A 113,035-nucleotide genomic window follows, 5' to 3' on the forward strand; every position below is an offset into this window, starting at 1 on the left:
CGCGGCAACTCACTTATCACGCGGCGATCAAGTCCGAGCGGGCCATGGACGGGGAGAGGGTCCGCGACCTGACGTTGGTGTCGTCGGCGTGCAAGGCGTTGGCGTCGGATGTGGCGATGGATGTCACCACCGATGCGGTGCAGTTGCTGGGCGGGTATGGGTATACGCGGGAGTTCCCGGTGGAGCGGATGATGCGCGACGCCAAGATCACCCAGATCTATGAGGGGACCAACCAGATCCAGCGCATGGTCATCGCCCGCCAACTCCTCAAATAACCGGAAGCCGAACCTCGAACAGCGCGCCGCCCTCCGGGGCGTCGCCGACGGTGAGCTCCCCGCCGTGCGCGACGACCAGGTCCCGGGCGATGGCGAGGCCGAGCCCCGCGCCGCCCTCGTCCCGGCTGCGCGCGTCGTCCAGCCGGACGAACCGCTCGAAGATCCGCGCGCGGTCGGCGGGCGGCACGCCGGGCCCGTCATCGGCGACGCGCAGCACCGCCGTCCCGCCCTCCGCGCGCAGCGACAGCCGGACGGCCGCGTCCGCGTGCCGCTCGGCGTTGTCCAGCAGGTTGCCGACGACCCGGGACAGCCGTCCAGACACCCCCGTGACCTGCGGGTCGCCCTCGATCGACGCCCGGACGGGGATCCGGTTGCCGGGCGCACGCCGGTCCAGCTCGTCCCGGACGAGGGGGCCGAGCGCGACGGGCCGCTCCGGCGGACGGTCGCCCGCGTCGATGCGGGCGAGCAGCAGCAGGTCGGCGGCGAGGTGCTGGAGCCGGACGACGTCCGCGATCAGGCCCGGTACGTCCAGCAGCTCCGGATGCGCAGCCGCGACCTCCAGTTGCGTGCGCAGCGACGCGATCGGGCTGCGCAGCTCGTGCGAGGCGTCCGCGACGAACCCGCGCTGGCGCGCCACCGAGTCCTCCAGCGCGGCGAGGGTCTCGTTCGTGGTGGCGGCGAGCCCGGCGATCTCGTCCCGCGCGTCCGGGACGGGCACCCGCCGCGCCAGGTCGCCCGCCGCCGTGATCTCCGCCAGCTCCGCCCTGACCGCCTCCACCGGACGCAGCGCCCGCCGCGTGACCAGCCACGTCACGCCCGCGACGACGGCGAGCAGCAGCGGCAGGCCCGCGAGCATCGCCCGGGCGACGGTGCCGACCGCGTCCCGCGCGGCGGCGAGGTCGGCGCCCGCGTAGACGGTGACGGTCTCGTCCCGCGGCGTCGTCACCTGGACCGCCGCGAACCGGTAGTCGGCCGTGCGGCCGTCGACGGTCGCGCTGCCGGTGGTGAGGTGCGGATCGTCGTCGGACACCTCACCGCGTCCCGGATCGTCGCCGCCGTGCCTGCCGCGCCGTCCGCCGTCGTCCCCCGGCTCGCCCGACGGACCGGGGCGGACGTTCGGCGACCCCGTGCCCGTGATCTTCCGCAGGTCGTCGCTGGCCGCCAGGACCCGGCCGCGCTCGTCCACGACCTGGACGGGGTGCTCCTCGCCGTCCGGCAGGTCGAGGCCCCCGAACGACGCGCCGGTGGCGAGCTGCGACGCGATCTCCCGCGCGGTCACCTCCGCCTGCAGATCGGTCTGCCCGCCGAGGTTCGCGCGCAGCAGCAGCACGACCGCGAGCCCGGCCGCGACCAGCGCGCCCGCGACGACGGCGGTCGCGCCGAGCGTCGTCCGCGCCCGAACCGACGACGGCAACCGCGCCATGTCAGGCGCCCCCGTCCCTGGCCAGCCGGTACCCGGCCCCGCGCACCGTCATGATCGACTTGCGCCCGAACGGGACGTCCAGCTTGCGGCGCAGCGCGCTCACGTACACCTCGACGATGTTCGGGTCGCCGCCGTAGGCGAGGTCCCAGACCGCCTCCATGATCTGCGCCTTGGACACGACCTGGCCCGCGTTCGCCGCCAGGTGCTCCAGCACGGCGAACTCTTTGGCGGTCAGCTCCACCTCGGCGTTCCCGCGGAAGACGCGCCGCGCCGCCGGGTCGACGGTCAGGTCGCCGAGCACGATCGACGGGGCCGCGCCGCGCGTCCGGCGGCGCAGCAGCGCCCGGATCCGGGCGACGAGCACCACGTACGAGAACGGCTTGGTCAGGTAGTCGTCGGCGCCCGTGTCGAGGCCCTCGGCCTCGTCGTACTCGCCGTCCTTCGCGGTCAGCATCAGGATCGGCGTCTCGTCGCCCGCCGCGCGCAGCGCCCCGCACACCCGGTACCCGTTCATGCCGGGCAGCATGATGTCGAGGACGATCAGGTCGAACTCCCCGCCGAGCGCCCGGTCCAGCCCCCGCGCGCCGTCGTGGACGGTCTCGACCACGAACCCCTCGGCGGCGAGCCCGCGGGCGAGGGACGTGGCCAGGCGTTTCTCGTCCTCGACGATCAGCAGGCGCATGCTCTCAGCGTGCCAAATCCTCCCTGAAGAAGGCTTCAGGTTGCTTCAGCGGGGCCACAGGAAGCCGCGCCACCTTCGGAAGCGCGGCGGCGGACGGTCCGCCGCCGCGACACAGGGAGGTTCGATGAAGACCGACGCACGGCGCCTGGCCACGGGACGCGGGCTGCTGGTGACGGTGGTCGCCGCGGGCGTCCTCGCGGGCGGGGGAGCGGCCACCGCCTTCGCCGCGACCCACGACGGATCCCCGCCCGCGTCCCCGTCCGAGCGGGCCGACAGCCCGCCGCCCGCGACGGCGGTCACCGCGTCCCAGGCGGTGGACGCGGCGCTGAAGGCCGTCCCCGGCAAGGTCGGGGAGATCGAGCTGGACGACGAGGACGGCAAGCCCGTCTGGGAGGTCGACGTCCTCGCGGACGGCGGCGGATGGCGCGACGTGACCGTCGACTCCGGCACCGGCACGGTGCTGACGAACCGCGCCGACGACCACGGCGACGACCGAGGCGACGGTCGGGGCGACGGTCGGGGCGACGGTCGGGGCGGTCACAAGGACGACGACCAGGCCGAGGCCGCCGCGCTGCGCAAGGCGGCGGTCACCGCGTCGGGCGCCGCCGACGCCGCGCTCAAGGCCGTCCCGGGCCGCGTGACGTCCGCCGAGTTCGAGCAGGAGCACGGCAGGACGTACTGGGAGGTGGACGTCACCGGGAACGACGGCGCCGAGCACGAACTGCGCGTGGACGCCGCGTCCGCCAAGATCCTCAAGTCCGAGACCGGCGACTGACCGACGCGCGCCGACGCGCGCCGACCGCGTTGACATGCAACCGTCCGGCTGCCTATGGTGAAAAGGCAGCCGGACGGTTGCATGTCAAGGGGACGACGCATGGACGAGGTCTTCAAGGCGCTGGCCGATCCCAGCCGCCGCCGCCTGCTGGACGGCCTGAACACCCGCAACGGGCAGACGCTCCGCGAGCTCTGCGCCGGGCTGGACATGACCCGGCAGTCGGTCAGCAAGCACCTCGCCGTCCTGGAGGCCGCGGGCCTCGTCACCACGTCCAGGCGGGGCCGGGAGAAGCTGCACCACCTCGACGCCGCCCCGATCAACGCGATCGCCGACCGCTGGATGAGCCGCTACGACCGCCAGCGGGCGAGCGCCCTCGCCGACCTGAAGACCGCACTGGAGGAGGAGCACGACGCCATGACCGACAGTGAGTTCGTCTACACGACCTATATCAAGACCACGCCGGAACGACTCTGGCAGGCGCTGACCGACCCGGCCTTCACCCGGCGTTACTGGGGCGTCGCCTTCGAGACCGACTGGAAGCCCGGCTCCACGATCACCTGGGTCGAGGACGGCGCCACCACCGCCGACCCGGAGCAGGTCGTCCTCGAAGCGGAGCCGGGACGCCGCCTGTCCTACACCTGGCACACGTTCACGCCGGAGTGGGCGAAGGCCGTCGGCGTGGACGAGGAGACCCGCGCCGCCCTCCTCGCCGAACCGCGCTCGAAGGTCACCTTCGAGATCGAGCCCGCCGGGGAGACCGTCAAGCTCACGGTCGTCCACGAAGGGGGAGAGACGCTGCTCGGCATGTCGCGGCATGGCTGGCCGCAACTCCTGTCCGGCCTGAAGACGCTCCTGGAGACCGGCGAGCCCCTGCCCGCCCCCACCACCGGCTGACCGTCACTCCCGCCGCGAGTTGACCAGGCGGCAGTCGAGGGGAGCGCTCGACGTCTCTGGGACGGGTCGGCGCTCCGCGCGGTTTACCTCGCGGTCACCCGGCCGTGCGTGGATCGGGACGCGGTCAGAGGAGCATGCCGCTGCCGCCCGACTCCTCCTCGCCGTCGGTGCTGGGCTCGGGTTCGAGGTACTCGTCGTCGGGCCACAGCTCGTCGGCGAGGAACGCGAGGTACTCCTCGTCGACGGGGTCGAGCTCGGCGGTCATCGACTCGGGATGGACGGCCGGCACGCCGCCCGGCGGTGGATCGTGCGACGGTCCGACGGGCATGGGGCGGAGCAGGTCCGGCATGCACAGACCGAACAGGGCGACCAGGGACACGAGGACCAGGACTGTGATCACGCCACACCGTCCTTTCGCGGTCGAGTTCCACATGATTCTTGCGTAAGTAGCGAAACAAGTGAACGCTACCGGGGGACTCCGCCGGATGGGAGCCCGATACGCGAATCGCCGGGCATACCAGACCCCCGAAGCCTCATGTGGACGCGCGTACGACACGGACCCGGCCAGGTTCGGCCAGGGCTTCCGGTGAGGCCCCTCTCCCAGGCTGGACGTGATCGTCCCGCGGGGGCGCCGCGACACGCGGGCAGGGGTGAGCTCCGGCGTCCGGATCAGGTGTTTCCGGGCACGCCGGGCAGGCCGGGCCGAGCCCGGCGAAATTGATCAGGTGGTCGTCGTGGAGGCTAGGCGGCGGTGCTCGGACGGTGCGGGGCGATGACCCGGCCGTCCGGCAGCAGCTCGCCCGTGTCCTCGAAGACGACGATGCCGTTGCAGAGCAGGCTCCAGCCCTGTTCCGGGTGGCTGGCGACGGTGCGCGCGGCCTCGCGGTCGAGGGCGTCGGGAGCCGGGCAGTGCGGCTGGTGGCAGCAGATCGAGTCGGGTTGAGCGGTCACAGGGTCCTCCACGTGTCCCCAGTGATTAAGGACATAGATGCAGCCTGCCGCTGCTCGTCCGAAATATGCAAGGGGATGAGGGATTCTTTACCGTACTTAACGTGTGAAGCCGGACAAGGTGGGGCAACTACCCGGTTTTCACCGCAAGAGACCCCCGTCAGGCTCGTCGCCGTGGTCCACGTCCAGGCCGACGACGGACGTGCAGCCCGTGCAGATCCACTCGGCGATGACCGCGTCCGAGCTGGTGGCGTGCGTGCGGTACGGGCGCTCGACCTGCCGCCGCCGCATCCCGTGCCCGCAGGACGGATGCAGCAGCCGGCCGCAGTTCGGGCACGGCCAGACGTCCTCGCGCCGGAGATTGCACTGGGGGCACTGCGGTGAGACATAACACCCGGGTGTCTCGGCGTGTTCCAGTTCCTCCGCCCATTCGTGCTCCAGGTCGAGGTACTCGTCGCCAGGCCAATGGTGGTCGGCCAGCCATGCGAGGTACTCCTCGTCACCCGGGCCGAGGACGGCCGTCAGGGACTCGGGGTGCCCTTCGTGCGGGCGTTCTTCGCGCAGGCCGCGCCGCGTTGTGGCCAGGAAGGTCAGCAGGCCGAGGAGCGCGGCCGCGGCCAGGCTGGTCGCCATGGGCATCGCGGCGTCCTTATACGATCTTGTGGCGGGAATGTCCGTTCACGAATTCGCTTCACAAAACGCTGCGAACGCTACAAGAAAGGGTCTTAACGGAAAAGTCGATCTATAAAGATTCTTTACAGGTCGGCTGACCGGCCGCGATGTCCGAAACCGGCGCCCACAGGGCCCGCTGCCTGCGACAACCGGGGTTCCGGGCGTCCAGGGACACCCGTCCCGGGCGGGCCGGGTTTCACTCTCCGCTGAATCCGGCTCGGCCCGCACGGCCGGGAACGGCCACCGTCCGGGGTCCGACGGCCACCGTCCGGGGAGGCGCCACCCCCGTCCGGACGCGGGCGAGGGCCCGGCTCCGCGCCTCGTCGCACGGTTCGTCCGGACGCGGTCGAGGTGCCTGGCTCCGTGCCTCACGCACGGTTCGTCCGGTCGCGGGGAGGCGCGCGGCTCCGCGTCTTTTCGGACGGCCCGGCCAAGACCGCTCGGGGTGTGGTTTTCCGCAGGTGCGGGGTGCGGCGCGTGGCCGGACGGTCCGGCGGCGCACTCCATGGTCGCGGGCCCGCCCGGTTCCTAGCGTCGAAGCATGATCGAAACGGTGTACGCGGCGTCCGGAGGCGAGCCCGCGGGCGGCGTCGCGGGCTGGGCGACCGACCTCATGGACAAGCTCGGCGCGCCCGGCGCGGGGCTCGCCATCGCGCTGGAGAACCTGTTCCCGCCGCTGCCGAGCGAGGTGATCCTCCCGCTCGCCGGGTTCACCGCCGCGCAGGGCCGGATGAGCCTCGCGGCGGCCCTGCTCTGGACGACCCTCGGCAGCCTCGCCGGAGCGCTCGCCCTCTACGGCGTCGGCGCGCTGATCGGCCGCGACCGCGTCCGGGCGCTGGTGGCGCGGCTGCCACTCGTCAAGCTCTCCGACCTCGACCGGACGGAGGCGTGGTTCGCGCGGCACGGCGCCAAGGCGGTGTTCCTCGGCCGCATGATCCCGATCTTCCGGAGCCTGGTCTCGGTCCCGGCGGGGGTGGAGCGGATGCGGATGACGACGTTCCTGCTCTACACCGGCCTCGGCAGCCTGCTGTGGAACACGGCGTTCGTCCTGGCCGGGTACGGGCTCGGCGACAACTGGCGGACGGTCGAGGAGTACGTCGGCGTGTACTCCAAGGCGGTCCTGGCGGTGGCCGCCGTCGCGGTCGCCGCGTTCGCCGCCGTGCGTATCGTGAAGGGACGGCGGACCGGAGAGCATCGGGCGGGGACACGAGAGATCGAACGTGATCGGATCTTCTGACGCCCGGAACACCCGCCGACGACGACCCGCGCGGACGGTCGCGCGGGTCGCGGCCGGCCTGCTGCTGGGCGCGGTGACGGCGGGCGCGGAGCTGGTCCTGCTGGCCGCCGCGGCGCTGCTGATGGCCTATTCGCTGGCCTTCTCGCGCGGCCGCCGGACCGTCCCGGGGGTCGTCGCCGACACCACCCGCGCCGCCGCCGAGCTGGAGCGCCGGCGCCTGCGGACGTTCCTCGACGAGCGCGGGCCGGCCGACTACGGGCCGCTGCGGGCGCTGGCGTACCTCGTCCTGCGGGTGCCGGTCGGGCTGCTCGGCGGCGTGATCCTCTTCCTGCTCGCCTACGGCGCCGCGATGGCGGCGGAGCTCGCCGCGAGCTGGTGGATCACCGGCGACTACATGGACGGCATCCCGCCGACCCCGTGGATCGTCGTCTACACGGCGGTGTTCGGGCTGGTGCTGCTGTTCCTGGCCGTCCAGGGCCTGGCCGGGGTCGCGGCCCTGGAGCGGACGGTGGCCCGCCGCTGCCTCGGCCCGAGCCCGCTGGAGGAGTACGAGCGCCGCATCGCGCGCCTCTCGGTGACCCGCGCGCAGGTCGTGGACGCGGTCGACGACGAGCGCCGCCGCATCGAGCGCGACCTGCACGACGGCGTCCAGCAGCGGCTGGTGGCGCTCGGCATGCTGATCGGCCGCGCCCGCCGCGCCGGGGACGCCGACCGCGCGTCCGACCTGCTGCGGCAGGCCCACGAGGAGTCGGCGCGCGCCCTGGAGGACCTGCGGGAGGTCGCCTGGCGCGTCTACCCGGCCGCGCTGGACGGCGAGGGCCTGCGCGCCGCGCTGGAGACGGTCGCCGAGCGGTCGCCGCTGCCCGTGGAGATCGGCTACGCCGTCCCAGAGCGCCCGCCGCGCGCGGTCGAGACCGCCGCGTACTTCGTCGTCTGCGAGGCGGTCACGAACGCCGCCAAGCACTCCGGGGCGAGCCGCGTGAATGTGGACGTCACCGGGTCGGCCACAATGATCGGCGTGCGCATCGAGGACGACGGTTCGGGCGGAGCCGACCCGGCGGGCGGCGGGCTCGCGGGCCTCGCCCGCAGGGTCGCCGCGCTGGACGGCGAGTTCGCCGTGTCCAGCCCGCCCGGCGGCCCGACCCTGATCACCGCGAACCTGCCGTGCGGGTGATGCCGCCATGCGGGTGATGCCGCCATGCGGGTGATGCTGGCCGAGGACTCGACGCTCCTCCGCGAGGGCCTCGTCCGGCTGCTCGCCGAGGAGGGCCACGAGGTCGCGGCGGCGGTCGGGGACGGCGACGCGCTCCTCGCGGCGGTGGACGCCGGTCCGCCGGACGTCGTGGTCGTGGACGTCCGGATGCCGCCGACGCACACCGACGAGGGCCTGCGCGCCGCGCTGGAGATCAGGCGGCGGTGGCCGGACGTGGGCGTGCTCGTCCTGTCCCAGTACGTGGAGAAGCGCTACGCCGCCGAGCTGATCACCGCGGACTCCGGCGGGGTCGGCTACCTGCTGAAGGACCGCGTCGCCCAGGTCGACGAGTTCCTCGACGCGCTCGACCGGGTCGGCGGGGGCGGCGCGGCGTTCGACCCGGAGGTGGTGCGGCGGCTGCTCGCCGCGCACGGCGCCCGGGACGACCCGCTCGCCCGGCTGACCCCGCGCGAGCGGGACGTCCTCGGCGCCATGGCGCAGGGCCACACCAACGCGTCGATCGCCGCGAGCCTGCACGTCTCGCAGAGCGCCGTGGAGAAGCACGTCAACCAGATCTTCGACAAGCTCGACCTGTCGCACGCCACCGGGTACAGCCGCCGCGTCCTCGCCGTCCTGCGCTATCTGGGCTCGGAACCGCCCGCCCGAGAATCGGACTAACAGCAATAAATCGGGTAGGGGTTTCGGACGATCCTCAATCGCGGAGGGAGGGGTCGTGGCGGACACCAACCGAGGCGTCGTGTACCAGCGGCCCGGCGAGGTCACGGTCGAGGACCTGGACTTCCCGAAGCTCGAACTGGCCGAGCAGAACGGCCGCAAGCTGGAACACGGCGTCATCCTCAAGGTACTGGCCACCAACATCTGCGGGTCCGACCAGCACATGGTGCGCGGCCGGACGACCGCGCCCGCCGGGCTCACGCTCGGCCACGAGATCACCGGCGAGGTGATCGAGACCGGCAGGGACGTCGAGTTCATCAAGAAGGGCGACCTCGTCAGCGTCCCGTTCAACATCGCCTGCGGACGCTGCCGCAACTGCAAGGAGCGCCACACCGGCGTGTGCGAGAACGTCAACCGGGACCGTCCGGGCGCCGCCTACGGGTACGTCGACATGGGCGGCTGGCACGGCGGGCAGGCGCGGTACGCGGTCGTCCCGTACGCCGACTTCAACCTGCTCAAGTTCCCCGCCGACCGGGACACGGTCATGGCGAAGCTCGAAGACCTGGCCATGCTCTCGGACATCTTCCCGACCGGCTACCACGGCGCCTACACGGCGGGCGTGACCACGGGCTCCACCGTGTACGTGGCGGGGGCGGGCCCGGTCGGGCTCGCCTGCGCCACCGCGTGCCACGTCCTCGGCGCCGCCGTCGTGATCGTCGGCGACATGAACGAGGGGCGCCTCGGGCAGGCGCGCGAGTTCGGCTGCGAGACGATCGACCTGTCGCGGCACGACGACGTGGCCGAGCAGATCGAGCAGATCCTCGGCGTCGGCGAGGTGGACGCGGCCGTCGACTGCGTCGGGTTCGAGGCGCGCGGCCACGGGCCGAAGGGGTCGGCGGGGGAGCAGCCCGCGACCGTCCTCAACACGCTGATGGACATCACCCGCGCCGCGGGCGGGCTCGGCATCCCCGGCCTGTACGTCACCGGCGACCCGGGCGCGGAGGACGAGAACGCGAAGGTCGGCCAGCTCGGCCTGCGGATCGGCCTCGGCTGGGCCAAGTCGCTGTACTTCGTCACGGGCCAGTGCCCGGTGATGAGCTACAACCGGCAGCTCATGATGTCGATCCTGTACGACAAGGTGCAGATCGCGCGGAACGTCAACGCGGCCGTCATCCCGCTCGACCAGGCGCCCGAGGGTTACGCCGAGTTCGACAAGGGCGCGGCGCGCAAGTACATCCTCGACCCGCACGGCGTGGTCGCCGCCGCTGCCTAACCGACGGCAGGCCGGCTCCGCTTCGTCCTGTGCGACGGGACGAAGCGCGAGCTAGCCGCGTCCGGCGCCGGGCCGTCGCGGACCGGCGATCATGATCGCCTCGGTCTCGGTGAAGTAGGCGGCCGCCGCCTCGCGGGCGCGGCCGGGGTCCCCGGCGCACACCGCCTCGATCAGCGGCGCGATCCGAGCGGCCGCGACGGCGGGGTCGGTGAACGCGTGCGCGAACCCGTCCCGGACGGCCAGGTAGGCGTTCAGCAGAGCGTTGATCATGAACCCGTAGACCCGGTTGCCGGTCGCGGCGGCGATCACCCGGTGGATCTCGCACTCGGCGAGCTGCGCGGTGGAGGCGTCCTCGGCGTCCCGCAGCACCGTCGCGAGGCGCCGCAGCCGGTCGCGGTGCTCGGCCGTGGCGTGCGCGGCGGCCTTCCCCGCGATGTGCGCGCCGATCTCCCTGCGGACCTCGAAGACCTCCCGCATCCAGGCGGGGCCGACCGTGCTGACCAGCATCGGCAGCAGCTCGGGGCCGCCGAGCCGCTCGTAGTCGCGGACCCGCGTCCCGACGCCGTGCCGCGTCTCCAGCAGCCCCGCCTGCGCCAGCCGGACGATCGCGTGCTTCAGCGACGTCCGCGTCACCGCGTACCCGGCCGCGAGCTCCCGCTCCGGCGGCAGGTACGAGCCGGGCGGGTAGCGGCCGCTCAGCACGTCGTCGCGGAGCCGGTCGACGAGGGCGTCCACGACGGTGTCGCGGGGGATGGGCGAGGGCGGCACAGTGCCTCCAGTGGTCCACTGGATCATCCACTGGACCATACCGCCTCCGCGAGATCCGTGGCAGGGTGGGACCCTGACCACAGGCTCGGGGAGCCTCCGGCCGAGTTCAAGAGGGGGACGCGCATGCTCGGCACGCTCGACTGGCGACCGGCGGGCGACCGTCCGGACCTGCTGGCCGGCCCGGTCGCGGCGGCGATCGCGGCGGTGCCGGACGCCGAGACCGCCGAGATCGACCCCGAGCTGGCCGACACGGCGGCGTTCTGCGAGCGGTACGACGTCCCGCTCGACGCCAGCGCCAACTGCGTGGTCGTCGCCGCCAAGCGCGGCGGCGAGGTCGGCTACGCGGCCTGCATGATCTTCGCCACCGGCCGCGCGGACGTGAACGGCGTCGTCCGCAAGCGCCTCGGCGCCCGCAAGGCGTCCTTCGCCCCGATGGCGGACGCGACGTCCCTCACCGGCATGGAGTACGGCGGCATCACCCCGGTCGGCCTCCCCGAGGGCTGGCCCATCTTGGTGGACGAGGCCGTCGCCGCCGCGTCCCGCGTCGTGATCGGCAGCGGCCTGCGCCGCTCGAAGCTCCTCGTCCCGGGCAAGGCCCTGACCGTCCTTCCCGGCGCGGAGGTCCTGGCCCTCGCGCTCTAACCGGATGCCCGGTGACCGGATCGGGTGACCCACGCGCTCAGGAGGGGACCGAGTCGACCGGGTACCGGGCGCCGCCCACGGCGCGGGCGCGGTCGAGCAGCGTCCGGTTCGCGGCCAGCATCGTCTCGACGGGCGCGCATCCGGGCGACGCCGCGCGCAGCACGCTGAACAGGACGGCCTCCCCGCCCGCCACTGGAGCGCGCCCGGACCGCAGCGCCTTGACCAGGACGACGCCGCTGAGCCCGAGGTCGTCCGCGGTCGTCTCCGCCATCGTCGCCCCGATCACCTCCGCCGCCCGTGGCACCGGCAGGAACACCATGCCGAGCGGATGCGGCCGCGCCCACTCGCCGAGCGCGATCAGCTCCTCCACGTCGGGACGCATCCGGTCGCAGAAGTCGAAGTACGCGAGCTCCTCGGCCTCGGCGGTGCCGGGCGGCGGCTCGCCGCCGTCCCCGTGCAGGACGGCCTTGACCTCGTAGGCCCACCCGACGTCCGTGGGCTTGATCTGGCCGGACACCTCCTCGGCCCGCGCCTCGCGCTGGACGCGCAGCACGTCCGCCGCGTCCCGGCACGGGACGGTGCAGGACAGCACCCGCTCCGGAGCCGGGACGAGCCGCAGCTCCACCGCCGTGATCACGCCGTGCCGCCCGAGCCCGCCGAGCACCGCGTCGAACACCTCGGGAAGGACGCCGGGGGAGCAGCGCACCGCCTGCCCGCCGACGACGGCGTCCAGCGCGCGGACGTTGTCGGCCTGCGTGCCGTACCGGTGGGACGTGCCGCCGACGCCGCCCGCGGAGAGCGTCCCGCCGACGGTCAGGTCGAGGTAGTCGGTCAGCACCGGCGGCGTCAGCCCGTGCGGCAGCGTCGCCGCGAGGACCTCCCGCCAGGTCGCCCCGGCCCCCGCCACCGCCGTGCCTCCGCCGTCCGCCGCGCCCGTCTCGACCACGTCGACGCCGTTCAGGCCGCGCAGGTCGAGCGACACGCCGGACGTCAGCGACTGGCCGTAGGTCGAGTGCCCGAGGCCGCGTGGCAGCGCCTCCAGGCCGTCGGCGGCGGCGTCCCGGATAGCGGCGGCGACCTCGTCCGCCGACCCCGGCCGCACCACCCGGACGGGCGTCCGCTCCACGATCCCACCGAAGTCGCGCATGCCCCCACCCTCTCGCGAACCCGTTCCCCACCGCCCCCGACCCGCCGGGCGCTCAGGAGCACCCGGAGCGGCAGTGAGCGCGGGGACGCTAGGCGGAGCGCGCAGGTGGCTCAGCGGGCGCGGAAGCGGCTCAGGCGCGGCTCAGGCGGGGCGCGTGGGCGGCTCAGCGGGCGCGGAGGCGGTCGGTGACGCGGCCGAGGGCGTCGCCGAGCACCGCGAGCTCCTCCGGCGTCAGCACCTCGATCAGCGTCTCCCGGACGACGCGCCGGTGCCCCGGCCTGGCGCGGGCCAGCCGCTCGGCGCCCGCGTCGGTCAGCTCGGCCCAGACCGAGCGCCGGTCGTCCTCGCAGCCCGTCCGCCGGACGAGCCCGGCGCGTTCGAGCTGGGTCACCTGGTAGGTCAGCCGGCTCTTCGACACCATCACCTTGCGCGCGAGGTCGGACATCCGCAGCCGGTTGCCGTCCGCCAGCGACAGCCCGACCAGCACCTCGAACTCGGGGTGCGAGAGCCCGCCGTCCCGCTTGAGCTGCCGCTCGATCTCGTGGTCGATCAGGTGGCTCGCGGCGAGGAAGGCCATCCAGGCGCGCAGCTCATCCGGTCCGAGGGCGTCCGCACCGTCGCTCATATGGAGATTCTAGTTGTCTCGAACATTTTTCGAAGTTTCTAAATGGTCTGGATTTGAATCACCCTGCTAGCGTCGGGAAAGTTCATATTTGAATCTTCAACCGAAGGAGACGAGGCATGCTCCCACCCCGCCGCCACCCCGTCATGCCCGACGCCGGACTCCTCCTCGGACGGCTCGCGGTCGGTGTGATCTTCGTCGCGCACGGCTGGCGGAAACTCGTCGACGAGGGCCACGCGGAGGTCGCGAGGTCCTTCGACCACCTCGGCATTCCGGTGCCGAGCGTGTCCGCGCTGTACTGCACCCTGGGTCGAGCTGCTCGGCGGCCTCGCGCTCATCGCCGGTTTCCTCGTCCCGCTCGCCGGGGTGCTCATCGCGCTGAACATGGCTGGAGCGTTCTGGTTCGTCCACATGGACAACGGCCTGTTCTCGGAAAAGGGCGGCTACGAGTACGTGATGGTCCTCGCGGCGGTCTCGGTGCTGTTCGCGCTCACCGGCGCCGGCCGGTACTCGCTGGACGCCGTCCTGTGGACCCGCTCCGGCGAGGGCGCGGAAAGGGACCCGGAGTCCGTCCGCGCCTGACCCGCCCCCGACCCGCCTGACCATCCCTCCGCTCGCCTGACCCACCCCAACCAGCCCGTCCGCGCCCGCGCGGCCCGGTCCTCGCGACCGCCGCCGCCCGCGCGGGCGGGCTGGCGGCGTCTACGGGTGAAATGTGATGTATGTAACTTTTTGTCCGACTATCCGGTCCGTGACTCGTCCACCGTGACCGGACGATCAACTGGGGTCACCTGCCGGGAAAGGAATCTGGTCCGATCCAATCCCCGCCGGGGGTGTCCCCACCCTCCTGACACCGACCTTTTCTGGACATCAGCCCTTAACGTCGAAGTGACAAGATGTTCCTGATGACCGTTTCTGGGCATGGTGATCACTGAATGTTCCTGGAGAGGCAGGTCGCAGGTGTCGCGCGGTAGTGAGTTCGTGGTGGTGGCCAATCGGCTTCCGGTCGATCGGAACGTCGGGGCGGACGGGGTGCCGCGCTGGCGGCGGAGTCCAGGGGGCCTGGTCAGCGCCATCGCCCCGGTGATGCGGCGCAGGAAGGGGACCTGGATCGGCTGGACGGGCGCCCCGGACGAGGAGCTGGAGCCGTTCGAGGAGGACGGCATGGCCCTCCATCCCATCGCGCAGTCCGCGCGCGAGGTCGAGCTCTACTACGAGGGCTTCTCGAACGCCACGCTGTGGCCGCTCTACCACGACGTCGTCGCCCCGCCGGTCTACGACCGCGCGATGTGGGACGCCTACGTCGGGGTCAACCGGCGGTTCGCGGAGGCGGCGGCGAAGGTCGCGGCCGAGGGCGCGATCGTCTGGGTGCAGGACTACCAGCTCCAGCTCGTCCCGCGGATGCTGCGCGAGCTGCGTCCCGATCTGCGCATCGGGTTCTTCCTGCACATCCCGTTCCCGCCGCTGGAGCTGTTCTGGCAGCTTCCGTGGCGGCGGCAGATCCTGGAGGGCCTGCTCGGCGCCGACCTGGTCGGCTTCCAGCTGCCGGGGGCGGCGGCCAACTTCGTCCGGCTCTGCCGCCGCCTGCTCGACGCCCGCTACGTCAAGCAGGACGTGTACTGGGACGACCGCGTCGTCCGCGCCCGCGCGTTCCCCATCTCGGTGGACGTCGGCGAGCTGAACGACCTGGTCGGACGGCAAGACGTGCAGGAGCGCGCCAAGGAGATCCGCAGCGACCTCGGCGACGCGACCATCCTCCTGGGCGTCGACCGGCTCGACTACACGAAGGGCATCACGCAGCGGCTCCAGGCGTTCGGCGAGCTGTTCGAGGACGGCCGCATCAAGCCGGGCCAGGCGGTGTTCGTGCAGATCGCGACGCCCAGCCGGGAACGGGTCGAGCAGTACCAGCTGCTCCGCGAGGAGATCGAACAGCTCGTCGGTCGCATCAACGGCGAACACGGCGAGATCGGCTTTCCGGTCATCCACTACCTGCACAGTTCGTACGACCGGGCCGAGCTGACCGCGCTCTACCTGGCCGCCGACCTGATGGTGGTGACCCCGCTGCGGGACGGCATGAACCTCGTCGCCAAGGAGTACGTGGCATGCCGCAAGGACCTGCGCGGCACGCTCGTGCTCAGCGAGTTCACCGGCGCCGCCGCCGAGCTGCGGCGGGGCGCGTTCATGGTCAACCCCTACGACATCGACGGCCTCAAGGGCACCCTGCTCGCCGCGCTGGACGCCGAGCCCGCCGACCAGGCGCGGCGGATGCGCTCGATGCGCCGCCGCGTGATCGAGCACGACGTGGACCGCTGGGCCCACGAATTCCTCAGCGAGCTGGAGAATCCGGTGCGGTCGTCGGATCGGGCCGAGTCGCTTCCGGCGGCGATGGAGGGCTGACCCGCAGGTCGAAGGCCGCCCACACGGCCTTGCCGCCGGTCGCGAGCCGCGCCCAGCCCCAGGCGTCGCTGATCGCGCCGACGACGAGCAGGCCGCGGCCGCCCTCGAAGAACCGGTCGGGATCGCTCGGGACCGGCTCGGGCGCGCGTCCGCCCGGGTCGGTCACCGAGACGACGAGCCGCCTCGGGTGACCGACCAGGACGAGCTGGATCGGACACAGCGGTAGCGGTTGGGGAAGCCCTTCCATACCGTGCCGGAGTGCGTTCGTCACCAATTCGGACACGGTGACGACGACGTCCCCGGTCTCCTCCGACACGCCCCAGGCGTCCAGCGTGAGCTGCGTGAACTCGCGCGCCGCGCGGGGCGCGGTGATCTCCGCGGGGAACACGCGGCGCGCCGTGCGCGGGGTTCCGGCGTGCGGCGCGGGCCAGCGTCCGGCCAGGCCGGGCACGGCGACCGGGACGTTCGCGGGGACGGGAGCTGGGACGTTCGGGCCTTGCGGCGCGGCGGCGGGAGAGTCGGGCCATGGATGAAGGGCCGCGGGGCGCCGCGACCGTCCGCTTCCCATGGCGGCGGGAGCAGCGACGTCGTCTGCCTGGTCAACGGTCATGGTCATTAACCTCAGGGCGTGCGGGGTGGTCACCGGCGAGCGTTCGCTATCTTGCTCCTCAAGTCGTGCAGATGCAAGACCGTCTGCATGAACGGATGCAAGAACGAATGCACGTGCATCTCGTACCATTTGTGTGGGGTGGGGCGAGATCGCGGCCTTCCGGGTTCGGAAGGCTGAGACGCCTAGAGGGGGCAGACCAACGATGGACGGCCATCAGATGCTGGACGTCTTGCGCAGCGAACTCGTCTGGCAGAAGAGCCGGCGGAGCAATCCGTCCGGCAACTGCGTCGAGATGGCGGAGCTCCCCACCGGGGAGATCGCCGTGCGCAACTCCCGAGACCCCGAGGGGGCGGTGCTCGTCTACACCCGCGAGGAGGTGGAGGCGTTCGTGGGCGGAGCCAAGGACGGTGACTTCGACCACATGCTCGTCTGACCCGGCGGACGTCGCCCGGGAGACCGCCCGGTAGACCGAATGTCATTTCATCCGGCGGTCCCGCCGGGTAGCGTGCGGCCATGCACCTGGGGCAGAACGCCGGGCTGACGCCCGACAAGCCCGCCGTCATCATGGCGGGCTCCGGGACGGTCGTGACCTACAGGGAACTGAACGAGGAGTCCAACCGGCTCGCGCAGTTGCTCCGCGCGGAGGGGCTGCGGCCGGGGGACCACATCGCGTTCATGCTGGAGAACCACCCGCTCTACCTGGCCATAGCCTGGGCCGCGCAGCGGTCCGGGCTTTATTACACGGCGATCAGCAGTCGGCTCCAGCGGGACGAGATCGCCTACATCGTGGGCAACTGCGGGGCCAAGGCGTTCATCGCGGACGCGGCGGTCGAGAACGCGCGCCCCGCGCCGGACGTGCCGCTGCGCTTGATGCTCGGCGGCACGTCCCCCGGCTACTCGTCCTACGAGGAGAGCGTCGTCCGGTGCCCGTCCACGCCCATCGAGGACGAGTGCGAAGGCTCGGACATGCTCTACTCGTCCGGGACGACCGGTCGTCCCAAGGGAGTGAAGCCGCCCCTCTCCAAGGGCCCCATGGGCAGCCAGAACATCCTCCACGGCCTGCTTTCGCTGCTCTTCCAGCCCGACGCCGACTCGGTGTACCTGTCCCCGGCGCCGCTCTACCACGCGGCCCCGCTCCGCTACTGCCTCACCATGCACCGCTTCGGCGCGACGGTCGTGGTGATGGAGAAGTTCGACGCCGAACAGGCCCTCGCCGCCATCGAGAAGTACGGCGTCACCCACAGCCAGTGGGTGCCCACCATGTTCATCCGGATGCTTCAGCTCCCGGAGGAGACCCGCGCCCGGTACGACCTGTCGACGCTGCGCGCCGCCGTGCACGCTGCCGCGCCGTGCCCCGTCCCGGTCAAGGAGCGGATGTTCGACTGGTGGGGTCCGATCCTGCACGAGTACTACGCGGGCACCGAGGCCAACTGCTTCGTCTACGCGGGTCCCGACGCCTGGCTGGCCCACCGCGGGACGGTCGGACGTCCCATCCTGGGCGAGGTCCACGTGTGCGACGAGGACGGCCGCGAACTCCCGCCCGGCACTCCGGGGACGCTCTACTTCGACAAGGGCCCCCGTTTCGAGTACCACGGCGACGAGGCCAAGACCGCCGCGTCCCGCGACCCGCTGGGCCGCGGCTGGACGACCCTCGGCGACATCGGCTACGTCGACGAGGACGGCTTCCTCTACCTCACCGACCGCCGCGCCTACATGATCATCAGCGGCGGGGTGAACATCTACCCGCAGGAGGCGGAGAACGTCCTCGCCGTCCATCCCCAGGTCGCGGACGTCGCCGTGTTCGGCGTCCCGGACGAGGAGATGGGCGAGGCGGTGCGGGCTGTCGTCCAACCGCACTCCATGGACGACGCGACCCCCGCACTGGCGGCCGAGCTGATCGCCTACTGCCGCGACCACCTGGCCCACTACAAATGCCCCCGCGCGATCGACTTCCGCCCAGACCTCCCACGGCACCCGACAGGCAAGCTCTACAAACGCCTACTCAGAGACGAATACTGGCCCACCAAACACCCCACGACCTCTTGAGCGTCCGCCTCAGCGCTGCCTGCGACAACTTGAAACCGCCTGGCTGAGCCGCCCGCCGGATGCCGTGAGTCCTCGAGCGGCGCACCGGCATGACCGAGGCTGCCGAACTCAGCGGCCCGCCGGTGCCTTGAGCCCGCCCGGCGTGGTGGGGCGCTGGCGCCCTCTGGGCGCCCGCCTCCAGCGGCGCGCTGGGGCGACTTGAATCTGCGCGTCCTGGTGGCGTGCTGGCACGGCTTGAGCCTGCCCGTCCTAGTGGCGCGCTGGAACGGCTGAAGCTGTGCGTCTTAGTGGCACGTTGGGACGGCTTCAGGGTGCCTTAAGGCAGGTCCGCGAGCCTTGGAGCTGGACCATGACGCCTAAGGTCGGCCGCGAGGGCTGGGCGGGCGTTCTGGGGACGTCCGCGGAGAGGGGTCCGGAGGCGCTTTGGAGGGGCTGGTCTGTTGGGCGCTGAGACGGCCCTGGACGGCGAAGGCCCCGGCCGGGCCAGTCGGGCCTAGCCGGGGCCTGGAACGCGCCAGAAGCGTGCTGCGAGCCGTCCCGCGGCGGCTCAGTGCATCGGCATCGGGGCGTCGACCGTGCTCGCGGCGGTGGTGTCCGGCCTCCGGCGCGGCAGGAGCAGCGCCGGGATGAAGGCCAGGGCGATCAGCCCGACCGCGTACAGGTAGGTGTGCTGGAACGCGTCCGCCATCGGACCGGCGATCTTCGCCATCACCTCGGGCGGCGGCTTCTGCGTGCTGCCGATCTCGCCGCCGCCGAGCTCGCTCGTGAGTCGGTTGGCGAGCAGCACCGACATGCCCGCGGTGCCGATGGACGCCGACACCTGCTGGATGATGTTCAGCATCGTGCTGGCCCGCGGAACCTCGTCGTGGACGAGGGTCTGGATGGCGGCCGCCATGGTCGGCATCATCGTCATCCCCATGCCGAGGCCCATCACGAACAGCACGGACCCGAGCACCCAGTAGGACGTGTCGGCCCCCAGGACGGCCGCGAAGCCCGCCACCGACAGGACCACCACGACCAGGCCGAACAGGACGACCCGTCCCGGACCGATCCGGTCGGTGAGCTTGCCGCCGATCGGCATCGTGACCATCGCGCCGAGGCCCTGCGGGGCGAGCAGCAGGCCCGCCGCCATCGCGCCCTCGCCGCGCACGGTCTGGTAGTACAGCGGCAGCAGCAGCATCGCGCCCATGAACGCGGTGATGAACATCACCATCGTGCCGGACGCCGCCGCCACCGACCGGCGCCGCAGCAGTCGCAGGTCGATCAGCGGGTTCTGCGCGGACAGGGCCCGGAACACGAACCCGATGACCAGTGCCGCGCCGACCACCGTGAAGACCAGCGGCTGGGTCTGCATGAAGTCGCGCTCCTCCGCGCCCTTCGCCACGCCGTAGATCAGCGAGGCCAGGCCGGGGGAGAGCAGGAGAAGCCCGATCAGGTCGAGCCGTTCGGCCGGCTTGGGCTCGTCCCGCTTGAGGACCCTGCCCGCCAGCACCAGCGCGACGATGCCGATCGGCAGGTTGATGAAGAAGATCCAGCGCCAGGACACGTCGTCCACGAGGTAGCCGCCGATGATCGGCCCGAGGATCGGGCCGAGCAGCATCGGCACGCCGACGATGCTCATCACCTGTCCGACCCGCTGCGGCCCGGCCGCCTGGGTCATGATGGTCATCGCGGCGGGCATGATCATTCCGCCGCCGAGCCCCTGCAGGACCCGGAAGAAGATCAGACTCTCCGCCGACCACGCGAGACCGGCCAGCGTCGAGCCGATCACGAACAGCCCGATCGAGGCCATGTACAGGCGTTTCGTGCCGAACCTCGCCGAGGCCCAACCCGTGATCGGGATCACGGTGGCGAGCGCCAGCGTGTAGCCGGTGGCCACCCACTGGATCGTGGCCAGCGAGGTGTTGAACTCCTTGGCCAGGTCGTTGATGGCCACGTTGACGACGGTCACGTCCAGGATCGACATGATCGCGCCGAGGACGACGACCCCGGCCACCACGAGCACGCCGCGGTCTAGGCCACCGCCTGCGTCGGGTTCCTTGAGCGGGCCGTCCGCCGTCTTCTGAGACGCGGGAGCGGTCAAGAGAGACTTCCAATCGTCGAGGGCCCGCGCACGCGGGCACGCAGGGACCGTGGGTCGTTCAGGGGGTACCGCCGCAAAATTACTGCAGCGACTGACACTTTCGCGAACGGTTAAACTCCGCAGGCTCCGGGAGTATTCCAACGGGGTACGACAGAACCGCCCAGCTCCAGGCATCCAAGCGTCCGACCTCGACCAACCTTGAGGTCAACGAAGTGTGACAGACGCGACATCCCGCCCTCCCTCCGCTCGCACGCACACCCAGACAGACCGCCCGACCACCCCAGACTCATCGCAACCCCCGCCTCCCACTCAGCGACCACGCCTCCAGCGCGCCCGCATCGTCGCTCTCGGCATGTAGACGTCGTCTCGTCCAGGTTTGTGACAGTGAGCGGGCCGAAGGGTCGGATCTCGTTCGTCACGCGACCTTCAGCCGCCGACCGAGCGCCTCGGCATTGCGAACCTCCTGCCCCGGCGCGATGTGGACGGTGAGTTTGCGGTTGGCGGCCAGCGGCGCCAGATCGAGCCCCGGCGCGGCATCTGTGATGTACAGGTTCCTCAGCCGGGGCAGCGAGGCGAGCGGCCGTAGATCGTTGAGCGACGCACAGAGATCGAGCCGCAAGATGCTCAATCTCGAAAGGCTTCGCAGTGGTTCGAGGTCGCTGATCCCTGTGGCGATGAGGCTCAGCAGCTCCATCGCGGGGAGATCGCGGAGGGCGTCGAAGTCGCTCGCCTGCTGACAGCCGTCCAGACGGAGGTCGGTCAGCGGGAGACCGGTGAGGGGCCGTAGAGACGTCACCCAATCGCATCCACTCACGTCGAGGGTGCTCAGATGGGGCGCCTCCCGACAGAGTTCGTCGAGGCCGCCCTCGCCAAGACATGAATCGCCGATGCCCAGCGTTCTCATGAATCGCAGTGGAGGAAGCGCGTCGAGGCTGGTCAGGTTGAAGCAGGCCCTGAGCGACAGTTGGCTCAGGGTGCGGTGGCGGTGCAATGGTGAATAGTCGGTGACGGCACCGCAGTTGGAGTGCCAGAACGACCTCAGCCGCGAAAGATCTTCGAGGAAGCCAAGGTCCCTTACGTCTGAGGTGCCCAGAGAAAGGCTCAGCAATTTCGGCAAAGATGGAAGAAGGGTCAGTCTGTGATTGAACTGTGGACGTTGAGGTGCAGTCTGATCAACGTCTCCGCGTGACGATCGAGGAAACTGAAATCGTCGATCTCATCTATATTCACCGTCAGACCGGTCAGGCGCGGCACTCTGCCCAGGGCTTTGAAGTGCTCTCGTCTGTATGCCCAAAGTCGAGCATCGGCGGGAAGGTGAGTGAGCACGCGCTCCGTGAACTCGTCACAGTCGAAGTACCTCCACGCCTCTGACAGTTCCCATTGAACGAGCGAATTGGGATGGGACGCGTACCGGGCCAGTACTTCGAGGGAGTCCGGCCCGTTGACCAGCCAGGCCGTCCGCACCGTCGCTTCAAGGGCGGCCGAGTTGAGACCGTCGAGAGTGTCCGGGAGACGGGCCAGGACGGGTTCTCCTGCGGTGGCGAGGGAGCGGGCGGCCGCATCGTTGCGGGGCGGGATGAGGTCGTCCAGGCATTGATCGAGATCTCGTTGGAGGTCTTCCGGGACGGACGGAAGCGTCTCCAGGCAGGCGACCGCTACGAGTTTCAGGGCGCGGGCGCGCGGCTTCTCAGCATGGGCGCGCGTCAGGATGCCGGTGAGAAGTTCGCGGCGTAGTGGTTCGTTGACGTGCCCGGCGGCCATGATGACGGTCTCGCGCCAGGTGTCGCGGTGGGCGTTCTTCACGAGCAGGTCCATGTCGCCGAGGTCGGCGGCATGTTTGGCGGTGAGGTATTCCTGGACGGTGCGGTGGACGAAGTCGATCCGGCCCGGCACGGGCTCGCGCAAGATACCGCTGCGTTGCAGGAGTTCGTCCAGGACGACGTTCGCGGAGACTCGGACTTGGGGCATCGAATCCAACCGATTCGCGACGAGCCGCTCCACCATTGGCTTGGGGAGTTCGACGCGGGCGCTGGTCGAGATGTGCCAGGCGATGTCCTGGAGGATGCGGACCTTCTGTTCGCGTTCCAGGACGCTTGGGATTCCCCGCTTCGTGTCGCGGGTTTCGATGAGCATTTCCAGGGCCGCCGCGTAGAGGCCCATGCGGTCGCGGGGGAGTGCTTCGCGGTCGAGGTTGAGGGCGCACAGCATGGCGGCCAGCAAGGGATTGGACGCGAGTGTCCGCAGATGCGGGGCCGCCTCGAACCGCGCCAGTAGCCGCGCTTCGTATGAGGGGATCCGATCTAGGGGACACGGCAGGTCGGGGCAGTCGCGGACGGCGTTATGCCAGTGCTGGACGAGCGTTCGCAAGTCGGCTGGGGAGAGTTGTTCGAGAAACGCCGTCCCGAATCCTTCGGCGCGTAGCCAGTCGGAGCCGGCCGCCGCCGGACGCGATGTGACGACGATCCGGATGTTGCGGAACTCGGTGACGATCGCCTTGAGCCATTGGCGGACCGTCTGGCGCTGGGCGCTCGTCACCTCGTCGACGCCGTCTACCAGGAGGAGTGCACGACCAGACGTCAGGCGCCGGTGTACCCACCCGCGCGGCATGAGGCCCGCGAGGTTTCCGGCGACATCGTCGAGGAATTCCTCCGGACGCGGCAATGGCCCGCCCGCATGGCTGCGGAGCTTGATGACGAACGGGACGCATCCGTTCCACTCACTCAATGGCCCGCTGAACGAACCACGCGCCGCCGTAATGGCGAGCCAGCGCAGCAGCGTGCTCTTGCCGCTCCCCGCCTCTCCGCGCAACAGCATCAAACGCTGATCGCGCAGCGCTGCCTCGACTCGAACCGTGCCCGTACTCGCCTCGTCCCGCCAATCGCTGACTGGCACGGCCTGCGGGGTCAGGCGGTGGCGGTCGCGTCGGCCTTCGTCGGACGCGTTCAGGCTTATGTACGCGACGCTCAGAGTCGTCTGCGGACGTGTGAACCGCTCGAATCGCACACCGAACAGTTCCAGCGTGTCGAGCGATTCGCTGATCGACGCCAGATAGCGGCGGGTGAACTCGTCGTCCTCGGATTCGCCTTCGGGCGCGTCCAGCGTCCGGACGGGGAGTCGCGCTAGGACGGCCCCGACCTGCTCGGACATCCCGCTGAGCCGTCCAAGCATCTCAACCGAGGCGCGTGGCCCGAATTGCGGCAGATGGACGATGATCCGGGCTAGGCAGTCGCAGCATTCGTCGAGCGTGACCTCATAGAGGCGTGCTCCCGCCTCGCCCAGCTCGAACTCGGCTCGGCGTGCGGGGAGCCGCGAGCGCAGGCCACGCGCCAGTTTCACCGCATCGGCGTCGGCTGCGAACAAAGCCTCGTCTGAAAGGTCGGCGCTTTCCAGTGTTCGCGTCACCTCGTGCAGGATGGCTATGCGATCGCCATCGGTGAGGTCGCGGAACTCGTGCGGGACGAACGTCAGTATTCGCTTGGCGACCGAATCGGCGATCCCGTCGAGTTGGCGTTGTGCATCCCGCCGCCTGATCTCGTCCGGGAACCCGGTCTTGATCAATTCGACCAGGTCCTTGCCCGCGGCGTCCCGTCCGGAACGCCCGGCGACCCACCGTCCGACGGCTAACTGCGCCACCGATCCGCCCACCCGTATCGCGGCCACCTCGACGGACACCGAACCCCCATTCGCCGGGAGTCATTATGCCGAGATGGGACGGAATGCGTTTAGCGAACCGGCTGCAGGCCATTTTCCGACGCGTCCAGAATCGGAGGCGCCGCAGGGGCGTAATTCGGGGAGGTCGCCGCGAGGAGTCAGAGGTGGGTCAGGACGTTGACCACGCGGCCGTTGGGGTCGCGGACGAAGAAGCGGCGTACTCCCCACTCCTCCTCCTGCAACGGGTGCACGATCTCTGCGCCGCGTTCCTGCATGAGGGCCCAGATCGCGTCGACGTCCTCCACCTCGACGCTCATGTCCGGCACGACCGGTGCGGTCTCGTCGCGGGTCATGAAGGTGACCTGGGCCGTGGGGTTGGAGGGGGAGGCGAGCGTCATCACCCAGCCGAGGTTCATGACCTCCTCGAACCCGAGGAGGCCGTAGAAGTCGCGGCTCTCTTCCATGGCCTCTGAGCGGATGTCGGGCATGACCCTGCGGATGGACATAGAGGTCGGCTCCTAAACGGCAGAAGAAGATGGATCTTCCTCCATCCTCTCCTGCGCGCAGCGCTGACCCGTCGTCGCAGGGGTGGGTGTCGGTGGTTGGGGATTCTTTGCGGGGTGTTGGACGGAGCGTGAGGGTACGCGGCCATGAGGCGTGCATATGTCTTAAAAGCGACTCTTGGGGACATCATGCACATCTCTCGTCCCGCGCCGGACATCGCCGAGCTGACGGACGCCATCGCGATACCCGGGCTGGGGTTTCTGCCGGTCAACGCCTACGTCGTCTACGCCCGGGAACCGGTGCTCATCGACACCGGGCTCCGCGCGTCCAGCCCCGATTTCCTGGACGAGTTGTGGTCGCTGGTCGAACCCGACGACCTGCGTTGGGTCTACCTCACGCACCCCGACCACACGGGCAGCGTTTTCGAGATCCTCGCAACCGCGCAGGATGCGTTGCTCGTGACGTCCCGACCCGGCTTGGGGCTGTTGTCGTTGGAGCATCGTGTCCCTCGCGAGAGGATGTTCGTGCTGAATCCCGGCGAGCGGCTGGACGTGGGCGACCGGCGGCTCATGGCGTTCCGGCCGCCCCTCCGCGACAACCCCGCGACGACCGGGCTCATCGACGAGCTGACCGGGGCCTGCTTCGGCTCCGACTGCTTCGGCGCGCCGATGACGTCCGGGGACCTCGTCCAGAGCGAGGACGTCGCCGCCGTCCCGGACGACGAGCGGGTCGCGGGCGAGCGCCTCTGGACGGCCGCCGACACGCCGCGACCGGCCGACATGGACCGGGACGCCTACCTGTCCGGCCTGGCCTGGCTGCGGGACCTCGCCCCCTCCGTCGTCCTCGGCGGCCACCTGACACCCGCGCATTTCAGGGTTGAGACAGTCTTCGACACGCTCGCCGACGCGCGGGACGCGCCGTCCCATATGGGCCCCGACGAACTGAGATTCCGGCGGACGCTCGCTGGTATGGAACCCACCCGCATCTGACGCGCTCAGGGCGAATGGATCTCGAACCACACGGCGTGGCCTTCGCCGCGCCGTTCCACGCCCCAGTCCGCCGTCAGGAACGAGACGAGCAGCAGGCCCCGTCCGCACACCGCCGACTCACCCACCAGCGCCAGATGCGGGACGGACGTGCCGCCGCCGTCGTCCACGACCTCCACTCGGACCACACGCTCGGAGTGCCCCACCTCCACGCGGACCTGTCCGTCCGGCCCAGAGTTCGTGCCGCAGCGCGTTCGCCACCAACTCGCTCATGCAGAGTGCGGCGTCGTCCAGCAAGGGGTGGTCGCCCAGAACGTCGCGTAGCCATTGCCGCGCGTGCCCGGCCGCCCGATCCATCCCCGGCAGCAGAAGCACATCGAACCTCAGGGTCGGCACCGTCACCAGTCCACTCCTTCCGGATCACCGTCGCCGAAAAGAATGGGCTGGACGCGCAACGCCGAGTGATGCGTTCGCCCGCGTCGTCCCGAGGTCCCCGGGCACATGTGACTCAGTCACTTTTGACTGAGTCACTTTGGCCAACCCGGCCCGTCACCTTCACTGATTACTCTTCGTCAGGTCATGATTACGTCATGGACGACCCGCAGCGCCCGACCATGCGAAGCCGCAAGCTCGGCGCGATGCTGCGCGAGCTGCGGGAGAGCCGCGGCCTCACCCTCCAGAAGGCCGCCCGCCTGCTGAACCGGACGCCGTCCTCGCTCAGCAAGCTGGAGACCGGCAAACGCGGCATCCGCCGCCCAGCCCTGGAGCACATGCTCGACCGCTACGAACTCACCGACACCGACCAGCGCAACGCCCTGTACGAACTCGCCCGCGACTCAAAGAAGAAGGGATGGTGGCTGCGCTACGAGGGCAAGATCTCCCCGTCAATGCTGGACTACATTTCCCTTGAGGCCGAGGCCACCTCCATGAGGAGCTTCCAGCTTCACCTAATCCCCGGGCTCATGCAGACGGAAGACTATGCCCGTGCGGTAATCGAATGCGGATTCTTCCAAGGTTTTACGCCGGATGTCGACGGGCTGGCGGAGATACGTATGCGTCGGCAAAAGATCCTCGCCGACCCTGACCCGCCACACTTGTGGGCGATAGCAAGTGAGGCTGCGCTCCGCCAGCAGTTTGGCGGACGTGCTGTAATGCTGCGTCAGCTCAAACGCTTGATCGAACTCTCGATACTACAGAACGTGACTCTGCAAGTCCTTCCGTTCGCGGTGGGTGGTCACGCTGGCCTCAATGGTTCCTTCACCACCGTAAGAACAGACGATCTTTCGATCGTCCTGGTGGAGAACCTGACCACCGGCTGGTATCTGGAGCAGCAGGACGACATTCGTCGACACGAGATCGTCTTCGACCACCTCAGTGGCGTCGCATTATCGCCATCCGACTCTCGGGCCTACATAGAACAGCTAATGTCGGAGGCATGATTAGTCAGCGGTACATTATCTCCCCATGGCGTAAGAGCAGCCACAGCGGAAGCGTGGGGCAGGAGTGCGTGGAGGTGGCTACGCTCTGGCGTAAGAGCACCCACAGCGGAGGCGAAGGACAGGAGTGCGTCGAGGTCACCGCTCTGATGGACCAGGGCGTGGCGTTGCGTGACTCCAAGGATGCGAGCGGGCCGATTCTGCCCGTCGCGCCGTCCGCCTGGGCGACTCTCCTCGCCAGCATCAAGGACGGTTCGCTCGACCTGACTCCCTGACATTGGCTTCAAGAGGGGACGACCGCGCTGCGGTCGTCCCCTCTTGTGCGTCAGGCGGTCTTGGCCTTGGTGATGGCGTTGCGCAGTTCGGTGAGGAAAGCCTTGCCGTCTGGGTCGTCGCCCAGAGCGATGTGGAAGGACGAGTGTTCCGGGGTTCCGGACCACGGGCCCGTGGCGGAGATGCCCGTGTCCAGGCTCGCGGGTAGCGCCGGGTCGAGGCTCACGTCCTCCAGGCGAATCGAGCGGACGTGGATTCCGCGCTGGCCCCGGTTACCGCCACCACCAAGTAGCGCGGCAGGAGAAGGGCGATCGTCGTGTGCTCGGTGTCGGGGTCGCCCGACTTGGTCAACCGCGCCAGCAGCCCAGGCCGCTTGAGCCGGACGCTGCGCGTCACGCAGCACATCCGCGCGGCCGCCGCCACGTCGCCGAGTTGGTGCGCCTCGCCGTGCTCAATGAGCGCGTCCCGCACCGCCGGATCGAGCGCGTCCGGCTCGCATCGCCTACTGGAACGTTCGTACAGCCGGTCAACCATCCACGACCTCCCAGAGATCGCCCCAGCGTACGGTCTCGGTCCGAGCCGCGGGAGGTCACTTCAGTTGGAAGAACGCGGCTATTCGGCATTCGTGGTAGGTGACGTCGTCCTGGTCGAATTCGGTTCCGTGTTGGCGGGCGAGCTCGAAGTAGGCGGCCTCGCGGCGGAGTTTGTGCGGATGAGCTGGGCGGCGGTCCGGTCGTCGATGGGACCGGCGGTGCCGCCAGCCTCGTGGTAGTCGGTGATGAAGCGGCGGCGTTCCTGCTCGGCCTCGCCGAATTCGTCCGACCATTCGAGTGCGGCCGAGGCGACCTCCAGTTCGGGCGGGCCGATGAGGACCTCGTCCCAGTCGAGGACGGCTATTAGGCGCCCGTCGTGGGCAAGGGTGTTGCCCGCGTAGAAGTCGCCGTGCAGTACCTGGCGTGCGGGATTGCGTTCGGCGTAGTCGGCAAGCCAGTGGTCCAGTTCCGGGTCGGCTAGGTAGGGCACTTCCGTGGGCGGGTCGCCGTTCAGGCCGACTTCGGCGAAGGCCGTCTCGGGACGTGGCGGCGGGCGGTAGGAGGCGAGCGCGCGGTGCAGGCGTGCGAGCGTCCGCGCGGCCTGGGCTCGCATGCGGGGATCGTGGTCGTCGGGCCATTCGCCCGCGACGTACGGCCACAGCGACACGGGACGTCCATCGACGCGGACGATCGTGCCTCCCGCTCGCGTCCGCAATGGGGTCACGGCCTCGGGAATGGCGGACGCGGCATGTGCGGCGACCGCATGGCACCATTCCGCTGTTGCCGTGCTCCGCCACTCCGGGCCGACCCGTGCCACCAGATCCCCGATCCGGTAGGCGGCCGACTCCTCCCCGCCGTGCAAGCGCTCGGCCGGGTCCTCGACCTCCCGCCCCCAACCGTCCTGAATCGCTGCTCGGATGGAGTCGGTGAAGGGTATTTCTACATAGGTCACGCCAGATCTCCTCCAGGACGACAGATATCAGATGTTCAGGGAGCAGAAGCGCCACTCAACGCGTGCCAGGACGCGAGGACGACCACGGTGGTGAGCGCAGCGGCGAGCAAGAACGGCGTGGTGATGGTGACGGCCCGCGCCGCGAGTCCGCCCAGCAGCATGCCGGTCGCGGCTCCGGAGGCGTCGATCAGCGAATAGACGCTGGTGACCCGTCCAAGAAGGTGGTTGGGGGTTGCTCGCTGCCGGACGGTGGCGGAGATCACTCCCCACACCATGGTGTGAATCCCGAAGACCACGAGAATGGCGGCTGCCAGCCACGCCCGCGTAGTGAGCGCGAGGGTCAGATGGGTCGCCGCTTCGACGACCAGCCCGCCCCGGAGAAGCGCGGCCGCGCCGAGGCGTCGCCGCAAACGGTCTGCGACAGCGGTTCCGACAAGGCCGCCGACGCCGAACGTGGTGAGCAGGAATCCGTATCCGACGGGCGAAAGCCCGAGGCGCTCTTCGGCGTAGAGGACAAAGACCGAGAATGCGCCGCAGAACGCCAGGTTCGCCACTCCCATGGCGACCGCCAGCGTGCGCAGCAATTGATGCGACCACAGAAAGCGCATTCCTTCGGCGATCTCGGTGCGCAGCGCGCGTCGCGTTCCCTGGACGGGTTCGACGGGCACCGGGCGCATCGACGCCACCAAGAGCGCAGCGACGAGGAACGTGACGGCGTTGACCCCGAACGGAATGGCGGCGGCTATGGCGAACAATGCCGCGCCCAACGGCTTGGAAAGGAACTGGTTGCCGACCGTGAAGGTGGCCATCAGCAGTGCGTTCGCCGACGCCAGCCGTTCGGGCGGCACGATGGTGGGCAGCCGGGCGACCGATGCCGTGTCGGCCAGCGTCTCGCCGGTACCGAGGAGGAAGAACACGGCGTAAAGAAGCGGGATGTTCACCACTCCGATGGCGATCACCGCGGTGAGCAGGCGAGCGTGGCACCGCGCGCCACATTGACCGCGAAGATCAGCTTTTGCCGGTCGACCCGGTCCACGTGGGCACCGCTGACCAGGGAGAACAGGAGCCAGGGGAGGGCCTGGACGAACGCGGCGCCCGCGACCAGCGCCGGGTCCCGCGTCAGGGTGGCGGCGAGCAGCGGACCGGCCACCAGGGTGACGCCGTCGCCGATGTTGGAGACCGCCGAGGCGGCCCAGAGTTTGGTGAACTCCGCGCCCAGGCGCGTCGAACTGAGGGCACGCAAGAAGAGCTCCTCGGAAAAGGCGGAACAGGGGTGATGACCTTCGTCCGCCCTGTCACCGGGAGCCGTGACGCCTTAGCGGCAGGTGGGCTCCGGGTGCGAGGCGGCGGCCGTGTGCATCCCGAGTCGCATGTGATCCCCTCTCGACGCCGGCCCGACATTCCCGCCGGACGGTAATCGTCCGGCCGCCGCCCCGCAATCCGATTACGCGGAGAGATGCTCCGGGCAGTTGAGGCGGAGGTCGGCGGTGCCGAGGCGCGCGTTTAGGAGCGTGCAATGGTGGCCGCCGTCGCGCAGTTCGTGGAACCGGCAGGTCAGGCACGTCCGGGCGACGGTGATGACGCCTTCGCGGTGCAGGTGCCCGATGAGGAGCAGCAGCGAGTTCAGCACGGTTTCGCGTTCGCCCTCGGGGAGCGTCTCGACGATGGAGACCAGTTCGCCGCGCTGGGCGGCGATGGAATCGGCGGTCTCGCGTCCGGCGGGGGTTAGCGAAAGCGCGAACCTGCGCCGGTCGGACGGGTCGCGTTGCCGGGCGACCAAGCCCTTCCCGATGAGCGCGGTAACGGCGTCGCTGACGGTCGGCTGCGTCACCTGGAGTTCGCGGTGCAGCGCGTCGACATTCGCGGCCGGGGGCGGCCCGGACGCGAGAACGGTGAGCAGTTGGAGCTGGAGCGGACTCAACCCCTGCGCGCTCGCCATCTGCTGGCTGAAAGAGCGGTAGGCGACGGTCAGCCGTTCCAGCGCATCGACCGTCTTCGCGGCGACATCCCGTCCACCCATGCTTGACACCCTATAGGACTCCTCTCTATAAACACATAGGAGTCCTATAGATGAAGGGTGGCTCGCATGACCACGCAGATCCCGGCCGGATACACCTATGGCTCGACGGCGCCGAGCCCGGTCTCGCCGGAGGAGCTGGCGCAGCTTGAGGCGAGCGTCCTGTTCACCGCCGACGACCAGGAGGCCCTCCGAACGGCGGGGGACGTCCTCGAAGACCAGGTCGAGGACGTCCTGGACGTCTGGTACGGCTTCGTCGCCGCGAACCCGCATCTCGTCGCCTATTTCTCGACCCCGGACGGGACCGTCCTGAACGACTACCTGGGGCGCGTCCGCGGACGGTTCGGCCAGTGGATCCTCGACACCTGCCGCCGCCCGCACGACCGGGAATGGCTCTCCTACGCCCACGAGATCGGCCTGCGGCACACCTTCGAGAAGAAGAACAAGACGGACGACGCCCCCTCCGTCTCGCACATTCCGCTCCGCTACATGGTGGCCTTCATCTACCCGATCACGGCGACGATGCGTCCGTTCCTGGCGAAGAAGGGGCACGGCGAGGAGGACGTCGAGCGCATGCACCAGGCGTGGTTCAAGGCCGTGACGTTGCAGGTGATCCTCTGGCTCCGGCCGTATTCGTCCGACCGCTGGTAAGCGTCCGGGACAGGGCCCGGGCGGCGCGGCCTAGCGTCGCGCGCTCGCGCTCTTCCAGTCGTTGGGCGACGTGGAGGGGCCGGGCACAGCGCTGTCGAATCTCGCGGCATTCATTTCAGAGCGGCCGTCCGGGCGACACGGTCGCGGCTCAGCGGCGCGCCATCGAGGTCTGCCGTCTGGGCGGCAGCCGCCGGGGCGAGGGCCACGCGCTCTCGCACCTCGGGCTGCTCCTCGCCGCCGACGGCGACCGGGCGGGCGCGGTCCAGGCGCATTGGGACGCGGTCGGCGTCTGGCGCGGCCTCGGCGACCGGGAGGCCGAGGCCGCGGAGCGCGAGACGCCGACCATGCGGCTCGCCGAGCTGATCGTCTCGTCAGACGCCTCTCAGCCGGAGGTCCAGGCGCGGAAGCCGTCCCGCCAGCTCGGGTAGCGCGGTTCCCAGCCGAGTTCCTTCTTGGCCTTCTCGTTGGAGTATCCGCGCGAGCCGGTCATCTGGCCGACGATGAGGTCTCCGGCGAGCAGGCGTCCGAGCCACGCGGGCACGCGCAGTGGCGGCTTCGCGCCGATCACCTGGGCCAGGTAGGGCAGCCAGTGCGCGACGGGGGCCGGGTCGTCGTCCACGATGTTGTAGACGCCGGGCGCGCCGCGCTCGACCGCCGCGACCGTGGCCGCGGCGGCGTCGGTGATCTCGACGAACGACCAGACGCCCATCCCGCCGCCGACCAGCGGGATCATCCGTTTGCGGACCGCGCCGAGCATGGCCTCCGAGGCGCCGGGGCCGTAGAAGCCGCCGTAGCGCAGCACGATCCCCTCGGCCGCCTTAGCCGGGACGGTCGCGTCCACGTAGGCGATCGCCGCCGGGCCCCGCACGGCCGTCCGGAGCGGACGCCAGTCGAGCGGGTCGTCGTCGGACTTCAGCCCGCCGCCGGGACGCGCGTCCGGCCCCGGCCCGGCGTAGCTCTGCGCGACGACCCGGCGCGTGCCCGCGCGCTCGGCGGCGGCCAGCAGGTTGTCGGTGCCGCGGGTGCGCAGCTCGTTCGTCGCGGCGAACATCCGGTCGAAGTTCCGGAAGCCGCGCGTCCCGCCGGACAGCGCGGTCATCTGGTGGACGATCACGTCCGGCGCGGCGGCCGACACCGCCGCGATCACCGCGTCCCGGTCCAGGCCGTCGAGGACGACCGGCTCCGCGCCCGCCTCCCGCAGCCCGGCGGCCTTGCCCGGCGTCCGCGTGGTGGCCGTGACGTCGTGACCGGCCGCGATCAGGGCGGGAACGAGGTGCCTCCCCAGCGCCCCCGTCGCCCCGGTGACGAAGACTCGCATTGCGTCTCCCTCCTAGGGTGTTCTCCCATCAAGACCCTGGAACACCCTCGGATGTGACATCACCGGGCCGTGTTTTAGAGCCCCTTTGTCATGAAGACGCTGTTCGGGTCGGGACGGTAGTCCGCGAAGGGGGCGCAGTAGGCGAACCCGAACTTCTCGTAGAGGCCGCGTGCGGGGGCGAAGAACTCGTCGGAGCCGGTCTCCAGGCTCAACCGGGCGAACCCCATGCGCTTGGCCTCGGTGAGGATGTGGGCGAGCAGGAGCGACGCGACCCCGCTCCGCGTGCGCTTCGGCGCGGTGCGCATGGACTTCAGCTCGGCGTGGGACGCGTCCAGCCTCTTGACCGCGCCGCATCCGACGATCAGGCCGTCGTCCCGTACGGTCCAGAACGTGACCTCGGGCCGGCGAAGGGCGTCGAGGTCCAGGGCGTGCTTGCTCTCCAACGGCGTGACGGACCTCATCTGCCGTACGTGCTCGTGGAGGAACTCGGCTATCTCCGGGCCGGACAGGTCGTCCACGCTGATGTCCATACCACGACCTTAGCCAGTAGTTCGTCTTGCGAACTTCGCGGCTAGGGTGGACGTGTGGGAGCGCAGGGTGATGGGGAGATCGGCGTCGTCAACGCGCTCGTGCGCGGCGCGTTCCTGGTGAACGCGGTGTACGCCGAGTCGGCCCGGGAGCATGGGATCACGTCGCAGCAGGGCGTCCTGCTGTGCGTGCTCATGGCGCAGCCGCGCGGGATGGGCGAGCTGGGCGGCATGCTCGGGCTGGCCAAGTCGAGCCTCACCGGCCTGGTCGACCGCACCGAGCGCCTCGGCCTGGTCCGGCGCGAGCCCGACCCCGCCGACATGCGGGCGGTGCGGGTCGCGCTGACCGCGGAGGGGCGGGCCCTCATCGACGACTTCTATCCGGAGACCTGCCGCCGGGTGGAGAAGCTCGCGGCGGGCCTCGGCGACGACGAGCGCGCGACGCTCGCCGCCCTGCTCGGCCGCGTCGTCATGGACAACGACGTCCCGGTCATCTTCATGTGACGTCCTCCGCCGCGGAATAAGGGCTGCCTCCGCGAGTTGAAGTTCGTAGCACGAACTAATACGGTTCGTTCTACGAACTTTAATCTTGAGGAGTGCTCATGAGCCGGACAGTGGCGGTCATCGGCAGCGGGTACGGCGGCGCGTCGGTCGCCAAGGCCCTCGACGCCGAGGCCGACGTCGTCCTGATCGAACCGCGGGACGCCTTCGTCAACGCGGCCGGGACGCTGCGCGCGCTGACCCGTCCCGACTGGGCGGGAAACGTCTTCTTCCCCTACGGCACGCTGCTCGCGCGGGGGAGCTTCGTCCGCGACCGCGCGGCGTCGGTCGACCCGGGCGGCGTCACCCTGGCGTCCGGACGGCGCGTCGACGCCGACTACCTCGTCCTCGCGTCGGGCTCCAGCTACAGCTACCCGGCCAAGCCCGAGGCCGACTCCACCGACGAGGCCCTGGACCACCTGCGCCGGACCCACAAGGAGCTGTCCGCCGCCGAGCGCGTGCTGATCGCCGGAGCCGGTCCGGTCGGGCTGGAGCTGGCCGGTGAGATCAAGACGGTGTGGCCGGACAAGCGGGTGACCGTCGTGGACCCGGCCGAGCCGCTGCTGCCCGGCTACCATCCCGACCTGCGCCGCGACCTGCGCCGGCAGCTCGACGAGCTGGGCGTCCGCGTGCTGCTCGGCGCCGGGCTGGAGGCCCTGCCCGAGACGGAGTCCGGGGTGGCCGGGACGTTCACCGTCACCACCACCGGCGGCGAGGAGATCACCGCCGACATCTGGTTCCGCGCGCACGGCGTCAAGGTCAACAGCGACTACCTCGCCGACGGGCGGCTCGTCGCCAGGACGGCGCGGGGCGAGGTGCCGGTGACCGAGACGCTCGCCGTCCGCGGATACGAGCACGTCTACGCCATCGGGGACCTCACCGACGTCCCCGAGGTGAAGCGCGCCGGGTGGGCGATGCGGCACGCCGAGATCGTCGCGGAGAACATCCTCGCCCAGCTGCGCGGCGAGCGGCCGGAGGCCGTGTACCGGCCGACGCCCGACCCGATGATCCTGCTGCCGCTCGGGCCGACCGGGGGAGTGGGGCAACTGCCCACGCCGGACGGACCGTCCCTCCTCCAGCCCGCCCAGGTCGCCGAATACAAGGGCGCGGACCTGTTCACCGGACGTTTCGCCGACCTGTTCGGCACCGCCTGAAAGGAGCAGGAGAATGACCCTTCCCGACGTCGTCTTCGGATTCGGCGCGCATCCCCGCGTCGACGAAGCGCCGGAACTGCTGCGGATGGCGGAACGGGCCGACCGGGACGGCCTCGACGTCTTCTCGCTGTCCGACCATCCCTATCTCGGTGAGCGCCTGGACGCCTATGCGGCCCTCGGGTTCGTCCTCGGACGGACGCGGCGCCTTTCCGGATTCGCCAACGTCACCAATCTGCCGACCCGTCCGGCGCCGATGCTGGCGCGGGCCGTGACGTCGCTGTCGGCGGTGTCCGGCGGACGGGTCGTCCTCGGCATGGGCGCGGGCGGGCTCTGGGACCGGATCGCCGACATGGGCGTCGAACGGCTCTCCCCGGCCGCCGCCGTGGAGGCGTTCGAGGAGGCGATCGTCCTGGTCAAAGAGCTGTCCGGGGGCGGGCCCCCGGTCACCCGCCACGGCCGCCACCACCGGGTGGACGGGATCGCGCCCGCGCCCGTCCCCGCGCCGCCGGTGTGGACCGGGTCGGTCGGCCCGAAGTCCCTCGCCGCCACCGGGCGGGTCGCGGACGGCTGGATCCCCGGCCACGCTGCGGACTGGCTCAGCGAGCGCTACCTCAAGGGGCGGGCCGTCATCGACGCGGCGGCGGAGGAGGCCGGACGCGACCCGCGCGAGATCCGCACCGTCTACAACCTTCCCGGGCGCATCACCGACCGTCCGCTGGACGCGACGCGCGACCGCGCCGGGCGCTGGATCGGCGGCTCCGCCGCCCAGTGGGTCGAGGAGCTGACCGGGGCGGTGGTGGAGCACGGCGCGTCAGGCTTCATGCTCTTCTCGCCGGACGGCGGGACGCCCGAGCCCGCCTCCATCGAGCGCTGGGCGGGGGAGATCGTCCCGGCGGTGCGCGAGGCGGTCGAGGCGGAGCGCGGCGGCGCGGGGCCGAGCGGAGAGGCACTAACATGATCAAATGCTGCGCACTCCGGGCATCGCCGCCTTCACCGGGCAGCCCAGCGACCTCGCCGAATGCCGGGCCGGGACCGACCTGATCGGACGTCCCGAAGTGCAGGAGTTCCTCCAGTCCATCACCGACCCCGACGCCGCCCTCGCCGAGCTGACCGGGGTGCTGGACGGCGGCGACGCCTTCCGCGCCGGGATGATGGCGTTCGTCTGCGGGGTGCTGGTCGAGCGCGGCGGCTCCGTGGCGATCCCGGTCGACGCCGTCCTCGCGCTGATGGAGCGCCACCTGCTGCTGGCCAGGGAACGCGCGGACGGCCGCGACGGCGCGGGCGCGGGCGCGGACGACGAGTTGTTCGAGCGGTCTCCCGACCTCGTCCGGGCGCATCACGCGCTGCCATTCGTGCTGCTCGCGGCCATGACGATGCTCAGCCGGGACGAGGCGGCGCGGCGGCGGCTGCGCGCCCGTCCCGGGATCGCCGCGCTGGTGGACGCGCTCCAGAAGCACTACGAGACGCTGTACTACGTCCGCGAGGTGCTGTCGCTCGTGGACGGTCGCGACGTCCTGCTGATCGACGTGCGGAACCGGCGGGGCTTCGTCCTCGGCCTGACCGGCGTGCGGGACCGCATGTACCACTTCTTCGCCCTCGCCCAGGACGCCCTGCTCCGGCACGCCGGGCCCGGCTACCTCGGCGCCGAGCCGGCCGACCCGGCGGCCGTCCGCTACGCGCAGAACCGGGGGCTGTCCGCCGACGACCACCGGGCGGCGGCGGACCTGCTCGACCACCAGCTTCTCGGATTCTTCTATCCGGGGGTGAAACGGCCCGCCGGAGAAGCCGTCACGGGGCTGTTCTTCCCCGGCTCGGCGCCATTCGAGGCCATTCCGGTGATCGCCGGGGTCCCGACCCTCTTCCTGGCCGAGCGGTCCTTTCGCGCCCAGTGGTCGCCGGGAAACATGTACCCGGTTCTGCATGAGGCGCTGGAATCGCGGGTCAGCCTCCGTGAACTGCCGTCCGAGGACGTCGAGGCGTGGCTGGCGGAATTCACCAAGCCGTCCGACTGACTCCGCGCCCCTATCGCTTCAGGCGGGCGTAGACGTCGCCTGACCGGCCGCGCGGCCGGATGCCTTCGAGCCGCCTCTCCAGAGTGGCCGCGTCGAGCCAGCGCTCGCTGGCGAGCCGCATCGTCTCGACGGGCGAGTAGTTGTAGACGTAACCGCCCGCCTCCGCCCCGAGCCGCTCGACGATGCGCAGCGCCTCCAGCCCGGCGTCGTGCGCGGACGGGACGTACTCGAACGACAGCGCGGGCACGGGCCGCGTCAGGCCGCGCAGGACGTCCGCCTCGAACCCCTCCACGTCGATCTTGCAGAAGGCCGGGACGCCGTGGCGCGCGATGAGGTCGTCCAGCGTCGTGACCTCGACCTCGACGGACTCGTCCCAGCGGACGCGGGCGAAGCTCCGGTCGGACGCGACCGACGAGATCCAGCCGGGCGACATCGACGACACGGTCGGCGTCGCGGACGACACGGCGAGCCGCGCGTGCCCGGGGGCCGCGCCGACCGCCTCCGGCACGATCGCGGTCCCGCCGTCGCGGCCGTAGAGGAGGCGGAGGACGCGCAGGCAGTCGGGCTGCGGCTCGACCGCCACGACCCGCGCGCCGAGACCGCGCCAGACGCGCACCCGTCCGCCGACGTGGGCGCCGATGTCGAACGCCACGTCGCCGGGCCCGAGGAACTCGCCGTACAGGCGGCGCGCCCGCCGGTGCTTGCCGGGGACGCCGTAGTACATGACCAGCGAGCGGGCGATCCCGTAGGCGCGCAGCAGCATCCGCCGACCCTACCGCGCGGGGCCCGGCGGGCCGCGGACTTCAGCGCTTGCGGCCGAGGCCGCCGTAGATCGAGACCTGCGAGTCGTGGATGCGGCGGGCCTCGTCGTCCGGCCGCCAGTGGTGGGCGGGGACGACCCCCGGCTCGACCATGTCGAGCCCGTCGAAGAACCGCGTGATCTGCTCCGTGGTGCGGCCCTTGGACTTGATCCCGTGCTCGTTGTGCTTCTTCACGGCGGCGACCGGCCGCGCCGCGCTGTCGAGGTTGATCGTCGACAGGGCCAGGTAGCTGCCGGACGGCAGCGGCTCCATCAGCCGCCGGACGATCCGCAGCGCCTCGTCGTCGTCGTGGATGAAGTGGATCACGGCGATCAGGCAGAGCGCGACGGGCTTGGTCAGGTCGAGCGTGTCGTGCACCTCGCGCGCGGTCATGATGGCGTCCGGGTCGCTCAGGTCGGCCTCGATGTAGCGGGACCGCCCCTCCGGGGTGCTGGTGAGCAGCGCGCGGGCGTGCGTGAGGACGATCGGGTCGTTGTCGACGTACACGACGCGGGCGGCGGGGTCGACGCTCTGGACGACCTCGTGCAGGTTGGGGGACGTCGGCAGGCCCGTCCCGATGTCGAGGTACTGCCGGACGCCGCCCTCGACCGCGAGGTAACGGGCGACCCTGACCATGAAGTTGCGGCTGGCGCGCATGGACGTCCGCATGTAGGGGGCGACCTTGACGACCTCTTCGGCTGCGGCGCGGTCGGCGGCGTAGTGGTCCTTTCCACCGAGCAGGTAGTCGTAGACCCGGGCCGAGTGGGCCACGTCGGTCCGGAGGTCGAGCGAGGTCGGTTCATGGTCGGTGGCGTCGGCCACGGGATGCCCCCTTGGTCGGTGCGGTGGCACATCTCACAGGCTAGCCGGACTCCGCGCCCCACCGGATCACGTTCGCGGAGGTCGTGGAGCCGGAGACGGCCGGGAGCGGCCGGGCCGCCGGGGATCCGCGTTCCGAAATATGATCATTTGCTGTGGTAGAGAGCGAAATCTCCTTGGAACGCGCCGATTTCGGGCGCGCCGGAGATCGGCGCCGCGCAGCCGCATTCGGCCAGATCGACAGGGGCCGGATCGACGGGGGACGGGCGGGGGGACGGACGGGCGGGCGGTGAGCCCGTCCCGGGGGGACGGGACGGGCTCACCGTGTGGTCATCGGTCGGGAGCTCAGCGGGAGTCGAGGGCGACGGCGACGTCGGTGATGGGGAGCGGGAACTTGCCCACCGCCGTGGCCGCGCCGGTGAGCAGGTCCACGGTGTAGAAGGTGGAGGCGCCGTTCGGCGCGACGAAGGTCCCGTAGGCCGAGTTCGAGACCGTCTTGCCGTTGCTGAGGACGCTGTGGATGTCGAGACCGGCGTTGGGCGCGACGTTCACGCCGAGCGCACCGGTCGCGACCAGGAGGCCGTTGTTGGTGGGGGATTGGATGACGACCTGGTCGGTGTCGGCGTTGATGTCGAACAGGGTGGTCGCGGTGTCGTTGTTGAGGTCGTTGTTGGTGTAGGCGGCGGCCGCGACATTGTTGGCCGACAGCGGGCTGTCGATGGCCGTGGTGTTGGTGTTGAGGTCGTGCCGGAGGTTCTGGCCGGCGTCGCTGATCACCCGGAGCCGGTCGAGCGCCGGGTTGAAGTCGACCCCGAAGTTCGTGCCCTTCAGCGCCGCCGTGAGCTGGGAGACCTTCGTCAGGGTCGATTCGGATCCCGCGTCCAGCGAGACCGTGTAGATGCCGCCGGCGTTGCCGACGACGTAGAGCTTGCCGTCCTGTACCCGGAAGTCGATCCCGATCAGCGAGGTGTCGGTGACCAGCCCCGTCGGGTTCTTGACCCAGTCGAGGACCTGCGGGGCGTCGGTCTTGAACGCCGCCACCAGCGTGCCGTCGGCGGAGATTCCGAACGCCTGGAGTCTGGCGTTCTGGGCTGAGCCGCTGCCCGGGAAGCCCGCGACCAACGCCGCGGAGGCGGCCAGCGCGGCCAACCCCCACTTGATGCGCGTCTTCATCGACTTTCTCCTTTCTTGGACCCTGCCAAAATGGTTCCGGTATGGTTGCCGGGTCGGCAGGGTTGGCTTGGCGGTAACTGCCGAAAATGCGATCGCCGATCAGGATGACCTGCGGTTTCGCGCATGCGGAATGAGCCGATCGGTACTCGGTACCGGATTCGGAGAAAAGCGCGACTATACGTGATGGGAGCGCGGAGGGCCGCTTTTAGCCCTCCGTTGGATCATCGTGCCCCAGGAGGCGTGGCCGGGCCATCGCCGGGGTCTGGCCGCAGATGGTCACGCCAGTGGTGACCTGCCGGTTTCACCCGCACGGCCGCACCAGGACACCGCCACCCGCCTCACTCGCGGCCCACCAGCCCGTCCAGTCACGTCAGTGAGACGGACGGCCGGGGCCGAAAATCGGCGTCCGGCCGTCTTATTAACGGACGGCGACTCACTGCCGGCACTTTCGCTATTTCGAGCGCTTCCGCTTGTTCAGTGCCGAGCCCTTGTGGACCGCCTTCTTGCCGCTCTTGTGGCTGCGCACGACGTACTGCGGCTCCTCCGGCGAGGCCGCGACGGTGCGGCCCGCCTCCTCCCGGCGATCGGTGATCTTCTCCTCCACGCGCCCTTCGGCCGTGGAGCCGTGGCTGCGCCAGTCGACCTCGTCCCCCACGCCGGGGTCCTTCTTGCGCTTCTTGCCCATGTTCCTCGCGGTACCCGCCGCCGGGACGGATAGTCACCGCGGCGTCACGATCGGCAGCCCGCGGGCCGATCGGCGCCCGGATGCAACCGGCCGACCGTCGCGGCCCGAAGGAACGGACAGCACCACTACGGACGGCGATGGAGAAACAGTGCGCTCCCCACACCATGTGACACAGGACGACGTGACACGGGACGACGTGACACGGGACGGCTGTCAGCGCGGGTGGCGCTGATGGCGCGGCGGGATCCGGTCGTCGTGGTCGGGGCGGGCCTGGGCGGCCTGTCAGCGGCGATCCACCTGGCGGGGCGGGGCCGTGAGGTGGTGGTGGTCGAGGCGCGGGACGAGCCGGGCGGATGCTGCGGGACGGCGAGCGCCGGCCCCTACCGGTTCGACACCGGCCCCTCCGTGCTGACCATGCCGGACGTGCTCGCCGAGACGTTCGGCGCGGCGGGGGAGGACCTGGAGAGCGTCCTGCCGCTGCGGCGCCTGGACCCGTTCTACCGGCTGGCCTTCCCCGACGGGTCCCGCCTGGACGTCGTCGCGGGCGCGCAGCGGATGGCGGACAGCGTCCGGGACCTGTGCGGCCCGGCGGAGGCGGCGCGGTACCTGCGGTTCCGGCGACGGCTCGGGAGGCTGTTCGAGGCGGAATGGTCGTCGTTCATCGACGCGGACATGACCCGGCTGCGCGGCATGGCCCGTCCGTATGCGCTGCTCAAACTGGCGGCGGCGGGCGGCTTCCGGCGCCTGGACAAGTACGTGACCGCCCACCTGACCGACGAACGGCTGATCAAGGCGCACACCTTCCAGGCCCTGTACGTGGGACTGCCTCCGCAGAGGGCGCTCGCCATCTACGCCGTCATCGCGCACATGGACACCGTCGGAGGCGTGTACTTCCCGTCCAGCGGCGGCATGCACGCCATCCCGCGGGCGATGGCGACCGTGGCGGAGAAGGCCGGCGCCTCGATCAGGTACGGCGTCCGCGCCGAGCGGGTGGAGGCCGGTGCGTCCGGGGTGACGGCGGTCCGGCTGGACGGCGGGGAGCGGCTGCCCGCGAGCCACGTCGTCATCGCCTGCGACCTGCCGCGCGCGCACGGCGGGCTGCTGCCCGAGGCGGCAAGCGACTGGCGGCTGCGCAGGCCGCGGTACTCGCCGTCCTGCCTGGTCATGCATTTCGGGATCGCCCGGCGGCCGCCGGGCCACGCGCACCACACCCTGCACTTCGGCCGCCAGTGGGCCGAGACGTTCGACGCCCTGGCGGCCGGACGGCCGCAGCCCGACCCGAGCCTGCTCGTCACCTGCCCGGAACCCGCCGAGCCCGCCGACCCCGCCGCGCCGGAGGGTCGTCCGACCCTGAGCGTCCTAGAACCGGTACCGAACCTGACCAGCGGAGCCGACTGGGATCTGCTCGGCCCGCGGCTGGAGGAACGCCTGCTGGCGCGCCTGGCCGACCTCGGCTATGAGGACCTGCGGGCGGCGCCGCGCATGACCTTCGACCCACCGGCGTGGGCGCGGCTCGGCCATTCGGCGGGCACGCCCTTCGCGCTTGACCACCGCTTCCGCCAGACGGCATGGCTGCGGCCCCGGGGCCGCAGCCGCCGCGTCCCCGGCCTGCACTTCGCGGGGATGCACACCGCGCCCGGCGTGGGCGTCCCACCCGTCCTGATCTCCGGGCGGCTGGCCGCCGCCCGGATCCTGGAGGACAGCCGATGACGCTGACCGCGAGCTACGAGCACTGCCGCCGCCTCAACGCCCGGCACGGCCGCTCGTTCTACCTGGCCACGCTGCTGCTGCCGGCGTGGAAACGCCGGCATGTGCACGCGCTGTACGGGTTCGCCCGGCACGTCGACGACATCGTCGACGAGAGCGGACCCGCGGGTGCGGCGGGACGGGCCGCGGCCCTCGACGCCGTGACCCGCCGGCTGGACGCCGCCACGGCGGGCGAGCCGGTGGACGACCCGGTCCTGCCCGCGTTCGCGCACACCGTGCGCTCCTTCGACGTCGACCGCGCGGACGTCGACGCGTTCCTGGCCTCGATGCGCAGCGACCTGACGGTCACCCGGTACGCCGCCTACGAAGACCTTCTCGGCTACATGGAAGGGTCGGCCGCCGCCATCGGACTCATGATGCTGCCCGTCCTGGAGACCGTGCCGGGCGCCGAGAAGGCCGCCCGGGAGCCCGCCCGGGAGCTCGGACGCGCGTTCCAGCTCACCAACTTCATCCGGGACGTCGCCGAGGACCTGCGGCGGGACCGCATCTACCTGCCCCAGGACGACCTGGCCGCCTTCGGCGTGACCGAGGCCGACCTAGCCGGCGGCGCCTGCACCCGGGCCGTGCGGGAACTCGTGGCCTTCGAGGCCGACCGGGCCCGCGGCCACTACCGCCGCGCCCTGGACGGGGTGATGCTGCTGGCGCCGTCCTCCCGGCCCTGCATCCGCGCCGCGTACGAGCTGTACGGCGGGATCCTCGGCCGGATCGCCGCGGCCGACCACGACGTGCTGACCGCCCGCGCCCGCGTGCCGAGGCGGCGGCGCGCCGCGATCTACGCGCGGCACCTGCTGGCGGCGTCCGCCGCGGGCCGGGCCGAGCGGCGCGTCACCGCCGGGGCGCGCTGAGATGGCCGCTCGCCGGACCCCGGTGGTCCTGGACGCGATGGGCGGCGACCACGGACCGGACCGGACGGTGCCGGGAGCGCTGGCCGCGCATCGCGAGCACGGGGTGCCGGTGATCCTGGTGGGCCGGGCCGACGAGATCCACCGGCGGCTTCGGCGGCACGGCGCCTCCGGGGAGGTGGAGGTGTGGCACGCCGACGACGCCGTCCCCATGACCGAGCGGGGCGGGCGCACCGCGTTCCGGCGGGCGTCGAGCCTGATGGTGGGCTGTGAGCTGGCCGGGCGGAAGGGGCTGCCGTTCGTCTCGGCCGGACCCACCGGGGCGGTGGTGGCGGGCGCCGTCCGCGCCCTCGGACGGCGGGAGGGCGTGCGGCGTCCGGCGCTGGCCGTGGCGCTGCCGACCGTGTCGGGTTCCACCGTGCTGATCGACGCGGGCGGCACCGCCGACCCGACGGCGGAGATGCTCGCGCAGTTCGCGACGCTGGGCGCCGCCTACGCGCGCGACGTCCTCGGCGTCCGCGACCCGTCGGTCGGGCTGCTGTCCATCGGCGCCGAGCCGGGCAAGGGCAACCGGCTCGTCCGGGACGCCGCCCGGCTGCTGCCGGACCTGCCGGTCCGCTTCCACGGCAACGTCGAAGGACACGACGTGCTCGCGGGCACCGTCGACGTGGTCGTGACGGACGGGTTCACCGGCAACGTCGTGCTGAAGAACATCGAGGGCTGCGTCCGCGCCGTCCTGGGGTTGGCGGCCGATGCCGGGATCGCCGACACCGGGCCTTTGGAGGAGGTCGCGCGGCTGTACGCGGCCGACACGCACGGGGGCGCCGCGCTGCTCGGACTGACCGGGACGGTCGTCGTCGCGCACGGCTCGTCGAGCCCGGCCGCCATCGCCCGCGCGTGCGCGGTGGCGTCCGACCTGGCCGCCGGGCACGCGCCCGTGCACGTTCCTCGCGCGGCGGGGCGGGGCCGGTGAGCGGGTCAGGCCCGGCCGGGGCGCAGCGGGTCGCGGCCGTCCCAGGTCCCCGCGCTCCCGAACGGGCTGAAACGGGCGAAGAGCTCCTCGCTGTACCAGGCTTCGCGGCGGACGCGTCCGATGACGTCGCGGTGCGCGGCCGCCCGGTAGGCGAAGCGGGCGATGGCCTGCTCGTCGTCCCACAGCGAGAAGGTCGCCTGCCGGGCGAGCGGCCACTCGCCCACCCCGATCGAGGCGATGCAGGCGTCCTGGCGGCGGAGCAGGCGGTCCACGTCGGGGATCGAGCGGTAGAACGCCGGGAGCCGCCGCGGGCGGATCGACGCCCTGGTCAGCACGGCCACCGGCCCGTGCGGCGGCCCGTGCGGCGGCCCTTGCGGCGGCGCGGGCGGTGGCGCGGGCGGGCCCGGGGCGGCTCCGGCGAGCGGGTCGTGCCCGCCCCAGGCGCCGCGCGAGGCCAGCGGGACGAGGCGGACGTGCCAGGACTCCACGGCCTCGTCGCGCCAGCGCGCCGCGACCGGGGAGCGCTCCAGGAAACGGTCCAGGGCCCGCTCGCCGTCCCAGACCGCGAACAGCGCCCAGCGGCGCAGGTCGGCGCTCAGGCTCATGGACCGGCCCTTCCCCGTGCCGAGGAGCCGCCAGAACCGCAGGCCGCCGGTGCCGCGCAGCACCGGACGGTCGAACGCCATGTGCCGCATGGCGTCCAGGCCCGCGTACCGGATGAGGTGAAACGAGGCGATGATCCCAGTGCTGGTGGCGGTCATCAGCGGCTACCTGCTCGGCTCGGTGCCGGTCGCGGTGCTCGTCGGACGCGCCCACGGCTTCGACCCGCGCGACGTCGGCGACCGCAACCCGGGCTTCTGGAACATGAGGGAACAGCTCGGCTGGAAGGCCGCCGTGCCCGTCTTCGCCGGAGACATGCTCAAGGGGACGCTGGCCGGGCTGGCCGGGCTGCTGGTGAGCGGGGCCGAGACGGGCGCGCTCGGATCGGCGGCCGGGGCGAGCGCCCCGCCGGTGTACGCGGCGGTGGCCGCGGCCATGGCGGGCCACGCCTGGCCGCTGTTCGCCGGTCGGCGGGGCGGACGCTCCATCCTCACATTCGCCGGGGGATTCGCCGTGATCTGCCCGCCTGCCTTCGTGCTCGGCCTCGCGTTGCTCGTCGTGGCCGGGACGGCCTTCCGCTCGTTCGCCTGGGGCGCCCGCCTCGCGGTGTTCTCCCTGCCGGTGCTGCAGTTGTTCGTCGCGCCGGTCGGGCAGGTCGCGGGCACCGGGGCGCTGATGTGCCTCATCGGGCTGCGCTTCGGACAGGCCGCCGTGACGGGCCGCCGGGCCTGACCGCCGCCCGGCCGTAGCGGCGGCCGCGCCAGGTCCGCGTCGGCAGCAGCGCCGACCGCGTCAACCGGACGGCCGCGGCCGCGTCCAGCAGCGGAGACGCCATGAGGCCCACGCCCGGCCGCGCGTAGCTTCCCCGCAGCGCGGCCACGAGGAGGAACCGCTGCGCCAGCAGGGCCAGGTCGAGCGGGGCGGGACGTCCCGCCGCCAGCCGCAGGACGGGAAGCGCGGCGGCCAGCCAGACCACGCCCAGGTCCCCGGCCAGCCGGGCCGCCGAGGTCACGTCCCGCAGCGCGATCGAGCGGCCCCACTGGCGCCACACGTCGGCGACCGACTCGTGCATGTCGACCTCCAGCAGGGCGCCCGCGTCCCGGAAGGCGACCCGCCAGCCATCCCGGGCCAGGGCGCGTCCGAGCGCCACGTCGTCGGTCAGGTGGCGGCGGATCCGCGCGAACCCGTCTGCCTCGACCATCCGGGCCTTGCGGAACGCCAGGCATTGGCCGTTGACCAGCAACCGGTCCACGGACACGGCCTCTGGCCCGAGCGGGCCGAACCGGTAGACGAGCGTGGCGAGCAACGACGCGTGCAGCGCCTGCTCGACCGCGCCGCCGCAGACGAACCGCGGCCCAGCGGACACCAGGTCGTAGGCGTCAAGGAGGGCCGCCAGCTCCGCGCACAGGCCGGGCTTGGGACGCGTGTCGGCGTCCAGCAGGACCACGATCGGCCCCGCCGCCGCGCGCACGCCCTGGTGCAGCGCCCACTGCTTGCCGACCCACCCGGCGGGCGGCGGGGCACCGGAGACGACCGTGGCGCCGAGCCGCCGGGCCAGTTCGGCGGTGCCGTCGTGGGACTCGTCGTCCACGACGATCACCTCGCGCACCGCCGGGTCGGCGAGCAACGGTGCGACGCAGCCCGCGAGGCGGGACTCCTCGTCGCGCGCCGGGATCACCACGGACACCGGCTCCGGCGGGGGCCTGGACGGATCCGGCGCCAGCGCGGCGGGGCGGGTCCGTCCGCGCGCCAGCCGCACCGCCACGACCGCGGCGGCGACCGCCTGCGCCACGGTCAGCGGCCTCACCGCCACTGCCCTCTTCCCACGCGGTACTCGGCGAAATCCTCCTCGACCAGGGACGCGACGATCCGCCCGCCCATGGCGACCAGCGGCAGCCCGCCGCCCGGATGCGCCGACCCGCCCACCAGGTACAACCCGCGCCGCGGGCCGCGGTTGCCGGGCCTGCGGAACGGCGCGAACCGGCCCCGGTAGGCACTGCCGTAGATCGCCCCGCCCCACGCCCCGTACCGGTCCCGCAGATCCGCCGGGGTGAAGGTCTCCACGAACCGGAGCCGTCCCGACAGGTCGTGCCCGCGCCGCGCCAGCAGCTCCAGCACCAGGTCCCGGTAGGACTCGACGGACATCGGCCACCGGCCCGGATCCCGGGCGGGGACGTTGACCAGCATCACCCAGTTCTCGGCTCCGGCCGGCGCCTGCGAGGGGTCGTCCACCGCCGAGCAGCCGATGTAGACGGTGGGGTCGGTCGCCGGAGTCCGCTCCCGGAAGACGGCGTCGAACTCCCGCCGGTAGTCGGCCGAGAAGACGACCGAATGGTGCGGCAGCCCCGGCGTCCGGCCCTCCACGCCGGCCAGCAGCAGCAGCGCCGAGGACGACAGGCCGAGACCGGCGATCCGCCGCAGCCTGCGCCGGTCCGGCAGCAACCGGCCGTACAGCGCCGCCGCGTCGGCGTTGACCACCACCGCGTCGGCCGCCACCCGCTCACCCGACGCCAGCCGCACGCCGGACACCGCCGCGCGGTCGGCGATCACCTCGGCCACCTCGGCGCCGGTGCGGACCTCGACGCCCGCCGCCGCCAGCGCCCCGGCCAGGTCGTCGGCGATCCGCGGCAGCCCGCCCGGCACGTACCAGCCGCCCTCATCGTGCTCGATCGCCGGGACGCAGCCGAGCGCGGCCGGGGCCCGGTACGGGCTCGACCCCGCGTAGGTCGCGTAGCGGCCGACGTACTGGCGCAGCCGCGGATCGGCGAAGAAGCGGCGCGCCAGCCCGTCCAGCGTCCGGCCCGGCGCGACGGCGAGCAGATCGCCGATCCGCGCGTGCTCGGGCGGACGGCCCAGCGGCCCGGCGAAGAACGTCCGGCGCGACGCCGCGAGGCACTCCCGCGCCCAGCCGTGGAAGGCCCGCCACGCCGCCCCCTGGCCCGGCGCCAGGGACTCCACCTGCTCCTCCATCCGGACCGGATCGCGGAACGCGCGCAGCCGCGACCCGTCGGCGAAGCGGTAGAGGCACAGCTCCTCCGGCTCCACCATCGCGCGTCCGATACCGAGTTCTCTGAACACCTGGGGCATGGTGAGCAGCGACGGGCCGAGCGAGAACACGAACCCGTCGCGCTCGTACTCGGCCAGCTTCCCGCCGAGCCCGTCGAGCCGCTCGAACAACCGGACCGCATGCCCGCCGCGCGCCAGCAGCAGCGCGGCGACCATCCCGCCGACCCCGCCCCCGACCACGATCACCTCCGCCATACCCGCCACCCCGCTACCCGCCATCGCGCTGTGCGCCACCCCGCTGGCCGTGGCCGCCACCCCGCTGCCCGCCGTCGCGCTGCCCGCCGTCGCGCTGCCCGCCGTCGCGCTGGCCGCTCTCCCGTTGGCCGCCATCCCCCTGTGCGCGAGCCCGCTGTGCGCCATCCCCCTGTGCGCCATCCCCCTGTGCGCCATCCCCCTGTGCGCGAGCCCCCTGTGCGCGAGCCCGCTGTGCGCGAGCCCGCTGTGCGCGAGCCCGCTGTGCGCCACCCGGCTCCGCGCCACCCGGCTGTGCCCCACCCCGATGCGCGGCTCCGCGCCCGCTTTCTCGCAGGCGGCGGTCTCACGGCCTGCCGCCGTCTGAACGCCAGCACCGCCGCCGGGACGGCGAACACGCCCATCGCCGCGCCACCGGTCACCGCGACGAGCCGGTCCGGCGGATCGAACACCGCCGCGAACGCGAGCGTCTCCATCGCCGCCATCACCCCGTAGGACGCTACGAGCCACCCTGACGCGTCCGGCCCCCACTCCACGATCGGCTCCACCACGGCCATCAGCAGTGCCGACACCGCCAGCCACCCGGCGAAGTTGCTGACGGGCACACCCCGGTACATCCCGCCGTCAGTCCACGTCCACAGGCCCTGCCGCACCATCTGCGGATCAAGGAACAGATCCCACGCGGTCAGTGCTGCCGCGCCTACGGCCACGCGCGCCGTCCTCCACTCGGCCGGGACGATCGCCGCCGCCACCGCGTGCGACGCCAGCCCCATCCCGGCCCACGCCCCCGGTACCGCCACCGGAACCCCGCCCAACTGCGGCCGCAGCACCGGTGTGTACGCGTACCTCCCGAACGGGACACCGGTTCGCATCCCGACCGACTCCGCCGCGTAACCCACCGCCGCCGCCGCTCCGACGGCCCCGGCGGCACGCCCGAGGCCCCGCCGCGACGCGACGAAGCATGCCGCTCCCGCCGCCAGCAGACCCACCACCGGACCGGTCAGCGGCACCGGATCCGAGACCACCCCAGACGCCACCTGAGCAGCGACCATTCCGGCGAGGCACCCGGCACCGACCACCACCAGCCCGTCCGTCTCCGGACCGCCCCGCCTGCCCGGACCGCCCCGCCCGCCCCGCCCGCCCGGACCGCCCGAACCGCCCCGCCCGCCCGGACCGGCCCGTCCGTCCGCCCCCGGATTGCTCCGCCCGCCCGTCCCCGGACCGGCCCGTCTGTTCGCCCCCGGACCGGCCCGCCGGGACCCCACGGCGCGGCTCCCGCGCATCGATTCCACACGTCTTCTTCGGAGCGCGCCCGCGCCCCGGATGCCCGCCTCCCCGAATCTCGCGGGTGGAAGGGGAAGCGGCTCCAGCCAAGGAGATGCGCGGCGACGTGCGCGATGTCGACGACACCGCCAGGTCAGGGCAGGACTCACCTGTCGATCTTTCAGATGGCTGTGTTGAGATATCTGAGTCTGGACATTGAGATTTCAATGCCTTAGGTTGCGACGACACGCTGGCCATCGAGATCAAGGGATTAGCGAGATGCGCCGAACCGTCCTCCTTCTGACCGCAGGGATCCTTGGTGCGACCATGGCCGCCGGCTGCGGCGGCCACGACGATGACTCGGGGGCGTCGTCCGCGAAGGCGAAGCTGCCGGACGGGCCGATCGTCATCGGGATGGCCGTCGCGCGTTCCGGGTTCGCCGCGGCCTACGACCTCGGGCCGTCCCGCGGCGCCGAACTCGCCGTCGCGGACATCAACGCCCGCGGCGGCGTCCTGGGCCACCGCCTCGAGCTCAAGTACGGCGACACCAAATCCGACCGGGCGCTCGGGACCACCGTGGGCATCGACCTGCTGTCGCGCGGGGCGAAGGCCATGTTCGTCACCTGCGACTTCGACCTTGGCAGCCCCGCGGCCATCGCGGCGACCGGCAAGAAGATCGTGGCGGTGTCGCCCTGTGCGGGCTCCTCGCAGTTCGACGTGCCCACGCTGGGTCCGCTCGCGTACTCCATGGGCACCAAGAGCGCGGCCGGGGCGACGAACGTGGCCCGGTTCGCCTATGACAAGGGCTACCGGAAGGCGTACCTCTGGCGCGACCCGAGCATCACGCACACGAAGGAGACCTGCGCCGCGTTCGAGTCGACGTTCGGCGCCCAGCCGCAGGCCGAGGTGGTCGGGAGCGACACGATCCAGCAGAAGGACACGTCGTTCGCCGGTCAGATCGCGCGGCTGCGCGCGTCCGGCGCCGACGTGCTGGAGCTGTGCAGCTACAACCCGGGAGCGGGCACGGCCCTGCGCCAGCTCCGAGCCGCGGGCGTCGACATCCCGGTGGTGTCGAACATGTCCATGGACGGCGACTACTGGCTGAAGGGCGTCCCGGACCTGAAGAACTTCTACTACGACGCCTTCGCGTCGCTGTACGGCGACGATCCGCGCGCGGACGTGAACGACTTCTTCGCGCGCTACAAGGCGAAGTTCGGCGAGCGCGCCGTCACGTCCTACGCGCTCACCGGCTACGCGACGGTCCAGGTGATCGCCAAGGCGATCGAGACGGCGCAGACGACCAGCGGGCCCGCGCTGGCGAAGGCGATCGACGGCCTCGGCTCGTACGAGACGATCGCCGGCCCCACCGGGTACGGCGCGAAGCAGCACATCGTGACCGAGCGTCCTTCAACGATCTTGAGCGTCGAGGGCGGCCGGACCAGCGTGGTCGCGACCTACGCCGGCGGACGCAAGATCAAGGAGGGCTGAGCCGGATGCGTCAGCTGCTCCGCACGAGCCACGTCACCGTGCGCTTCGCGGGACTGTGTGCGCTGGACGACGTCGGCCTCGAACTGGGCGACGGTGAGATCCTCGGGCTGATCGGGCCGAACGGCGCCGGGAAGACGACGCTGCTCAACGTGCTGTCGGGCTTCCAGCGCCCCACCGCGGGCGAGGTCGAGCTCGACGGCCGCCGGATCACCGGCTGGGACGCCCCGCGCCGGGCGAGGGCGGGCATCAGCCGGACGTTCCAGGACGTCCGGCTCTTCCCGGACATGACCGTCCGCGAGAACTGCGAGGCGGCCGTGATCGGCTCCGGTGGAACGTGGCCGGCCGCACGCGCACGCGCGGGCCGGGCGCTGGACTGGTTCGACCTGGAAGGGAGCGCCGACGTCCTCGCCCGTGACCTGCCGTACGGAGCGGAGAGGCGGGTCGGCATGGCCCGGGCCCTCTGCGCTCGGCCACGGGTGCTTCTGCTCGACGAGCCGGCGGCGGGCCTCAACGACGACGAGAGCGCCGCGATGGCACGGACCGTGCGGCGGATCCACGAGGAGATCGGCTGCGCGATCGTCGTGATCGAGCACGACGTGCGCGTGATCCTCAGCCTGTGCGACCGCGTGCACGTCCTCGACCACGGCGTCACGCTCCGGGTCGGCAGCCCGGACGAGATCCGGACGGATCCCGAGGTCGTGTCCGCTTATCTCGGGGCGGAGGCGATGGAATGACGCTGCTCGAAGTATCCGACCTGCGCGTCTCGTACGGGCCGATCGACGCCGTGAAGGGTGTCTCGCTCCGCGTCGAGCGGGGCGACGTGGTCGCGATCGTCGGTCCGAACGGAGCCGGGAAGTCCAGCACCATGCTGGCGATCCAAGGTCTGGTCCGAGCGCGGAGCGGATCGGTCCGCTGGCGCGGCACGGACATCACGGGCTGGGCGCCCGAGCGCAGGGCGCGGGCGGGGATCTCGTTCGTCCCGGAGTCGCGCGGCGTCTTCTGCACGCTGTCGATCGGTGAGAACCTCCGCCTCGCCGGCTGCGCGTTGGCCAAGGGCGCCGACGTCGCCGAACGTGTGGAGCTGGCCTTGCGGCACTTTCCCGCGCTGGCGGATCGCCTCTCCGAGCGGGCGGCGGTCCTGTCCGGCGGCGAGTGCCAGCAGCTCGCGATCGGCCGGGCCCTGGTGGCCGCGCCGGACCTGCTCGTCCTCGACGAGCCTTCGCTCGGGCTCGCCCCGGTCGTGCTCGACGAGCTGTTCGCCGCCCTCGCCGCGCTCCGCGACGAGGGCCTGACGATCCTGCTCGTCGAGCAGAACGTCGCACGCGCGGTGAAGCTCGCCGACCATCTTTTCTCGCTGCGAGGAGGCGTGATCGAACGCGTGGACGACCCCGCCGAACTGCTGCGGAACCCCGCCCTGCGGGCCCGGCACCTGGGCATGGGGTGAGCGCGGTGGCCCAGAACCTCGTCAACGCGCTGAGCCTCGGCAGCCTCTACGCCCTGATCGCCCTCGGCATCGCGCTGCTGTTCAGCATCATGGGACTGATCAACTTCGCGCACGGCGAGCTGATCATGATCGGCGGGTACGCGCTGCTGTGGTTCGCCGCCCTGCCGTTCGCCGTGACGGCGGTGCTCGTCGTGGCGGTCGTCATCGGATGCGCGCTCGCGATGGAACGGCTCGCCTTCCGCTCCGTGCGCGGGGCCAGCGGGGAGACGCTGCTGATGACCTCCTTCGCCCTCAGCCTGTTCGTCCAGGGCGGCGCGCTGCTGTTCGAGGGCGCCGACCCGAAGAGCGCCGACGTGCTCGGGAGCCTCGGCGCGAGCACGGAGGTGGCGGGACTGACCGTCGGCAGGCTCGACATAGCGATCATCGGTGTTACCGCTGTGCTGCTGCTGGGACTCGCATGGTTCCTGCGTGCCACGCCGCTTGGCGTCCAGATGCGCGCCGCGGCCGAGGACTTCAGGACGGCCCGCGCGCTCGGCGTGCGCGCGAACCTCGTCGTCGCCGCCGCGTTCGGCGTGAGCGGCGCGTTCGCCGCGATCGCGGCGATCTTCCTGGTGGCGAGCACGGGCACGCTGACGCCGGGCATGGGCCTGCGGCCGGTGCTCGTCGGATTCGTCGCGGTCGTGCTCGGCGGGCTCGGACGGCTGTGGGCCGCGGCCCTCGGCGCGTACGTGCTCGCGCTGCTCACGGTGATGCTTCAGGCATATCTGCCGGGAGGTGTGGTGCCCTATCAAGACGCTTTGGTGTACCTCGGGATCGTCGTGATCCTCATGTTCCGCCCGCACGGCATCGCGGGCCGCCCCGGGGCGGTGCGCGTATGACCGCCCCCCGACCCGACCCGCAGGCAACCGGCGCGCAGAGAACCGCCCCGCAGGCAGCCGACCCGCAGACGACCGACCCGCAGGCAGCCAGCGCGCAGACGACCAGCGGGCGGGGGGTCGGTGCGCGGATGGGCCTGCGGCCTTCGGTGCTCGCGCGCAGCGCGCCCGCCGTCGTCTGCAGTCTGCTGGTGCTCGCGGTCAGCGGCCTGGCCCTGCTCGGTTCGGAGACGACCCAGCGGACGGCCACGCAGATGCTCGTGATGGGCGTCATCACCGTCGGCACGTACATCTACGTCGGCAATTCCGGCGTGCTGTCCTTCGGCCACGTCGTGTTCGTCGCCGTGGGCGCGTACACCACGGCGTTGACGACCCTTCCTCGGGGCCTGAAGCAGGCGCTGCTGCCCGCGCTTCCCGGCTGGCTCGCGGAACTCGAACTCGGCCTCCCCGCGGCGCTGCTCCTTTCCGGTCTGCTCTCGGTGCTGGTCGCGGCCCTCTTCGCGCTGCTGACCCTGCGCCTGGACGGGATGGCGGCCGGAATCGCGAGCCTGGCTCTGCTGATCAGCGTCAACGTGGTGATCAGCAACTGGGACGCGGTCACGCGCGGCTCGCAGGGGATAGTGGGGATCCCGGCCGACCTCACCATCGGGACCGCCGTCCCCTGGCTCATCGGCGCGATCGCCGTCGCTCTGACCTACCAGTCGAGCCGATCCGGCTTCCGGCTGCGAGCCTCCCGCGAGGATCCCGTCGCCGCCGCGGCGCTCGGGATCCGCATCCGCCGCGACCGTTCGGTCGCGCTCGTCATCAGCGCGTTCGTGTGCGGCGTCGGCGGCGGCCTGTACGCCCGCTTCCTCGGAGCGCTGACACCGGGCGACGTCTACCTCCAGCTCACGCTGCTCACGCTGCTGATGCTGATAGTCGGCGGGATACGAAGTCTGAGCGGGGCTGTCGTCGGGACGCTCTTCATCTCCGTCCTGGCGGAGCTACTGCGAAGGATCGAGGCCGGAGGCGGCGTGGGCCCGGTCGAGATCCACCCGCACCCCGGCATCCAGCAGTTGATCCTCGCCCTCACGCTGCTGCTGACCTTGCTCCTGCGTCCCGGCGGGATCACCTCGGGCCGTGAACTCGGCTTCGCGCCGCCCGGCTGGCTCGGCGCCCACCGAAAGGACCCGCGTCCTGGGCCGACGGTGGACGACCCGGCCCCGCACTCGGACCCGCCCCCGCGTTCGGATCCGGCCCTGCGCCCGGATCCGGCCCTGCGCTCGGAACCGGTCCAGTGCTCGGATCCGGCCACGCCGCGCGCTGAGCGGCATGACGTCCCACCGCCGAAACAAGATCATCCCTAGCGGGACCCTCAGCAGGACCATCGCGCTGGCCTCAAGAGAATGCCAACGCCATTTGCTGATATCTCAACTCGTTCTTATTGTAATCTCAGACCCAATGAAGGAGATCCCCGTGGCCCTCAGTCCCGATCTTCGACCGGCCGGGTGGCGGGTCGGCGCCGACATCGGCGGGACCTTCACCGACGTCATCGCACTGGGGCCGGCCGGAGAGGTCGTGCCGATGAAGGTTCCGTCCACGCCGCCGGACTACGGCTTCGGCGTGGTCTCGGCGACCACCGACGTGCTCTCCTCGGCGGGTGCCCGGCCGGAGGCCGTCGTCGCGATGCTGCACGGCACGACCGTGGCCACCAACGCGATCCTGTCGATGAGCGGCGTCCGCACGGCGGTGGTCACCACCCGCGGCTTCCGCGACGTGCTGGAGATCGGACGCCTCCGCCGACCGGTGCTCTACGACCTCTCGTGGTCCAAGCCCGAGCCGCTCGCCCGGCGGCGGAACCGGTACGAACTCGGCCAGCGGATCACCGCCGACGGACGTCTCGACCCGCCGACAGATGAGGACGAGGTGCTCGCCCTGGCCGCCCGGCTGCGCGCGGACGGCGTCGAAGCGGTGGCCGTTTGCCTGCTCAACTCCTATGTCCGGCCGGACGAGGAGCGGCGGGTCGCCGAGCTGCTGCGAGCCGAACTGCCCGGTGTGTACGTCACGGCGTCGGTCGATGTGTCTCCGCAGCCGCACGAGTACGAACGCACGAGCACGGCGACGGTCAACGCCTACGTCGGTCCCGCCGTCCACGGCTACCTGACCCGGTTGGAAGCGGGTCTGCGGGATGCCAAGGTGAGCGCCCCGCTGCTGGTCATGCAGTCCAGCGGCGGACTGCTCGACGCGGCCTCGGTCGCGCGGCGTCCGGTGCAGATCATCGAGTCCGGTCCCGCCGCCGGCGTCACCGCCGTGCAGAAGCTCGCGCAGCTCATCGGCCTGTCCACGGTGGTCGCGTTCGACATGGGCGGGACGACGGCGAAGGCGTCCCTCATCGAGCACGGCGAGCCGTTCGTCTCGGTCGACTACGAGGTCGGCGGCGGCATGAACGTCGCCCGCGGCCTCAGCTCCGGCGCCGGGTATCCGGTGCGGGCGCCGTCGATCGACATCGCCGAGGTCGGCTCCGGAGGCGGCAGCATCATCTCCGTCGACGCGGCGGGCGCGCTTCACGTGGGGCCGTCCAGCGCCGGTTCGCTTCCCGGCCCCGCCTGCTACGGCAAGGGCGGTGAGCTGCCGACCCTGACGGATGCCAACGTGACGCTCGGATATCTCAGCCCGCAGGCGCTTGCAGGCGGCCGTGTGGCGATTCACCCGGACCTGGCCGAGCGGGCGCTGGCGCCGGTGGCCGAGCGGCTCGGCGACGACGTGCCCGCCGCCGCGCGCGGCGCGTACCAGGTCGCGGTGTCCAGCATGACGACCGCGGTCAAGGCGGTGACCAGCGAACGGGGCCGCGACCCGCGGGAGGCCACCATGGTGGCCTTCGGCGGCGCCGGTCCGCTCTACGCCGCCGCGCTGGCCCGCGAGCTCGGCATCTCGACCGTGATCGTGCCCGTGTACCCCGGGCTGTTCAGCAGCCTGGGCCTGCTCGTGGCCGACACCGAACGCCACGAGCTCACTCCGTACAGGACCGAGTTCGTAGAGGTGAGCGCGCTCGCCGCGGAGTTCGCGCGGCTGTCGGCGAAGGCGCGCGCCGACCTCGGAGCGGACTGCGTCGTGGACCGGCTCCTGGACGTGCGCTACCGCGGCCAGCGATTCGAACTGCGGATCCGGGTGCCCGACGGCGAGCTCAGTGATGACCTGCTCGCCGAGGTGCGCCAGCGGTTCCACGCCGAGCACAAGCGCACCTACGGCCGGGCCGGGACGGACGAACTGGTGGAGCTGGTCAACCTCCGGGTACGCGGCCGCGTGCCCACCCCAGTGTCCATCGCGGACGTGCTGGCCCTTCCCACCGCCACTGCCGCCACGACCGCCACCCCCGACGCCGCCGCGACCGCTGCCGCCGCCGCCACCGCCGCGACCGCCGCCGCTGGCGCCGCGACCGCCACCCCCGACGCCGCCGGGACCGCCACCCCCGACGCCGCCGCGACCGCTGCCACTGCCACCACCGCCGCGACCGCTGCCACCGCCGGCGCCGGCGCCGCTGCCACCGCCACCGCCAGCGCCGGTGCCGTCGCTGGCGGGGGCGCCGGGTGTGCCACTCGCGACTGCCGGTTCGCCGAGGTCGTGCCCACGCCCGTCGTCGGACGGTCCGACCTCGGCGCCGAACCCGTCGAGGGACCCATGGTCATCGAGGACATGGACGCCACCACGCTCGTCCCACCCGGTGCCCGGGTCCACCGCGACCGGTTCAACAACATCGTCATCACCTGGGGTGCCTCATGATCCGCGACGCCGTGACCTTCGAGGTCTTCCGCAACGCCGTCACCGGCCTCGCCGACGAGATGGCGATCACGATCGTCCGCACGGCGCACTCGCAGCTCGTCGCGTCGAGCATGGACTTCTCCGCCGCCCTGTGCGACGCTCGGGGCAGGGTGATCGCCCAGGCCAACACCCTGCCGGTGCACCTCGGCTCCATCCCGGACGCGATGGCGGAGATCCTCGACGAGTTCGGCGGCGGGATCCAGCCCGGAGACGTCTACCTGCTCAACGACCCGTCCCGGGGCGGCATGCACCTGCCCGACATCTTCGCGGTCGCGCCGGTGTTCACCGAGGAGACCCTCCTGGGCTTCGCGGTCACGGTCGTCAACCACACCGACGTCGGCGGCTGGGCGGCGGGCTCCATGGCAGTGCAGTCGACAAGTATCTTCGCCGAGGGCGTTCAGATACCACCGTCGCGCCTGGCCGAGGCGGGCACCCTGAATGAGACGTTCCTGCAACTGATTCTGCGCAACGTCCGCGAACCGGAGCTGCTGCGCGGTGACCTGGAATCCCAGCTCGCGGCCTGCCACACCGGGGCCGAGGGCCTGCGCGCCCTCGCGGCGCGGCACGGCGTCCGGCGGCTCGCCGACCTCGTCGACGAACTGCTCGACTACTCCGAGACCCTGCTGCGCGCCGCGCTCGCCGAGGCCGTCCCCGGCACCTACGAGTTCGTCGACCACATCGACGACGACGGCCTCGGGTCCGGCCCCATCCCGATCCACGTGCGGGCCACGCTGTCGTCGGACGGGATAGAACTCGACTTCACCGGCTCCGCGCCGCAGGTCGACTCCGCGCTCAACGCGACGTCCTCGTTCACCCGGTCCGCCGCCTACGCCGCCCTCCAGGGCGTCCTCGCCGCGGACATCCCGGCCAACAGCGGCTTCTACCGGCCGTTCAGCTTCGTCATCCCGGAGGCGTCCATCCTCAACGGGCGGCGGCCCGCCGCGCGCGGCGCCCGCGGCCTCGTCGGCTTCCGCATCATCGACGCGGTTCTCGGGGCGCTCGCCCCGGTGTTCCCGTCCCGGGTGCCCGCGGCCGGAGAGGGCGGGCCCGACGGGATCGCGATCGGTCTCGTCGGCCCGGACGGGGAGTCCATGGTGCTGTGGGACCCCCTGGCCGGAGCGTGGGGCGCCCGTCCCGACCGCGACGGCGTGGACGGGATCAGCTCGCTCGGCGCGAACCTGACCAACACGCCGGTCGAGGAGCTGGAACGCTCCGGGCACATCCGCATCGACGGTTACGGCTACCTCCCCGACAGCGGCGGGGCGGGCCGTTGGCGCGGCGGCCTCGCGACCTTCCGCGACATGACGCTGCTGGCGCCGGAGGCCAGCGTGCAGATCAGATCGGACCGGCGGAAGTTCCTGCCGTACGGGCTGGCCGGCGGCGCGCAGGGCACGCCCTCGCTCAATGTGCTCGACCTCGGCGGGCCCGGCGAACGCGTGCTGGAGTCCAAACCGCATTTCACGATGACCGCGGGAGCGCGCCACCGGCATGTGACCGCGGGCGGAGGCGGGCACGGCAGCCCGTTCGAGCGCAGCCCGCGGCGGGTGCTCGAAGACGTCCTCGACGGCAAGGTGACCCGCGAGGGAGCCGAACGGGACTACGGCGTCGTCATCACCGAGGACGGCGTGATCGACGCGTCCGCCACCGCCGCCATACGCGACCGGGCGCGCTGACATGCCTGTCAGCGGCGACCGGCGGTTTCACCTGGACGCCGCCGGCCATCACGACCACCATGGCCGCCGGACGCGGCGGCCGGACGGGAGCCTGTCATGACCACTGCACTGATCATCGGTGACATCCAGCGAGGCATCACGGGCGCCTACCCGTTCGCCCAGCGGGTCCGGCCGCCGCTCACCGAGCTGCTCCCGCGCGCCCGCGCGGCCGGGGCCCTGGTCGTGTTCGTGCACTTCGGCTTCCGCGGCAACGGGGCCGACCTGCCGCCGGGCAACGCGCTGTACCGGACGTTCTACGAGGCGGGCGACGCCTTCCACGAGGGATCGCCCGGAGCCGAGATCGACCTGCCGGTCGCCGCCGAGGACGTCGTCGTGCTGAAGCGGCGCGCCAGCGCGTTCGCCGGCACGGATCTCGACCTCGTGCTCCGCGCCCGCGGCGTCGACAGGATCGCGGTCGCCGGCGTCGCGACCTCCGCCATGGTCGCGGCGACGTGCTACGACGCGTCGGACCGCGGCTACCACGTGACCGTGCTGCGCGACGGCTGCGGCGACGGCGACCAGGCGGTCCACGACTTCTTCATGGACGCCGTCTTCCCCGGCCGCGGATTCGAGGTCGTGCCCTGCGCCGACTGGCCCGGTGGGACGGCGTGAACGCCGCGTTGCTCGACCGGCTCCAGGCGGAGCTCGACGAACGCCGGACGACCACCGGGCTGCGCCGCGACCTCGTGGTCTCCGGCGCCCAGGGCCCGACGCTCGGCGTGGACGGCGACACGCTCGTGAACCTCGCCTCGAACGACTACCTCGGGCTCGCCGGTGATCCCGAGGTCCTCGACGCGGCGCGGCGGGCCCTGCGCGACGGCGGGCTCGGCGTGGCGGCGGGACGCGTGCTCTGCGGCACCAGGGAGGTCCACCGAGAACTTGAGGCGAGCATCGCCGACCTCGTCGGAGCCGAGGACGCCGTCCTCTACGGCTCGTGCTTCGACGCGAACCTCGGCGTCTTCGACGCTCTGCTCGGCCCGGACGACGTCGTCCTCAGCGACGCGCTCAACCACGCCAGCCTGATCGACGGCATCCGCCTGGCCCGGGCCCGGCGGCGCGTCTTCGCCCACGCCGACCTCGACGACCTAGAGCGCCGCCTCGTCGAGTCCGCGGACGCGCGCCACCGGCTGATCGTCACCGACGGCGTCTTCAGCATGGACGGCGACGTCGCCGCGCTGCCGCGGCTCCGCGAGCTGGCGCGCCGCCACGACGCCGCGCTGCTGGTCGACGACTCGCACGCCACGGGCGTCCTGGGCACGACCGGCGCGGGCACCGCGGAGCACTTCGGGCTCGCGGGCCGGATCGACGTGCTGACCGGGACGCTCGGCAAGGCGCTGGGCGGCGGAGCGGGCGGTTTCGTCGCCGGTCCTCGCCCGATCGTGGAGACGCTGCGCCAGGTCTCGCGTCCGTACATCTTCACCAACGCGATGTCCCCTCCGCTGGCCGCCGCGGCGCTGACGGCGATCCGCGTCGCGCGGGACCGTCCCGGGCTGCGGGAGCGACTGGCCGCCAACACCGCCCGGTTCCGCGCGGCGTTGCGCGACCTCGGCTACGAGGTGCCGCCGGGGGAGCACCCGATCGTCCCCGTGATGCTGCGCGGCGGCACGCTGGCCCGCGACGTGGCGGCGGCGCTCCGCCGCGAGGGCGTCCTCGCCTTCGCGCTGTCGCACCCGGTCGTTCCGCTCGGCGAGGAGCGGATCCGGGTGCAGGTCTCGGCGGCGCACACGGCCGACCAGCTCGAACTCGCGGCGGCCGCCTTCGGGCGCGCGCGGGTCGGCACGGCCCGCTCGTGACCGCCGCCGAGGGGCTCCGGGCGCCCACCGGCGCCGACGGCCGCGAGCTCGACGGCCGGGTCGCGGTCGTGACCGGCGGCGCCAGCGGCATGGGCCTGGCGGTCACGCACGCGCTCGCCCGCCGCGGCGCGACCGTCGCGGTGTTCGACCTCGCCCCGCCGGATGCGCTCGGACTGGCGTCGACGCTGGCGGTGGACGCCGACCGCGTCCGGTCGGTCGCGGTGGACGTGACGGACGGCGACCGGGTCGACCACGCGTTCGCCGCGCTGTTGGAGGAGCGATCGCGGCTCGACATCCTGGTCAACGCGGCGGGTATCGCGCCACCGACCCCGTTCGAGGACATCACCGAGGCCGAGTGGAACCGCGTGCTCGCGGTCAACGTGCACGGGACGTTCCTGTGCTGCCGGCGGGCGCTGCCCGCGATGCGCGACGGCGGCTGGGGCCGCGTCGTCAACTTCTCCTCCACCGCGGGCAAGACCATCAGCACCGCGGGCGGCGCCCACTACACGACGGCGAAGCACGGCGTCCTCGGCCTCACCCGGCACCTGGCGAAGGTCGGCGGACCCGGTGGCGTCACGGTGAACGCCGTCTGCCCCGGTCTCATCGACACGCCGATGGCCCGCGGACTGCTGCCCGGAGACGAGCTCGAACGCGCCGCCCGGTCCTTCCCCGTGCCCCGCGTCGGACAGCCGTGGGAGGTCGCCGAACTCGTCGCTTTCCTGGCCTCCGACCGCGCGGCGTACATCACGGGCGCGGCCATCGATATCAACGGCGGCGACCTGATCGTCTGACACCGGCGCGGCGGACCCCCCGACGGACCTACCTGGAATCCCATGAAAGAGAGCACTCTGTGAGCACAGTGAGTACTTCGCCGGTCAGGACGATCCGGCACGTGATCGACGGCCGCGAAACCACAGGCGAGTCGAGCCGTACGGCCCCGGTGTGGAATCCCGCGACCGGCGAACACCAGGCCGACGTGCTGCTGGCCGAGCCCGGCGACGTCGACGCCGCGGTGCGGGCGGCGCGCACCGCCCTGGCGGACTGGGCCGAGACCTCCCTCATGCGCCGGTCGCGGCTGATGTTCGCCTTCCGCAACCTCGTCGAGAAGAATCTCGACGACCTCGCGCGGATCGTGTCCGCCGAGCACGGCAAGGTCCTCGACGACGCCAGGGGCGAACTCGTCCGCGGCCTGGAGGTGATCGACTTCGCCTGCGGGATTCCGCAGCTCCTCAAGGGCGAGTACTCCGACCAGGTCTCGTCCGGCGTGGACCTCTTCTCGTTCCGGCAGCCGCTCGGCGTCTGCGCCGGGATCACGCCGTTCAACTTCCCCGCGATGGTCCCGCTGTGGATGCACCCGATCGCGATCGCGACCGGCAACACGTTCGTGCTCAAGCCCTCCGAGCGCGACCCGTCGGCCTCCAACCTCATCGCCGAGCTCTACGCCGAGGCGGGCCTGCCGGACGGCGTCTTCAACATCGTCCACGGCGACAAGGTCGCGGTGGACGCGATCCTCGACCACCCGGACATCGCGGCGGTGTCGTTCGTCGGCTCGACGCCGATCGCCCGGTACGTGCACGAGCGCGCGACCGCCGGCGGCAAGCGCGTGCAGGCCCTCGGCGGCGCCAAGAACCACGCCGTCGTGCTGCCCGACGCCGACCTCGACCAGGCCGCCGATCATCTGGTCGCCGCCGGGTACGGCTCGGCGGGCCAGCGCTGCATGGCGATCTCGGTCGCCGTCGCGGTCGGCGCCGCGGCCGACCCGCTCGTCGAGCTCGTGCGCGAGAAGGCGCGCGCGATCAAGGTCGGGCCCGGGCTGGACGCCGGGTCCGAGATGGGCCCGGTCGTGTCGCCCGAGGCGCTCGCCCGGATCACGGACTACATCGGCTCCGGCGTCGCCGCGGGCGCCGACCTCGTGGTCGACGGGCGCGAACTGGACGTCGAGGGTGGCGGCTTCTTCGTCGGCCCGACGCTGTTCGACCGTGTCACACCCGAGATGGACGTCTACCGCGAGGAGATCTTCGGCCCCGTCGTCGCCGTCGTGCGGGTCGACACGTTGGAAGAGGCGATCGACCTCATCAACGGCAACGACCTGGCCAACGGCACGGCGATCTTCACCACCGGCGGCCATGCGGCCCGCCTCTTCCAGCGCTCCGTGCAGGTCGGGATGATCGGCGTCAACGTCCCGATCCCGGTGCCCATGGCGTTCTACTCGTTCGGCGGCTGGAAGGACTCGCTGTTCGGCGCCCACCACATCCACGGCCCCGAGGGCGTCGCGTTCTACACGCGCGCGAAGGCCGTCACCACCCGCTGGCCGGACGACAAGCCGGACAACGCGAAGGCAGAAGGCGCGAAGACGGAGGACGCGAAGGCCGGCCCCGACCTTCGCTTCCCGACGGCGGTCTGACCCGAACGCCCAGGCCCCTGGACCGGCACCACGCCGAACCAGGGGCCTGACCGCATCTAAGAAGCGGTCGTCCAGCCCCTGACCAGAAGGAGTTCCCGCCCGTGCCACCGCGCGCCGGGAGTGACGTCCCTGGCCATGGCACTGGCTCGCCGGGAACGCCTCCGGTCGTGGCGATGGGTGGCGGGAGCGGCATGCCCTGGGCTGGTCGGGTGACGTGCCCAGCCGTGTCCTGGTCCGGTGGGAGTAACGTCCCCGGTCGTGCCTTGGGGCGGCGGGAGTGATATCTCCGGCCGTGGCAATCAGTAGTGGTGAGGGTGACGTGCCCGGCCCTGCCCCGGGCTGGGCGGGTGACGTGCCCGGTCGTGCCTTGGGCCGGGTGGGAATGACGTCTCCGGTCGTGGCGATGGGTGGTGGGGTGACGCGCCCGGGCGTGCCCCGAGGCGGCGGGAGTGACGTCTCCCGGTTGTGGTGATGGAACCAGGGGGCGGGCGGCGCTTGGCCGGTAGGAATGGCGTGCTCGGGTGTGGTGGTACCCCTGGGCGTCCCACTGGACTGGTGGGAGCGGCGTTCCCGGTCGGGGGCTAGGTCGGCGGGAGTGACGCGGGCAGTTCGATGTGCGCTCTGCTCACCGACGTGCTCTTCGCCAGAACCTGCAGCAGGTCGCGGCGCACGCGCTCGCACCGCGTCCGCATCGCGTCTTGGACGCCGTCCGCGTCCCGCTCGCGCAGTCGCTCGAAGACCGCTCCCAGCTCTCCGGGCGGGCTCGCGATGCCGGGATCGATCAGCGCGGCCATCCGCAGCACCCGCTCGAGTTCGTCGAGCACGTCGACGATCGTCTTGCCGAGACGAGGGTTGCCGCAGAAGTTGGCGATGATGGCCTCGAACTCGATCCCGGCCCGCAGCGATTCCTCCTGCTCCACCTCGCCCGCCGCGAGCGCGAACGGCACCAGGGACAGCACTTCGAGCCGTTCGAGCGCCGGTTCCGTGACGCCGAGGCGCGCCGCGGCGGCGGCCGCCTCGCCAGACAGGAGCGTTCGCAGCGCGCAGAGCGCGTCGGTGTCCTCGAGCGTGATCGGGCTGACGATGTAGCCCGCGCGCGGAAGCGCGGTCACGAGCCCGTCGCGCCTCAACCGCGCGAGCGCCTCGCGAACCGGAGTCTTGCTGATGCGCCATTGCTCCGCGAGCGAAGTCTCGGTGAAGCTGCTGCCGGGCGGTAGCGTCAGGTCGATGATCTGACGCCTGATCGCCCGGTAGGCCTGGCTCGTGCGGTCGAGACCCGTCTCGTCCCTGCCGACCAGCAGCAGCGCGGGAATGTGCGGCGTTCCTGGGACCACGCCATGGATGTCGGACACCCGGCAAGCATACCAACTCCACGGGTTGATACAGCAGTCAACTTGCGTATGGAGGATGAGAGATATCTATCCTTGGCATTGATATCTCAATATGCCATGCTCGCTCCATGCAGCGATGCACCTCGAAATCCTGGGCCCTTCCCCCTGAGAGCGGCTTCCCGCAGCTGGGCGCGATGAGCACGCTCGCCCGCGCCGCGCGGAGCGCGCGTGACGGCGTGCGGATCCTTCCACTCGTCGGGGCCCCGGTCCTTCCCATGCCCGAGCATGTGCGGCGGGCGGTCGCGGAGGCGATGAACCGGCCCGATCCGCGCGACACCCGCGGCCTCCCGGAACTCCGCGCCGCGATCAGCGCCGAACTGGCGCGCGAGCACGGCCTCCGCGTCGATCCCGAGCGCCGCCTGCTGATCACACACGGCGCGATGCAGGGGCTCTCCCTGGTGCTCCGCACGGTGCTCGCGCCAGGCGACGAGGTGATCGTGCCGACGCCCACGTACTTCTTCGACGGCGCCGTCCGCGAAGCCGGTGCGAGACCCGTCCGCGTCCCGTCCCGCGAGCGCGACGGCTGGGCGCTCGACCTCGCCGGTATGGAGGCCGCCGTCACGCCTCGCAGCCGTGCCATCCTCCTGTGCAACCCGACCAACCCGACGGGCTACCTTCCCGACGCCGCGACCGTCGAGGCCGTGGTCGACATCGCCGCGCGCCACGGGCTGCTCGTCATCTCCGACGACTCATGGCAGCACTTCACGTTCGATGGCCGCCGATACCACCCGGTGGAGGCGTTCGCCGATCGCTGGCCCCATCTGGTCACCGTCACCAGCCTCAGCAAGTACTACGCGCTCGCGAGCTGGCGCCTCGGCTACGTCCTGGCACCTCCGTCGATCGTCGACGCGCTCCACCGTCGCTTCGAGTGGGAGGCGGTGTGCTGCGGAGTGGTCCCGCAGCGGGCCGCGGTCGCCACCTTGACCGGGCCCCGCGACTGGCTGGACCAGGCGCTCTCCACATACCAGGCGAAGCGCGACCTCGTCTGCGACGGCATCGCCGCGAGCGGGCTCGCCCGGCCCGCGCGACCCGCCGGCGGCGCCTTCCTGCTCGTCGACTGCTCCCGCCTCGGCGACACACCGGCCGCCATCGACCGCGCACTCCTGCGCAACGGCATAGCGACGGTGCGCGGCGCCGACATGCACGCGCCCGGCACACACGTCCGCCTCACGTTCGGCTCGGACGAGCAAACCCTCAACGAACTGATCCGCGGCCTCGCACGAGCCTGCCAGGAGTCCTAGACGCCCTGTACCGGACGATCCCGCACCGCCACACACGCATCGCGGGCCGTTCCTGACGACACCGCCGCCGCCCCTGCCGACGGTCACCCGGGAGGACAGGCGGACTGATTGGCTGCTCGCCGTGCTGGTGCTCGTCGCCGCGGTCGCGCTGCTGTTCACGGCGCGCTACCCCTTAGCGGCCCGGGCGAGGTCGGGCCGGTCCCTGATCCGGCTCATGCCGCAGGGTGCGGTTAGGGTGGAGGGTGCGGTTCGGGCAGTGGTCGGATAGCCGGGCGGGGACGGTTCCATCCGCCTGCCCGACACGCGCTGGCACGAGATGCGCCAATTCCGCGACAGGGCACGTCCACCTATGGAGTGCCCTCAACGAACCGGCCGAGACCTCGTCGGTCGGCGTCGACATCGCCGAGGACACCCTCCCTGTACCGTGCGGCATGCGGCCGCCGCCTGCGAACTGATTGGACTGGACCCGCTGCACGTCGCCAATAAAGGCCCTGGCCGTTTCCATCGCGTCGACCGCGGCGCCGAGCCGTCCTGCGGGCGATGCGCGGCGCCCTGAAGATGCCTAGGCCCGCGCGATCGGCAGGGGCACCGACGAGCACCCCGGCCGCGTCCACTTGCGCACGCCGGTCGGCGGCGTCCGCGTCGTCTTCATGCTCGTAGGTGAGCAAGTGGACACTCCGACGCCGTCCTTGATCACCGCGTTCGCGCCCGGCCACATCGATCGTGACCGTGAGCTGGTCGTGGGCCTGGAGACCGGCACCGAGGTCACGGCCACCGGGCAGCGGGTCCGCGCGATCGAGCGCCGCCGCCGCCGTTCCGGTTACGGCGCTTCGTCGCTCCACCCTGACTCGTCCTGCTGTGCGTCCGGGGCGGCGGCGTCGAGCGCCAAGTGATGGAGGTCGGTGAGCGGCGCGTCCAGCTTCGTGGACGCGGCGGACGGTCGGTCGATGGTCCGGGGATCCGAGAGCGCCTTCGCCGGCAGGTGAAGGTCGAGATCCGCCTCCCGCGACCGGTTGGTGATCGGGTGGACCCTCGGCTCCCGTCACTGATCCCGAAACGGCCGAAATTGGCGTGAACTCGACCCTCCTATCGGTCGTAACTCTGGGCGAGTCGATCGCTTCCACATATGGGGAGGGTGTGTCGGATGACCTGCGAAGGGCGCGGCGGGATTCTTCGCCGCACGAAACGGTATTGCGTCGCCGTGCTGATCTTCGGATTGGCCGTGGGCTGTTCCTCTGATCACGGTTCGCGGGCGCAGGCGGGTCCGCCCGCCGGTGCGCCCGCCGACATCGAGGGACTGGCCTCCAAGATCGGCTGCACGCAGATCACCGGAAAGCGCAATGTCAGGGATCTGCGCCAGGGCACCTGCAGGACATCGCAGGGCCGCTACACCATGGTGACCTTCGGTACGGATCGCAACAGGGACGCCTGGCTGAGCGAGGCCACCAAATGGGGAGGCGCCTATCTGGTCGGCTCCCGTTTCGCCGTCGTGGGGACGCCGCAGTCGCTGGAATCCATCAAGGCGAAGGTCGGCGGCGAACTGAAAATGGGCGACGCGCACCACTGATCACGCCCAGTCTCAGGAAATCTAAGGAGAGTGGCTAATGCGAATCAACCACCTGTTGGTGATCGTGCCCGCAATGGCGTTCACGACCATCGTGACGGGGAACCATTCGGCGTCGGCGGCGCGGGGACCCGCCTTCGGGGCCATGACCGTCGGCGCCCACGAGCATGGTGATCGGGACGGCGGCCATCGGGGCAAGGCCGACGGCCGGAAGGGAAGGGACCGCGACGACGACGATCACGGCAAGGACGATGACGACCTCGGGCCGAAGCGGAACGATTTCGTCGACATCCGGGGCGTCCGTCCGGACTTCCGCCGGCCGAGGCTCCGCGACGGCGGCTCGGGCGGGACGTTCATCTCGCGATGCGGCAGGAACGAGAACGAGCACTACAACTCGGACAACTTCATCGCGGCGCCCGGAGTGCGGAACGGGGCCCAGCACCTTCACGACTATGTCGGCAACGAGTCCACCGACGGCGACTCCGACGACGAGAGCCTGAAGCGCGCGGACACCACGTGCGAAAACGGGGACAAGTCCACCTACTACTGGCCGGTCCTGCGGTTGCGGGGCCAGCGGGACGACACCCCGCAGGCACGGCAGAGCGAAAAGGACGGCAATGTGGGAAGGCCGCTCACACCGGCATCGGTGACACTGCGGTTCTCCGGGAACCCACGGGACGACGTCCGGGAGATGCCGCGCTTCCTGCGGATGATCACAGGGGACGCGAAGGCGAAGTCGGGCGATGGCGAGAAGGCGCGGGCCCAATGGACCTGCACCGGATTCGGCGACCGCCGGACCGAGAAGTACCCGCTCTGCCCGCCCGGCAGCCGGGTGGCCCGCGTCCTGGACTTCCCGAGTTGCTGGGACGGTGAGAACACCGACAGCGCCGACCACCGTTCCCACGTCGTCTTCCCAAAGCGTGACGGGAAGTGCGACGACGACTTCAAGCCCATCCCGCATCTGGAGTACTTGCTCACCTACGACATCCCGCGGAACCGGTTGTTCGCGCTGGACGGGTTTCCCAGCGAGAAGCACAGCCCGATCACCGATCACGGAGACTTCGTCAACGTGATGCCCGACGGTCTCATGCGCCGGGCCACCGACTGCATAAACAACGGCCAGAACTGCTCGTAACGAGGGGACCGCCGTTCACCGCGGGAGCCGGGTGCCGCTCCGGATCGATGAGATCCGTTGCGGCCCCGGCTCCGATGCGCGCGTGGCATACCGCTGAGGTCGGCGCGCTCCGGACCAGGGGCGTGTTCCGGATCAGGGGCGCATTCCGGACCGGGAAGGCTTCGGTCCTCTCCCAGCAGGCGGCCTGACGGGCCGACCGTCCGACCTGAAGAGGGCCGGGGCGTGGAGGAGCGATCCACGCCCCGGCCCTCTTCCTGTTCGAGGGGGCCGCTCAACCGAACGGCCCGCGCGCCCCCGGCAGAGGCTCAGGTTCCGCGAGCTCAGCTTCCGCCGGTCTGGCTGGGACGTGCGGCAGCGGCACGGGCCAGGGCCGGGCCCGACGGGAGCAGGTCGAGGAGGGCCGGCGGGACGGGGACCGGCCGTAGGCGCGCGTATCCGAGGGCGGAGAGGTCGTCGTCGCCGGGGACCGGGTGCTTCACACCGAGATCGGTGATCAGGTAGCGGACGCCGGTCCCGCTGCCCGGAGCCGGGAGCGACCGCACGAGCGCCCCGGTGCCCGACTTCACCAGGACGACCTGCGCCGTCCTCGGGCCGGGCTCGGTGACCGGCACGCCCCCGGCGGGGACTCCCGACCGGGGCATGACGACCTCGACGCTCGCGCCCCGGTCGGAGCCCGCACGGGCCGAGGCGCAGACGGGGCGGCCGAACCCACCCGCCTGCCGGACGGGCGGAGGCGTGCCGGGCAGGCCGCCGGAGAAGCCGGGGGCGCTGGACAGGAACCGGGCCGCGGCGGCCGACGGCAGGGGGACGGCCCGCACCGCCCCGCCGCCGTACGCGCCGGCCGTGGCGGGGTCGCCGAGCAGCAGGGCGGCGACGGTCTCGCTGACCTGGCGGAGCCCGTCGCCGAAGAGGACGAAGTACTGCTTCGCGGTCCCGGGGTTCTCGGTGGTGAAGACCTGGCCGATGCGGGTCGGACGATCACCGATGTCAGGCCCCGCGTCGCCCCGCCCGGGGACCGGAGGCGGCGCCACGTCCCCGCCCGCGGGCAGCAGGTTGATCCACTGGTCCGCGACGCGGTACGGAACGACGCCTCGGTATCCCAGGGAGAACGGCCCGGCGGCGGTGGCGAAGCGGTGCCTCCTGCCTCGCCAGAGCAGATACGCCTGGCCGGAGGACGCGCGGACGAGCAGGCCCTCGTCCGGGGCGGCGGCCGATCTCGGCGCGGCCACGTTCATCGTGATGACCACTTGGTCGCTGGTCCGGCCCGCAGGGTCGGTCAGGGCCGTGGTGCAGACCAGCCAGTCCCGTCCTCCCAGCGAGGCGGGCCGGGGGAGCGCGTCGGGCGCGCCCAGGATGCCGACCGGGAAGCCGCGGGGGGTGTTCCCGAGCGTGCCCTCGTGCACGGAGACGAGCTTGGCGTCCGGCCCGGCGATCAGCCGGCCGGAGGCGAGGTTCGCCACCGGGTGCAGTTGCCCGCCGAGGAAGACGTAGCGCGCGCCGCTCTCCTTCACCGAGACCAGCGCGCCCTCGGTCCGCCAGTCGGTGGATCCGCCCGGCCTGATCAGCCCGTAGACGCCGAACCCCGCGAGGAGCAGCATGCCGAGCACCGCGCCGACGACGGCGCCGGTGGTGACGCGCTTCATCGGCGCGTCCGGGACGTCGGGGTCGCCGCTGACGAGCGCCGCGTTGAGGCGTCCCACGGCGCACATGTGGGACTGGACCTGATCCCGCTTGTTCTGCATGGCCGTCAGTCCCCGAAGGCCCGCGCCCAGCCGTAGCCGTGCAGGACGGCGAGCATGAGCATGGGCAGGGCGATGGAGACGGCGGACTCGGCGAGGTCGGCGGCGCGTCCCCAGTAGGGCAGCAGCCGCTTGCCGGGCATCCGCTCGGCGCCGACGAGGAACAGGCCGGTGAGCGCGACCAGGAGGGTCAGGACCGCGCCGGCGGCCGCCGGACGGTCCCGGACCCAGTGCACGACGTACAGCGCCAGGCCGAAGCAGGCGGGCAGGATCACCGTCAGCCGCGCCCAGGCGCCGGACATGACGCGCGAACGGAGCATGAGGGCCGCGCAGATCGCCGGCAGCATGGCCGCGGTCTCCCAGCCGTCCTGCCGCGGCAGCAGCGTCATGCACGCGGCGGCGACCGTGCCGATCGCGGCGGACAACGCGATCATGTAGTGGTCGGCGACCGCGGCCCGGTCGAGCAGCGTGGAACTGGCGACCGGTTCGAGGTCCTGCTGGAGCTCCTCGGGGGTGCGGGGCAGGATCGGCAGCCGCATCCTGGCCAGCCGGAAGCCGGTGACGGGGACGACCGGCGCGAGCGTCAGCGCGACGGTCGCGACGACCGCCGCCGAGCGCGGCGCGTCCAGCCGGGTGGCGATCTCCAGGATCCCGCCCGCCGTGCCCGCGACGCCGACGCCGCCCGCCGCCAGGAACAGCGGGCCCGCCGCGCCGGTGCCGAGCATCGCGAGGAACGCGGCGCCCGCGACCGACGCGGACGCCGCGGCCAGGTGCGGCGCGCCGAGGCCGCCGCTCCCCGCCGGTTCGGCGAGCCGCACCGCCAGCGCGCCGGCCAGCGCCGCGTCGGGCAGGGCGGCGGCGCCGAGCAGCACCCCGGCCGCGGTGTCGGCGAACGCCCGCGACATGCCGGCCGCGGCGGCGAGCAGCGTGATCTCGATCAGCGCCGCGGCCGCCGCGCGCTCGGCGGCGGGCAGCGGCGCCGACAGCAGCACCGCCAGCGCGGTCGCCAGCGTGACGGCCACCAGCCCGAGGAACATCCACCGGGTGGTCGACTCGCGCCAGCGGGCCGGCCGCGAGCGCACCCCGGCCGACACGCCGTCGACGACGTCGTCGAACTCCAGGGCCGGCAGGCCCGCGTCCCGGGGACGGAGATACAGCGTGTCGCCGTCGAGCAGCCCCAGCGCCGCGGGGGTCCGGTCCTCGTCGAGCGGCTCCTCGCCGAGCCGTTGCAGCACCCACCCGGAGTGGTCGAGCCCCTCCTCGGCCGCGTGGTCGCCGGCCTGCTGCACCAGGACGGGCAGCAGGTCGGCGACCGGGACGTCCGACGGCACCGCGACCTCGATCCATCCCGTCGGCGCGACCACGGTCACCCGGCAGGTCTCGCTCGTCATGTTCGCCACGCGCCTCCTCCTTCCTTGGAAAAAAGACTTCTTCGCGCGACCGGCCGAACCGCCGCGGGTCACCGGTCGTAACTCCGACCAGCCCGACCCGGTCGCGTCTCCGAACCGACCTACGAGAGGTTCGGGACGCCAGTTCACGCAGGGGAGTGACGATGGGCACGCGCACGGTTCGGCGGCCGCCGCAGCGGTCCGGTCCCGAGATGCCCGAGGGCGAGATCGTGCTCCAGGAGCCGCCCGCGATCCCGGAGGCGCAGGGCGGCGGCTGGATCGGGGCCGTGACGTACCTGCCGATGGCGCTCGCGTCCGGCGCGATGATGCTGGTCTTCGTCGGCCCGGGCGGCGCGGTGATGGGCTATCTCAGCGCCGGTCTGATGGCGGTCGCCGGCCTCGGCATGCTCGTCGGGATGGCGCTGCGCAACTCCGGCGACCGCAAGCGGAAGATGAACGGCGAGCGGCGCGACTACCTGCGCTACCTCTCACAGGTCAGGCGCCAGGTCCGCCGGCACGCCGAGCAGCAGATCAGGGCCGTGCACTGGCGGCACCCGCCGCCGCGGTCGCTGTGGTCGGCGGCGCTGTCGACCCGGCTGTGGGAGCGGCGGCCCACCGACGACGACTTCGGCGAGGCGCGGATCGGCGTCGGCGAGCAGCGCCTGGCGGTGCGGCTGCGCCCCCCGCAGAGCAAGCCGGTGGAGGACCTGGAGCCGCTGTGCGCGAGCGCGCTGCGCCGGCTCATCCGCGCCTACACCGCGCTGCCGGACCTCCCGACCGCCGTCTACCTGCGGGCCTTCGCCCGGCTGCTGTTCCGCGGCGACGCCGAGGCCGTCCGCGGCCTGGTCCGGGCGATGCTGGCGCAGCTCGTCGTCTTCCACTCGCCCGAGGACCTGAGGCTCGCGGTGTGCGTCCGCGCGGACCGGCGGGACGAGTGGGACTGGGTCAAGTGGCTGCCGCACGCGCACCACCCGGAGGCCGCCGACGCCGCGGGACCGGTGCGGCTGGTCACCGACGGCTACGCCGAGCTGGAACGGCTGCTGGGCGACGGCCTCGCCGACCGGCCCAAGTTCGACCCGGCCGCCCGGCCCGCCGCGGACGAGCCGTTCACGGTCATCGTCCTGGACGGGGTGGCGCCGCCGCCGGGGGCGCGCATCGGCGACACCGGGTTCCGGAACGTGCTGGTGCTGGACCTGTCCGGCGCGCTGCCGTGGAAGGCCGACCGGGTGACGCTGCGCCTGGAGGTCACCGGCGAGCGGGTCGAGTCGGTCGGCGCGGACCGGGTCGGGCGCGACGTCCCGGCGCCGGTGGGACGGCCGGACGCGCTCAGCCTCGTCCGGGCGCGGAGCCTGGCCAAGGTGCTCGCGCCCCGCAGGCTCGGTCGGGGCGCGGCGGCCGACGATCCGCTGGCCGCGGACCTGGACCTGCACGCGCTGCTCGGCATCGCCGACCCGCGCGGCTTCGAGCCCGCGACGATCTGGGCGGGCCGTTCGCCGTGGGACCGGCTGCGGGTCCCGATCGGCGTCGCGCAGGACGGTTCCCCCATCGAGCTGGACATCAAGGAGTCGGCGCAGGGCGGCATGGGCCCGCACGGCATGCTGATCGGCGCGACCGGGTCGGGCAAGAGCGAGCTGCTGCGCACCCTCGTGCTGGCGCTGGCGGCCACCCACTCGTCCGAGACGCTCAACTTCGTGCTCGTCGACTTCAAGGGCGGCGCGACCTTCCTCGGCCTGGACGAGCTCCCGCACACCTCGGCCGTCATCACCAACCTCGCCGACGAGCTGCCGCTGGTCGACCGGATGCAGGACGCGCTGCAGGGCGAACTGGTCCGGCGGCAGGAACTGCTGCGCCGCACCGGGCACGCGTCCCTGCTCGACTACGAGAAGGCGCGCGTGGGCGGCGCCGCCCTGGCCGCGCTGCCGACCCTGTTCGTGGTGGTGGACGAGTTCAGCGAGATGCTGTCCTCGCGCCGGGAGATGATGGACCTCTTCATCATGATCGGGCGGCTGGGCCGGAGCCTCGGCGTCCATCTGCTGCTGGCCTCGCAGCGGCTGGACGAGGGCCGCATCCATCAGCTGGAGAGCCACCTGTCGTACCGGATCGGGCTGCGCACCTTCTCCGTGGCCGAGAGCCGCAGCGTGCTCGGCGTGCCCGACGCCTACGAACTGCCGTCCTCGCCGGGCAACGGGTACCTCAAGGCCGGCACCGAGGGGCTGACCCGGTTCAAGGCCGCGTACGTCTCGGGTTCCTTCCACGGGGGCGACCGGGTCAGGCACGAGGCGGCCGTGGTGCGGCGGCAGGTCGTGCCCTACGGCACCGTCTACGTCGAATCCCCTGAGACCCCCGAACCTCCCGAGGCCGAAGAGCCGGAGGAGGCGCCCGGGGAGAGGCAGGCCGAGGCCGGGAGGACGACCCTCATGCGGGTGATGCTCGACCGGCTCAAGGACGCCGGGCCCCCGGCCCACCAGGTGTGGCTGCCGCCGCTGGCCGAGCCCCCGACCCTCGACGAGGTGCTGCCCTCGCTGGAGCCCGACCCCGATCGCGGGCTGACCACCGTGGGCTGGCCCGGCCGGGGACGGCTCACCGTTCCCCTCGGCATCGTCGACAAGCCGTTCGACGGCGTGCGCGACCTGCTGGTCGCCGACCTGGCGGGGGGCGAGGGCCACGTCGGGATCGTCGGCGCCCCGCAGAGCGGCAAGAGCACCCTCATCCGCACGCTGGCGCTGAGCCTGGCGCTCACCCACACCCCGGAGGAGGTGCAGTTCTACGTGCTGGACTTCGGCGGCGGCGCGCTCACCTCCCTCACCGGCCTGCCGCACGTGGGGACGATCGCCTCCCGGTCGGACCGCGACCGGGTGGTCCGCACCGTCGCGGAGATGGCCGCCCTGCTCGCCGCCCGCGAGCAGGCGTTCACCCGGCACGGCGTGGAGTCGATGGAGGACTTCCGCCGCCGCGGGAACGAGCCGTGGGCGTCCGCCGACCCGTTCGGCGACGTCTTCCTGATCATCGACGGCTGGTTCAGCGTGCGCCAGGAGTACGAGGAGATCGAGAGCGTCGTCTCCGACCTCGCCAACCGGGGCCTGTCCTACGGGATCCACCTCGTCGTGTCCGCCACCCGCTGGTCGGAGATCCGGCCGTGGCTGCGCGACCTGCTGGCCAGCCGCTTCGAGCTGCACCTGGGCGACCCGATCGAGTCCGAGGTGAACGCGAGGGCGGCGGGCCGGGTGCCCGCCGAGCCCGGCCGCGGCCTCACCCGCGACGGCATGCAGTTCCTGGCGGCCGTGCCCCGCCTCGACGGCGCCCGCTCCGGCGAGGACCTCGGCGACGCCCTGCGCGCGGCGGTCCGGGCCGTCGCCGACGAATGGACCGGGCCGGTCGCGCCCGCCGTCCGGATGCTGCCGGACGAGGTCACCGCGGACTCCCTCCCCGCGCCCGACGGCGACCTGCGCGTCGCCATCGGCATTGACCAGGCCGCACTGTCGCCGGTGCACCACGACTTCGGGCAGCAGCCGCACCTGATGGTGTGGGGCGATTCGGAGAGCGGCAAGACCAACGTCCTGCGGCTCGTCGCCCGCGCCGTCGACCGGCGCTTCGGCGTGGACGAGGCCCGCGTCATGCTGGCCGACTTCCGGCGGGGCCTGTACGACGTGGTGCCGGCGGAGCGCAAGCTCGGATACGCCGTGTCCGGCATGGCGCTGGAGAAGAACGTCGAGGACGTCGTCGGCTCGCTGCGCCAGCGGGTCCCCGGCGCCGACGTCAGCCCCGAGCGGCTCGCGCGCCGCGACTGGTGGCACGGCCCGCGGCTCTACCTTCTCGTGGACGACTACGACCTGGTCGGCAGCGGTTTCGACAGCCCGCTCAAGCCGCTGCTCGACCTGCTGCCGCTGGGCGCCGAGATCGGCCTGCACCTGGTCGTCGCCCGGTCCACGGCGAACGCGGTCCGCGGCATGATGGACCCGCTGATGCGCCGCCTCTGGGAGATCAACACCCCGGCGCTGCTGCTGTCCTGCCCGCGCGACGAAGGCGCCTTCCTCGGCGACGTGAAGCCGCAGCTCCTCCCGCCGGGCCGCGCGCAGTACGTCACCCGCCGCCGTGGCGTCTCGATAGTCCAGACGGGCCTCGTCGCCGGGTGAGTTCACCCATTGCTAACCGGCCGTACTCACCCGCGGCGACCGGTCCCGTCGTGCATGGGGCGAGAGTCCGATGAAGGAGGACCCATGCAGCCCCCGTCCCACTTTCCCGGCGACGAACTCGACCGGAGGATCGTCGCGCATCTGCTCGACCACTCGCGCGCCACGTTCTCCGATATCGGAGCCGATGTCGGCCTTTCGGCCTCGGCGGTGAAACGGCGTGTCGACCGATTGCGCGACCGGGGAGTGATCCGCGGCTTCACCGCGATGGTGGATCGCGGCCACGGAAGTCCGCGGACCGAGGCCTACGTGGAGCTCTACTGCGCGGAGCGGACCTCCCGCGCGGACATCCGCTGCGCCATGGAGCGTCATCCGGAGGTCGCCGAGATCTGCGTCGTCGCCGGAGCGCCGAGCGCCGTGGTCCGGCTCTGCGCCGACGACCTCGAACACCTCGAGAGGACGCTGGAACGCATCCGGCTCGAACCCGACGTCCTGCGGACCCGCAGCGTCATCGTTCTGTCGCGGCTCATCGAGCGGCACACGCGAAGGGACCGCACGCGGGCGGACGCTCCCCAGGCGGGTGCGAAGCGGTGAGCGTCCGGACTTGAAAGTGAACCGGCCCATGAATTGCCCGTATTCCACTACGAGACCTGAAGTCCGCGCCCTTTGCCGCGGGCTCGTCCTGTCCGGTTCACTCAGCCTGCCAGTTCGGGAGAGCGGAAATGTCCGTTAGCGAGGAACAGATTCGTCCGGCGGAATCGGGGGACGGCACCGAATGGCGCCGTTCGGCCGCCTGCCGCGATGTCGATCCCGAGGTCTTCTTTCCCGACGCCGCCTCCGGTTCCGCGCCCGACCCGGTGTCCGACCCGGTGTCCGACGGCAAGCGCCGGATAGCCCAGGCCAAGGCCGTCTGCGCTGGATGCCCCGTGCAGCAGGAGTGCCGCCGAGAAGCGGTCGAACGTCGCGAACCCGTCGGGATATGGGGCGGGACGACACCCCAACAGCGCGCGGCCCTCCGCCGCAAGCAGCGCCGTTCGAAGGCCGGGCAGGCGGCCCGGCGGACGGGGGACCGGGAGGCCGTCCTGCTCGGGGACCGGATCCACCGGGCCGAGCGGAGCGGCGCGCGATCGCCCGCGGACGAGCCGGCCGCCTGCGCCCGCCCGCCGTCCAGCGGGGCCCGGTGAACGGACGATGACCACGACGGCCGGGCGAAGCGACCGGGCGGCCGGTCTCCCCGCGGGGTGGGCGGCCGATCCGATCCAGGCGGGGTTCCTGCTCTATGACAGGCCGCCCTCTCCGGAACTGCGGGACGAGATGTCGCGGATCCCCGGCGACCCGTCGCGCCCGATCCTCGCCGTGCAAGGGTCCGGGTCCCGCGGGGCGGCGCTGGAGGCCGCGGCCGCCGCCCTCGCGGCCATGCCCGCCCTCGGCCGTCCGGAGCCGGGCGACGGGCCGCGTCCGGTGCGGCTGCTGCTCCCGGAACTGGCGCCGCGGCACGCCCAGCGGCTGGCCGAGCGCCACTCCCTCGACCTGATCGCCACGTCGGGCCTGCTCAAAGTCCATCCCGCACAGGTGGTCACCTGGGGTTTCAGCGAGAACAAGCCCGCCGCGTACTGGCAGTGGCACCGGTACGTCCCCGGCGGCCGGCCCCGGCCCGCCGGCGCGGTGTACCCGAGCCCCCGCTGGGACACCGCGCTGGCGGGCGCGGACACCGAGATCCCGCTGCGCGGCCTCGGCATGACCGCCGGCCGTATCGCCGCCGGCCTCACCGTGTACCAGGACGAGTCGTCCGCGGTCGGCTTTCTCCGGCGCGCGGCGGGCCTCCGGCCCGACCCGGAGCGGCCCACCGTCGCCATCGCGCCCACCGTGGCCGGATCGGCCGTGCCGGCCGTCCTGGAGTCGCTGCTCGGAACGCTGCCCGCGGCGGCGGCCCGCAGCCTGCGGGTCGCGTGGCCGGGGGCGATGTCGGGCGGGACGCGTCCCGGCCTGGCGGAGCTGTGCCGCCGGCACGGGGTCGAGATCGTCGCGCCCGACACGGCGCTCGTCCAGGACCCCGGGTCGGGCGCCCTCCTCGCGTGGGGCCCGCGGGGGCTCGGCAGGTGGCTCCGCATGTCGTCCGGGGGACACGTGGAGCCGCTCGGGCCGCTGCACCCCGCGCCTCGATGGCAGCCCCTCGCCCGCGCGACGTCGATCCGGTACTCCGGTGAGGCCGGCCTCGACGAGGTCCCCGCGGGCCTGCGGCTGCGCTGTTCGGACGACCCGGCGACCGCGCGCCTCACCGCCTCGGTGCCGCCCGACGAGGCGCGCGTGACGCTGTTCGCCGACGGGGACGCCGCCCGGGCGGGGGACCGGGCCGTCCTCGAACGCCTCCTCGACCAGCTCCCCGCCTCGCTGGCCCGGTCCTTCCGGCTCGTCATGCGCGGGGCCGCCGCCGGTGGGCCGCGGGCGTACGGCCAGTGGCTGGCCAACCGCTACGGCGCCCATGTCACCGTCGCCGACGGCGCACCCGGCGACCCGACGCGGTGGACGGACTTCCGCCTTGAGGAGAGCCCGGCCTTCCCGCCCGCACGCCTGCCCGCCCCCGCTTCCGACCATGAGCAGGCGTCCGAGCCCGCGCCGCTGATGGCCGTCCTCCCGCCGAGCCCGCGTCCGCAGGACGTCCTGGTCGCGGGCCGTCACCGAGAACGCGAAGCGCCCCCCGTCGCGGGCCGTCCCCGGGAACGCGAAGCGTCCCCCGTCGCGGGCCGTACTCGGGAACGCGAAGCGCCCCCCGCGCCCGTCGAAGCGCCGCCGCGTGTCGCCGTCCCGCCGCCGATGACCGCCCCGCCGGTCACACAGTCCCGGTCGCCGGATCCCGTGCCGCGGGCGCAGACCGCGCCGTCGCCGCCCGAGCGGGCGTCCGCGTCCGCGAGCGTGCCGGTGCGGGCCCTGTTCCCCCGGGGGCACCGCAGCACGGCGGAGGAGCGGCGGAGGTTCCGGGAGGGAGGCGGGACGCGGCGCGACACGCACCAGGCCGTCGTGAGCCGGTTGCTGACCGAGCGGCCGGCGCTGCGCGGGGCGCTGTCGCGGGAGCCCGCCGACGCGATCGCGACGGATCTGTCGGCCCTGCGCGCCTATCTGAGCGGTGACCTGCCGGATCTCGACGCCGCGCTGCGGTCGGGCGAGCCCGGCGGGCGCGCCGCCGAGGCCGCGTGCGTCATCTCGGCGCTGCGCCTCCTCGCGGCCGACCGGGGACCGGTCTTCCTGACCGCGGATCTCGGCGGGCCGCGGGCGGCGGGTTACGTGCCGGGGCAGGTGCTGGTGGAACCCGCGTTCGTCCGGGCCACCGGCAGGCCGCCCGCGCGCCGGGGCGACACGCTGTTCGCGGTGTGGTCGCGGACGGCGCGCCGGATCGGCCTGCTGGACGCCGGCGACGATCCGGGCGAGGTGCTCTTCGCGGCCGGGTCGCTGTTCGCCGTCCTCGCCGTGGACCAGGGCGCCCGTCGAGTGGTCTACCTCGACGAGCGGATCCGGGCGGACGCTCCGGCCGAACTCGCCCAGAGCGGCCCGGCGACGCTGGAGCGGCTCCGCGCGGCGGTGGCCGGACACCCCGAGCCGCCCGCGCCGGACGCGCCAGCGGCGGACGGATTCGCCCTCTGCCTCGACGACGCCGGGCGCCGTTTCACATCCGCCCGGATCAGCACCGACCAACATCCGTGACCCATCGAGAGGAGCATCGCCATGCCCTTCAGTGTTCGCCGCGCGGTCGTGGCGGTGCCCGTCCTGTTCGTCGCCGGAGCGCCCCTGATCGGCGTGGGCGTCGGCGCGGCCGCCGGGACCGCCCCGCGGATCGGCCGATGCGCCGAACCGGCCGCCGACCGGTCGGCGGAGACCCCTTGGGCGCAACAGGCCCTCGCCCCCGGGCGAGCCTGGAACCTGACCCGAGGAGAGGGGATCGTGGTCGCCGTCCTGGGCACCGGGACGGACGGCGACGTCCCGCAGTTGCGCGGACGTGTGCGCCCGGGCCGGGACGTGGCGTCCGGGGGCCGCGCCGACGACGACTGCGCCGGGTCGGGAACGTTCGCGGCGGGCATCGTGGCCGCGCGGCCGGTCCCGGGCGTGGGCTTCGCGGGCGTGGCGCCCGGCGCGACGGTCCTTCCGGTGCGCGTCGCGCGGGACGGCGAGGAGCCGACCGCGACCGGGCTCGCGGCCGGTATCGACGCGGCCGTCGCGGGCGGAGCGAAGGTGATCTCGGTGGCGGTCCCGCCGGTCGCGGGGAACGCGCGGCTCGCCCGCGCGGTGGCGGACGCGGCGGCACGGGACGTGCTGCTGGTGGCCCCGGCCCTCGACGACCGCGCCGCGGTCGCACCCGACCGCGACGCGGCTTCCAGGCGGCACCCGGCGGCGTACCCGGCCGTCGTCGCCGTCGCCGGTACCGACCAGGCCGGGACGCCCGTCGGCGCCGCGGGCGGGGCTCCGGCCGGGCCTGGGAGCGCCGCGGGCGACCGGCCCGCGGCGCGGGTGGATCTGGCGGCGCCGGCCGCGGACCTGGTGGGGCTCGGCGTCCGCGGCCCCGGGCAGGTGGCGGATTCGGGCGGCGAGTACGCGGCGGCCTACGTCGCGGGGACGGCCGCGCTGGTCCGGGCCTACCGTCCCGAGGAGCCGGCGGCTCAGGTGAAGCGCCGTCTGCTCGACACCGCCACCCGTCCGGGCGCACGGGTCCCCGACCCCGGTGTCGGATGGGGGACGGTCAACCCGGTGGACGCGGTCGGCGCGGTGATCCCCGGCGAGCGGGCGGCGGGACGGGCGCCGTCCGTGGCCCTGCCGGAGCGCGTGCCGGCGGACGAGCGGGCCGTCGACCGGGCGCTCACGCTGGTCATGGTGGTCAGCGGGGCGGTCGTGGTGGTGGGCGTCGTCGCCGCGGTGGTCCGATCGGGACGCGGGCGGGGTTGGCGGCCCGGTGGACGCGACGCCGCCGGGACCGGACGAGAAGACCCCCCTCCGCAACGGAACGAGCGCGGCGCGCAACAATTGTTCGACAGCAGAGAAAGGTTCCCTTCGTAGGCTGTCGAGCGTCACCCAAAATGGCGCGAAAAGTCAACGCCTTTCCGGAGACGCGGATTTTCCGCGATCAACGAGATTCTGGAGACGGCGTCATCGTGTCGTACCTGGAATGGATGTGGAACAACCAGGCTCTCGCCTGGACCACAGCACCCGCGGCCTCTACTCCTGATTCCGTCCGTCCCTGGTGAACCGCGGCGCCGCCGGTGCGTAGTTCCAGGTGGTCTGCCAGGGAGCGCGCGCCCAGCGCCGCGGCACGCAGACCGTCCGCGGTCCGTCCGCGGTTTCGTCCGTAGAACCGTTTCCCCGATGGGGGTGGGTTGATGTCGGTCCTGGTCGTGGCATCCGGGCATCCGCACTGCTACGCGACCGTCGCCGAGGCGGTCGCGATGGCCCCCGCCGGCGGCGTGGTCCGCGTATCGCCCGGCAGGTACGAGGAGACGGTCGTCGCGGACCGGAACGTGACGATCGTCGCCGACGGCGGGCGCGGCGCGGTGGAGCTCACGGGCCCCGCCGGCGGCAGCGCCGTGGTGGTGGCGGCCGAGCAAGTGGTGCTGGAGGGGCTCGTTCTGCGCGGCACGGCCGAGCATCCCGCGCTGGACGTGCCCCTCGGCGCGGGCACGGTCCGCGACTGCGAGGTCATCGGCGCGGCCTGGTCCGCCGTGCTGGTCAGGGCGCGGGGCGAGCTCCGCATGGCGGACTGCCGGGTGACCAACCCCGAAGGCGCGGGCGTCGTCGCCGTCGACTCCGGCGGCGGGACGGTGGAGCGCACCGTGATCGAATCGGTGGGCAGTTCGGCGGTCGTCGTCGCCGACCGTGCCGACCTGCGCGTCCGGCTGTCCCGGCTGCGCGCCGCCGGGGGCAACGCGGTGTGCGCGATGGGCAGCGCCCGGGGCGCCGTCGAGGAGTGCGAACTGTCGGAGGCGGACAGGCCCGCGGTCGCCCTCGAACAGCACAGCTCCACCTCGATCGTGCGCTGCACCATCCGCGACACCTCCGGCATCGGCGTGTACGTCGCCAGCGACGGCGCCCCGCTGATCGAGGACTGCACGGTGCTCGGCACGGGCTCGCACGGCGTCGCCCTGGCGGCGGGCGCGGCGCCGACCCTGCGCGGCTGCCGCGTCTCGGGCGCCGCCGGCCACGGAGTCCAGGTGACCGACCGGGCGAAGGGCACCTTCGAGGACCTCGACATCACCGGCGCGCAGGGGGCGGCGATCTGGGTGGACGGCGGCGCCGAGCCGTCCTTCTCCGACGTCCGGGTCCGGGACTGCGCCGACGTGGCCGTGGCGGTGCTCGACGACTCGGGCGGAGAGTTCTTCAAGCTGGACATCGACGCCTGCCACTCCTACGGCGTCGGCGTCAAGAACGGCGCGAGCCCGACGCTGCGGCGCAGCACCGTGCGCGGCTGCGCGGGCCACGGGATCGTCGTGGTCGACGGGGGACGCGGCCGGATCGAGGACTGCGAGATCGGCGGGAACGGCGGCACCGGGCTCGTCGTGGGCGCGGACGCGCGGTTCGAGGCGGGCGGCACGAGCTTCACACGGGGGGACGGGCCCGCCGTCGAGGTCACCGCCGGGGGCGCGGTCGCGCTCCAGGAATGCGATTTGTCGGCGCGGACAGGCGTGGTCGTCGGCGACGACGGGGAGGCCGCGCTGACCCGCTGCCGAGTGCACGACTGCGAGGGCCCGGGGCTGCGCTTCGGCGCGCGGGCGCGGGGCACCGTCAGCGACTCGGAGGTCTTCGGCAATGGCGCGGACGGGGTGGTCGTGGAGGCCGCCGAATCGGTCTCGGTGACCCGGTGCCTGGTCCGCGACAACGCCGGGTCCGGACTGCGCCAGACCTCGCCGGACGCGCGGCTGACCGTCGAGGATCTGACCAGCCGGGGCAACGGGCGCCCCGACGCCTACGGAACCGCCGCCGCGGACGGGACCGGCCCCGGCGGGTCCGGGACGGCGGGCGCCGATCCCGAGGCTGCGGGCGCCCTGCCGTCCGGCGACCCGGGCGGTGGCGCCGAGACCCTGGCCGCGCTGCAGGCGGAGCTGGCCGACCTCATCGGCCTGGACGGCGTGAAGAAGGAGGTCGCCACCCTCATCAGCTTGATCAACCTGGCCCGGCGCCGGGAGGAGATGGGCCTGCCCGTCCCGCCGATGAGCCGCCACCTGGTCTTCACCGGAGGGCCCGGCACCGGCAAGACCACCGTCGCCCGGCTGTACGGGCGGATCCTGGCGGCGCTCGGGCTGCTGCGCTCCGGGCACGTCGTGGAGGTGGCCCGCGCCGACCTGGTCGCGCAGATCGTCGGGGGTACGGCGATCAAGACGACGGAGGTCGTGCGGAGCGCGCTCGGCGGGGTGCTCTTCATCGACGAGGCCTACGCGCTGTCGGCGGGGGGCGAGGGCGGCGCCGGGCCCGACTTCGGCCGCGAGGCCGTCGACGCCCTGGTCAAGCTGATGGAGGACCACCGCGCCGACCTGGTGGTGATCGTGGCGGGCTACTCCCACGAGATGCGCGGGTTCCTCGACTCCAACCCGGGACTGGCCTCCAGGTTCAGCCGCACGATCGAGTTCGCCGACTACACCGGCGCCGAGCTGGTGACGATCGTCGAGGCGATGTGCGAGCGGCACCGCTTCGAGCTGGACGAGAGCGCCCGCCGGGCGCTGCTGGAGCGGTTCGACCGGATGCGCCGCGACACCTCGTTCGGCAACGCGCGGGCCGCCCGGAAGACGTTCGAGGAGATGGTCGACCGGCAGGCGCGGCGGCTGGCCGAGAGCACCGAGCTCACCCCCGGCGACCTGACCCGCCTGCTTCCCGAGGACGTCGGCGAGGCCCCCGGCTCCGGAGTGGCCGCCGGGGCCCGCGCCCAGGGCGAGGACCTGGAGACGCTGCTGGAGACGCTCGCCGGGATGGTCGGCCTCGCCCAGGTCAAGCAGGAGGTCACCGGTCTGGTCGACCTGCTGCGGACGGCGCGGCGGCGCAGGGATGCGGGGCTACCGGCCCCCTCGCTGAGCCGCCACCTGGTGTTCTCGGGGCCGCCCGGCACCGGCAAGACCACCGTCGCGCGGCTCTACGGGCGGCTGCTGGCGGCGATGGGCGTGCTGGCCGCCGGCCACGTCACCGAGGTCGCCCGCGCCGACCTGGTCGGCCAGTACCGCGGCCAGACCGCCATCAAGACCAGGGAGGTCTTCGACCGGGCCCGCGGCGGCGTGCTGTTCATCGACGAGGCGTACACCCTGACGCCCAAGGGCGCCGACGAGGCCGACTTCGGCCGGGAGGCCGTGGACACGCTGGTGAAGCTGATGGAGGACCACCGCGAGGAGACCGTGGTCATCGTTGCGGGCTACACCGACCGCATGCGGCGGTTCCTGGAGTCCAACCCAGGGCTCGGATCCCGCTTCACCCACCGCATCGAGTTCCCGGACTACAGCCCGGAGGAGATGGTCACCATCACCCAGCAGCACGCGGGCGCGGCCGGCTACGAACTCGCGCCCGAGACCGTGCGCGGGCTGCTCGGGCACTACGTGCGGCTTCCGGTGGACAAACCGCACGGCAACGGCCGCTACTGCCGCCAGGTGATGGACGGAATGGTCGCCCGGCACGCCACCCGTGTGAGCCGGCTGGCCGAACCGACGCCCGACGACCTCCGCGTCATCCTCCCGGGAGATCTGCCCGGCTGATTCGCGCGCCGGCACCGAAACAGCGGAATGGCGGCAGGCCGATCCACTGTGAACCCAAATACGAGCAGTAATGACGACCATGCCATTTCATGGCGGCAAGGGGATGCTGGGAAATGTTGAAAAGATTGGCGATGAAGTCCGTATTCCTCGTCCTCGGTTTCGCCGGGGGGCTCGCTGTCGCCCCCTTGCCGGCCGCCGGGCCGGTTCCCGTCCACGCGGTCCTGGCGGCGGCCGCGGACGTGAAGTACTACGTGGTGGCCCGGCCGCGGGACGGGAGACCGGAGTTCCTGTACGACATCGCCCGGCGGACGCTGCGCGACGGCGCCCGCGCCGAGGAGATCTTCGAGCTGAACAAGGGCCGGCCGCAGCCGGGCGGCGGACGCCTGACCAGCCCGGCGACCATCGAGCCCGGCTGGGTTCTGGTCCTGCCCGCCGACGCGGCCGGGCCGGGCGTGCGCACGGGCGAACCGTCCGCGTCCGGCGTGCCCGCCGCGCCGGCCGGGGCCGAGGCCGCCCGGGCCGACGGTCCGCTCTGCTCGCTGCCGGTCGTCCCGGCGCTGGCGGCGGGCGCCGGGACGTTCATCGGGGTCGTCCTCCTGACGGGCGGGATCACCTCGCTGCGCGCCAAGCGGCGGATCGCCGGCGACGCACGGCGGCGGCGCGCCGAAGAGCAGGAGACCGCCGCCGCCCGCCAGGCCGTCGACACCGGCTTCTGGGGTCCTGACGACGAGGCGGACGACTCCGGCCGCCGCCTGTTCCGCCGGCGCCGGACGGAGCCCCCGGACGACGCCTGGCCCCAGCAGAACGACGCTTGGCCCCCGCAGGCCGACGCCTGGGCCCCGCAGGCCGACGCCTGGGCCCCGCAGAACGACGCCTGGCCCCAGCGGAACGACGCTTGGCACCAGGAGAACGCGCCGGGATTCTGGCCGCCGGACGGGGAGACCATCCGGCGCCCGGAGTCGCCGGAGCTCTGGGCCCTGCCCCGTGCCGCCGTCCGGCCGCGCCCGGATCGCGACGGACACGACGGCCCGCCTCCGCGCTCAGACCCCTTCGGCCGGCCCGGCCCGGTCCCGCTCGCCGCGCCGCCGCCGGCGGACTTGACGATGCCCGACCTTCCCCCGCTGGTCGAGTACGAGGTGGGCTTCGGCGACGACCTGGTGACGCTCGCCATCAGCGGACACGCCAAGGCGACGTTCTGGCGGCCGCTGCCGCACGACGTCCCGGACGGTCTGGCCGTGGTCTGCCTCGGGGCCGCGTCCAGGGGCTGCCTGTTCCTCGACCTCGGCGCCGTCTCGGGCACCGTCGGGATCAAGGGGCCCGCCGACGCCGTGGCCCGCCTCGCCGAGGCGCTGGTCCACCAGCTGTCCACCGATGCCGGGCATGCCTCCGTCGCGCTGGTCGGCGAGGTCCTGGCGGAGATGCCGGACGGCCCGAGGGTGAGCCGGGTCCGGGCGCTGAGCGCCCTCGCCCCCGGCGGCGGGCGCGGCCCGGTCGTCGCCGTGATGGCGGCGGAGAGCGCCGCCGAGCCCGACCCGCCCGGCGGGCCGCGGATCGTCCGGTTGCGGCTCGGCGGAGCGGGGGCGTCCTGCCTGATGACCGTGACGCCGAACCGCGTCCCGCGGGCGCGGTCGGCCCCGGACCCGCAGGAGTTGCGGGCATGAGCGGCGGAACCGGGCTTCCGGAGGGGGCGACCGGAGCGGATGAGGCGCGGTCGGAGGCATGCCACGAGATGCTGCTGCGGCTGGCCGCCAGGGCCCCGGTCCCGCTGGTCGCGCGGGCCCGGAGCCTGGCGGCCCGGGGGCGCCCGGGGGAGATGGCGAGGGCCGTCACGCTCGCGGCCCTCCAGCAGCGGATCCCGCTGACGTTCGAGGACGTCGAGCTGCTGGCCGAGCTGCTGGAGGAGGCCGGGGCGGACCCGGCGATCCTGGCGCAGGCCGAGCAGGGCGGCGACCGGGCCGCCCTGCCCTATCTCTTCGACGCGCGGGCCGGAAGGCCACCGGACGGGGACGGGGGGCGGGATCCGGATCCGGCGGCCGTGCGGTGGGCCGCCGCGGAACCGGGCGTGATCGGCCTGTGGCGGGCGTGGCGGGTCCCGGCCGACGGCGCGCCGTGGCCGCCGCCGCGCCGCGTGTACGTCGCGGAGATGGCCGCCGCCGATCCGGTGGCGGTCACGGGGAGCCTGCAGGACGCGCTGGCGGCCGCGGGCGAGCCCGAGCCGTCGGCCGAGGTGTACCGGACCGGCCGCGAGCTGCCGCTCTACCAGCGGCTGGCCCGCGGGCACGGCGAGCTGATCTGGGCGGCCGACGACGCTCCGGTCCGGGTCGCGGGCACCTTCGGCGAGATCGATCCGGAGACCGGCCCCCGCTACCGGGACGACCACGCCCGGATCCACGACGCGGCGGAGCGCGACCGGCTGCTGGCCTATCTGCGTTCCGCGGCGCCACTGATGATCACCAAGGCGCGGCTGGACGACGTGGTGGACACCGCCCGGAGAGCCGTGGTGCCGATGAGCTTCCGCACCGACGGCCACTGGATCTGGACCGACGCCGTCGCCTATTACCTGGCGGAGCACAGGCTGTCACCCGACCCCGGGCTGGTCGCCCACATCCGCAACCGGAACTACGTGCCGCCGGTGCCGGACGGCGTCCGCATGCACCGGGCCCTCCAGGAGCTCCTGGAACCGGTAGGGACGGCGGATCCGTCCCGGAGCGCTCGGGGGCCCGGCGCCCATGAGTCCCCCTGGGCCGCCCGTCCGGAAACGCGGCGGAACCCGTGAACCCGCCCCTGGAAGACCGCGTAGCTACGGGCGCAGACACCTTCGACCGGCCTGGAGAAGGCCAGAACAGAGGCGGTGAGACATGGCGGCAGGCGACCTGAAGATCACCGACAGCGCCGCGATGGGAGAGGCGGCGAACAAGATCGACCAGCACATCGACGTGCTGGCGGCCATCCGCAAGGACATGCTCCGCACGCTTGAGGACCTCGGGGCCAGCTTCGAGTCCGGGGCGGCCAACAAGCACCTGGGCGCGATGTTCGCCTGGGACGCCAAGTACCACCGGATCATCGAGGCGCTGATCGCCGTGAAGATCACGATGGGCGGCAACAGGGACGCCAACGACCAGCGGGAGCTGGACAACAGCACCCATGCCGACGCCGCGGTCGCCGAGGTCGAGGCGCTCCGCCTGCCGGTGTGACCGGCGCACCCCAGTCGACGAACGGCCGGTGAGCCCGGCCGGGAAGGAGAACGATCATGCCACCCGCTGACGGCCGGATGCGGATGCAGCGCGTGATGATGGACGACATCACCACGAGGATGGACAACGCCGCCACCCAGATCCAGCAGACGCTCACCAACATGGACCGGGATATCAAGCTGCTCCTGGGCGACGAGAACTGGCAGGGCACGGAGCGGCAGGAGTACGACACCCAGCAGCTCATCTGGAACCAGTCCGCCGCGCAGATGCACGGCGCCGCCCTCACCGGCGGCGCCACCCTGCAGAAGATGGTGGACAACGTGGACGTGACCGAGGCCGTCAACAGGAAGGCCTGGCAGAACGTCTACGGCTGACCGGCGGCCCGGGGCCGAGCGCGGGCTGCACCAGGCCGGGCAGCCCGGCGCGGCTCGCCGACAGGGCCGGCGCGGGTGGTGAACGGCGCCCGCGCCGGCCTTTCGCCGCACGTCCCGCGAAGGGGGAGTCATGGCAGCGAAGGACAAGGAGATCAAGGTCACGCCGCAGGCGCTGCGCAATTTCGCGAAGATGCTGCGCGACCAGATCCCGTCGATCGAGGACGCCCAGAACAGGATCAACCAGGTCGACGTCACGGCCGGGAACTTCAAGGACGCCAACCTGCTGCGCGACCTGATCGGCTGGGGGCAGGGGGGGCGGGCCGACCAGTACTCCGCGCACCTGGCGAGCCTGAAACTGGCCGTCGAGCGGTTCGCGACCGAACTGGACGACATGGCCAAGAAATACGACACCACGGAGGCGCTCAACACCGACCTCGCCGCGAAGGTCGGGGAACTCATCGGGAAGATCGAGCCCCTGCTGCCCGCCGGACCGGCCGGCTGAGGCCGCGCGCACCGTTCTCCCGCCCCCCTGATTTCCGAGAGGTTTTGCCATGCCTGATGACAAGGACATTTCGCCGGACGACGACAAGTACGACGGCTGGGACTGGCGCAAGATCAAAATGGCGATCACCGGCTCGGTGAACACCGATTTCCAGACCGCGCAGAACTCGCTCGGCGGCACGTCCAATCCGTCGACGCTCGTCACCGCGGGAGGCCATTTCGACGCGGCCTACACCGCGCTGGACACCACCTGGCAGAACATGAAGGCCGGGACCGACTCCCTGGTCGGCTTTGACGACCCGCTGTGGAAGGGCGAGGCCGCCACGGCGTTCAAGGGCCTGGCGCTGAAGACCATGGCCTCGGTGAAGGCCCACGCGGATCCGCTGGCCGGGCCTCCGTCCTACAAGACGACGCTGGACGACGCGGCCGGCTATCTCACCTGGGCGATCAACACGGTCAACAGCCAGGACTCCGAGATGGCCAGGCGCGTCATCGAACGCTGGACGGACGAGCACACGTACACGATCGGCCAGTCGAACGTCACCGACCTGAGCGGGCCGAAGCCCTGGCACGACCAGAACGGGACGACGATCGTCCACATCTCCCAATATCCGGAGATGGACAACGAGTTGTCCGTGCAGATGCGGAAAACGATAAACGAGCTCGCGCAGAACTACCGCAAGTCGCGCAACGGAATGCCGGCGCCCGCGGCGCCGCTCCCGGCCGGACCGGGGCCCGGCGGCGGGCTCCCGGACCCCGACAAGGACAAGGACCCCGACAAATACAAGGAGGACCTCGACAAGTTCAAGGACAAGGCCAAGAAGGACCTGGACGACCTGAAGAACGAGCAGAAGGACGCGGCCGACGAGTTCGCCAAGGCGCAGAACGAGGCGCAGGAGAAGGCGGCGCTGGACGCCGAGAAGGCCGCCGAGCAGGCCAAGAGGAACCTGCCGGGCCAGGCGCTGCTCGGCGCCCCGGGGAACCCGGGCGCCGATCAGGCGGCGGCTCAGGAGGCGGCCCGGAGGCAGGCCGCGGAGGCGGCCAGGCGCGCCGCCGACGAGGCCGAGCGGAACCTGCCGGGCGCCGGAGCGCTCCCGAACCCGGCGGGCCCGAACCTGGTGGGCTCGAACCTGGTGGGCCCGGGACCGCTCGGGCCCGTCGGCCGGCTGCCGGGCGTCCCGCGGACCGGGAACCTGAGGGTGCCCGGTGGCAGGTCGCTCACGGTTCCGGGGATCAGGTCGCCCAGACTGTCCGATGCCCGGTTGCTGAACAACCTGAAGAAGCTCGGCGTCGCCCCGCCCAACCTGAGCAGGCTCACGTCCGGCGGGCCGCCGCCGGGGTCGGCCGGTCCGCGGGGCGCCAAGGCGGGGGAGGCCGTGTTCGGGGCGAAGGGCCTTGGCGGCCGGACCCGTACGGGCGGCCCCGCGCCCATGGGCGGCGGCATGGGCGCGCCGGGCGGTGCGGGCGGCGGCGAGCAGAACCGCGAGCGCACGACCTGGCTGACCGAGGACGAGGAGATCTGGGGCGCCGAGTCCGAGGCCGGGGCCGGCGTCCTCGGCCGCTGACCGCGCGCCGGACCCGAGGAGGCGGACGATGGCGCCACCGTTCGACGGCGGAGACTACGCGAACTGGACCTGGCAGCAGGTGCAGGCGGCGGTCCTGGCCGGGACGCCGAAGACGTTCGAGGACGCCGGGACGCACTTCGCCCATGCCAAGGACAAGCTCGACGACGTCGCCGCCGCGGGCAAGAAGGGCACCGAGGACCTGACCGGGCCCGGCGGCACCTGGGCGGGACCGGCCTCGGTCGCGTTCACCGGACTGATGAACGAGGTGCTCACCATCGTCGTGGGGCACGCCGACGTGCTCGGCGGGCCGCCGTCCTACCAGAGCGTGCTCGACACCGCCGGTGATGACCTGACCGACGCGCGGACGGCCGTGAAGGAGGCGATGACCCAGGCCGCGCAGGACACCATCGACCGCTACAACGACGACGTGACGGCCTACAACACGGCGGCGACCGCGTACAACTCGGGCAACGGCCCCCCACCCGCCGACATCGGCCCGGCTCCCTACGTCGAGAACGGCGGCGCCGGGCCCACCGTCGACGTGAGCCGGTATCCGGAGATCGAGGCGGCCCTCAACAAGGAGATGCGGCGGATCATCACCACGCTCGCCGATGCCTACGCCACGGCGGGCGGCCGCCTGACCGACCCCGGCGACGCCCCGCCGCCGAGCCCCGCGGACCTCCCGGGCCCGGCGCTGAAGACCGACGTGGACGGCGCGGACGTCCCTCCGCCGGTCGTCCCTCCGCCGGTGGTTCCTCCGCCGGTCGTTCCCCCGCCGGTGGTTCCTCCGCCAGTGGTTCCTCCGCCGGTGGCACCTGCGCCGGTCGTCCCGGGGATCGCGGCCCCGCCCGCGATCATCGCCCCGCGGGCGCCCGGGGTGGGCGGTCTGAGCCTGGTCACCGAGCCCGGGGCGCTCGACACCGTCCCGCGGGACGCGGCCGACGGCCCGAAGCTGGTGCCGCTCGATCCCGCCGTGGCCGCTCCGCCGCCGATAACCGCCGGTCTCCAGATCCGTCCGGGGGCCGGGTTCGACGGCGTGCTCGGCGACCGGCCGTACACCGGCCCGAGGGCCGGCGCCCCGCCCGGCGGCGTCGCCGCGCCGCCGGGCGGCGCTCCGTCCGGAACGCTCGGCGCGCCGCCGCTCGGCGCGCCGCCGCACGTCGTCGCGGCCGACCTCGTGCCTCCCACCGGACTGCTCACCACCGGGCCCTTCCCACCGGTGGGCGGAACGGCGAACCGGCCGCCGCAGCCCGCCCCGCCCTCAGCGCCGGGTGCGCCGCGGGCTCCGGCGCCGCCGCCGATGCCGCTGGGGGGCGGCTACGGCTTGATGTCGGCGGGTCCCGACGGCACGGGCCGCCGCACGACCGAGGGCGGGCCGTTGCCCTTGTCCGGCGACCTGTACGGCGGTGCCGACGACGAGCGGGAACGCAGGAACGAGTACGTCGACCGCGACGACGATGCCTGGGGCTCCGCGCCGGGCGCACCGACCCTTGGACGTTGAAGAGGAGAGGACCACCGTGTCATCGGAGAGAGACGGCGGCGCCCGGCGGCGTGCGGCGGACCCCGGCATCGGGGACCTGCCCGACGTGATCGAGGCCCTGCCCGACATGATCGAGGAGTTCGTCGAGGACTTCGGCAGACGCCGCGGCGAGCTGCGGGAACTGCGGGAGGAGATCAAGAAGGCCCGGACGACGGTGAGCGCGGACCGCCGCGTCCTCACCGTCACCGTCGGCCCGCTGGGCGAACTGGTGTCGCTGAAGTTCAACGACGAGAACTACCGCGACCTCGCGCCCACCGACCTGGCCGACCTCATCGTCCGGACCGTCGAGAAGGCGCGTGAGAAGGCCATGGGGAAGATGAGCGAGACGCTGTCCCCCGCACTGCCGCGCGGGTTGGACTGGGACGCGGTCATGAACGGCAGGCTCGACCTGGCCGACATCCTTCCGGAGAACCCCTTCGAGTCCCTCGACCTCGCCGCGTTCCTCGACCGGCGCGAGCGCGACGGCTGACAGCCCCCCGCGGTGCCGGGCCGGCGCCGCGGCCGGGATCTCAGTGGCCGAGCAGGCGGCGCTCGTCCTCCGTCGGCGAGAGGTCGACGACCCGCACCGTCCCGCGGCGGACCAGCGCGACGGCCTGCGGCGGCAGCATCCGCAGGTCGTCGGCCATCCGGCGGGGCAGCCGGAACGTCCGGCACAGCGCGTCCACGGCCGCCGCCGCGGGCCGGTGGACGACCGTGGCGTCGTGCGCGCCGAGCGGGCCCGCGCCTCCCTCGCCGAGGATCTCGACGGACGTGCACCAGGCGCCGGGCGGCTCGTGCGCCGGCGCTCCTCCGCCGACCAGCAGCCACGGCAGCGAGCACGTCCCCTCCACCGGAGCGGGATCGTCCGGGGACGCCATCCGGAGCCGGGCCGCGGCGCTCCCGGCGGCACGGGCGACCCCTGCCCAGGCGGCCTGGTCGCCGCCGGCGATCCCGACCGCGGCCCCCGAGCGCAGCGCGCGCAGGACGAGCACCCCGGCCAGCCGCGCGTCCGCGAGCAGCGCGATCCGCGTGGGCGTCTCGCGGAAGGCCGGGAGGAGCACGGGCGCTCCCGTTCCGTCGCGGCCGAGCGGCAGGCCGCCGCCGACCACGCGGACGGCCGTGGCGGGCCCGGTCCCGGCCCGGTGGGCGTGCCGCCACGTCACCCGGCCGTCGATCGCACGGGCGAGCGGCAGCGTGGCGAGCACCCCCCGGTGGTGCTCGCCGGTCAGCGGCACGAGCCGGGCGCCATGGGAGCGCGCGAGCCTGCGCGCCGCCCTCCGGGCGGCCTCGGCGCGGCCGCGTCCGGCCGAGGTGATCACGCGGATGAGCGCGGTGGCCGCGACGGTCCCGTCTGGCGCCGGGGCCAGCGTGACGGAGAGGACGGTCCCGTGCGCCGGGAGCCCCGCCAGCCCGTCCTGCAACGCCGACAGCCCGGTGCGCGGCCACGTCCGCACCCACAGCACGGTGTGCCGGTGGCGCCCGGCCGACCAGTACCGCCAGCCCTGGTGCGCCGGCCGCCCGGCGGACGGGTCCACCGCCGCGTCGGCCAGCAGCGCCGCGCGCGCCTGCCCGGCGTCCATGATCCGCGCCTCCAGGCCCGCCGCGGCGAGCATCTCGACGACCCGGCGGGCACGCAGCCGCAGCGTGCGCTGGAAGGACGGCACCCGCAGCGCCTCGCTGCCCGGACCGGCGGTCCGCGGATCGACGCGCAGCGCGATCCGCGCCAGCTCGGAGCGGGGCCGTCCGCCGAGGCCGCCGTGCACCGCGTGCACCAGGACCTGCACGGCGCTCAGGGTGATCTCGTCGCCGTGCAGGACGGACGCCAGCGCGCCCGGGAGCAGATCGGCGGGCCCGGTCCCGTCGGCGCCGCGCGCCACGGAGATCACGACCGTCCAGGCGCCGCCGTCCTCGATCACACCGATCTTCGACCGGGCGGGCCCGGCATGGGGGATGCGCAGTTCGGGCAGCAGCGTTGCGCGCAGCGCGGCGAGCCCGGGGTCCGGCGCGGCGTCCGGCGCGAGCGCCGCCCGCACCGGACGGCGGCGCCTGAGCAGCGCCGTCGCGAGCCACTGGTACCCCCAGCGGTGGCCCGCCCGGGTGAGCGTCGCGGCGAGCACCGCGCCGCCGGTCGCGACGAGCGCGGCGCCGGCGGCGCCGGGGCGGTCCAGGCCGTGGGCGACGGCGAGGACGGCGGGCGGCCACGCGGCGATCTGCACCGCGCGCAGGCCGAGCAGCGTGCCGCGGACGGGCAGCGGCCGGGGCGCGGCGTCCGCCGCGCGGGCGGCGCCGGGCGGTCCTGTCCTGTGCGCGAGGGGCGCGGCCATCGGATCCTCCACTCCTTGGGGCTGCACGTGCTACGCGGAAGACGGAGTCGGGGTTCAGGCGGCTCACTTGTCGGACGGGTTGACCAGCGGCTCGATGTAGCCGTTCCTGATGGTCACGTCGAGGCCCTTGGTCCCGATCTTCCAGAACTGCTCCTCCAGGCCGACCTTCGGGTAGTAGACGTTGGCGCCGAAGCCGTTGAACACCCCGCGCCCGCCCGCGAACGCGCCCGAGAGCAGCGCCTTCTTCCAGATGGCGTTGGGGTCGCCGCCGTGCTGGGCGAAGTCGATCGCGTTCTTGACGGTGTCGTTGACGAAGGACTTCATGAAGTCCTTGGTCCCGTCGTAGATCAGCCATTCCTGCCAGGGCTTCGGGGAGGAGAACCCCTTCAACGGCTGCGCGCCGAAGCCGACGAGGTTCGTCGGCTCCCACGCGTTCGGCTTCAGCACACGCCGGCCGGCGGCGATGACCTCCTCGTAGCCGGTGGGCACCCCCTCGTTCCACATGTTGTGGCGCCAGTGCTCCTGGAAACGGCGGACGGGGGACACCGTGCGAAGGGCGTCCCGGGCGTTGTCCAGCTCCTCGACGATGCGCTCGCCCCGGCGCGCCTGGCCGAACGTGGCGTCCGCCGTGGCCTGCGCGGTACGGGCCCGCGCCAGGGCCGTGTCGGCGTTCAGCAGCCGCTGCGCGGCGTCCTCGCCCGCCGCTTCGGGCATCCAGCCGCGGCCGATGAAATCGTCGACCCGGTTGAACGCCGTCTCGGCCTGCTCGAACTCCAGTTGGGCGTCGCGCCGCGCGGCGAGGGCCTGGCGCTGGGCCCGCCGCGCGTTCCCCGCCTGGGCCAGCGCCCGCCGCGCCGCGACCGGGTCGAGCAGGCCGGCGGCCCGGGCGGCGGCCTCGGCCCGCGCCGCCCGCTGCCGGGCCGCCGCGGCCGCCGGCAGCGGCACGACGGGCCCGCCGTCCGGCCGCGGCCGCGGCGGCGGCCCGATCTTCTTCAATTCGGTCTTGACCTGGTCGCTGAACGTCTTGAACTCCGGCAGACCGTCCGCTCCCCGCCTGATGTTGCCGCCCTGGTCGACGACCTTCTTGACGCCGCTGCCCTCGAGCCCGCCGAACAGCGCGCCCCCGGCGAAGGAGACGCCCGCGCTGGTGAAGACCTTCGCCGGATCGATCGGCTCGTTCAGGATCTTGGACGAGGTGACGTTCGTGACGATGTCGGTCACGAAGTCGCGGGAGCCGTCCACCAGGGGGCGGCCCCAGTTGATGCTGAACCCTTCCGTGCGCCAGGTCTGCTTGGCCAGCCGCTCCAGCCACAGCCGCGCCCGCGTCATGAACCGCGACAGGGCGCGCAGCACCGACACCAGGATCTGCACGGCCCGTCCCGCCGTCTCGGCGAGCAGCGTCAGCTCGGCCATCGCGGCGGCGGCCAGGTGGGGGAGCACCGACGCGAGAGCCATGAAGCCGATCGATATCGCGATCTGGATGCCCAGCTCCCGCAGGATCCGCAGGACCATGTCGTGTCCCGCGGCGGTATGTTCCTGCGCGTTCCCGACGCTCTGCGCGACCGCGGCCGTGCCCTGGAGGTTGTTCGCCAGGTTCAGCGTGTGCTGCTGGAAGCCCTCCGCGGACGGCGCCTGCCAGTGCGGCGTCGCGGACCCGGTCGATACCTGGTCGGCCTGCACGGTGAAGTGCTCGCCGAGCGTCAGCCAATGGCCGGCCTGCTCCCGCTGGGCGGCCGGGTTCCCGCCGGGATGCGTCACCCCCACGGCCGCCAGTGCCCGCGCCGTGGCGTCAGACGGCATTGGCCAGGACGGTCGCGGTCCGCATCCGGTCCTGCTCGGCTTCGTCGTACCGCCGCGCGGTGCGCGCCGCCTCGGTGCCGGACTCCGCCAGCAGATCCCCCATGTCCCGCAGGTGGTCGTGCATGCCCCAGACCAGGGCTTGGTGCTCGCGTTCGGCCTCCGCGCCGGCGTCGGTCTCGCCGTAGGCGGCGCCGGTCCCGGTGGTGAGCCGTGCGGCCTGTTGGTGGAGTGTCGCCGCGCTCCCGTGCAGCGACGCCGACAGCGCTCCGAACCCCGCCGGATCGACGGACAGGTTCCCAGCCATGACGCGGTCTCCTTCGCTGTGCCGCCCGGCGGACCGCTCGCTGCCGCGCCGGACTTCGACAAACGTTTCCAGTGACAATTATCGTACGCTCGCCGCGGCGTAATGGACGTCCGGTCGCCGCGCTTCTGAAAACACGCAACAGATCGCTCCCGATATGCAACGTCGAGCCGCGGAGACCGGGTGGGCCGCTGCATATCATGGGTCCCGTGGCGCGCCGCTCCGACGTCCCCTCCGGTGCGCCGCCTTCCCGTGACCCCGCAGGTGGGAAGGCAAGCGAGGGCCGACGCCGGTAATGGCGTCGGCCCTCGCCGGCGTTACCTCGACCCGCTCCAGGAACGCTTTTCCAAGAATTCTGGAAACCTTGAACCGTTCCTTCGACATTGCTCGTACGGGTGGTCGGCACGAGATCATCGGTCGGCTCCGGGCGTGCCGCGGTCGAATGCAGGACCCGGTGCCCGCGATATCAATGGAGGAACGGTGACGGCGGTAGCCTGCCCGATTCAGGAAAACTCATACGAGCGCGACGCGGCACGGGACGAGCAACTGATCAGGGGCATCCACGACGAGTACGGCAGGATGCTGCTCGCCTACGCGACACGCCTGACCGGGGACCGGGCCGCGGCCGAGGACCTGGTACAGGAGACGCTGATCCGAGCGTGGAAGCACGTCCATATCGTGGCCACCGCCACCATCCCGCTCACGGGCTGGCTGCTGACGATCCTGCGCAACCTGGCGTTCGACCGGGCCCGGCGGCAGGCGACCCGGCCGCTGGAAGTGCCCGAACTGCCCGAGGCCGCCTCGGTTGGCGGCTCCGTCGGCGGCTCCGTCGCCGGCGGCGATCACTCCGATCGGGTCGTCGATTCCATCGTGGTCGTCGAGGCGCTGAAATCCCTGCCCGAGCTGCACAGCAGCATGCTCATCGAGGTCTACTACCGGAACCGCTCGGTCGCGGAGGTGGCGAAGCAGTTCCAGATCCCTCAGGGCACGGTCAAGTCACGGACCCACTACGCCCTGCGCGCGCTGCGCAATGCTCTGGCTACCCACGGCGAAGAATAGGCCGAGCAGCGCTTTTTGGGTGACCGTTTTTGCCTGCCCTCCCGGTCCCCTGGGAAATGTCGGCGGCGTTGATCCCCAGGAGGCTTCTCGAACGTGCTCCCGTATAAGAATGCAGAGTCATGGAGGAAGCGGCCGTGCATGCAGAACGGGACGACATCGACGAGAAAGTCATCGCGCGCCTGGTGGATGACGCCAGAACGACGTATGCCGATATAGGAGACGAGCTCGGGCTTTCCGCGCCGGCCGTGAAACGCCGGGTGGACAGGCTGCGCGAAGTGGGCGTCATCCGGGGTTTCACCGCTGTCGTGGACCTCGACGTCCTCGGCTGGCGGACGGAGGTGTTCGTCGAAATCTACTGCGCGGGAAAGATCTCGTCGGACGATATTCTCAGCACTTTGGAGAGGCATCCGGAGATCGCCGACCTCTGCACCGTCGTGGGCGAGCCCGACGCGATCGTTCGGTTGCTCGCCGCCGACACTCAGCATCTGGAAGCGGCCCTGGAACGGATTCGGAGTGAACCTCTCGTGCTACGGACCCGCAGCACCGTCGTCCTTTCCCGGCTGCTGGAACGCCCACGAGCGTAGGCCCGCCGAGCGTCTCCGCCTCCGGAACCGGGGCCCCGGGCGTCGGCCGGGCGGGGCGTCGGTCGGGCGTTCGCGAACTCCGATGAGAGCACCGGACAGGTACCTGGATGGGTGGTCTTCCCGGTGTCGTGGGTGCCGGTGGAGGCGAGAGTGGGTGATGGACCGACCAGCGCCCATGTGGAAAGAGACTGATGATGTCGACCACTTCGACGATCGAACCGGGGCCGGGAGCCTGCTGCTGCGGCGCGAGTCCCGCTTGTGAGGCCGGTGCGGGTGCCGGAGAGCGGGTGTGGGCCGAAAGGCGGCGCCGATTCGCCGGCCAGGCCGCGCACGAGCTGCGCACGCCGCTTGCCGCGCTCCGGCTGGAGTTGGAGGAAGCGCTGATCCACAGGGACACCGCTGACCCCTTCGCGGCCCTGACGGAAATGCTGCGGAGCGTTGAGCGCCTGGAACACACGGTGATCGCTCTGCTCTGGCTGCTCCAACGGGATGCTTCCGGCCAGCCGCGCGGGCAGCACCGCGGGCTGGAGCGTCGGGAACCAGGCCCGCCCGGCCTCTGAGCGGTACGAGGTGAAGACGTCCCGTCCTCTCGGCGGTACTCGCCGCCGGGGGCGGATCCAAGGCCGTCCCGGTCGCCGGCCCCGGTCGGCGCGGGCGCGCCGCCGCTCGGCTCGGGAACCGGGGTTGACCTGGGGGTATACCGATCGGGCGTAGGCTGGTGGCGAGATGTCTGTGCGCGCGACACCTCGATACCGTGGCGATCTTCCGGTCGAGGTGACGAGCTTCGTGGGCCGCCGGAGGGAGTCGTCGGAGGCGCGTCGCCTGCTGGGTCGTACGCGGCTACTGACGTTCGTCGGCGCGGGCGGAGTCGGCAAGACTCGCTTGGCGCGACGGGTGGCCGCCGACGTGCGGCGCACGTTTCCCGACGGGGTGTGGCTGGTGGACCTGGCGCCGCTGCGGGACGGCGACCTGCTGGCCTCGACGGTCGCCGCGGCGCTGGGGTTGGCGGACTGGTCGGTCCGGCCGTCGCTGAACGCGCTGGTGGACTTCGTCTCCGACAAGCGGCTGCTCATCGTGCTGGACAACTGCGAGCACCTGCTGGAGGCGTCCGCGGCGTTCGTCGGCGGGCTGCTCGGCGCGGCCGCCAATGTGCGCGTCCTGGTGACCAGCCGGCAGCCGCTCGGAGTCGGGGGCGAGACCGTCCTTGACGTGCCCCCGATGTCCCTCCCGGCGTCCGACGAGCCCCTGTCGGCGCGCCGCCTCGACGAGTCCGAGGCCGTGCGGCTGTTCATGGAGCGGGCGTCGGAGGCCGTGCCGGGCCTCGTGTTCGGCGAGGCCGACCGGGAGGCGGTGGCGCGCCTGTGCCGGCGGTTGGACGGGATTCCGCTCGCGATCGAGTTGGCGGCGGTGCGGCTGCGGTCGCTGTCGACGGAGCAGATCATCGACCGCCTGGACGATCGTTTCGGGCTGCTGACACGTGGCAGCCGCACGGCGATGCCGCGCCAGCAGACGCTGCGGGCGACGGTCGACTGGAGCCGTGACCTGTGCTCGCCCGGCGAGCGGACGCTGTGGGCCCGGCTGTCGACCTTTTCCGGGGGATTCGACCTGGCGGCCGCGGAACAGGTCTGCCGCGGTGAGGCCATCGCGTCCGAGGACGTCTTCGATCTGGTGGCCGCCCTGGTCGATAAGTCGCTGGTCCTGCGGGACGATCGCGGGGACGGCGCGCGCTACCGGATGCTGGAGACGATTCGTCAGTACGGCCGGATGATGCTGGTCGAGTCCGGTCAGGAGACGACGCTCGGCCGTCGGCACCGCGACCATTACCTCCGGGTGGTCATGCGCTCGGAAGAGGCGCGGTTCGGCCCCGACCAGTTGCGGTGGTATGCGCGACTCCGCCTGGACCATGCCAATGTCAGGGCGGCCATGGATTTTTGCCTGACCGAGCCCGGCGGGGCGCGGACCGTGTTCCACATGGTCACCGCGAACTGGCCCTACTGGATTTACTACGGCATTTTGGGTGAGGGGCTTCACTGGCTGAAGCTGGCGCTCGAACAAGATCCGGCGCCGACGGCGGAGCGGGCGAGGGCGTTGTGGGTCGCCGGACGGCTCGCCCTTTTGCAGAGTGACTTGTCCGGGGCCGAACTGCTTTTGCGGGATTGTGCCGCTCTCGCGGAGGAACTCGGTGACCCGTCCGCGGAGGCGCATGTCACGGAGCTGTTCGGCGTCGTCGAACTGTTCCGGGGAAACTACGCCAGAGCGATCGCGCTCCAGGAAGAGGCGGTACGCCGCTATCACGGGATCGGTGAGCCTCCGGGCACCCGCGCGGTGACGCTGTATCGCATGGCCCTGGCCGCCTCCGCGTCCGGGGAGACCGACCGCGCCGAGAGGTTCTGCGAGGAGTCCCTCGCAATCTGCGAGGAGCACGGTACGCATCTGTACCGGCCTCTCGCGCTGTGGGCGCTCGGCTTCACCCGGTATCGTCGCGGCGACCTCACCGAAGCCGCCGCGACGATCGGGGAGAGCCTGCGGCTCCAGCGGCACAGCAATGACCGGTGGAACACGGCTCAGTGCGTGGAAGTGCTGGCCTGGATCGCGTCGGCCAACGGGCAGCATGAACACGCGGCCACGCTTCTCGGCGCGGCGCAAATGCTCTGGCGTTCGCTGGGCACCTCGATGCCCGAGACCCCGCCATTCGTGGACTTCCACGAGCCCTGCGATTCGCAGCTCCGCGAAACGCTCGGTGAAGGGGCTTTCGTCGCGGCTTTCCAGCGTGGCGCCGCGCTCGGGCCCGACGAGGCGATCGGCTACGCGTTGAATGAGAACGCGCGACGGTCTCGGCGGACGTCCGGCCCCCGGCCGGCCCTCACCTCCCGGGAACAGCAGGTCGCCGACCTGGTCGCTCAGGGAATGACCAACAAGGAGATCGCGGCGACCCTGGTGATCGCCCAACGCACCGCCGAAGGTCACGTCGAACACATCCTGGAGAAACTGGGCTTCGTTTCTCGGGCGCAGATCGCCTCCTGGGCCACGAGGAACAGCGGGACCTGAAGAAGATCACGACCGCGGTTCTCGTTTTCGTCCCCCGGGCCGGTGGCGACGGCGCGACTCGGTACGGGGGAGGGGCGAGACCTCGCCCACCCCGGGTCCCCCTTGCCCAGATCTGCACGTCATCGCGGGGTTGACAGAGTATCCAGCCTGGATACAGGCTGGATGTATGACCCGAGTTGATGGCCTGGCCGCACGGCGGCGCGGGCGCTCGGCCGCGTCGACGACGCCGCCGGGCTGGCGGGCGCCGGTGGCGCTGGGGCTGATGGCCGCGGTCGCTCCGATGGCGCTGGGTTCGTGGGTGATCCCGCTGTTGGTGCCCGTCGCGATCTCCAGCGTCAGCGCGGTGGGACTGTCGTTGCTGGTCGGCCGGGCAGGGCTGATCTCCCTGGGGCAGGGCGCGCTGGCCGGGGTGGGCGCGTTCACCGCCGCGTCGGTGAGCGTCCGGCTCGGCGCCCCGCCGGAGCTCGCACTGTGCGCCGCGGTCGTCGCGGGCGGTGCGGTCGCGTGCGCGCTGACGCCCTTCCTGCGCCTCAGCGGCCTCTACCTGTCGCTCGCCACTCTCGTGCTCGCCCTGATGTTCCAGCGGATCGCGGTCCTGGCCGAGCCGGTCACCGGCGGAGCCGACGGGGTCGCGATGGAAGGGAGTCTGCGCCTGGGAGTCCTCGACGTCTCCAGTGAGGCGACCTTCTACGCGGTCGCGTGGGCCGCCGTGATCGTGACCGGCGTGCTGGTCGCCAACGTCCAGCGCAGCCGTATCGGGCGCTCCTTCGAGGCGCTGTCGGTCGGGGAGGACCTGGCCCGCTCGGTGGGAGTCCGCGTGACGAAGGCCAAGAGCACGGCCTTCGTGATCAGCGGCCTGTGCTCGGGGCTGTCCGGGGGGCTGTACGCGTACTACAACCAGTTCCTGACGCCCGAGCAGTTCTCGGTCGGGCAGTCGATCGTCCTGCTCGCGGCCGTGATCGTCGGCGGTCCCAGAAGCCCCTGGGGCGGGGTCGTCGGGCTCGTGGTGCTGCAGGTCCTGCCCGAGGCCGTGGACCTCGGTTCGGACCGGGAGGCACTCCTCACACCGCTGCTGCTGCTGGTCTTCGCCGGGTTCCTTCCGCAGGGCCTCGTGGCGGCGGCCGGCACCGGACTCGGACGCCTGTGGCGACTCGGGCCCCTGGCACACCCCTCGCGGTCCGTCGTGACGACCGGACCCTCGGAAAGGACCGCCGATGAGCGGTGACGAACGACACGGGCTGACCGTCGCCCGGCTCTGTCGAAGCTTCGGCGGTCTCCAGGTGCTCCGCGACGTGGGCTTCCGGCTGGACCCGGGCCGCGTGGTCGGGCTGATCGGCCCCAACGGCGCGGGCAAGTCCACCCTGATCAACTGTGTGACCGGGGTTCTCGCGCCGGACGGCGGGGACATCTGGCTGAACGGCTCCCGGGCGACCGGCCGATCACCCGATGACCTGTGCCGCAGCGGGCTGTCGCGGACGTTCCAGCACGCCCGGCTGCTCGAACACCTCACGGTCCTCGACAACGTCCTCGTGGGTGCGCACGTCCGCGGGCGGGTGGGCATCGTGGCCGCCGCGCTGCGGCCGCCGTCCGTCCGGCACGAGGAGCTCCGGCTCCGCGAGTGCGCCATGCGCGCGCTGGACCTCGTCGGATGCGGCCACCTGGCCGGCACGCCGGCGCACGCGCTCACGACGGGTCAGCAGCGGCTGGTGTCGGTGGCCCGCGGGCTGGCCGGCGACCCGCGGTTCGTGCTGCTCGACGAGCCCGCGGCCGGGCTCGACGACACCGAGACCGGCGCCCTGGCGGACGCGCTGCGCCAGGTCGCGGCCGGGGACGTCGGGCTGCTGATCGTCGAGCACCACCTCGAACTGATCATGGAGCTGTGCGACGAGGTGCTCGTCCTCGCCGGCGGCGAGGTGGCCGCGTCCGGGCCGCCCGCGGTGGTCCGCGACCACCCGGCCGTGGTCGACGCCTACCTCGGGACGCCGCTATGAGCGCCCCCGTGCTGCGTATCAGTGATCTGGTCGCCGGGTACGGGGCGGCGGACGTCCTGCACGGCATCGACCTGAGCGTCGGCGGCGGTGAGATCGTCTGCCTTCTCGGTTCCAACGGGGCCGGGAAGACCACTCTCGCGCGCTGCGTGGCCGGCCTGCTGAAGCCGCGCTCCGGTTCGGTCACGGACGGCGGGAACCGGCTGGACGGTCTCTCCCCGTCGCAGCGGGTGCGCCGAGGCATCGCCCTGGTGCCTGAGGACCGCGGCCTGTTCGGCGGCCTGACCGTAGCCGACAACCTCGAACTCGGCGGGTTCCGCCACGGCCGTCGGCACGCCCTGGACCGGCTGTCCCTGGTCGTGGAGATCTTCCCGCCGCTGGCGGCCCTGCTCCGGCGGTCCGCGGGGACACTGTCGGGCGGCGAGCAGCAGATGACCGCGATCGGCCGCGCGCTGATGGCCGACCCGCGCTTCCTCGTGCTGGACGAGCCCTCGCTCGGGCTCTCGCCCGGCATGACCAGGCAGATCCTGAAGGCCCTGCGCGCGCTCGCCGATGACGGGATCGGAATCGTCCTCATCGAGCAGAACGCCGCGCTCGCCCTGGGAGTCGGCGACCGGGCGGCGGTGCTCCGGCGAGGCCGGATCGCGGTCACCGGCGCCGCGTCAACGCTGCTGGACGACCCGATGGTGATCCACGCCTACCTGGGAGGACGGGGCAGTGGCTGAGACCGCCCAATTCCTGATCACCGGCGTGATCGCCGGTGCCGCCTACGCGCTGCTGTCGCTGACCTGGGCGCTGGTGCGGAAGGTGTCCGGCCAGTTGTTCTTCGTCAGCGGCTGCATGGTCGTGCTGGGAGTCCTCGGGACGAACGCCCTGACCGAGCGCGGCTGGCCGCCGGCGCCCGCCGTCGTCGTGGTGGTCGCGTCGGCGGGAGCGGTGACGCTCGCCGCGGACGTCCTGATCCTGCGGCGCGTCCCGCGGCAGACCGAACTCAGCGGCACCCTGGTCATGCTCGCCCTCGCGTTCGTGATGGAGGAGCTGCTGAGCCTCGGGTTCGGGCCGGAGCCGCGGCAGCTCGCCCCGGCCGTGGCAGGCCCGCCGGTCTCGTTCCTCGGGGCCAGTCTGCAGCGTCAGCAACTCCTCATCGTCGGTGCCACCGCCGTCCTCATCACCGCGCTCGTGCTCGCCGGACGATCCCGCTGGGGCAAGGCCATGCGCGCCTGCGCGCAGAATCCCACCGGGGCCATGCTGGTGGGGATCCACCCGACCGCGGTCCGGACGATCGGCCTCGTCATCGCCGCGGCCCTCGGGGCGCTGTCGGGGGTCCTCCTCGGACCCGTCGCCGCGATGGCGCCCGCGTCGGGGTTCCTGTTGTCGCTCAAGGGCTTCATAGCCGCCGCCCTCGGCGGCTGGGGCTTTCTCGGCGCGACGGTGGCAGGACTCTTCTTGGGGCTCACGGAGTCCCTCACGGCGGGCTATATCTCCTCCGACCTCAAAGACGTCGTGTCCCTGGCCCTCCTGTTGCTGGTCCTGCTCGGCAAAGACTCGATCCGCCTGCGGCGGGTCGGTCGCGTCCGCATCTCCGATGATCGGCGCGAGGCTCCCGTGTCCTCTCACCCCGCCACAGATTAGGAGTCGGTCATGTCTCGAATCGCCCTGCTGGCCGTAGGCGCCTCCGTGGTCGCCGGCGCGGTCGGCTGCTCCGCGGCCGGTCAACCGGCGGCGCAGAAGGACAAGAATTCCGTGTACATCGGCGCGATGTTCGACCTCACCGGGCCCTTCGCGCCGGTCGGCGCCGCGGAGCGGCAGGCGTTCGCCCTCGCCGTCGCCCAGGCCGAGCGCGACACCGGCATACGGCTGCGGACGCGCGTCGAGGACTCCCGGACGAGCCCGGACACCGCCGTGAAGATCACACGCGAGTACCTCCGGGACAAGGTGTCGGCGATCGTCGGGCCGACCCCGACGCAGTTGTGCGATCCGGCGCACCGGCTCAGCGACGCGGCCCGTACCCCCATGTTCTGCATCACGCCGTTTCCCGAGAGCACCACGCCGTCGCTGTTCCTGGTCGACGCTCCGAGGGTCACGCTCGTCGGCGACGTGCCCGCGCAGTTCATGCAGAAGCGCGGATGGCGGCGGGTGGCCTGCGTCTACACGGCGGACGCCGGAGGCAAGGGCTATGCGGACGCCATAAGCCGGGCCGCGCCCAGATACGGCCTTGAGGTCGTCGCGAGCGAGTCCTTCCAGCAGGGGGAAACCGACCTCACCGCGCAGCTCACCAAGGTTCGCGCGGCGAAACCCGATGTCGTCTACTCCTGCTCATCCGGCGCGAACCTGATCGCGGTCCTCAAGGGCATGGCTCAACTGCGGATGCCGCAACCGGTGTTCGCCGGCCACGCCTCGGTCAACTACGACCTCGCGCACCTGGCCGCTTCGAATCTGCCCGAGGGCGGCGTGTACTCCGACGCCAGCCCCGTCCTGATCCCCGATCAGGTGCCGTCCGGAATGGCCGGCGCGGCGAAGGCGAAGCAGTTCGTCGACGCCTATGCCAAGGCCAACGGCGGCAGACGCCCCGACACGGTCGGGGGCTATGTCGCCGACACCGTCGCGCTCATCGCCCAGGCGGCGAAGGCGGCGGGCAGCGGCGACGCCAAGTCCATCGCCCGGCGCATCGAGAGGACCTGCGGGTACGAAGGCGTGCTCGGCCGGTACTGCTTCTCCCCGGACGACCACCGGGGCCTCGCCGGCGAGTCCAGCATGATCGTTCGATGGACGCCCACCGGGGGCTTCAGACTCACCGAGGTCCTTTCGTCGCAGAAGACGCCGGCGCCCTCGCCTTCGGCGGGTTGATCGTGCGCGGATCGGTTCAGTACGTGTCCGGCGCGAACTGGTCCACCGCCGCGTCCCGGTCGGCGCGCAGGTGGACGCGCAGCGCGGCCTCGGCGGCGTCGCCGTCGCGAGCGCGCAGCGCGGTGAGGATGTCCCGATGCTCCGCCAGCGCCGCCGCGAGCCTGCCCGGGTGCGTGAAGGTCAGATGCGACACCCGGCGGGACTCGTCCTCCAACTGCTCCAGAATCCGGGCCAGGCGGGCGTTGCGCGCCGCCCTCGTGAAGCGGCGGTGGGTGGCCACCGCCAGTTCGAACGCCTCCTTCAGATCGCCGGCCTCGCGCAGCCGGTCGGCGTCGTCGGCCTGTACTTCCAACTCCGCGATCTGCTCGTCGGTGAGCCGGCGGGCGCCGATCCGGATCGCGTAGCACTCCAACTGCTCACGCAATTCATAGATCTCGACCACGTCGTGCGGCGCGAGCTCGGTCACGAAGGCGCCGCGACCGGGCACCAGCCGGACGAGACCCGCCTGGGCGAGCTGCTTGATCGCCTCGCGCACCGGGGTGCGGCTGATCCCATACGCCTTGGCCAGGCGGACCTCGGACAGCAGCATCCCCGGCGCCAGCTCGCGGGTGAAGATCTGCTCGCGCATCCGCTCATATGCCTGTTCACGCAGGTTGGGCTCCTCGTGGGACCCGCTTCCCGCAGCAAGTTCGTTGATCGTCATACAGCCAGTATACCGAGGCTTGCACACCTGGACGCACCCTGTATACTGCCTGGATACCGCTTGGGAGGATCGATGGCATCGGTCAGCCGCACCACTTCATCCAACGAAGGGCGGACAACGCCCGAGGAGCGGGAGTTCCGCGAGGCGATGAGTTCGTTTCCGACCGGAGTGACCGTCGTCACCACGTTCCACGAGGGCGTGCCCTACGGAATGACCCTCAACGCGTTGACCTCGGTCTCGCTCGACCCCCGACTGCTCCTGGTCTGCCTGGCGTCGACGAGCCGGACGGCGCGCGCGGTGATCGGCCGCGGGATGTTCCGGGTGAACCTGCTCGCCGAGAACCAGGCCGCGGTGTCCCGGGAGTTCGCCCGCCGGGGCGCCGATCATTTCGCCGGCGGGGACTGCTCGCTGGACGAGCACCATCTGCCCGAACTTCCCGGCGCGCTCGGCTCGATCGTCTGCGAGGTCGACACCGTGCACCGCGGCGGCGACCACGAGATCGTCATCGGCAGGGTGCTCAGCTGCCAGGTCCGGCCGGGGTCTCCGCTCCTGTTCTACGGCGGCGGCTACGGACGGTGCACCCTCGTCGCCTGACGCCGTGTGAGAAGGATCTGAGGAAGAGAGGACCGACATGACCGTCACCGAGCAGCTCTACATCGGCGGATCGTGGACCGAGGCGGACGGCGGCGCGACGTTCACCACCACCGACCCCGCGACCGGCGAGGTGATCGGCACCTGCGCCGAGGCGGGCGACGCCGACGTCGACGCCGCCGTCCAGGCGGCGTGCCTCGCTCGCGAGGATCCGGCATGGGCGGGAATGAGCCCGGCGCACCGCGCCAGGCTGCTGTGGCGGGTCGCCGAGCTCATCGACGCGCACGCCGACGAGCTCGCCGAGCTGGAGACGCGCGACCAGGGCCAGCCGATCGAGATCGCCCGCACGGTCAGCGTGCCGGGGGCAGCCGAGCACTTCCGGTATTTCGCGGGCTGGTGCACCAAGATCGAGGGGTCGGTGACGCCGATCTCGATGCCCGACACCATGCACTACACGCGCCGTGAGCCGGTCGGCGTCTGCGCTCTGATCACGCCGTGGAACTTCCCGCTGCTCATCGCCTCCTGGAAACTGGCGCCGGCGCTGGCCTGCGGCAACCCGGTCATCCTCAAGCCGGCCGAGCAGACCCCGCTGAGCAGCGCGCGCCTGGTGCGGCTGTTCCATGAGGCGGGCTTCCCGCCCGGCGTGGTCAACCTCCTCACCGGCGGCCCCGAGGTGGGCGCCGCGCTGACCGCCCATCCGCGCGTCGACAAGGTGTCCTTCACCGGATCCACCGAGGTCGGGCGGCAGATCGTGCGGGCGTCGGCGGGCAATCTCAAGCGCGTGACGCTGGAGCTCGGCGGGAAGGCGCCCAGCATCGTGGCGCACGACGCCGATCTCGGCGCGGCCGTCCGGGGGAACCTGCAGGGCGGCCTGCTCAACAGCGGGCAGATCTGCGCCGCCTACTCGCGCATCTACGTGGACCGACGCCGCGCGGACGAGTTCGTCGAGACGCTGGCGGCGGCGGCGCGGACGCTCCGTGTCGGCCCCGGCCTGGACCCGGCCACCGATCTCGGCCCGCTGGTCTCGGCCCGGCATCTCGAACACGTCGACGACCACGTACGCGGCGGCGTCCGGGACGGCGCGCGACTGGTCACCGGCGGCGCCCGCGCCGACGGCGCCCTCGCCCGCGGCCACTTCTACCGGCCGACCGTGTTCGCCGAGGTGACCGACGCGATGCCGATCGCCCGCGAGGAGATCTTCGGGCCGGTCCTGTCGGTGCTGGCCTATGACGACCCGGAGGAGATCGCGGGCCGTGCCAACGACTCCGACTACGGGCTCGCGGCATCGGTCTGGACCCGCGATCTCGGTACGGCCCACCGCCTGGCGGCCGCGGTCAGGGCGGGCGCGGTGTTCGTCAACGCGCTGCCCGTCCCCGACGCGGCGGCTCCCTGGGGCGGGTTCCGGACCAGTGGCTGGGGCCGGGAGATGGGCCCCCAGGCGATCGACGCCTACACCGAGACCAAGGGCGTGTGGGTGCACCTCGGCACCTGACACCCGATGACCCGTCCCAGAAAGGCCACGCCATGGAGACCCATCCGCTCGACCCGCTCTCGGCCGAGGAGATCGACGCGGTACGCGAGATCATCACCCATGAGGGCAAGCTGTCGCCCGGGGCCAGGTTCCCGCTGATCCTTCCCGAGGAACCTCCCAAGGAGGCCGTCGAACGCGGTGAAAAGACGGTCGACCGGCGCGCGCGGGCCGTGGTGCTCGACACCGCGAACGGGGACACCTTCGACGCGGTCGTCTCGCTCACCGACCGGAAGCTCCTCTCGTGGCGCCGGGTCCCGACCCGGGAGCACCCCTACGGCCAGGCGCCGATCATGTTGCAGGAGTACGCGGACGTCGAAGAGATCGTGAAGGCCGACCAGGCCTGGCGCGACGCGATGGCCATGCGGGGGGTCGAGGACCTCGACCTGGTGTTCGTCACTCCGCTCTCACCCGGCCAGTTCGGCTTCCCGGACGAGGTGGGCAAGCGCGTGCTCCGATCGCTGTTCTTCGTCCGTCACGACCCGGACGACAGCCCGTGGGCGCACCCGGTCGAAGGGCTGATCGCCTACGTGGACGTCATCGAGCGCAGGATCATCAGGCTCGTCGACACCGGCGTCGTCCCCGTCCCGGCCGAGTGCGGCAATTTCGACGAGGCGTCGGTGGGACCGGCGCGGACGAGCCTGAAGCCACTGGAGATCACACAGCCCGACGGCCCGAGCTTCACCGTCACAGGGCACCAGGTGACCTGGGAGAACTGGCGGTTCCGGATCTCGTTCAACGCGCGCGAGGGCCTGGTGCTGCACCAGCTGGCGTTCCAGGACGGCGGCGTCGACCGGCCGGTGGTCTACCGGGCGTCGATCGCCGAGATGGTCGTGCCGTACGCCGACCCGGGCGACACCCGCTTCTGGATCAGCTACTTCGACCTCGGCGAGTACTCCCTGGGCTCATGCGTCAACTCCCTCGTCCTCGGCTGCGACTGCCTCGGCGAGATCCACTATTTCGACGCCGTCCTGGCCGACGCGGAGGGCCGTCCCTACGTGGCCCGCAACGCCGTCTGCATGCACGAGGAGGACTACGGCGTCCTCTGGAAGCACACCGACGTCATCACCGGCGCCGCCGAGACCCGCCGGTCACGGCGTCTGGTGATCTCGTTCTTCACCACGGTCGGCAACTACGACTACGGCTTCTACTGGTACCTGTACCAGGACGGCACCATCCAGATGGAGGCCAAGCTCACCGGGGTGGTGTTCACCGGAGCGGCGGGGGAGGACTTCCCGTTCGGCACCCAGGTCGCCCCGGGCCTGGTGGCGCCCTACCACCAGCACCTCTTCTGCGCCCGCCTGGACATGAACGTGGACGGCTCCGCGAACAGCGTCCACGAGACGGACATCACCCCGCTGCCGATGGGAGACGGCAACCGCTACGGCAACGCGTTCCAGCCCCGCAGGACGCTGATCGCCCGGGAGTCGGAGGCGGCGCGCATGGCCGATCCGGCCGCGGGCCGGTACTGGACGGTGTCCAACTCCGGGTCCCGCAACAGGCTCGGCCAGCCGGTCGGCTACAAGCTGATGCCCCACGCGAGCCCGACGCTCTTCGCGCATCCGGACTCCGCGGTGGCGAAACGAGCCGCGTTCGCCACCCGGCACCTGTGGGTCACCCGCTACCACCCGGACGAGCGCTATCCGGCCGGCGACTACCCCAACCAGCACGCCGGTGGCGCCGGACTGCCCGAGTGGACCGCCGCCGACCGTCCGCTGGAGGACCAGGACCTCGTGCTCTGGCACACCTTCGGCAGCACCCACATCCCGCGTACGGAGGACTGGCCGGTGATGCCCGTCGAGTACGCCGGATTCACCCTCAAGCCCGTCGGCTTCTTCGACCGCAACCCCGCGCTCGACGTCCCGGCCACGACCGGCGGGACATGCGCCCACACCGCCCAGGGAGACTCCTGTGACCACTCGTGAACAGCGGTTCGTCCACCTCGCCGCGGAGCTGGCCGACGACTTCGCCGAACGCGCCGACGAACACGACCGCGACAACACCTTCCCGTTCGAGAACTTCGAGCGCATGCGCGAAGCCGGATACCTGCGGCTGACCGTCCCGGAGGAACTCGGCGGGCTCGGCGCCGACCTCAACGACCTGGTCGCCGCGCAGGAACGGCTGGCCATGGGATGCCCCGCGACCGCCCTCGTGGTCAACATGCACGTCTCGCCGATCGGCCAGCTCGCCAGCATGTGGCGGTCGGATCCGCAGCCCAGGCTCGAACAGTGGCTCCGTGACTGCGCCGAGGGCAAGGTGATCAACGCCGTGCTGTCGGCCGAGCCCGGCGCGCCGCTGCTGCGGGACTCGCGGTGCACGGCCGTCCGCGTCGACGGCGGGTACCGGGTCACCGGCAAGAAGATCTTCGGGACCGGCTCCTCGGTGATGACGCACTTCTCCAGCATGGCCCGCTTCGACGACCCGGAGACGGGCCCGCAGATCATCTTCTACCGGCTTCCGGCCGAAAGCCCGGGGATCGAGGTCCTGCGCACCTGGGACACGCTCGGCATGCGGGCCACGCAGAGCAACGACGTGCTGTTCGACGACGTCTTCGTCCCGGATGAGGCGGTCTTCCACCGGTATCCCGTCGGCACCCTGGACGGCACGCTCCTCAAGACGGTCTGGGGATGGGCGCAGCCGACGTTCGCCGCCACCTACCTCGGCACCGCGCTGGGCGGAGTGCAGCGGCTCCGGCGGCAGATCATCGAACCGCGCGGCCTCGCCGACCAGCCGCAGGTCCAGGCGCTGATGGCGGAGATCACGGTGCTCACCGAGACCGCCCGCGCCACGATCCGCGACGTCGCCCAGGAGATGGCGCGGGGGCGCCTGTTCACCGAACTCGACGTCCAGAACGGGATGAGCAGGGCCGTGATGGCCAAGTACGTGGGCGCCAACAACGCGGTGGCGATCATGGAGAAGGTCATGACGATCGCCGGCGGCGCGGCGTTCTACAACCGGTCCTCGCTGGCCCGCATCTACCGGGACGTGCGCGCGGCCACCATCCAGCCCTACAACAACCTGGACGCGCTCGACCTGTTCGGGAAGACCTCGCTCGGGCTCCCGGTCGCACCGGTCAACCCGCTGCCCGCGGAGGCCGTCGGGAGCCGGTCGTGAGCGCCGTCGTCCCCGCCGCGGACCACCTCACCGGAGATCTGCTGGACCGGGCCCTCGTCCTCCTGAACACGGATCCCCACCTGGACCGGTGGAGGTCGGCGCGCATCTGCCTGCGCGAGACCCCCGGGCCGGACCTGTGGCTGGTGGTCGACCGCGGAACCGTCCGGCGGGCCGGCGACGGTCGGGACGGCGCCGACCTCAAGCAGATCCGGATCGCCGGCACGGCGGCCGAGTGGAAGCCGATCCTGGACGGACTGCACGGCGGGCTGCACCGCGCGTGGCGGTACCACCTGCTCCGCTTCGAGGGAGACCCCGTCGCGCTGCTCGACCTGTGGAAGACCATCTGGCGACTTGGTGACGCACTGGCAGACGCGTACCGGAGGGGCTGACATGCCGTACCTCGACATCGGCGGTACCCGCCTGTACTACGAGCGGTTCGACACCGGCCGCCCGCCGCTGGCCCTGGTGCACGGGGCGGGCCAGGACACCCTGTCGTGGCAGTACGTGAGCGACCGCCTCACCGACCACTTCTCCGTCATCGCCCTTGACCTGCCCGGCCACGGCAAGAGCGCACGCCGCCCCGACGGCGCCGCCGTCGACCACTACGCGGACCACATCCCGTACGTCGACGGTCTCATGGCCGCGCTCGGCCACCGCCGGTACGTCTTCATGGGCCACTCGTTCGCCGGCGGCCTCGGACTCAGCCTCGCCCGCGCCCGGCCGGACTCGGTGGCCGCCGTGATCATGCTGGACGGCACCGGGTGCCCGTCGGCCGCCTGGGGCGGAGACGCCTTCGATCTCGTGGCGATCAACCCCACCGACTGGATGGAGGTCAACTTCCGGCTGATCTGCGGTCCCACCACGAGCCCCGCGCGGGTCGACGAGATCTCCCGGGACGTCCTCCGGTGCCCGCCCGACGTCGTCCAGGGCGACATCAAGGCGTTCGCCCGAACCGACCTGCAAAGCGATCTGCCGACGATGACGACGCCCCTCTTGGCCGTTCACGGCTTGGACGACTGGTCCATCCCACCGGAGCTCGGCCGCCGTACCTGCGAGCAGATCGGCGGCCCCGCCGTCTTCCGCGGCCTCTCCGACGTCGGGCACTTCCCGCACGTCGAAGCGCCCGACCGCCTGATGGACGCCGTCGACGAGCTCTGGCCGGGCTTCGCCGCCGACCACCTGGAGCCGAGCATGACCGAGGAGAGCACACGATGAACGACACCGATCCGTACCGGATGCTCATCGACGGCAAGTGGGTCGACGGCTCCACCGGCGAACGGTTCGACTCCCTCGATCCGTACCGCCAGAGGCCGTGGGCCAGCATCCCGCAGGCGTCCGACGCCGATGTGGACCACGCGGTCCGCAGTGCCCGAGCCGCGTTCGAGACCACCTGGCGCAAGACGAACGGAGGGGAACGCGCCAGGCTCATGCTGCGGCTCGCCGACCTCATCGAGGCCGAGGCGCCGCGGCTGGCCAGGCTGGAGACCACCGACAACGGCAAGGTGATCCGCGAGACGACGCGGCAGATGGGCTTCGCCGCCCGCAACTACCGCTTCCTAGCGGGGCAGGCCGACAAGCTCTACGGGCAGACGATTCCCCTGGACAACGCCGATCTGTTCGACTTCACCCTGCACGAGCCCGCCGGCGTCGCCGCGCTCCTCGTCGCCTGGAACTCCCCGATCCAGCTACTGACCAACAAACTCGCGCCCGCGCTCGCCGCGGGCTGCACCGTGGTGATCAAACCGTCCGAGCACGCGTCGGCGACCACCCTGGAGCTCGCCCGGCTCGCCGAGGAGGCGGGTTACCCGCCCGGCGTGATCAACGTCGTCACCGGCGACGGACGCGTCGGAGCCGCACTCACCGCGCATCCCGACCTCGATCTCATCTCCTTCACCGGTGGGCAGCGCACCGGACGCCTGGTCGCCAGGGCGGCCGCGGACAACCTGGTCGCCGTAGCGCTCGAACTCGGCGGCAAGTCCCCGAACATCGTGTTCGCGGACGCCGACCTCGACGCCGCGATCCCCGGAGCACTGGCCGGCATCTTCGGCGCCGCCGGGCAGACCTGCATCGCCGGCTCGCGGCTGCTG

General features: G+C 72.2%; 103 protein-coding genes and 4 pseudogenes (1 of these 107 cut by a window edge). 71 read left to right on the forward strand and 36 right to left on the reverse strand.

Annotation, left to right across the window (positions count from 1 at the left end; translation table 11 throughout):
• On the forward strand, positions 1-275 hold a 275-nt coding region (locus FXF68_RS39605; protein ID WP_281292265.1), incomplete at its 5' end, for an acyl-CoA dehydrogenase family protein.
• Here the strand turns inward: FXF68_RS39605 and FXF68_RS39610 are convergent.
• Positions 268-1,698 carry a sensor histidine kinase gene (locus tag FXF68_RS39610; protein ID WP_148767976.1) on the reverse strand — a complete coding sequence of 477 codons (1,431 nt, stop codon included), beginning with the start codon at positions 1,696-1,698 and terminating at the stop codon, positions 268-270. The two genes, FXF68_RS39605 and FXF68_RS39610, sit on opposite strands and share 8 nt — an antisense overlap.
• 1 nt (position 1,699) lies before the next feature.
• The gene (locus FXF68_RS39615) at positions 1,700-2,380 is read right to left on the reverse strand and encodes a response regulator transcription factor (RefSeq protein WP_148767977.1); all 681 of its coding nucleotides are present in this window, start codon (positions 2,378-2,380) and stop codon (positions 1,700-1,702) included.
• A 124-nt stretch (positions 2,381-2,504) separates the two neighbouring features.
• Between FXF68_RS39615 and FXF68_RS39620 the strand changes: the two genes are divergently transcribed.
• Both FXF68_RS39620 and FXF68_RS39625 read left to right on the forward strand, forming a co-directional pair.
• Positions 2,505-3,155, forward strand: coding sequence for a PepSY domain-containing protein (locus FXF68_RS39620; protein ID WP_148767978.1), 651 nt, complete (start codon positions 2,505-2,507; stop codon positions 3,153-3,155).
• Positions 3,156-3,254: 99 nt separating this feature from the next.
• The gene (locus FXF68_RS39625) at positions 3,255-4,049 is read left to right on the forward strand and encodes an ArsR/SmtB family transcription factor (protein ID WP_148767979.1); all 795 of its coding nucleotides are present in this window, start codon (positions 3,255-3,257) and stop codon (positions 4,047-4,049) included.
• A 124-nt stretch (positions 4,050-4,173) separates the two neighbouring features.
• Here FXF68_RS39625 and FXF68_RS39630 read toward each other — a convergent pair whose 3' ends face one another.
• From FXF68_RS39630 to FXF68_RS39640, 3 genes are all read right to left on the reverse strand, one after another.
• Positions 4,174-4,449: a hypothetical protein gene (locus tag FXF68_RS39630; protein WP_148767980.1), complete on the reverse strand. Its 276-nt coding sequence runs from the start codon at positions 4,447-4,449 to the stop codon at positions 4,174-4,176.
• Between the two features lie 341 nt (positions 4,450-4,790).
• Positions 4,791-4,979 (reverse strand): DUF5999 family protein, encoded by a 189-nt coding sequence (locus tag FXF68_RS39635; RefSeq protein ID WP_148768109.1) that lies wholly within the window; start codon positions 4,977-4,979, stop codon positions 4,791-4,793.
• Positions 4,980-5,138: 159 nt separating this feature from the next.
• Positions 5,139-5,636 (reverse strand): hypothetical protein, encoded by a 498-nt coding sequence (locus FXF68_RS39640; RefSeq protein WP_246179199.1) that lies wholly within the window; start codon positions 5,634-5,636, stop codon positions 5,139-5,141.
• Positions 5,637-6,210: 574 nt separating this feature from the next.
• Between FXF68_RS39640 and FXF68_RS39645 the strand changes: the two genes are divergently transcribed.
• From FXF68_RS39645 to fdhA, 4 genes are read left to right on the forward strand one after another with little or no spacing between them, the layout of a single operon-like run.
• Positions 6,211-6,906, forward strand: a complete 696-nt coding sequence (locus FXF68_RS39645; RefSeq protein WP_148767981.1) for a DedA family protein — start codon at positions 6,211-6,213, stop codon at positions 6,904-6,906.
• A complete protein-coding gene (locus FXF68_RS39650; protein ID WP_246179200.1) occupies positions 6,890-8,080 on the forward strand; it encodes a sensor histidine kinase in 1,191 nt (396 codons plus the stop codon). Before FXF68_RS39645 ends, FXF68_RS39650 begins: the two co-directional genes overlap by 17 nt.
• A gap of 24 nt (positions 8,081-8,104) precedes the next feature.
• Positions 8,105-8,776, forward strand: a complete 672-nt coding sequence (locus FXF68_RS39655; RefSeq protein ID WP_148767982.1) for a response regulator — start codon at positions 8,105-8,107, stop codon at positions 8,774-8,776.
• A 55-nt stretch (positions 8,777-8,831) separates the two neighbouring features.
• The gene (fdhA, locus tag FXF68_RS39660) at positions 8,832-10,046 is read left to right on the forward strand and encodes a formaldehyde dehydrogenase, glutathione-independent (RefSeq protein ID WP_222870317.1); all 1,215 of its coding nucleotides are present in this window, start codon (positions 8,832-8,834) and stop codon (positions 10,044-10,046) included.
• Positions 10,047-10,097: 51 nt separating this feature from the next.
• Here the strand turns inward: fdhA and FXF68_RS39665 are convergent, their stop codons facing one another.
• Positions 10,098-10,814, reverse strand: coding sequence for a FadR/GntR family transcriptional regulator (locus FXF68_RS39665; RefSeq protein ID WP_222870318.1), 717 nt, complete (start codon positions 10,812-10,814; stop codon positions 10,098-10,100).
• 123 nt (positions 10,815-10,937) lie between these two features.
• On the opposite strand from FXF68_RS39665, the gene FXF68_RS39670 reads away from it, so the two are divergent.
• Positions 10,938-11,456: a YbaK/EbsC family protein gene (locus FXF68_RS39670; RefSeq protein WP_148767984.1), complete on the forward strand. Its 519-nt coding sequence runs from the start codon at positions 10,938-10,940 to the stop codon at positions 11,454-11,456.
• A gap of 37 nt (positions 11,457-11,493) precedes the next feature.
• On the opposite strand, the gene FXF68_RS39675 is transcribed toward FXF68_RS39670, so the two are convergent.
• Together FXF68_RS39675 and FXF68_RS39680 are read right to left on the reverse strand one after the other, a co-directional pair.
• Positions 11,494-12,603: an FAD-binding protein gene (locus FXF68_RS39675; RefSeq protein ID WP_148767985.1), complete on the reverse strand. Its 1,110-nt coding sequence runs from the start codon at positions 12,601-12,603 to the stop codon at positions 11,494-11,496.
• 163 nt (positions 12,604-12,766) lie between these two features.
• On the reverse strand, positions 12,767-13,228 hold the full coding sequence (locus FXF68_RS39680) for a MarR family winged helix-turn-helix transcriptional regulator (RefSeq protein ID WP_148767986.1): 462 nt from the start codon (positions 13,226-13,228) through the stop codon (positions 12,767-12,769).
• Between the two features lie 143 nt (positions 13,229-13,371).
• On the opposite strand from FXF68_RS39680, the pseudogene FXF68_RS44595 reads away from it, so the two are divergent.
• The 3 genes and pseudogenes from FXF68_RS44595 to FXF68_RS39690 form a co-directional block, all read left to right on the forward strand.
• Positions 13,372-13,464, forward strand: a pseudogene (locus FXF68_RS44595) (DoxX family membrane protein); the annotation flags it as partial.
• Positions 13,465-13,609: 145 nt separating this feature from the next.
• A complete protein-coding gene (locus tag FXF68_RS44310; protein WP_246179211.1) occupies positions 13,610-13,807 on the forward strand; it encodes a DoxX family protein in 198 nt (65 codons plus the stop codon).
• A 378-nt stretch (positions 13,808-14,185) separates the two neighbouring features.
• The gene (locus FXF68_RS39690) at positions 14,186-15,622 is read left to right on the forward strand and encodes an alpha,alpha-trehalose-phosphate synthase (UDP-forming) (RefSeq protein ID WP_281292266.1); all 1,437 of its coding nucleotides are present in this window, start codon (positions 14,186-14,188) and stop codon (positions 15,620-15,622) included.
• On the opposite strand, the gene FXF68_RS39695 is transcribed toward FXF68_RS39690, so the two are convergent.
• Entirely contained in the window at positions 15,552-16,232 is a 681-nt protein-coding gene (locus FXF68_RS39695) for an ATP-binding protein (RefSeq protein ID WP_148767988.1), read from the reverse strand. The two genes, FXF68_RS39690 and FXF68_RS39695, sit on opposite strands and share 71 nt — an antisense overlap.
• Positions 16,233-16,434: 202 nt before the next feature.
• On the opposite strand from FXF68_RS39695, the gene FXF68_RS39700 reads away from it, so the two are divergent.
• Both FXF68_RS39700 and FXF68_RS39705 read left to right on the forward strand, forming a co-directional pair.
• Complete coding sequence (locus FXF68_RS39700; RefSeq protein WP_067890834.1) at positions 16,435-16,665, forward strand: DUF397 domain-containing protein; 231 nt, start codon at positions 16,435-16,437, stop codon at positions 16,663-16,665.
• An 80-nt stretch (positions 16,666-16,745) separates the two neighbouring features.
• Positions 16,746-18,278, forward strand: coding sequence for an AMP-binding protein (locus tag FXF68_RS39705; RefSeq protein ID WP_148767989.1), 1,533 nt, complete (start codon positions 16,746-16,748; stop codon positions 18,276-18,278).
• A gap of 547 nt (positions 18,279-18,825) precedes the next feature.
• Here the strand turns inward: FXF68_RS39705 and FXF68_RS39710 are convergent.
• The 4 genes from FXF68_RS39710 to FXF68_RS39725 form a co-directional block, all read right to left on the reverse strand.
• Complete coding sequence (locus FXF68_RS39710; protein WP_246179201.1) at positions 18,826-20,361, reverse strand: DHA2 family efflux MFS transporter permease subunit; 1,536 nt, start codon at positions 20,359-20,361, stop codon at positions 18,826-18,828.
• Between the two features lie 415 nt (positions 20,362-20,776).
• The gene (locus FXF68_RS39715) at positions 20,777-21,478 is read right to left on the reverse strand and encodes a leucine-rich repeat domain-containing protein (RefSeq protein ID WP_148767991.1); all 702 of its coding nucleotides are present in this window, start codon (positions 21,476-21,478) and stop codon (positions 20,777-20,779) included.
• A gap of 14 nt (positions 21,479-21,492) precedes the next feature.
• Positions 21,493-24,033 carry an NACHT domain-containing protein gene (locus FXF68_RS39720; RefSeq protein ID WP_148767992.1) on the reverse strand — a complete coding sequence of 847 codons (2,541 nt, stop codon included), beginning with the start codon at positions 24,031-24,033 and terminating at the stop codon, positions 21,493-21,495.
• Between the two features lie 137 nt (positions 24,034-24,170).
• Positions 24,171-24,518 carry a VOC family protein gene (locus FXF68_RS39725; RefSeq protein WP_148767993.1) on the reverse strand — a complete coding sequence of 116 codons (348 nt, stop codon included), beginning with the start codon at positions 24,516-24,518 and terminating at the stop codon, positions 24,171-24,173.
• Between the two features lie 186 nt (positions 24,519-24,704).
• On the opposite strand from FXF68_RS39725, the gene FXF68_RS39730 reads away from it, so the two are divergent.
• Positions 24,705-25,505, forward strand: coding sequence for an MBL fold metallo-hydrolase (locus FXF68_RS39730; protein WP_187438352.1), 801 nt, complete (start codon positions 24,705-24,707; stop codon positions 25,503-25,505).
• 5 nt (positions 25,506-25,510) lie between these two features.
• Here FXF68_RS39730 and FXF68_RS42865 read toward each other — a convergent pair.
• Positions 25,511-25,735 (reverse strand): annotated as a pseudogene (locus FXF68_RS42865) (ATP-binding protein); the annotation flags it as partial.
• A gap of 357 nt (positions 25,736-26,092) precedes the next feature.
• Here FXF68_RS42865 and FXF68_RS42870 point away from each other — a divergent pair.
• The gene (locus FXF68_RS42870) at positions 26,093-26,941 is read left to right on the forward strand and encodes a helix-turn-helix domain-containing protein (RefSeq protein WP_187438354.1); all 849 of its coding nucleotides are present in this window, start codon (positions 26,093-26,095) and stop codon (positions 26,939-26,941) included.
• Positions 26,938-27,213, forward strand: coding sequence for a DUF397 domain-containing protein (locus FXF68_RS39740; protein ID WP_148767996.1), 276 nt, complete (start codon positions 26,938-26,940; stop codon positions 27,211-27,213). The genes FXF68_RS42870 and FXF68_RS39740 overlap by 4 nt, the downstream gene beginning before the upstream one ends.
• A gap of 50 nt (positions 27,214-27,263) precedes the next feature.
• Here FXF68_RS39740 and FXF68_RS42875 read toward each other — a convergent pair whose 3' ends face one another.
• From FXF68_RS42875 to FXF68_RS39760, 5 genes and pseudogenes are all read right to left on the reverse strand, one after another.
• The gene (locus FXF68_RS42875; RefSeq protein WP_187438355.1) at positions 27,264-27,437 is read right to left on the reverse strand and encodes a hypothetical protein; all 174 of its coding nucleotides are present in this window, start codon (positions 27,435-27,437) and stop codon (positions 27,264-27,266) included.
• Complete coding sequence (locus tag FXF68_RS39745; protein WP_148767997.1) at positions 27,434-27,745, reverse strand: hypothetical protein; 312 nt, start codon at positions 27,743-27,745, stop codon at positions 27,434-27,436. The genes FXF68_RS42875 and FXF68_RS39745 overlap by 4 nt, the downstream gene beginning before the upstream one ends.
• A 78-nt stretch (positions 27,746-27,823) precedes the next feature.
• Entirely contained in the window at positions 27,824-28,696 is an 873-nt protein-coding gene (locus tag FXF68_RS39750; RefSeq protein ID WP_222870319.1) for a phosphotransferase, read from the reverse strand.
• A 35-nt stretch (positions 28,697-28,731) separates the two neighbouring features.
• Positions 28,732-29,846: pseudogene (locus FXF68_RS39755) on the reverse strand (MFS transporter).
• A gap of 294 nt (positions 29,847-30,140) precedes the next feature.
• Complete coding sequence (locus FXF68_RS39760; protein WP_148767998.1) at positions 30,141-30,716, reverse strand: MarR family winged helix-turn-helix transcriptional regulator; 576 nt, start codon at positions 30,714-30,716, stop codon at positions 30,141-30,143.
• Between the two features lie 66 nt (positions 30,717-30,782).
• Between FXF68_RS39760 and FXF68_RS39765 the strand changes: the two genes are divergently transcribed.
• The gene (locus FXF68_RS39765) at positions 30,783-31,364 is read left to right on the forward strand and encodes a protoglobin domain-containing protein (protein WP_148767999.1); all 582 of its coding nucleotides are present in this window, start codon (positions 30,783-30,785) and stop codon (positions 31,362-31,364) included.
• Positions 31,365-31,746: 382 nt separating this feature from the next.
• Here FXF68_RS39765 and FXF68_RS39770 read toward each other — a convergent pair whose 3' ends face one another.
• Both FXF68_RS39770 and FXF68_RS39775 read right to left on the reverse strand, forming a co-directional pair.
• Complete coding sequence (locus tag FXF68_RS39770; protein WP_148768000.1) at positions 31,747-32,682, reverse strand: NAD-dependent epimerase/dehydratase family protein; 936 nt, start codon at positions 32,680-32,682, stop codon at positions 31,747-31,749.
• 74 nt (positions 32,683-32,756) lie between these two features.
• Complete coding sequence (locus FXF68_RS39775) at positions 32,757-33,212, reverse strand: GNAT family N-acetyltransferase (protein ID WP_148768001.1); 456 nt, start codon at positions 33,210-33,212, stop codon at positions 32,757-32,759.
• Positions 33,213-33,266: 54 nt separating this feature from the next.
• Between FXF68_RS39775 and FXF68_RS39780 the strand changes: the two genes are divergently transcribed.
• The 4 genes from FXF68_RS39780 to FXF68_RS39795 all read left to right on the forward strand — a co-directional run bounded on the left by FXF68_RS39780 (position 33,267) and on the right by FXF68_RS39795 (position 36,915).
• On the forward strand, positions 33,267-33,713 hold the full coding sequence (locus FXF68_RS39780) for a MarR family winged helix-turn-helix transcriptional regulator (RefSeq protein WP_148768002.1): 447 nt from the start codon (positions 33,267-33,269) through the stop codon (positions 33,711-33,713).
• Positions 33,714-33,811: 98 nt separating this feature from the next.
• The gene (locus FXF68_RS39785) at positions 33,812-34,903 is read left to right on the forward strand and encodes an NAD(P)/FAD-dependent oxidoreductase (RefSeq protein WP_148768003.1); all 1,092 of its coding nucleotides are present in this window, start codon (positions 33,812-33,814) and stop codon (positions 34,901-34,903) included.
• A 13-nt stretch (positions 34,904-34,916) separates the two neighbouring features.
• Positions 34,917-35,861, forward strand: a complete 945-nt coding sequence (locus FXF68_RS39790) for an LLM class flavin-dependent oxidoreductase (RefSeq protein ID WP_148768004.1) — start codon at positions 34,917-34,919, stop codon at positions 35,859-35,861.
• 4 nt (positions 35,862-35,865) lie between these two features.
• Positions 35,866-36,915: a hypothetical protein gene (locus tag FXF68_RS39795; RefSeq protein ID WP_148768005.1), complete on the forward strand. Its 1,050-nt coding sequence runs from the start codon at positions 35,866-35,868 to the stop codon at positions 36,913-36,915.
• A gap of 10 nt (positions 36,916-36,925) precedes the next feature.
• On the opposite strand, the gene FXF68_RS39800 is transcribed toward FXF68_RS39795, so the two are convergent.
• The 4 genes from FXF68_RS39800 to FXF68_RS39815 all read right to left on the reverse strand — a co-directional run bounded on the left by FXF68_RS39800 (position 36,926) and on the right by FXF68_RS39815 (position 40,392).
• Positions 36,926-37,678 (reverse strand): FkbM family methyltransferase, encoded by a 753-nt coding sequence (locus FXF68_RS39800; RefSeq protein WP_148768006.1) that lies wholly within the window; start codon positions 37,676-37,678, stop codon positions 36,926-36,928.
• Positions 37,679-37,718: 40 nt separating this feature from the next.
• Positions 37,719-38,537 carry an SAM-dependent methyltransferase gene (locus FXF68_RS39805; RefSeq protein ID WP_148768007.1) on the reverse strand — a complete coding sequence of 273 codons (819 nt, stop codon included), beginning with the start codon at positions 38,535-38,537 and terminating at the stop codon, positions 37,719-37,721.
• Between the two features lie 342 nt (positions 38,538-38,879).
• Positions 38,880-39,707 carry a DUF4394 domain-containing protein gene (locus FXF68_RS39810; RefSeq protein ID WP_148768008.1) on the reverse strand — a complete coding sequence of 276 codons (828 nt, stop codon included), beginning with the start codon at positions 39,705-39,707 and terminating at the stop codon, positions 38,880-38,882.
• A 451-nt stretch (positions 39,708-40,158) separates the two neighbouring features.
• Positions 40,159-40,392 (reverse strand): hypervirulence associated TUDOR domain-containing protein, encoded by a 234-nt coding sequence (locus tag FXF68_RS39815; RefSeq protein WP_148768009.1) that lies wholly within the window; start codon positions 40,390-40,392, stop codon positions 40,159-40,161.
• Positions 40,393-40,623: 231 nt separating this feature from the next.
• Here FXF68_RS39815 and crtI point away from each other — a divergent pair, with 231 nt between their 5' ends.
• The 3 genes from crtI to FXF68_RS39830 are packed head-to-tail and all read left to right on the forward strand — an operon-like array spanning position 40,624 to position 43,974.
• A complete protein-coding gene (crtI, locus tag FXF68_RS39820) occupies positions 40,624-42,102 on the forward strand; it encodes a phytoene desaturase family protein (RefSeq protein WP_148768010.1) in 1,479 nt (492 codons plus the stop codon).
• Positions 42,099-43,004, forward strand: a complete 906-nt coding sequence (locus FXF68_RS39825) for a phytoene/squalene synthase family protein (protein ID WP_148768011.1) — start codon at positions 42,099-42,101, stop codon at positions 43,002-43,004. Before crtI ends, FXF68_RS39825 begins: the two co-directional genes overlap by 4 nt.
• A gap of 1 nt (position 43,005) precedes the next feature.
• The gene (locus FXF68_RS39830) at positions 43,006-43,974 is read left to right on the forward strand and encodes a phosphate acyltransferase (RefSeq protein WP_148768012.1); all 969 of its coding nucleotides are present in this window, start codon (positions 43,006-43,008) and stop codon (positions 43,972-43,974) included.
• Positions 43,975-43,979: 5 nt separating this feature from the next.
• Here the strand turns inward: FXF68_RS39830 and FXF68_RS39835 are convergent, their stop codons facing one another.
• The gene (locus tag FXF68_RS39835; RefSeq protein ID WP_246179202.1) at positions 43,980-44,735 is read right to left on the reverse strand and encodes a spheroidene monooxygenase; all 756 of its coding nucleotides are present in this window, start codon (positions 44,733-44,735) and stop codon (positions 43,980-43,982) included.
• On the opposite strand from FXF68_RS39835, the gene FXF68_RS39840 reads away from it, so the two are divergent.
• Positions 44,710-45,306 (forward strand): glycerol-3-phosphate acyltransferase, encoded by a 597-nt coding sequence (locus FXF68_RS39840; RefSeq protein ID WP_148768013.1) that lies wholly within the window; start codon positions 44,710-44,712, stop codon positions 45,304-45,306. The genes FXF68_RS39835 and FXF68_RS39840 overlap by 26 nt on opposite strands.
• Here the strand turns inward: FXF68_RS39840 and FXF68_RS39845 are convergent.
• Together FXF68_RS39845 and FXF68_RS39850 are read right to left on the reverse strand one after the other, a co-directional pair.
• Positions 45,257-46,381 carry a glycosyltransferase family 2 protein gene (locus FXF68_RS39845; RefSeq protein WP_246179203.1) on the reverse strand — a complete coding sequence of 375 codons (1,125 nt, stop codon included), beginning with the start codon at positions 46,379-46,381 and terminating at the stop codon, positions 45,257-45,259. The two genes, FXF68_RS39840 and FXF68_RS39845, sit on opposite strands and share 50 nt — an antisense overlap.
• Complete coding sequence (locus FXF68_RS39850) at positions 46,378-47,835, reverse strand: phytoene desaturase family protein (RefSeq protein ID WP_187438356.1); 1,458 nt, start codon at positions 47,833-47,835, stop codon at positions 46,378-46,380. Before FXF68_RS39850 ends, FXF68_RS39845 begins: the two co-directional genes overlap by 4 nt.
• 49 nt (positions 47,836-47,884) lie before the next feature.
• On the opposite strand from FXF68_RS39850, the gene FXF68_RS44320 reads away from it, so the two are divergent.
• Positions 47,885-48,199 carry a hypothetical protein gene (locus FXF68_RS44320; RefSeq protein ID WP_246179212.1) on the forward strand — a complete coding sequence of 105 codons (315 nt, stop codon included), beginning with the start codon at positions 47,885-47,887 and terminating at the stop codon, positions 48,197-48,199.
• Between the two features lie 154 nt (positions 48,200-48,353).
• Here FXF68_RS44320 and FXF68_RS44325 read toward each other — a convergent pair.
• Positions 48,354-49,115: pseudogene (locus FXF68_RS44325) on the reverse strand (carotenoid biosynthesis protein); the annotation flags it as partial.
• A gap of 307 nt (positions 49,116-49,422) precedes the next feature.
• On the opposite strand from FXF68_RS44325, the gene FXF68_RS39860 reads away from it, so the two are divergent.
• The 11 genes from FXF68_RS39860 to FXF68_RS39910 all read left to right on the forward strand — a co-directional run bounded on the left by FXF68_RS39860 (position 49,423) and on the right by FXF68_RS39910 (position 62,609).
• Positions 49,423-50,583 (forward strand): ABC transporter substrate-binding protein, encoded by a 1,161-nt coding sequence (locus FXF68_RS39860; protein ID WP_187438357.1) that lies wholly within the window; start codon positions 49,423-49,425, stop codon positions 50,581-50,583.
• A gap of 5 nt (positions 50,584-50,588) precedes the next feature.
• A complete protein-coding gene (locus tag FXF68_RS39865) occupies positions 50,589-51,317 on the forward strand; it encodes an ABC transporter ATP-binding protein (protein ID WP_148768015.1) in 729 nt (242 codons plus the stop codon).
• Entirely contained in the window at positions 51,314-52,027 is a 714-nt protein-coding gene (locus FXF68_RS39870; protein WP_148768016.1) for an ABC transporter ATP-binding protein, read from the forward strand. Before FXF68_RS39865 ends, FXF68_RS39870 begins: the two co-directional genes overlap by 4 nt.
• A 5-nt stretch (positions 52,028-52,032) precedes the next feature.
• Positions 52,033-52,905 (forward strand): branched-chain amino acid ABC transporter permease, encoded by an 873-nt coding sequence (locus FXF68_RS39875; RefSeq protein WP_222870322.1) that lies wholly within the window; start codon positions 52,033-52,035, stop codon positions 52,903-52,905.
• Complete coding sequence (locus tag FXF68_RS39880) at positions 52,902-54,248, forward strand: branched-chain amino acid ABC transporter permease (RefSeq protein ID WP_148768018.1); 1,347 nt, start codon at positions 52,902-52,904, stop codon at positions 54,246-54,248. Before FXF68_RS39875 ends, FXF68_RS39880 begins: the two co-directional genes overlap by 4 nt.
• Positions 54,249-54,342: 94 nt before the next feature.
• Positions 54,343-56,661, forward strand: a complete 2,319-nt coding sequence (locus tag FXF68_RS39885; RefSeq protein WP_222870323.1) for a hydantoinase/oxoprolinase family protein — start codon at positions 54,343-54,345, stop codon at positions 56,659-56,661.
• Positions 56,658-58,373 (forward strand): hydantoinase B/oxoprolinase family protein, encoded by a 1,716-nt coding sequence (locus FXF68_RS39890; RefSeq protein WP_148768019.1) that lies wholly within the window; start codon positions 56,658-56,660, stop codon positions 58,371-58,373. The genes FXF68_RS39885 and FXF68_RS39890 overlap by 4 nt, the downstream gene beginning before the upstream one ends.
• A 96-nt stretch (positions 58,374-58,469) precedes the next feature.
• Positions 58,470-59,024, forward strand: a complete 555-nt coding sequence (locus tag FXF68_RS39895) for a cysteine hydrolase family protein (protein WP_148768020.1) — start codon at positions 58,470-58,472, stop codon at positions 59,022-59,024.
• A complete protein-coding gene (locus tag FXF68_RS39900; protein ID WP_148768021.1) occupies positions 59,021-60,205 on the forward strand; it encodes a glycine C-acetyltransferase in 1,185 nt (394 codons plus the stop codon). Before FXF68_RS39895 ends, FXF68_RS39900 begins: the two co-directional genes overlap by 4 nt.
• Entirely contained in the window at positions 60,202-60,996 is a 795-nt protein-coding gene (locus FXF68_RS39905; protein WP_148768022.1) for an SDR family NAD(P)-dependent oxidoreductase, read from the forward strand. The genes FXF68_RS39900 and FXF68_RS39905 overlap by 4 nt, the downstream gene beginning before the upstream one ends.
• A gap of 59 nt (positions 60,997-61,055) precedes the next feature.
• On the forward strand, positions 61,056-62,609 hold the full coding sequence (locus tag FXF68_RS39910; protein ID WP_425458664.1) for a CoA-acylating methylmalonate-semialdehyde dehydrogenase: 1,554 nt from the start codon (positions 61,056-61,058) through the stop codon (positions 62,607-62,609).
• A 581-nt stretch (positions 62,610-63,190) separates the two neighbouring features.
• Here FXF68_RS39910 and FXF68_RS39915 read toward each other — a convergent pair.
• A complete protein-coding gene (locus FXF68_RS39915; RefSeq protein ID WP_148768023.1) occupies positions 63,191-63,961 on the reverse strand; it encodes a GntR family transcriptional regulator in 771 nt (256 codons plus the stop codon).
• Between the two features lie 107 nt (positions 63,962-64,068).
• Here FXF68_RS39915 and FXF68_RS39920 point away from each other — a divergent pair, with 107 nt between their 5' ends.
• The 4 genes from FXF68_RS39920 to FXF68_RS39935 all read left to right on the forward strand — a co-directional run bounded on the left by FXF68_RS39920 (position 64,069) and on the right by FXF68_RS39935 (position 67,940).
• Positions 64,069-65,241, forward strand: coding sequence for a pyridoxal phosphate-dependent aminotransferase (locus tag FXF68_RS39920; RefSeq protein WP_148768024.1), 1,173 nt, complete (start codon positions 64,069-64,071; stop codon positions 65,239-65,241).
• Positions 65,242-65,909: 668 nt separating this feature from the next.
• On the forward strand, positions 65,910-66,134 hold the full coding sequence (locus tag FXF68_RS39925; RefSeq protein WP_148768025.1) for a hypothetical protein: 225 nt from the start codon (positions 65,910-65,912) through the stop codon (positions 66,132-66,134).
• 251 nt (positions 66,135-66,385) lie between these two features.
• The gene (locus FXF68_RS39930; protein WP_148768026.1) at positions 66,386-66,808 is read left to right on the forward strand and encodes a hypothetical protein; all 423 of its coding nucleotides are present in this window, start codon (positions 66,386-66,388) and stop codon (positions 66,806-66,808) included.
• A gap of 37 nt (positions 66,809-66,845) precedes the next feature.
• Positions 66,846-67,940 (forward strand): DUF1996 domain-containing protein, encoded by a 1,095-nt coding sequence (locus FXF68_RS39935; protein ID WP_148768027.1) that lies wholly within the window; start codon positions 66,846-66,848, stop codon positions 67,938-67,940.
• 320 nt (positions 67,941-68,260) lie between these two features.
• Here the strand turns inward: FXF68_RS39935 and eccB are convergent, their stop codons facing one another.
• Both eccB and eccD read right to left on the reverse strand, forming a co-directional pair.
• Positions 68,261-69,682 (reverse strand): type VII secretion protein EccB, encoded by a 1,422-nt coding sequence (gene eccB, locus FXF68_RS39940; protein WP_148768028.1) that lies wholly within the window; start codon positions 69,680-69,682, stop codon positions 68,261-68,263.
• A 5-nt stretch (positions 69,683-69,687) separates the two neighbouring features.
• Positions 69,688-71,070, reverse strand: coding sequence for a type VII secretion integral membrane protein EccD (gene eccD / locus FXF68_RS39945; RefSeq protein WP_246179207.1), 1,383 nt, complete (start codon positions 71,068-71,070; stop codon positions 69,688-69,690).
• A 161-nt stretch (positions 71,071-71,231) separates the two neighbouring features.
• Here eccD and eccCa point away from each other — a divergent pair, with 161 nt between their 5' ends.
• The 14 genes from eccCa (at position 71,232) to FXF68_RS40015 (ending at position 91,551) form a co-directional block, all read left to right on the forward strand.
• Positions 71,232-75,200: a type VII secretion protein EccCa gene (gene eccCa, locus FXF68_RS39950; RefSeq protein WP_222870324.1), complete on the forward strand. Its 3,969-nt coding sequence runs from the start codon at positions 71,232-71,234 to the stop codon at positions 75,198-75,200.
• Positions 75,201-75,284: 84 nt separating this feature from the next.
• Positions 75,285-75,791, forward strand: coding sequence for an Lrp/AsnC family transcriptional regulator (locus FXF68_RS39955; RefSeq protein WP_148768030.1), 507 nt, complete (start codon positions 75,285-75,287; stop codon positions 75,789-75,791).
• Positions 75,792-75,919: 128 nt separating this feature from the next.
• Positions 75,920-76,381, forward strand: coding sequence for a WhiB family transcriptional regulator (locus tag FXF68_RS39960; protein WP_148768031.1), 462 nt, complete (start codon positions 75,920-75,922; stop codon positions 76,379-76,381).
• A gap of 7 nt (positions 76,382-76,388) precedes the next feature.
• Entirely contained in the window at positions 76,389-78,896 is a 2,508-nt protein-coding gene (locus FXF68_RS39965) for a hypothetical protein (RefSeq protein ID WP_148768032.1), read from the forward strand.
• A 21-nt stretch (positions 78,897-78,917) separates the two neighbouring features.
• Complete coding sequence (locus FXF68_RS39970; protein ID WP_148768033.1) at positions 78,918-80,240, forward strand: S8 family serine peptidase; 1,323 nt, start codon at positions 78,918-78,920, stop codon at positions 80,238-80,240.
• Between the two features lie 320 nt (positions 80,241-80,560).
• The gene (locus FXF68_RS39975; RefSeq protein WP_148768034.1) at positions 80,561-83,908 is read left to right on the forward strand and encodes a right-handed parallel beta-helix repeat-containing protein; all 3,348 of its coding nucleotides are present in this window, start codon (positions 80,561-80,563) and stop codon (positions 83,906-83,908) included.
• A 131-nt stretch (positions 83,909-84,039) separates the two neighbouring features.
• Entirely contained in the window at positions 84,040-85,569 is a 1,530-nt protein-coding gene (locus FXF68_RS39980) for a LysM peptidoglycan-binding domain-containing protein (RefSeq protein WP_148768035.1), read from the forward strand.
• Positions 85,566-86,684 (forward strand): hypothetical protein, encoded by a 1,119-nt coding sequence (locus FXF68_RS39985; protein WP_148768036.1) that lies wholly within the window; start codon positions 85,566-85,568, stop codon positions 86,682-86,684. The genes FXF68_RS39980 and FXF68_RS39985 overlap by 4 nt, the downstream gene beginning before the upstream one ends.
• An 82-nt stretch (positions 86,685-86,766) precedes the next feature.
• Positions 86,767-87,102, forward strand: a complete 336-nt coding sequence (locus FXF68_RS39990) for a WXG100 family type VII secretion target (RefSeq protein WP_148768037.1) — start codon at positions 86,767-86,769, stop codon at positions 87,100-87,102.
• A gap of 56 nt (positions 87,103-87,158) precedes the next feature.
• Positions 87,159-87,476, forward strand: a complete 318-nt coding sequence (locus tag FXF68_RS39995) for a WXG100 family type VII secretion target (protein ID WP_148768038.1) — start codon at positions 87,159-87,161, stop codon at positions 87,474-87,476.
• Between the two features lie 130 nt (positions 87,477-87,606).
• Positions 87,607-87,978, forward strand: coding sequence for a WXG100 family type VII secretion target (locus tag FXF68_RS40000; protein ID WP_148768039.1), 372 nt, complete (start codon positions 87,607-87,609; stop codon positions 87,976-87,978).
• A 49-nt stretch (positions 87,979-88,027) separates the two neighbouring features.
• Entirely contained in the window at positions 88,028-89,542 is a 1,515-nt protein-coding gene (locus tag FXF68_RS40005; protein WP_148768040.1) for a hypothetical protein, read from the forward strand.
• A 28-nt stretch (positions 89,543-89,570) separates the two neighbouring features.
• Positions 89,571-91,043: a WXG100 family type VII secretion target gene (locus FXF68_RS40010; RefSeq protein WP_148768041.1), complete on the forward strand. Its 1,473-nt coding sequence runs from the start codon at positions 89,571-89,573 to the stop codon at positions 91,041-91,043.
• Positions 91,044-91,059: 16 nt separating this feature from the next.
• Positions 91,060-91,551: a YbaB/EbfC family nucleoid-associated protein gene (locus FXF68_RS40015; RefSeq protein WP_187438358.1), complete on the forward strand. Its 492-nt coding sequence runs from the start codon at positions 91,060-91,062 to the stop codon at positions 91,549-91,551.
• A 40-nt stretch (positions 91,552-91,591) separates the two neighbouring features.
• Here FXF68_RS40015 and FXF68_RS40020 read toward each other — a convergent pair whose 3' ends face one another.
• The 3 genes from FXF68_RS40020 to FXF68_RS40030 form a co-directional block, all read right to left on the reverse strand.
• Complete coding sequence (locus FXF68_RS40020; RefSeq protein WP_148768043.1) at positions 91,592-93,385, reverse strand: type VII secretion protein EccE; 1,794 nt, start codon at positions 93,383-93,385, stop codon at positions 91,592-91,594.
• 63 nt (positions 93,386-93,448) lie between these two features.
• Complete coding sequence (locus FXF68_RS40025; protein ID WP_148768044.1) at positions 93,449-95,185, reverse strand: hypothetical protein; 1,737 nt, start codon at positions 95,183-95,185, stop codon at positions 93,449-93,451.
• Positions 95,175-95,489 (reverse strand): hypothetical protein, encoded by a 315-nt coding sequence (locus tag FXF68_RS40030; protein ID WP_148768045.1) that lies wholly within the window; start codon positions 95,487-95,489, stop codon positions 95,175-95,177. Before FXF68_RS40030 ends, FXF68_RS40025 begins: the two co-directional genes overlap by 11 nt.
• A 477-nt stretch (positions 95,490-95,966) precedes the next feature.
• On the opposite strand from FXF68_RS40030, the gene FXF68_RS40035 reads away from it, so the two are divergent.
• The 9 genes from FXF68_RS40035 (at position 95,967) to FXF68_RS40075 (ending at position 105,012) form a co-directional block, all read left to right on the forward strand.
• Positions 95,967-96,545, forward strand: coding sequence for a sigma-70 family RNA polymerase sigma factor (locus FXF68_RS40035; protein WP_281292267.1), 579 nt, complete (start codon positions 95,967-95,969; stop codon positions 96,543-96,545).
• A 119-nt stretch (positions 96,546-96,664) separates the two neighbouring features.
• Positions 96,665-97,129, forward strand: a complete 465-nt coding sequence (locus tag FXF68_RS40040) for an Lrp/AsnC family transcriptional regulator (protein ID WP_148768046.1) — start codon at positions 96,665-96,667, stop codon at positions 97,127-97,129.
• Positions 97,130-97,416: 287 nt separating this feature from the next.
• Complete coding sequence (locus FXF68_RS40045) at positions 97,417-97,689, forward strand: histidine kinase dimerization/phospho-acceptor domain-containing protein (protein WP_187438359.1); 273 nt, start codon at positions 97,417-97,419, stop codon at positions 97,687-97,689.
• Between the two features lie 166 nt (positions 97,690-97,855).
• The gene (locus FXF68_RS40050; protein ID WP_148768048.1) at positions 97,856-100,177 is read left to right on the forward strand and encodes an ATP-binding protein; all 2,322 of its coding nucleotides are present in this window, start codon (positions 97,856-97,858) and stop codon (positions 100,175-100,177) included.
• Positions 100,178-100,343: 166 nt separating this feature from the next.
• Positions 100,344-101,402 (forward strand): branched-chain amino acid ABC transporter permease, encoded by a 1,059-nt coding sequence (locus FXF68_RS40055; RefSeq protein ID WP_148768049.1) that lies wholly within the window; start codon positions 100,344-100,346, stop codon positions 101,400-101,402.
• Positions 101,392-102,168: an ABC transporter ATP-binding protein gene (locus FXF68_RS40060; protein WP_148768050.1), complete on the forward strand. Its 777-nt coding sequence runs from the start codon at positions 101,392-101,394 to the stop codon at positions 102,166-102,168. Before FXF68_RS40055 ends, FXF68_RS40060 begins: the two co-directional genes overlap by 11 nt.
• A gap of 8 nt (positions 102,169-102,176) precedes the next feature.
• Complete coding sequence (locus FXF68_RS40065) at positions 102,177-102,890, forward strand: ABC transporter ATP-binding protein (RefSeq protein ID WP_148768051.1); 714 nt, start codon at positions 102,177-102,179, stop codon at positions 102,888-102,890.
• Positions 102,883-103,797, forward strand: a complete 915-nt coding sequence (locus tag FXF68_RS40070) for a branched-chain amino acid ABC transporter permease (RefSeq protein ID WP_148768052.1) — start codon at positions 102,883-102,885, stop codon at positions 103,795-103,797. The genes FXF68_RS40065 and FXF68_RS40070 overlap by 8 nt, the downstream gene beginning before the upstream one ends.
• Positions 103,798-103,806: 9 nt before the next feature.
• Entirely contained in the window at positions 103,807-105,012 is a 1,206-nt protein-coding gene (locus FXF68_RS40075) for an ABC transporter substrate-binding protein (RefSeq protein WP_148768053.1), read from the forward strand.
• Positions 105,013-105,028: 16 nt separating this feature from the next.
• Here the strand turns inward: FXF68_RS40075 and FXF68_RS40080 are convergent, their stop codons facing one another.
• Positions 105,029-105,715, reverse strand: a complete 687-nt coding sequence (locus tag FXF68_RS40080) for a GntR family transcriptional regulator (RefSeq protein ID WP_148768054.1) — start codon at positions 105,713-105,715, stop codon at positions 105,029-105,031.
• 72 nt (positions 105,716-105,787) lie between these two features.
• On the opposite strand from FXF68_RS40080, the gene FXF68_RS40085 reads away from it, so the two are divergent.
• The 7 genes in view from FXF68_RS40085 to FXF68_RS40115 are tightly spaced (at most 37 nt apart) and all read left to right on the forward strand, a layout consistent with a single transcriptional unit that may run on beyond the window.
• Complete coding sequence (locus tag FXF68_RS40085; RefSeq protein ID WP_222870325.1) at positions 105,788-106,309, forward strand: flavin reductase family protein; 522 nt, start codon at positions 105,788-105,790, stop codon at positions 106,307-106,309.
• Between the two features lie 37 nt (positions 106,310-106,346).
• On the forward strand, positions 106,347-107,798 hold the full coding sequence (locus FXF68_RS40090; protein ID WP_148768055.1) for an aldehyde dehydrogenase family protein: 1,452 nt from the start codon (positions 106,347-106,349) through the stop codon (positions 107,796-107,798).
• A gap of 32 nt (positions 107,799-107,830) precedes the next feature.
• On the forward strand, positions 107,831-109,759 hold the full coding sequence (locus FXF68_RS40095; RefSeq protein ID WP_148768056.1) for a primary-amine oxidase: 1,929 nt from the start codon (positions 107,831-107,833) through the stop codon (positions 109,757-109,759).
• Positions 109,746-110,948, forward strand: a complete 1,203-nt coding sequence (locus FXF68_RS40100; RefSeq protein WP_148768057.1) for an acyl-CoA dehydrogenase family protein — start codon at positions 109,746-109,748, stop codon at positions 110,946-110,948. Before FXF68_RS40095 ends, FXF68_RS40100 begins: the two co-directional genes overlap by 14 nt.
• Positions 110,945-111,337, forward strand: coding sequence for a hypothetical protein (locus FXF68_RS40105; RefSeq protein WP_148768058.1), 393 nt, complete (start codon positions 110,945-110,947; stop codon positions 111,335-111,337). Before FXF68_RS40100 ends, FXF68_RS40105 begins: the two co-directional genes overlap by 4 nt.
• A 1-nt stretch (position 111,338) precedes the next feature.
• The gene (locus FXF68_RS40110; RefSeq protein WP_148768059.1) at positions 111,339-112,163 is read left to right on the forward strand and encodes an alpha/beta fold hydrolase; all 825 of its coding nucleotides are present in this window, start codon (positions 111,339-111,341) and stop codon (positions 112,161-112,163) included.
• On the forward strand, positions 112,160-113,035 hold the 5' portion of the coding sequence (locus tag FXF68_RS40115; protein WP_148768060.1) for an aldehyde dehydrogenase. 609 nt of this gene lie beyond the right edge of the window; only the first 876 of its 1,485 coding nucleotides appear in the window; it begins with the start codon at positions 112,160-112,162; the stop codon falls past the right edge of the window. Before FXF68_RS40110 ends, FXF68_RS40115 begins: the two co-directional genes overlap by 4 nt.

This window comes from Actinomadura decatromicini (genome assembly GCF_008121305.1).
GTDB classification, from domain to species: domain Bacteria; phylum Actinomycetota; class Actinomycetes; order Streptosporangiales; family Streptosporangiaceae; genus Spirillospora; species Spirillospora syzygii.

Excerpts from the sequence above, each read along its gene's own strand:
- FXF68_RS40005 (WP_148768040.1), top strand. The coding sequence starts at position 88,028 with ATGCCTGATGACAAGGACATTTCGCCGGACGACGACAAGTACGACGGC.
- FXF68_RS40010 (WP_148768041.1), top strand. The coding sequence starts at position 89,571 with ATGGCGCCACCGTTCGACGGCGGAGACTACGCGAACTGGACCTGGCAG.
- FXF68_RS39655 (WP_148767982.1), top strand. The coding sequence starts at position 8,105 with ATGCGGGTGATGCTGGCCGAGGACTCGACGCTCCTCCGCGAGGGCCTC.
- FXF68_RS40025 (WP_148768044.1), bottom strand. The coding sequence starts at position 95,185 with ATGCCGTCTGACGCCACGGCGCGGGCACTGGCGGCCGTGGGGGTGACG.
- FXF68_RS39610 (WP_148767976.1), bottom strand. The coding sequence starts at position 1,698 with ATGGCGCGGTTGCCGTCGTCGGTTCGGGCGCGGACGACGCTCGGCGCG.
- FXF68_RS39765 (WP_148767999.1), top strand. The coding sequence starts at position 30,783 with ATGACCACGCAGATCCCGGCCGGATACACCTATGGCTCGACGGCGCCG.
- FXF68_RS39825 (WP_148768011.1), top strand. The coding sequence starts at position 42,099 with ATGACGCTGACCGCGAGCTACGAGCACTGCCGCCGCCTCAACGCCCGG.
- FXF68_RS39865 (WP_148768015.1), top strand. The coding sequence starts at position 50,589 with ATGCGTCAGCTGCTCCGCACGAGCCACGTCACCGTGCGCTTCGCGGGA.
- FXF68_RS44310 (WP_246179211.1), top strand. The coding sequence starts at position 13,610 with ATGGCTGGAGCGTTCTGGTTCGTCCACATGGACAACGGCCTGTTCTCG.
- FXF68_RS40060 (WP_148768050.1), top strand. The coding sequence starts at position 101,392 with ATGAGCGGTGACGAACGACACGGGCTGACCGTCGCCCGGCTCTGTCGA.
- FXF68_RS40110 (WP_148768059.1), top strand. The coding sequence starts at position 111,339 with ATGCCGTACCTCGACATCGGCGGTACCCGCCTGTACTACGAGCGGTTC.
- FXF68_RS39745 (WP_148767997.1), bottom strand. The coding sequence starts at position 27,745 with ATGGTTGACCGGCTGTACGAACGTTCCAGTAGGCGATGCGAGCCGGAC.
- FXF68_RS39835 (WP_246179202.1), bottom strand. The coding sequence starts at position 44,735 with ATGACCGCCACCAGCACTGGGATCATCGCCTCGTTTCACCTCATCCGG.
- FXF68_RS39695 (WP_148767988.1), bottom strand. The coding sequence starts at position 16,232 with ATGACCGTTGACCAGGCAGACGACGTCGCTGCTCCCGCCGCCATGGGA.
- FXF68_RS39700 (WP_067890834.1), top strand. The coding sequence starts at position 16,435 with ATGGACGGCCATCAGATGCTGGACGTCTTGCGCAGCGAACTCGTCTGG.
- FXF68_RS40075 (WP_148768053.1), top strand. The coding sequence starts at position 103,807 with ATGTCTCGAATCGCCCTGCTGGCCGTAGGCGCCTCCGTGGTCGCCGGC.
- FXF68_RS42870 (WP_187438354.1), top strand. The coding sequence starts at position 26,093 with ATGGACGACCCGCAGCGCCCGACCATGCGAAGCCGCAAGCTCGGCGCG.
- FXF68_RS39740 (WP_148767996.1), top strand. The coding sequence starts at position 26,938 with ATGATTAGTCAGCGGTACATTATCTCCCCATGGCGTAAGAGCAGCCAC.
- FXF68_RS39990 (WP_148768037.1), top strand. The coding sequence starts at position 86,767 with ATGGCGGCAGGCGACCTGAAGATCACCGACAGCGCCGCGATGGGAGAG.
- FXF68_RS39680 (WP_148767986.1), bottom strand. The coding sequence starts at position 13,228 with ATGAGCGACGGTGCGGACGCCCTCGGACCGGATGAGCTGCGCGCCTGG.
- FXF68_RS40095 (WP_148768056.1), top strand. The coding sequence starts at position 107,831 with ATGGAGACCCATCCGCTCGACCCGCTCTCGGCCGAGGAGATCGACGCG.
- FXF68_RS39640 (WP_246179199.1), bottom strand. The coding sequence starts at position 5,636 with ATGCCCATGGCGACCAGCCTGGCCGCGGCCGCGCTCCTCGGCCTGCTG.
- FXF68_RS39980 (WP_148768035.1), top strand. The coding sequence starts at position 84,040 with ATGAAGTCCGTATTCCTCGTCCTCGGTTTCGCCGGGGGGCTCGCTGTC.
- FXF68_RS39965 (WP_148768032.1), top strand. The coding sequence starts at position 76,389 with ATGACCACGACGGCCGGGCGAAGCGACCGGGCGGCCGGTCTCCCCGCG.
- FXF68_RS40055 (WP_148768049.1), top strand. The coding sequence starts at position 100,344 with ATGACCCGAGTTGATGGCCTGGCCGCACGGCGGCGCGGGCGCTCGGCC.
- FXF68_RS39625 (WP_148767979.1), top strand. The coding sequence starts at position 3,255 with ATGGACGAGGTCTTCAAGGCGCTGGCCGATCCCAGCCGCCGCCGCCTG.
- FXF68_RS39870 (WP_148768016.1), top strand. The coding sequence starts at position 51,314 with ATGACGCTGCTCGAAGTATCCGACCTGCGCGTCTCGTACGGGCCGATC.
- FXF68_RS39955 (WP_148768030.1), top strand. The coding sequence starts at position 75,285 with ATGCAGCCCCCGTCCCACTTTCCCGGCGACGAACTCGACCGGAGGATC.
- FXF68_RS39890 (WP_148768019.1), top strand. The coding sequence starts at position 56,658 with ATGATCCGCGACGCCGTGACCTTCGAGGTCTTCCGCAACGCCGTCACC.
- eccCa (WP_222870324.1), top strand. The coding sequence starts at position 71,232 with ATGGGCACGCGCACGGTTCGGCGGCCGCCGCAGCGGTCCGGTCCCGAG.
- FXF68_RS40080 (WP_148768054.1), bottom strand. The coding sequence starts at position 105,715 with ATGACGATCAACGAACTTGCTGCGGGAAGCGGGTCCCACGAGGAGCCC.
- FXF68_RS39775 (WP_148768001.1), bottom strand. The coding sequence starts at position 33,212 with ATGGACATCAGCGTGGACGACCTGTCCGGCCCGGAGATAGCCGAGTTC.
- FXF68_RS39880 (WP_148768018.1), top strand. The coding sequence starts at position 52,902 with ATGACCGCCCCCCGACCCGACCCGCAGGCAACCGGCGCGCAGAGAACC.
- FXF68_RS39790 (WP_148768004.1), top strand. The coding sequence starts at position 34,917 with ATGACCCTTCCCGACGTCGTCTTCGGATTCGGCGCGCATCCCCGCGTC.
- FXF68_RS39960 (WP_148768031.1), top strand. The coding sequence starts at position 75,920 with ATGTCCGTTAGCGAGGAACAGATTCGTCCGGCGGAATCGGGGGACGGC.
- FXF68_RS39970 (WP_148768033.1), top strand. The coding sequence starts at position 78,918 with ATGCCCTTCAGTGTTCGCCGCGCGGTCGTGGCGGTGCCCGTCCTGTTC.
- FXF68_RS39930 (WP_148768026.1), top strand. The coding sequence starts at position 66,386 with ATGACCTGCGAAGGGCGCGGCGGGATTCTTCGCCGCACGAAACGGTAT.
- FXF68_RS39675 (WP_148767985.1), bottom strand. The coding sequence starts at position 12,603 with ATGCGCGACTTCGGTGGGATCGTGGAGCGGACGCCCGTCCGGGTGGTG.
- FXF68_RS40020 (WP_148768043.1), bottom strand. The coding sequence starts at position 93,385 with ATGGCCGCGCCCCTCGCGCACAGGACAGGACCGCCCGGCGCCGCCCGC.
- FXF68_RS39760 (WP_148767998.1), bottom strand. The coding sequence starts at position 30,716 with ATGGGTGGACGGGATGTCGCCGCGAAGACGGTCGATGCGCTGGAACGG.
- FXF68_RS39995 (WP_148768038.1), top strand. The coding sequence starts at position 87,159 with ATGCCACCCGCTGACGGCCGGATGCGGATGCAGCGCGTGATGATGGAC.
- FXF68_RS39850 (WP_187438356.1), bottom strand. The coding sequence starts at position 47,835 with ATGGCGGAGGTGATCGTGGTCGGGGGCGGGGTCGGCGGGATGGTCGCC.
- FXF68_RS39860 (WP_187438357.1), top strand. The coding sequence starts at position 49,423 with ATGGCCGCCGGCTGCGGCGGCCACGACGATGACTCGGGGGCGTCGTCC.
- FXF68_RS39795 (WP_148768005.1), top strand. The coding sequence starts at position 35,866 with ATGCTGCGCACTCCGGGCATCGCCGCCTTCACCGGGCAGCCCAGCGAC.
- crtI (WP_148768010.1), top strand. The coding sequence starts at position 40,624 with ATGGCGCGGCGGGATCCGGTCGTCGTGGTCGGGGCGGGCCTGGGCGGC.
- FXF68_RS39830 (WP_148768012.1), top strand. The coding sequence starts at position 43,006 with ATGGCCGCTCGCCGGACCCCGGTGGTCCTGGACGCGATGGGCGGCGAC.
- FXF68_RS39985 (WP_148768036.1), top strand. The coding sequence starts at position 85,566 with ATGAGCGGCGGAACCGGGCTTCCGGAGGGGGCGACCGGAGCGGATGAG.
- FXF68_RS39895 (WP_148768020.1), top strand. The coding sequence starts at position 58,470 with ATGACCACTGCACTGATCATCGGTGACATCCAGCGAGGCATCACGGGC.
- FXF68_RS39975 (WP_148768034.1), top strand. The coding sequence starts at position 80,561 with ATGTCGGTCCTGGTCGTGGCATCCGGGCATCCGCACTGCTACGCGACC.
- FXF68_RS40000 (WP_148768039.1), top strand. The coding sequence starts at position 87,607 with ATGGCAGCGAAGGACAAGGAGATCAAGGTCACGCCGCAGGCGCTGCGC.
- FXF68_RS39705 (WP_148767989.1), top strand. The coding sequence starts at position 16,746 with ATGCACCTGGGGCAGAACGCCGGGCTGACGCCCGACAAGCCCGCCGTC.
- FXF68_RS39725 (WP_148767993.1), bottom strand. The coding sequence starts at position 24,518 with ATGTCCATCCGCAGGGTCATGCCCGACATCCGCTCAGAGGCCATGGAA.
- FXF68_RS39670 (WP_148767984.1), top strand. The coding sequence starts at position 10,938 with ATGCTCGGCACGCTCGACTGGCGACCGGCGGGCGACCGTCCGGACCTG.
- FXF68_RS40090 (WP_148768055.1), top strand. The coding sequence starts at position 106,347 with ATGACCGTCACCGAGCAGCTCTACATCGGCGGATCGTGGACCGAGGCG.
- FXF68_RS39810 (WP_148768008.1), bottom strand. The coding sequence starts at position 39,707 with ATGAAGACGCGCATCAAGTGGGGGTTGGCCGCGCTGGCCGCCTCCGCG.
- FXF68_RS40040 (WP_148768046.1), top strand. The coding sequence starts at position 96,665 with ATGGAGGAAGCGGCCGTGCATGCAGAACGGGACGACATCGACGAGAAA.
- FXF68_RS39645 (WP_148767981.1), top strand. The coding sequence starts at position 6,211 with ATGATCGAAACGGTGTACGCGGCGTCCGGAGGCGAGCCCGCGGGCGGC.
- eccB (WP_148768028.1), bottom strand. The coding sequence starts at position 69,682 with ATGCAGAACAAGCGGGATCAGGTCCAGTCCCACATGTGCGCCGTGGGA.
- FXF68_RS39885 (WP_222870323.1), top strand. The coding sequence starts at position 54,343 with ATGAAGGAGATCCCCGTGGCCCTCAGTCCCGATCTTCGACCGGCCGGG.
- FXF68_RS39785 (WP_148768003.1), top strand. The coding sequence starts at position 33,812 with ATGAGCCGGACAGTGGCGGTCATCGGCAGCGGGTACGGCGGCGCGTCG.
- FXF68_RS39770 (WP_148768000.1), bottom strand. The coding sequence starts at position 32,682 with ATGCGAGTCTTCGTCACCGGGGCGACGGGGGCGCTGGGGAGGCACCTC.
- FXF68_RS40030 (WP_148768045.1), bottom strand. The coding sequence starts at position 95,489 with ATGGCTGGGAACCTGTCCGTCGATCCGGCGGGGTTCGGAGCGCTGTCG.
- FXF68_RS39800 (WP_148768006.1), bottom strand. The coding sequence starts at position 37,678 with ATGCTGCTGCGCGCCTACGGGATCGCCCGCTCGCTGGTCATGTACTAC.
- FXF68_RS39730 (WP_187438352.1), top strand. The coding sequence starts at position 24,705 with ATGCACATCTCTCGTCCCGCGCCGGACATCGCCGAGCTGACGGACGCC.
- FXF68_RS39620 (WP_148767978.1), top strand. The coding sequence starts at position 2,505 with ATGAAGACCGACGCACGGCGCCTGGCCACGGGACGCGGGCTGCTGGTG.
- FXF68_RS39935 (WP_148768027.1), top strand. The coding sequence starts at position 66,846 with ATGCGAATCAACCACCTGTTGGTGATCGTGCCCGCAATGGCGTTCACG.
- FXF68_RS39815 (WP_148768009.1), bottom strand. The coding sequence starts at position 40,392 with ATGGGCAAGAAGCGCAAGAAGGACCCCGGCGTGGGGGACGAGGTCGAC.
- FXF68_RS40050 (WP_148768048.1), top strand. The coding sequence starts at position 97,856 with ATGTCTGTGCGCGCGACACCTCGATACCGTGGCGATCTTCCGGTCGAG.
- FXF68_RS39840 (WP_148768013.1), top strand. The coding sequence starts at position 44,710 with ATGATCCCAGTGCTGGTGGCGGTCATCAGCGGCTACCTGCTCGGCTCG.
- eccD (WP_246179207.1), bottom strand. The coding sequence starts at position 71,070 with ATGACGAGCGAGACCTGCCGGGTGACCGTGGTCGCGCCGACGGGATGG.
- FXF68_RS39920 (WP_148768024.1), top strand. The coding sequence starts at position 64,069 with ATGCAGCGATGCACCTCGAAATCCTGGGCCCTTCCCCCTGAGAGCGGC.
- FXF68_RS40085 (WP_222870325.1), top strand. The coding sequence starts at position 105,788 with ATGGCATCGGTCAGCCGCACCACTTCATCCAACGAAGGGCGGACAACG.
- FXF68_RS39615 (WP_148767977.1), bottom strand. The coding sequence starts at position 2,380 with ATGCGCCTGCTGATCGTCGAGGACGAGAAACGCCTGGCCACGTCCCTC.